This is a genomic window from Nostoc sp., from assembly GCF_036917195.1.
Lineage (GTDB): Bacteria > Cyanobacteriota > Cyanobacteriia > Cyanobacteriales > Nostocaceae > Nostoc.
In genome coordinates this window covers 1-115,343 of record NZ_JBALDG010000050.1, presented here as the reverse complement: position 1 = coordinate 115,343, position 115,343 = coordinate 1, and the positions used below count along the sequence as shown (strand labels likewise).

Genomic DNA, 115,343 nt, shown 5'->3' with positions numbered 1-115,343 from the left:
CCGTTACTACTTCCAAGTCAGTGATTCTCTTAACTTCGTTGTTGGGCCCACAGGCATTGGTTACACCGACATTTCAACCACCGTCACTCCGGCCACAATCGCTGACGACGGCAATGGGGTTCCCTCACTATTTGGGTCATACAGTCCCTTATTCCGGCGAGGTGGCGGCGGTGCAGCCGCTAACTGGAACATTAGCAAAGACTTCGTTCTCACCTTGGGCTATTTAGCAAGCAGTCCCAATGTCCCATCGGCTAGCAGCGGGTTATTTGATGGCGGCTACAATGCCCTGGCGCACTTAGCCTATTATGGTAAGCAAGGAGCGATCGGTGTTGCCTACTCTCATGGCTATAGCCCTGGTGGAGTAGTCGATATCGCCGCTGGGACGGGTAGCGCCCTGTCAAACGCTCCCTTTGGCAACAACATTGCTACTTCCAACAACATTGTAGGCGCACAGGGATTCTATCGCTTCTCCCCGAATTTCCAAATCCACGGTTGGGGTGGATATATTTGGGCAAATGCCAAGAACTCTGGTTTGAGTGATATTTCCAATGGTAGGGGTGGAACAGATTCTCTGTTTGTAAACAATGGTGATAATGCCAATGTCTGGTTTGGGGCGATTGGGATGTCGTTTCCCGATGTGGGGGGTAGGGGTAACTTGCCGGGAATTCTCTTTGGTATACCACCGCGTGTCTCTAACAGTGATGTCCGTCAAGACCGAGACAACGCTTACCATATCGAAGCATTCTATCGCTACCGACTAAACGATAATATCTCAGTGACTCCTGGTTTTTGGGTGATTCTCAACCCGGAAAACGATAGCAGAAATGATACCCAGTATGTGGGTGTGATTCGCACAACCTTCGATTTTTAACTGAATGTCAATGATTTACTTGATTAACAGAGTCCTGATTTGAAAAACCACATCTGTCGTAGGGGCACAGCAATGCTGTGCCCCAAAAGTGCAGTTTACTATCAAAGAATGACTAATAAAAGCCTGAAACGACCTATGCATGGTAAATGCATACCAAGATTAATTTGTACAGTGTGTAAGTCCTAACTTTATACAAAAATTTTCCTATAGTACAGATGCATTTACCTACTTTTAAGATAAATTTACCTACTTTCATGGTATTTCAAGCTTTTATATAGCAGTATAAGTACATAGTCAGGTTTATTTTTTGTATAAAGAAGCTTTCAAAATGTGGTCATTTTTTTGAACGTGCAAGTACCTTGTAAATACTGAAGTACCAAAGATTGTTTCCCAGCTACGACTTCTTGTTAGCCTATTTGGTTACAGGAGTTAAAAGCAAACTTTCAATGTTGGGTGCAAGATTTGTGATTTCAAAGTTTGTAGTAAATCGCACATTAAACTACCAAAAATATTTTATGAATACAGGGTACAAATTAGCACTTGCAACCGCTAGCATTGCTTTGAGTTTTGGTGTAATCCAAGCTAAACCAGCAGAAGCTGCCACACTTTACATCTATGCTGCTGCCAGCTTGACAGACACCCTACCCCAGGTTGAGGCACTTTACCGGCAAAGCAACCCCGACGTCACCTTTGTGAATACCTTTGGGGCTTCTGGTACTCTTGCTAATCAAATCCTAATGGAAACAAATCCAAATCCAGTAGATATCTTCTTCTCAGTATCCGAAGCACCGTTAGATAATCTGCAAGCTGCCAACAAACTAATACCAGAAACCAGGCAAAATGTATTAAACAATACCTTGGCTGTAATCGCGCCGATAAATTCAACCATATCTATATCAAGCGTTCAAGACCTATTACAGCTGCGTCAAGTAGCTATTGGTAATCCTGCGTTTGTTCCAGCAGGAGGATTCGCCCAGCAATTATTTACCAATTCTGGGATATCGCAGCAAATCCAACCCAAACTTGTCTTCGGCTCGGATGTGCGTGATGTACTAAATAAAGTGTCAAGTGACACTAATGATAGTATAGATGCGGGGATTGTTTACACTACAGACGCTCTAACATTACCTAACAAAGTAAAAATTGTATACACTCCGCCTATCAACCTTTACTCTCCGATTGTTTATGGCTCTGCTGTACTCCAACAAACTCAAAACCCAGACGCAGCTAGGGACTTCAACTCCTTTCTGGGTAGTTCTCAAGCGTTAGGCGTGTTTCAGGTATCTGGATTCTCGCCTATCCCCGAACCCATGACTACTGGTGGCTCAATAGCAGTAGGTATAGTCGGCCTGATGATGAAGCGAAAGGTAAGGGTAAAAGCCAAAGCCAAAGCTAAAGCAGCAGTGGATTAAAGGTTTTTGGCTGTATTCTCAATCAAAATTGAACTTACAACTGCAAATAGGAATCAACCCAGATATAATCCTGACTTTTCACGGGATGTGGAAAGTCAGATTATGCTGAATCAATAGTTGCAATTCATTATCCCGAAATATTGGATTGTAGATTACGGTGCATTGGCAGATAGGCGATTTATCGGCAATCTTAAACAGCCCACACTATCGATTTATTAGCTTAGTTGAGAGTAAGTACCAATTAAGCCTGTTTCGTGGAAGCGAGCGATCGCTTTTAGCGGATAGGCGCGATCGCAGTTTCAGGTTGCAATAGCGCCTCATCAGGGAAATCAACCTAGACATAGCCATCTCGCCTGTAGGTCTGAGAATAGGTTTGTTTGAGCAAGTCAGCCCTTAATTGCAAGTCTCGCGTAATTAAATAATCATAGTATGAATTGTTCCGTGATATAAATTACAACTGGTTGCAAGAAAATAACCCATCTGTTTTTTCGAGTAGCGATCGCCGGATCAGCGAGTTAATTAGATTAGGTACGCTCTGCTGATAGACTTGATCAACAACATTTTCATGAATCTCTGCAATCGAGACTGGCTGACGATGAATCGCCTGCCAAAACATCGCTCTCTGTTCGTTATCGGGTAAGCGATCAAACTGACGACCGAGCAAATCGCGGATGTCTTCAAATACAGAAATTCCCTGATTGAGATAGGTTAAAACTTCTGAAATGGCACTGCTCAGACACCATCCGCTGCCAAAGTTGCGCCAGGTCTGTCTAGCGACCATAAAACACTGAGGCATCAACAAGTACCCTCGCGCCCGCGAACGGCTCGGTCTATAGCGCCACCAAAGCGGCTGTCGATGCTGTCACGAAGTCACTAGCTAAAGAAATGAAATCGGTTCACCACATTCAGTAATACCGCTTATCGAGAGCAATGCATCTATTCTAAATTTGACCTGCGCGTTAATGGTTCGCTTCAGGTATTTCTTCCTTTTGTGTTGGTAAAGCTTAAACTTTAACGTTTTCACGGTTTGCCAACCAGTTGAAATAATCTTCAAGCGTACAAGGTTTCACTGCGCCTCCATTTTTGGCCATTCCATTCTCTGCGACAATTCATTAAGTACAAGGAGATAATTATGAGTTCATCAAGTGTAGATACCGCGACCATTTTAGGCATTGAGCAAAATACCCAAAACTTTTTCAAGCCCTCGCTGCTCAGGGAGGCCCGCCAATATATACGCAGTTAGGGGAAGCAGGCGTTACAGTCACAGCAACGCGCTACCTTGGCACGATTCATGATTTCGTGATGTTGAATGCGATCGCAGTTCCAATTCCAGATTTTGAAGATCCCCCCTTAAAAAAGGCTTGCTCATGAATTTCTTTTACCCCCTTTAGAGGTCGCCGCAGGCGGGGGGATCTTAACCGAACCGTATTAGAATATACGGCAATCTGAAATTTACACAACAGGAGAAATATATGAGTCAACATTTCGTCCTCATTCATGGTGCATGGCATGGCGGTTGGTGTTGGGACGGCGTGATTCGAGAACTCGAAAATGCAGGTCACACGGCGGTTGCTCCAACGCTCCCTGGAAACAATCCTGATGATGACTTCGCATCGGTAACGTTTGCTGACTACCTAGACACGATCGCGGCTGTGCTAGAGCAACAACAAGAACCTGTTATTCTCGTCGGTCATTCCAGTGCAGGTTTTCTTCTGCAAGCAGTTGCACCTAGAGCAGCCAAGAAGATTGCTCATCTCGTCTTTCACAATGCCTTTATCTTGCCAAATGGTGCTTCGCAATTAGATATGTTTCTCCCCGAAGTCGCCCAAATTTTGATTGATGCTGCGATGACGGTAGCCACTCCCTACGGGAGTATCGCTTCTCCTGATAAAAGCGTACCTATTTTGGAAGATTTAATTCGCAATGCTCTAATGAAAGATGACTCAACGGAAGTACAAAATGCACTGCTGAGTCGTCTAGTACCGCAACCATTCGTTCTCTTCAATACCAAGGTCAACACCAATGACTTCTTAGCCTTAAAGATCCCTCGAACAGTGTTGTTCTGCAAAGATGACCGCTCGCTTCCACCGGGAACGTATCTCAAGATGGCACAAAGCCTTGGCACGTATGAGCTAATTGAATGCCCCGGAGGTCATGAAACGCTGTTCATTAATCCCAAAATTATTGCAGATGCACTAAAAAAAATTACCATTAACTCTACATTTCATGCGATCGCATAGTGTGCTAGCAACTCAGAGAGCATTCGGGAAATGAGGAATCTACATGATGATTGAGTCAGAGCGTGAACAACCGTCCGCTCATCCTTTCACGTGGTGATGGGTATTTTAGGCTATGTCATCGCTTTGGCGTTAGCGTTCGCGGAGCGTCTCGTAGAGAAGGCATCGCTTCAATCCTTTCGCCTGATTTTATTTTGCTAAGAGTAGTGAAAAGAAATAATTTTTCTGAAGAAATACTTAGATCAAGCCGATATCTAACTATTTCTTGTAGGACGGGGGAGACGCCCATCCGATAAACTGGGTGAGCTAAAGTCTGTTTTCAAACTCTTATGATCCCCCTAAGCCTTTTGAAAAGGCTACCGTGTATACACAAGTCTTTTATATCTGCTAGGTAACGTAGGGTGGGTTTATTTTTACAAGCCGATGCATTGGCATTGTCAGTCGATGCATTGGCATTACAAGCCGATGCAATAGCATTGTAAGTTGATGCAATGCTATTGTAAGCCGATACATTGGCATTGTCAGTCGATGCATTAACATTACAAGCCGATACATTGGCATTGTCAGTCGATGCATTAACATTGCAAGCCGATGCATTAGCATTGTCAGTCGATGCATTAGCATTGTCAGTCGATACATTGGCTGTGAGGTACTAAAAATGGCTTGGTATTCGTGTACAATTACATTTTGCTCATGGAAAACTTTACCTACCTGCTAATGTAAAATTAGCTTTGCTTTCAGAGTCAGGTGCTATTAAGCTATTTGAAGCCCAATATCAAAGGTTGCTGCGTAGCCAAGGCTTGTTTTAGTAAGCTTAAGCAACATTTGTTCGCCACCATCTTGAAAAATTCCGTCTCCAGCGTTTTTCAACTTGCGTTGTCCCTTGCTGGCGTATGGTGTTTGGGTGTGTACTCGATCCGTGATCGAGTCATCAAAGTATAGCTGCGACGTAAACTTATAACTCTGGACTGATGCCGCATCTGTGCGAACCTTAAAGTGGATATGGACTGTTCTACCTTGATACCAACCAGGATAATTAGTTGTGAACTGGACGGTTCCATTCGCGTCCGTCACTTGATAGCCGCGCAGGAACTTTTTGCCGACGGTACTAAAACCTGGGTCTGTCACGTCCGAATAAACGCCTAACGCATCACAGTGCCAAATATCCACGATCGCATCTGCGCGTGGCATACAACCAGTATTGCCAATCTGCAAAACCCGCAGCGTCAGTTGGAGTGGTACGCCGTCTTTCACTGAACCGTCCGCCGGATCGGAACGGATGTCAGAGCGATTGAGCTTTTCGTCCACAAAATAGGGCCCTTCGGTCTGCTCTGGAGTCACAACACATGCAGGCAATGTACCATTGGCTGAAGATGATGCTGGGACGGCTACACTCGATTTTACTTGTGTGGATCTAGACTTTCTAGGTATGCATCCAACTAGAAGTATTGCGGCTCCAACTGTTTTAAATAGAGCAAGTGCCTTTCTTCGACTTAAAATGCCACTTATTTGAGAATCATCTTTTTTCATACTGTGTTCACCATGCTTTTTTCAAGGTGATATTAAATACTTTCCCAAAAGTTCTAATCACTAAGAAACGTGGATTAAATAACCCGCCACTCTTCTAAGATACAAGGGTGCGTTACGGCAAGCTTAAGAACAAAAAATCAAACCGTAAGCGTCCCAACCGGAAAAGTCAGTTGCGCTCGCAAGTTAATTAATACAACAGCGATCGCTGACTTTTCTCTAAGCTCGACTTTATCCATTTTTTTTGCAACAGGCTCACTATCGCTAAAACCTTTATGAGACAGAAGTTTTACTTTTTTAACTTCATCGATAATCTGTGACGTGGAAAAAGTATTTGCCAAAAAGCCAAGGTTTTGGCCGGATAAACAAAACCGAGTTCTTAATTTTGGATAAAGTCGAGCTAAACGCGATCGTCCATGTCCAAAATCTGTGAACTGTTTAATTAGATCCTTGATTCTCAGCGAAAAAATCTTTACTCAAAATTCAATCTATCAAAATAGTGAATTCGCCTAACCACTTATGACGCAAAAACCTCTATCTAAGGAAGGATATGGCTAATAAACTAAATGAAGTAGAAATAGGATACTAAATCAGATGAAAATTGTATTCTATGAAACTGAATTATTTCACGAAACAGCTATCCACAGTAAAACGCTGGATGGCTACAACACTGTTTTGTATGTTAGCGATCGCTTTTGTTTGGCAAGGTGCGTTTTTCTCAAACACCTCAGCAATGGCTGATCCTGCTGGAACCTTGATTGCATCGGCAGATGCAGGCGATGAAGTTAAAGACAAAACCAGTAAAGATGCTGGACGAGCCAAAAATTTCATCGATGATACAAAAGATAAAGTTAAGGAAGCTGCAAAGAGCAATGCCAGTAAGGTTGATCAAGCAACAGACAATGGTAGTTCTGTAGAGCGCAAAGCAAAGAAAGATGCGGCTACAATTCAGAAAAGAGCAGACGAAGATGCATCTCGGACTAAAGAAGCAGTAGACAACACAAAGAATGTTGTTGAACGCACTGTTGAAAGCATTAAGGATGCTTTTGGTAAATAGAGAATAGATATATAGCGATTCTCATTTGAATGAGGTACACGCCAATGCCGTCTCCTACCTTGTATCTGTATTCATCTGTGGTTAATTATTTTTTTCTGTACCTTACCTATGTGGGAACCGCTATAGCAATCCTATTTGATTTCGTTCAAATCGAAAGACCTAGATTTCTGACTTCTCTAAGAAGTCGGAAATCTTATTGTTTAAGAAGATTATTTTACTAAGCAAATACTGGATTTAGCTTAAAGAATGGAGTATTTTTATATACATATATGTTGCGCCCAGATGAACTGGCGATAACTTCGTTAAGCTTCGCTAACCCTGATAAAACTAGCTGCTGTTACCGAAGAAGAGAAGAAATAATTACTAAATATTTATCAGCAATTATGCTGAATATAAAATTATAAATGAGATATTTAGCTTTCTTTTGTACTAGCTTGAAAAGACAAAAATGAGTGATCTAGTTAAGGAATTCCCGCAAATTGCTTCTGAAAAATTTGCCTTTTTATACAAAAAAAAAATATCTTTGGGTAGCATTACTTATTGACAAATGTGCTCTAAATTTAACTAATTGCAAGCTTCTTTTGACGAATTGTTAATGGGTGACAAATTTTTCACCATTATCAATTACGAAGTTATACTTTCCACTACAACTTAGTAACAATATAAGAGTCTGATTATGTGGATAGCCCGACCGTGGGAAAATCAAAATACCGAAAACCTGAATTTAGAGAGGAAAACCCTATAATATGCATCTGAGCGAAATCACCCATCCTAATCAGTTGCACGGTTTATCTGTTCGCCAACTGCAACAGATTGCCCGTCAGATTCGAGATAAGCATCTCCAAACCGTAGCAGTTAATGGTGGACACTTGGGGCCAGGATTGGGTGTTGTAGAATTAACACTAGGACTTTACCAGACACTGGACTTAGATCGGGATAAAGTGATTTGGGATGTAGGACACCAGGCTTATCCCCACAAACTGCTTACAGGACGCTACGATCGCTTCCACACCCTCAGACAAAAAGACGGAATTGCGGGTTATCTCAAATGCTGTGAAAACAAGTTTGACCACTTTGGGGCTGGACATGCTTCTACAAGTATTTCAGCGGCATTGGGCATGGCTTTAGCGCGAGACTTGAAAGGGGAAAAATTTAAAGCCGTTGCTGTTATTGGCGATGGGGCGCTGACTGGGGGTATGGCTTTAGAAGCGATCAACCATGCCGGACACTTGCCGAAAACTAACCTGTTGGTTGTTCTCAACGACAACGACATGTCTATATCTCGCAACGTCGGCGCGATTCCCCGCTATCTGAACAAAATGCGCCTCAGCCAACCGGTGCAATTTATTAAAGATAATCTTGAGGAACAGTTGAAGCAAATTCCCTTCGTTGGCGAATCCCTGTCTCCGGAACTCGGACGCATCAAAGAAGGTATGAAACGCTTGGCTGTTCCCAAGGTAGGTGCAGTTTTTGAAGAACTCGGCTTTACCTATATTGGACCAGTGGATGGGCATAATCTAGAAGAATTGATTGCCACTTTCCAACAGGCACATCAGATACCAGGCCCAGTTTTGGTACATGTAGCAACAGTCAAGGGCAAAGGCTATGAAATTGCCGAACTAGATCAAGTTGGCTACCACGCCCAAAGCCCCTTCAGCGTAGCAACTGGCAAAGCCATTCCTTCCAATAAACCCAAACCCCCGGCTTATGCCAAAGTCTTTTCTCACACTCTGGTGAAACTTGCCGAACAAAACCCCAAAATCATTGGGATTACTGCGGCTATGGCAACGGGGACAGGTTTAGATAAACTTCAAGCAAAACTGCCCAATCAATATATTGATGTCGGCATTGCTGAACAACACGCTATTACTTTAGCTGCGGGACTAGCAACTCAAGGGATGCGCCCCATCGCCGCCATTTATTCTACCTTCCTGCAACGCGCCTATGACCAGATAATTCACGATGTCTGCATCCAAAACCTTCCAGTCTTTTTCTGCTTAGATAGGGCAGGAATTGTTGGATCTGATGGCCCCACCCACCAAGGTATGTATGATATCGCTTATCTGCGTTGCATTCCCAACATGGTAATGATGGCACCTAAAGACGAAGCAGAACTCCAACGTATGGTAGTAACTGGTGTTAACCATACTAGTGGCCCGATCGCTATGCGCTACCCTCGTGGCAATGGCTACGGCGTCCCCTTGATGGAGGAAGGTTGGGAACCGTTGGAAATTGGCAAAGGCGAAATTCTCCGCACTGGGGATGACGTGTTAATCGTCGGCTATGGCACAATGGTCTATCCAGGGATGCAAGCTGCTGAAATTCTCAGCGAACACGGCATTGAAGCAACTGTAATCAATGCCCGTTTCGTTAAGCCCTTGGATACCGAGTTGATTTTGCCTTTGGCTAAGAAAATTGGCCGCGTCATCACCTTGGAGGAAGGCTGTGTCATGGGTGGCTTTGGTTCTGCGATCGCTGAAGCCTTGTTGGATGCAGATATTCTAGTTCCTGTCAAGCGATTCGGTGTGCCAGATGTGTTAGTAGATCATGCTGAACCCAATGAATCTAAGACAGAATTAGGTTTAACTAGTCATCAAATAGCAGAGAGAGTGTTGCAAGCTTTCTTTCAACAGCAACTATCTGCTGTTGTCTAGTTAATTCTAAATCAGAATAGTTTTATGAAAATAACCCCAAAGGCTGGGGTTATTTTCATGAAGGTACTCGAAATCCCCAATTCATACCAAATTGAGAAAACTAAAAATTAGACTATTGGTGCCTAGAAAGTGCGAGTTTATTTACTATCAAAAAATGACGCAGAGTTAACTTTTATTTTTGCTTTGACCGTCTAATTCAAAGTTCGGCGATACTTTCACTCGATGAACTGAATTTGCTAGATTGCACTTCGCTGTTAATTTGTAATTAATTAGAGAGGTTGAAACCATACTAATGTTTGCTGAAATGGATGAGCGAGTTACGCTTTAAAAGCAAAGACAGCCCTGATTTATAAACCGCTAAAAAAGTCGTGGTAGTCTTTGATGGTTTTAACAATAAAGATTTCGGCATTTTACACAATAATGTCCTGGGTTTTTAACTCGTGACTTTGTGGTAGTCTTTCCCCTTCTACACAGATAACTTTGATACCAGAAAATCTTTCTACTGTTGGACAAAACTTTTTGAAATATTTTGAGAAAGCATTTTTATAGTTAATAATTCCTGTGAAAAGTCAGACAGTTGGTTCCTGGTATTTAACTCCTCGTTTTTTGTGACGGTCATCAGCAACGATAGGATAAACAATGCTGCGTAACCGATTAATCGCACCGACAGGACGATGCACTGCTAAACCATTCCCAGGAGAAAAACTGAGATTTTCCCCAAAGTCATTTTCTTTGGAAGAATTAACCTGCTGATGCTTAACTGTCAAGCGACCAACTGTAAAGAAAGGTGATTCCTTTTCATTCCAAACAATGGTGGTATCATCAATGGACATTTCTGGGCTAGTTTGAAATTGGATTTGAAAGTCCCAAACATATTCAGCATCGGGCTTTGCTAAAGCTTGAATGATATCCTCTCGGTAGTAATTGTCCTCTGAACCTGAAGCTTTGGCACGCTGAAGCTCACTTTCTGGTCTAGACTCAAGAGGAAGTTGTTGATGAGGTGCTTGACTGGAAACTGGAGTAAATCCATATTTAATCACAACTGGATATTCCACAGGAACTCGACCTGGTTGTGATGGGTCAAAATCAGATTTGAGTCCCAAAGAATACGCTGAAGCACTCCAATAGCGTTCTATGAGCAAACTCTTGGGAAACCGTTTGAAACTGTTTTCTAGAAGTGAGATTTCGTAAGGATGCAACATTTTCCATAAAAGTATGAAAGGTATAAGAAACGGAGACAGCTTTGCTCGATAAACCGCCAAGAAAAAGCCGTGGAAGTCTTTGATAGTTCTGACAAAAAAGAATTCAGTATTGTGGGTAATAATATCTTGGGTTTTTAACTCGTGACTTTGCGGTAATCGTTCTCCTTCTACCCCTATGACTTTTATGGACATGGAGCGCGTATCTCCTTCATAATCATTCTTGACTGAAAACGCGCCATTTGCAAATCGTAGCCAAACCGGATATTGTTTTAGTTTTGCAAATAAACCTTGTTTTAGGGAAATGGCTTGAAGTTGAGCTTCAGTTAATGAGGTGCGTTTGCTCAATTCCTGCTTAATTGCTGCTTCATCAAAGTCAAAGATTTCTAGAGTTCCTTGTACAGCAGCGTTGGTTTTAGAGTGGGTATCTCTCTTTGCAGTTTTTTTCTTCTCACCTCCGTAAAGATTTTCCATGTTCTTTTTGACTAGCTCACTCATGAGAGCGCAATATTTGGCTTCGTCTTTTTCTGGATATTCGGTAAAAAGTTTCATTTTTTGAAAGGTAGGATTAATTAGAAAATACTTGATGTGTCTTTAACAAGTAGGGTGTGTTTTATCATTCGTAACACACCCAAATTCATCAGGTAATTAAACTGGCTGCCAATCGTGGCGATAAAAAGAAATTCTATAGTTTTTACCTTGAGGAATATTGCGATGCACCACTTGGGAGAGGGTTTTTGTATTCTGAATTTCCTCCCAACCTACTGGTGAAAAAGTTTCTGGATTGAAGATATTTTCCGCTAGTAGAGGATTGGTAAACGCTTGAGAAAAAGCATCAATTCCTATCAGTCGTCCGACTAAAGGTGGTAAGGCTGAATTTTGACGCAAATCTTCTGCATACAGTCCGACGTACAGTTCAATGTTATCTACATGACCGTATAATCGTTGCAGCTCTTTTTGGACTTTTTCATTGCTACTAATCTGATCGAAGTTGGTCACGCGGGGATATTTGCATAATTCCCGATAATCGTTATAGCTTCTTAATTTTGCCTCACGACCCATGCGAATACTAGCTATTTCGGTAGGAATTAAAAATTCAGGTGTGTTGAATAAACTCAGTTGCGCTGCGGGTTGGGAACAGCTTTCCTCAAAGATGGCTCCTAATCCCTTATTGATAATCATGTCGTTGTTCCACATCGAGGCAGGCATGGGAAGCTTTTGCCCGTTATACATTAAAGTATCAGGTAGCATACTATGCCAACGATAAACTAAACTAAATTCCACCGACATCCAATTATGGCGATACCACTTTTCATTAGTGAACGCGGGGGGATCGGTGAAAAATTGAAAGTGATAGGGAGTTATGTGGTTGATGTAATCTTCTAAAACAATCTTGAGAAATTCAGCCATGACAATATTTCTTGCCGTTTGGAAAAGGCGTTCATCGTCCCAAGTTGGATAATTTTTTGTTAAGAGATCGCACACGCGATTATGTTCCCTTAAGGAAAGAACATTCAGCATCACATAGCCGATTTGCACATTTGCTCGTTCTATTTCCAACCCCATCGCAAACAACTTCTGTTTCTTTTCTGGAGGGAACGTTTCTGCTTTTGGGGTGGACTCGTCGGTGTAAAGATGGGGTAACCCTCTAAATTCTTCTTTGGGTTTTCCATCTTCATCATAGTAAAAGAGAGGATATTCTTCTCCATTAATAATTTGGCTTTTTAGCTTCCCGCCTTCATACGATCGCAGCAGGTGCGTAATCTTGGGATTTAACCCATAGACATTGCACATATCGATGTGGTGGTTGGAACTATTTCTGCGGGGATCGTGGCGGTCGGTTCTCAGAAAGCTATCTGTAAACCATTGAACAAAATAGGGGAAAATTAGAGAGGATTTAGGGGAGTATTTCGTTTCCCCGATTTTACGATACAAAATCTCTAAATCTTGAATCGGTGGCAGATTTTTCTCAAACTTTTCCGCAGGTGTTAAATTAATGCCGATATAGTTTTCATTAGTCAAGGGTTTCCAATCTAATGGTGGTAGTTGGAGTCCCGAATATGTGCGATCAATCAACGAATCCCAAGATGTGTAGGGGGACATTGTACTAAACGGATAGGGGCGAGTCGGAATTTTTAATATGGCATTATTAGTGAGAGTTTTGTTTACTTTTCTGGCAAGACCTGGATTGCTTTGAATAAAGTTCCAAATTGGTTTAAAGCCTGTTAAAACAGCCGTCTCAAGTTTGTTTCTAAACCCATCTCTTGATGTGTCTCTTTTTGCAGTCATAATTTCTCCTTTATAATCGCTTACGGACTTAATCGCTTGCTTATGCTTGAAAACAAGGGTTATTTCTGCTGATGGTTTTAGCAAGGCAAAAACATTAGTAGCAGGGTTAAAGCAGCAGGCACTCTTTGAAACAACATTATTAAGAGATTAATTCAGTTTGTCAATAATCTTTTGTAGATTTTTAGGTCGATAATCTTTGCGACTTTTCAAACGGTTGATCGTGCTTTCATGAATATCTTCAATAACATCGCCGACCTCACGAAACTTGATTCCTGCCAATTTAAAGAATCCAACATCGTTATTAAAGTCACATTCATAATTGGGGTTAATGCCTGTGGGGATCACACTTGGATCTAAGTCAAGCCCCAATCCCAAGACACCGACCGAATCAATCATCCACTGTAAAGCAGCATCTGATAACCCGCTGTATTCTTCGGTTCCACCGCCAACGCAACCATGCCCACCTGGAAACCACTTTTGAATCACCCGCTGCTTTTCAGCCTCAGGATGCTTTTTCATCGGAGTGACATCAAAGACTTCACGGATTTCGTCGATCGCCACAGCGTGCAATGCATTCTCAACACATTTGTTTAAAGTAGTATCATGGAATCTATACCGCTTGTTTAGCTGCTCGTTCAACTTGCTGAAGGCGGGTATCCCAGGAATACCAAGGGCACCGACGGTATCAAAACAACCGACCAAGGTGATAGGGACGCGCTCACCGTAAGTTTGACGGTATTCCATTGCTTCCTTATCCTTGGGTTTAATACCCCGATTACGGTAAAGATCGTAAGCTTCATGTGCTTTGGTTACATGGGGGCGGTCTAGAAGACCAGAGCAATAGATCATCCCTGCCAGACTTCTAACTGTGTAAGCACCGCGACTGAAGCCGAACAGATAGATTTCGTCATCAGGAACATAATTGAGACTAAGAAATCGGTAGCAATCTTCTATATTTTTATCGATTCCTAGTCCGGTAGCTCCCCCTAAAACTTTTTGACTCTCGGTTCCAATGCCCTCGTCATAAAATATGATCTGTGTAACCCCGTCACTGGCGATCGGTTTCACGGATTGAGCTAACTTAACCACATTACTTGGGTAAGGACTTATTAATTGTTGCCAGGTTCCATCACAGCAAATAACAAGACGTTTCATAGTTCTATTTCAAAGCATTTGAGTAATTGAGCAACGATGTTGTTGGTTTTATAACACTTTTTATGAACTAAAAAAAATTAACTTTTATGACAGCGATCGCAGCGTCAACTTAAGATAAATGACGGTGATTTATCATGAATAAATAAATGTGCAATCACTGCAACAATTTTAGGTAAATGTTTGCTGTTAACTGCCTTAAATAAATATCAACTCTGCAATTTAACTCTTTTAGCCCACCTTTAAAACATAAATTGATCTATTCTTTATTCAAGTTCACGGGTATTTTTGTATATCGGTAATCAAAGTGTGGGATTGGTAAACTTAAATAAAAATTTAGTTTTGAAAACAGTTAGGAAATGCTTCTCTGTGAGCAAAGTTATGCAATTTTGATTAAAATATAAAGTTGACTCATTATTTTACATTATAAAAACTTGATTTGGCTTAACCTGAACTATGAAAAGTTTATATCACTTATTTATACCATCAATGCAATATCAAGTTAATAAAATAAATTATTGAAAAATCTTAATAATCATTTAAATTAATATAATCAAAACTTATAAATTAGAATTTTACAATTCAGTAAATACACATAAATTACAGTTAATGTAGTATAAGAAAGTTAGGCAATCATAATATTTTATAAATGTTTGATTCAACTTATAATTAAACATAATATTTGGAATCAGTTGCTTATCCCACTTTCATAGCTTTAGCCAGAGTAAGTAGGTCGGCGTAAATATTTGTAGTTGGAATAAGGCAGCAGGTAATAGGTAGGAGAGAGAAGGGAAGAGGATTTTAGCCTAGTTAATCTTTATTTACATAGTTTGGTTTTATTGTGCCGACTTACTTAAAATATACAAATCTGATTTTGATTAACTTTTACTAATAAAGGTATTTTCAAGGATTAAAATCAGGGTGGATTACTCAACACACCAGCTACTTGAGTTTTCAATCTGGCAAGTTGATTTTTCTATTGCAAAGCAAAAAATCAGGTTATTACCTATTTCAAGAAATGTAAATGTTTATTGACATGGATAACAGGTGTAGATACTTTTTAGCAAATTGCTGTAGGCATAGCTATTTAGCTAAGTAGATAATTAAAGCTTATGGATACAGTTTTTAGAAAAAATTTATTTTATTGAATTTTTCCGTTAAGACTTATGAGATTTCAAGCAAATCTGTTGTAAAAGTTCAAGATTAGATATCTAGAATAGTTGAGATAATTGCATTTTTTGATTTTGAATTTAGAATTGTTTATGACACCTTCCATAAACCAGATTTATCCTGTTATTTGGCACAACGACGCAGTGTCACTAATAGACCAAACGCGCTTACCCAACGAGTATGCATTTGTAGAAATTCACCGCAGTGAAGATATGGCGCGGGCAATTAAAACGATGATTGTCCGAGGTGCGCCTGCAATTGGTGTGGCTGCGGCTTATGGAATGTATCTTGGTGCAAGGGAAATTGAAACTAGCGATCGCCACGAATTTTTGCAACACTTAGATAAAGTAGCCCAGTTGTTGCGTTCTACTCGTCCAACGGCGGTGAATTTATTTTGGGCAATTAGCCGGATGATAAAGGCCGCTTACGAAACGCTGGGAACAGTAGAAGATATCAAGCAAACCCTTTTCCAAACAGCCCAAGCAATTAATACTGAAGATTTGCAAACCTGTCAAGCGATTGGCGACAATGGTTTGGCAGTTTTACCCAATACCCCAGAAAAGCTGAGGTTACTTACCCACTGTAATGCTGGGGCGCTAGCTACTGCTGGTTATGGCACAGCTTTGGGTGTTGTGCGTTCTGCTTGGAGGGAAGGACGTTTAGAGCGTTTATTTGCCGACGAAACCCGTCCCCGTTTGCAAGGTGCAAAACTCACCGCTTGGGAATGTGTCCAAGAAGGTATTCCAGTTACATTAATTACTGATAATATGGCAGCCCATTGCATGAAACAGGGTTTGATTCATGCTGTAGTTGTAGGTGCTGATCGAATTGCTGCTAACGGTGACACTGCCAATAAAATTGGTACATATAGTGTAGCGATCGCAGCTAAAGCCCATAATATACCCTTCTTTGTAGCTGCACCCCTTTCTACCGTTGATTTTGAATTAACTGATGGTAGTAAAATTCCCATTGAGAAACGCGAATTAACAGAAATCTATCTGGTTGGCGATACGATTCTCACACCTGCGGGTGTAGATTTTTACAACCCAGCTTTTGATGTGACTCCGGCTGAGTTGATTACAGCCATCATTACAGAGAATGGAGCGATCGCACCAGGGGAATTGGTGAAATCACGGCTAAAGCAAGTAGTGTAAATCATTAAGGGACTTGCAAGAAAATAAAATACCGATCAAGCTGGGATAATAGCTTCTGGCGTACTGGATTAACCTAGATAAGTAATGCTGGCATCCTACTAAAATTTATTCAGGAAATCTCAGAGCATCGGGACTTAGACAAATTGCAGAAATATCTGGAAGTGAGCAATGAGCAGGTATTGGGAGCAGCTGCGGCGTTGTCGATGTTATCACCAGTGACTAGTAACGGTGTAAATTTTTTAAACGTTCATTTGTTAAACAGCAACTGACAGTATACTCTAAAGTTTATTAAGACATTATAATACCGTAAAAACATCAAGGTTAAAATTTATAGCCTGCAATGATCTCTTGGTCTTTGTTTTGAACCTCAAAGCGCAATAGTTTTCGTCCCAGTAGTGTTTTGAAGCACTAGTTAATTGCGCGAGTTTACCGCTATCCCATCTCAGCAATATTTGCAGAAAACAGAAATTAATTGGAGGTACGTTTGTGAAATTATCTAAACTGTTTAAAATTCTATGTTTCACAACAGCATTTGCAATATCATCACCATTTACGTTGCTTATTCAAGAAAACAAGGCTCTGGCGGGTGCAGGTACATCTACCCTTAATACAGGCGAATTCTTATCCCCTGGTCAATACTTAATTTCACCTAATCAGCAATATACAGCCGTACTGCAAAATAATGGAGACTTTGTTCTCTATGATTCATCCAACTATGTTTTCTGGGAATCAAACACTTTTGACACAGAAGTTAACAACATCGTCATGCAATACGACTGCAATTTAGTCATTTATGATTCTAAAGCAATCCCCACCTGGGCAACTTTTACTGCGACTAACTCTAATTGTAGTCTCAATGTTCAAGATGATGGTAACTTGGTAATTTATACAGGTGATAATGTTCCTGTATGGGCAAGTGGAACAAGATTGAGAGATTAAAGATAAGCTGCTTTGCTTAATGCTAAATTGGCTTGTTAGTAAACCACAAACTTTTAAAAACCAACTTAAAGACAGACGTTTCAGCTATCGTGAATCAGGAGTATTCACCATTGATAATAGAGCGTTCCCTTTAAGCGAGCTTTGGGGATCGCCTGAAATCCTAACTAATAGGTTGTTTTTTGGGAAAATATCGGGAAATCGATGTGCTCACGACATTGGAGTGTTTTAACCTAAAGACACAAGGACTTTAGGGATTAAGTGACTCGCTAACGGAAGTGCGATCACTTGCATCTTGTGTTATTAGGTGTTTTATGACCCTGATCCAAATGATCGCACTAGTACAGCACGGCGTAAATAATTGGATTTTGGACAAAAAAGTCCAATTTCTTGGAAGTCACTAAAAATTCCCAACAAGCGTCTTAAAATGAATTCTCTTTCTTAGTCTTCTTTAGAAGACTAAGAAAGGGTTTGAGTCTACTTGAATGGACTTTAGCTATAAGAAAGAGAAATTTATTTTTGGGCAGGCTAGGGAGCTAATTGAGAATGCTGCAATATCTCAAGTTAAGAGGCTTGAAGCTAGCGTGCGAATAGAATTCGCTAGGACTTAAGTTGACGCCAGTGCATTTAACTAAAATGCTGAATAATTGCCTCGGCAAATTCAGAACATTTTAAGGGTTCAACTGGCGGTTCTAGCAACCGCGCTAAATCATAGGTGACTTGACTACTCGCGATCGCATCGCTTAAACCTTTCTTAACTAGGTCTGCGGCTTCTTGCCAACCCAAAAACTCCAGCATCATCACACCAGACAAAATCACTGAACCAGGATTAATCCGATCTAAGCCGGCGTGTTTGGGTGCAGTACCGTGGGTAGCTTCAAATATGGCACTAGAATCACCAATATTTGCCCCTGGTCCCATTCCCAAACCACCAACAATGGCAGCAGCGGCATCAGACAAATAATCACCGTTTAAGTTCATTGTTGCCAAAATCGAATACTCATCCGGTCTAGTTTGGATTTGTTGAAAAATACTGTCAGCAATCCGGTCATTCACCAAAATTTTATCTTTCCATTTGCCATCGCCGTGGGTTGCCCAAATTGTGTTAAGAACAGTTTCAACTTCCTTGACAATTTGTGCTTTTTTATCTTCAGTAAGAGCATCAAACCCAGGATCAATCTCGTGGGCGTTTTCTTCCAAGGAAATATTAGGATTTTTTTCCTTGTTACTCAAAATCCAAGATTCCCGTTCAGTAACAGTTTCTTGACGAAATTCACTGGTTGCTAGTTCATAACCCCAATCGCGGAAAGCCCCTTCGGTGTACTTCATGATATTGCCTTTATGCACCAAAGTTACCTGTTGCTTGTGTTTGGGCAATAGCAAGGCGTGTTTGATGGCACGTCTGACTAGACGCTGGGAACCAGTTTTGCTGATGGGTTTGATGCCAATACCAGAATCAAGAGGAATTCGTTTTTTCCCATGTTCTGGGGTGGCGGGGATCAGTTCTTCATTGAGAATCTTAATTAAGCGATCGCCGATTTCGCTACCTTGTCGCCACTCAATGCCTAAATAAATATCTTCCGTATTCTCTCGATAAACAATTACATCCAGCTTTTCAGGATTTTTGTGCGGTGAGGGCGTACCTGCATAGTAACGGCAAGGACGCACACAGGCATACAAGTCAAAAATTTGCCGCAGCGCCACATTTAAAGAACGAATTCCCCCCCCAATGGGAGTAGTCAAAGGCCCCTTAATAGCTACACCATATTCTTCAATAGCCGTGAGAGTGTCTTGAGGTAAATATTGATAAGTACCGTATAAATCGCAAGCTTCGTCCCCAGCGTAAACCTTGAACCAACTAATTTGACGCTGACCCTTATATGCTTTGGCTACCGCAGCATCTAGGACTTTTTGGGTAGCAGGCCAGATGTCTATACCTGTACCATCGCCCCGAATAAAGGGGATAATTGGATTGTCAGGTACGATTGGTTCACCATTTTTGAAGGTGATTTTTGCTCCGGTTGCGGGGGGGGTAATCTTGTCGTACATAGTTCACACACTCCTAATCAATACGCTGCTAGTTAAAAAAAACCTATGTGGCAGGCTTGTATATTTTGCTGTGTCTTTTGTTTACCAAGCCATAAGGCGCAGATTTTCCCCCTATTCCCCTTGTACATTATTTGGGGATTAAGTGTGGGATTCAGTGAGGCGATCGCAATTTTGTGCGATCAAAAATAGTAAACTACTTTTCGCTATCAGTGCTTCGCCTTAAAGAAGCCTAATAGCTTACCACTCTTTCACTGACCGCTAAAACGAGAATGGCATGACAGACCCAATGATTTTATCAGGCCCTGCTAATGACATCGATTCCCTGCGACGACCATTAATCACTGGGTCTGAAAAAGTCCAACAACAGATAATCCCACAGTTAGCTGAGTTGGGTAATGAGGGATTAGACGTGTTGATGGAATTTTTACTGAAACGACGTGAGAACCCAGCGACTTGGGTTGATGGCAAAGCTTACCAAGTCCTCTATAACTCTGATGCACCTCAAGCTAAAGAATTTTTGCGCTCCAGTTTTCCTGAGGGAATTGTACCTCTAAAATCAGAGTGCGGCATTAATTATAATTCTTTGCAACAACAACTGGCTGTTCAAGACTTCCAAGCAGCCGATCGCGTGACTATAGAAAAAATGTGTGAACTATCAGGGCCAACGGCTGTACAACGAAAATGGTTGTATTTTAGTGAGGTAGAAAATTCTCCGGCTATTGACTTGCAAACTATTAACAACCTATGGTTAATCCACTCCGAAGGTAAATTTGGCTTTTCAGTGCAGCGAGAAATCTGGTTGAGTTTGGGTAAAAATTGGGATAAATTCTGGCCGAAAATTGGCTGGAAACAAGGTAACAATTGGACGCGATACCCAAATGAGTTTACCTGGGATTTGAGTGCGCCTAGAGGTCATTTACCCCTCTCTAATCAACTTCGGGGGGTACGAGTTTTTGCTTCTTTACTCTCTCACCCTGCTTGGTCGAAGAATCCAGAAAAATGATTTTGAGCCTACATACAAATAGATTATGATAAATCCCACCAACCGAGAATTCTACGTCATCATTGAACGAGATGAAGATGGCTACTATGTCGGAGAAGTCCCTCAGCTAAAAGCCTGTTACAGTCAGGGAGAAACAATTGATGAGTTAATGGTTAATATGAAAGAAGTAATTGAACTTTGTTTAGAAACAAAAAGCGATGAAGAAATACCAGAATTTATAGGGATTCAAAAGGTAGTAATTTAATGCCAAAACTACCAGTTTTAACAGGTAAAACAGTTATTAACACCCTTGAGAAAATAGGATTTTAGGCAGTGCGTCAAAAAGGCTCTCATATACAAATGGAACATGAGAATGGACGCCTAGTAACTATTCCTGTTCATGCTGGTAAAACAATAGGTAAAGGATTACTACGCAAAATACTACGCGATGCTGAACTGACGAGGGAAGAGTTTATCGCATTGCTAGAATCATAGAGTTGGGAAGTTTTCTACCAATTCAAAACCCACTATCTCAAATTGGATAATGGCAAACGTTCGTCTAGAAGATATTAAGCGTAGATTTAATAACGTCACTGCGATCGAGGATATTACCTTTGAAATTCCTGATGGTGAGTTTTGGGTTTTAGTCGGGCCATCGGGTTGTGGTAAGTCTACAATTTTGCGAACGATCGCTGGTTTAGAAACCGCCACATCTGGTAAACTTTTTATTGGCGATCGCTTGGTAAATAATATCCCAGCCAGACAACGGGATGTGGCGATGGTATTTCAGAACTACGCTCTCTATCCTCACATGAGTGTGGCGCAAAACATCGGCTTTGGCTTGCAGATGCGGAAGGTTGACCGGAAAATCATTCAAGAACGGGTGATGAATGTGGCGCGATCGCTTTCTCTGGATCACTTACTGGATCGTAAACCCAAACAACTTTCTGGGGGACAGCAACAACGGGTAGCATTAGGGAGAGCGATCGCTCGTGAACCACAAGTGTTTTTACTTGATGAACCTTTATCTAATTTAGATGCCCAATTGCGCGATGATACAAGGGCAGAATTGAAACAGCTACATCAAGAATTAGGCATTACAACAATCTACGTCACCCATGATCAAGTTGAAGCGATGACTTTGGCTGATAAAATTGTCATCCTAAATCGAGGGCGGATTCAACAAATCGGCGATCCCCAAACTATTTATGCAAGTCCTGCTAATCAGATGGTGGCAACTTTTTTAGGCAGTCCCCCAATGAATATTTTGCCTGCAATCTATGAAAATAACGGTTTTGATGTGAGTGGGCAGTTATTAGCGATTCCAGCAGTTGTGAAAGAAAAATTACAGTCGCGTCAAGGACACAGTTTTGACTTGGGGATTCGTCCAGAGCATATAAAAATTAGCACTGACTCAGAACGGGCTGAACAACAGCTATCCGCTAACAGGACTCAAAACTCAGGACAGTTATCAGTAGAAGTTAAAGTGGTGGAACCCTTGGGAAGGGAAACTTTGATTCGTGCTGGTTTACCTGGTTCGGCGGTGGTGTTGAATATTCAGGTGGGTGGGGATGTGCGTCCGCATCCAGGCGATCGCCTTTCTTTACAACTCGATTTAAATCGATTGTTTGTGTTTGATCCCAAAACTGGGGACAGAATCTTATAAATAGTTTTTTAAGCTGCCAAAAATAATCACTAATTCCCAATTTTTTGTAGTCATAATCTAAGAAAATAAAAACTGCAATACAGACTTAATCGATTAGCTGCAAAAACTTATATGACTATTAATCGACGCCATTTCTTGTTTTTACTCACAGCAGGTACGGGTGCTTTTGCATTAGATGCTTGTGCATTGGCAGAGAAATCTCCTGAGCGAAACACTGCAATACAAAATACAACACCAAATACAACACCAAGTACAACACAAAATACAACACTAAATACAACAGGAGCTATCCAAGTACCACCTTTAGCTTACGCTTACGAAGCACTGGAACCACACATCGATGCCAAAACGATGCAATTTCACCATGATAAACACCACGCAACTTATGTGAAAAACCTGAATGCGGCCTTAGACAAACACCCAGAACTCAAAGGTAAAACTGTTGAAGAACTGTTGCAGAAACTTGACAATGTACCACAAGATATTCGCAAAACAGTACGCAATAACGGCGGTGGTCATGTAAACCACTCAATGTTCTGGAAAATTATGAAGCCGAAAGGTGGGGGAGAACCAACAGGAGGTATAGCCTCCGCGATTAATCAAAATTTTGGCTCTTTTGCAGCTTTCAAAAAACAGTTTAACGAAGCTGGTGCTGGTCGTTTTGGTAGTGGTTGGGTTTGGCTAGTACGTAACAAAGGTGGCAAGCTAGAAGTGACAACTACAGCTAACCAAGATAGTCCCTTAAGTGAAGGCAAATATCCCATTTTGGGTAATGACGTATGGGAACATGCATATTATCTTAATTACCAGAATCGCCGCGCCGATTATTTAGATGCTTGGTGGAACGTGGTTAATTGGGATGAGATTAACAATCGGTTTGCAGCAGCAAGTAAATTTGCCTGAAACCAGACAATAATTTAGAGTTATTAAGCGCTTAAAAGCTGGCTACAGAAACAACATTCTGCTGCCAGTTTTTTAATGAAGAACGCAGTGCAAGTGTTCACAATCGTCACCACAAAAACGTCGGCTCAAACCCTGATTACTTCGTCAACTGACAAAAGTTTTCAATCTCCTAAAATTGTTTTTGTGAACTCTGTTCATACGTTGTCACCACAAGCTGATCTCCAGCACTGTAAACTGCTACTTTTACCAATTTATAAAATTATGTAACTTTTTACAAAATTTATAGCTAGCAAGTTGATAGCTCTACAGTTGCAGGAATCGATTAATGAATGCTAGCAAGAGATTCTAGAAAGCTTACGACAAAACCCTCAGAGTCCTTATCCATCGCTCAACTTCTGTTTACTTGTTGCATAAATCAAAAATAAGACTTCACTCTTAAGAATTTCCTCTTAGAAGTGGGGATGTTAAGGACTTTTGCAAGAAGTCTAATATCTTTACCAACCCTGCTCTGAGAAAGTTTGATTTTTGCTTACCTCTTCCCCCCTTGCCGGGCTACGGTGTACACACAAGTCTTAAAATTCCACCTAAGGCTTGGTTTCATCGTCTAGGTCTAAGTTGTGCGATCACTTTAGAAGCCTGTCATTGCGAGGAGGAACGACGAAGCAACCGCAAAAACTAGAAGATTATGCGATTACTTCGCTTCGCTGGTAATGACGATTTATTGGGTCTATAAGGCTTGAAACCCTTGTGGCCTATACTTGTGTGTACACCGTAGCCTTGCGGGGAGGAGTCATTTTATGTAGCTAATTCATCCTTTCACTCAGCAACACCCTCTTTCTCAGACGGACTCCTACTCAAAGCGGTTTTTGAGAAGGTACACCTACAGCACGAGGAAAATTAAGTGCTGTGTTTGCTACCTTACGCACATAAAGGCAATGACGGATGCTATCACTTAGAGGAGTGGTAAATTTTTCAATTAACTCAATCACACCACCTAACTGGTTAACAGCATTTTGTAAATCCATGGTTTCTTCCTTTGTCCAATTACCGCGATAAATTATGGCTAAACCTCCCTGTTTGAGCAGTGGTAAGGTATATTCTGCACAGACAGACGCTGCCCCTACAGCACGGATCAATGCAATATCGTAAGCTTGTCGATGCTGGGGGTGCTGACCGATTTCTTCAGCCCTACCAACAAGAGTTTTGGCATTGGTAAGGGCAAGTTCAGTTAGTATATTGTCGATAAAAGTAATTTTTTTCCGAGTTGAATCCATTAGAGTAATTTGGCAATTAGGCGCAGTAATTATCACTGGAATACCTGGAAAACCCGCACCCGTGCCAATATCAATTACAAACGCACCATCTTGAAGAGACGAGATAAATTGCCCCTGTGGCGCAATTCCTCGCAGAGAATCCCACAGATGTTTTTCCCAAAACTCTTGGGGGTCAGTAATTCGAGTTAAATTTAGTTGGCGGTTACCTTCTAGGATTAACTCATAAAGCCTTTGGAATTGCGCTTGCTGTTGGGCTGTTGGTTGCCAATTGAGAGTTTGCTGCCAAATTTCTGCCATCTCAGGCAATAAGTAAGTCATTAGTTAGGAGTTAGGAGTTAGGAGTTATTTTCTTTATCTACCCATCTACCCATCTCCTGATCTCCCTTATCTGTGTCATTTTCCCCTGCTTTCCTTTCATACTGCTGGTAGGGGTTCTTTTACTTTGCCTTCCAGTGTCTTTGGGTCTACTGATTGTAGTTCACCGTGGTTGAGTGTCCAGCAACGATCTGCGATCGCTAACAGATCCCCAGCATCGTGTGTCACTACTAACAGTGTCCAATCTTGTTTCAGTTTCGCTAATAAATTTACTAGTTGCCGACGCATTGACCAATCTAACCCAGCTGTGGGTTCATCCAATAACAGTAAATTTGGCTGGCGAATCAATTGTACTGCCAAAGCTAAACGCCGTTGCTGACCACCACTTAAGGCATGAGGGGCAGCGGAAAGCGATAAATGCTCTAATCCCACCTCACTCAGCGCCTGTCTAACTCGTTCTGACCCTAACTCAGGATGTCCTAAACGCAATTCTTCTAAAATTGAACCACCGCAAAAGTGCCGCTCTGGAAACTGAAATACCAACCCAGCCAATTGTTGTAGCTGTTCGGCTATCAGTTCTTGTTCCCGCCAGAAGAGTGCGCCAGTAGTGGGTTCGGCTAGTCCCGACAAAATTTCTAGTAAGGTACTTTTTCCCGAACCACTCGGACCAATAATCAGACCTAACTGCTGGGGTGCTAATTCCAAGTTGATCGATTTGAGAATCGCTGTTGGGCACGCTGTCGGGTGATAAATTAGATTTCGGAGATAGAGCATTTGTTAAAATTACCAAAAAGTCAGCAAATTACTGATTAGCTACACTGAGAGCATCTGGAAAATTCTGGAAAAATTTCTAGCGCATTACCCGGATTAACACCTTAATTTAGCAGCAAGAATAATCCACTTTTTCTCCATTGTGGCAGACTCACCCTTAAACAATGGCTACAACAAGCCTGGGAACATGGAAAAATTACCAAAGTCAACCTTATATATAAAAAATTTTGGTTGAAGCAGAGGCAAGTTCAGATTAACCATTTTTTGCATTCTAAGTAACACATACAACTATTTCAACCGCAATTCTTCTGAGGGTTAAAATGACTAAAAGGTTTTCTTCGCCTCGATTAGTAGTGTTTGCTAGACTCACTACCTTTGCTCAGACTGCTTTTGGCGCTGCGTTCGCCTTTGGCGTTGCCCCTTGGGCAATCGCACTTAATCTCTGGGTAAATCCCTCCCTGGCTGGCGATCCATTTCGCAATCGCGAACCTCATCAAATTGGCGACCAAACAGAAGCAGCTTTTAAAGCGATTTTCCAACAGGGCAACTATCCAGAGGCAGAGCGTTATCTGCAACAAGCACTATCCAAAGAGCCAAATGAACCTCTAGCTTATGCCATGAATGCATCTTTAGCATACGGAAATAAGGATTGGGCTAAACTAGACACTTACAGTCAGAAAACTCTAGAAACCGGACAAAAACTGATTCCTAGCGATCCATTGCGTGGGAATTTATACACTGCTGTTGGTTATTTTTTAGAGGGTGCAGTAGTTCTCACCCGTAAGGGTACAGTCAACGGTGTGCCGCAAGCCTTTAGTCGGTTACGGCAAGTTTATGAATATTTAGACAAAGCTGAAGCAATTTCTGCCAATGATCCAGAACTGAGTTTAATCAAGGGTTATATGGATTTACTGTTGGCGGTTAATTTGCCTTTTGCTAGCCCAGATCAGGCAATTGGACGCTTAGAACAAAATGCAGCTCCTCAGTATCTCGTGGATCGGGGTATTGCTCTTGCTTACCGAGATTTAAAACGGTATCCCCAGGCCTTAGAGTATGTCAACCGGGCGCTCAAAACCACATCCGATAATCCAGAAATTTATTATCTCAAAGCCCAAATCCTGAAACAACTGGGGCAAAAAGAAAAAAGCCAGCAGATGATCCAGGAAGCGATCGCTAATTTTGACAAAGCATTGACTAAAAAATCCCAACTCCCAGGCGATTTAGTCAAACAAATTCAGCGTGAACGCAGCAGTGCTGTTAGCCTGAATAATGCTGGGTAATTGAGCATTAGGTGCAGAGGAGAAGAATTTTTCCCCTATTCCCTATTGTCTACTTTGATATGCTTATTTCCAGACGAGTAATTGAGATATTAAACCAAAATGGAGATTCAGTTCCGCGAAATTAATCCTTTTGATATCTGGATTTGGCTAAAATTCAGCACAAATCCTTCTGGGCGTGAAAAGCAATATGTAGAAGAAGTTTTCAATTCCTGGTTTTATCTGGGTAAATTGGGTGCATTTAATGCCGAGAATCTCCAAGTGCAGGACACTGGACTTGATATCAGCTACATGAATTATGATGCACAAGGGTATGACAAAAGCCTGCTCGCACTGATGCACAACATCGGTGAGTTTGAATACCAGGGTCAATGGGGACGTTGTTGGTTTGACTTAGGAACCAGTGATGCGATCGCTCTGGATATTTTAATCAACGCCCTTACACAGCTTAGTGAGGAATATGTCACTATTGAACAATTATACATTGGTGGCGAAAATTCAGATTGGCCGGTTGAGGATAGCGAAAGTCGTCCTCAATCTATTTACGATAATTAGTGACAAAAATGAATAAAGCAGGCGAAATTCGGGTAATAGCTTTGGGGCTAATTCGGGATGGCGAACGCATATTTCTTTCTGAAGGCTACGATCCCGTAAAGCAAGAAACATTTTATCGGGCTTTGGGCGGTGGGGTTGAATTTGCCGAAACCAGCCGTGACGCGCTACAACGGGAGTTTCAAGAGGAAATTCAAGCAGACTTAACGAATATTAATTATTTAGGTTGTATAGAGAACCTGTTTACATTTAATGGTAGGCAAGGTCATGAAATTATTCAGCTTTATCAATGTGACTTTGCTGATTCAAAATTTTATCAACTGGAAAGTTTAGTTTTTTCAGAATCAAAAAATCACAAACATAGGGCGTTATGGATAGATATCTCTCGCTTGAAATCTAGGGAATTCAAATTAGTACCTGAGGTATTTTTTGAATATTTATAAATCATCTGGAAATTTCCATATTCGATAAATTAAGCTTTTTTGCGATTTTTGCGTAAGTCCGATGAGAGTGTCAATTGGGTCTCAAATCGTTAGATAATTCTACAATACCCGTAGACCCATCAATCCTTACCCGTTGACCATCTTGCAGGAGCCATGTAGCACCTCGAACATCCATCACAGCGGGAATCCCATATTCACGAGCAATGATCGCACCGTGAGAAAGCCGTCCCCCAACTTCGGCAATTAATCCTCCAGCCCTTAATAACAAAGGTGCCCAGCCGGAATCTGTGTAAGGCACTACCAGAATTGTATCTCGGTCAATCTCCGGCACGTCTTGTAAATTTCGCAACACCTTCACCCTGCCTTCAGCTTGGCCCTGACTGGCTCCAATACCTTGTAAGAGTTGGTCAGAGTAGAGTGCAGAGGGAGCTAAGGGGTGAGGGGGTGTATTGCCATAGACTAAAAGGGGTACTTGAATGATCTCGCTATCTTGGACGAATTGCGATCGCCTCAATTCTACTAACTCATCCAACTGCTCAATTAACCTGGAATCTTCACCCACAACTAGACGCCGCACTTCATCAAAGTCTAGAAAAAAGATATCTCCTGTTTTCTTAAGTAAGCCTGACTTTAACCAAATCTTCTCCAAAGCTACAAAACTCCAACGCAATTCAGCCAAAATCCGTGAATAAACTTCGGTAACTCGTCCTTTAATATCTACACGCCGTTGTATAAAAGAGCGTTTGCGTTTACTAGCAAAAATGCTATTAATTGCGTCTTTAGCGCCTGATTGTGGTTCGTTACCCTGCATTAACTGCACAAACATCTGCTTAATCATCTGGTGACTTTCCCGCCAAGTGGGAACGGAAATATCAGTTCCCACTTCACTTAAATAGCCATAATCCTGAAGCAATTCGTCAAATTCTTGCAGGATCTTCTCTCCCTCTGGAGTTTGCTTTAACTGCTCAAATACTTGCTGTGGTTCAAACTCAAGCAATATCTGCTTGGCATCTGTAGCTATTGCACTCAGCGATCGCAATGCCGCTACCTCTGGGGTAACGCTGTTATCAATTTGCCCATCCTTCACCCGAAAAATCGCCTGCCGCAGAGCAGCACTTAAGGGAGCTAAAATACTGTAATACGTCCCTTGGCGCAGCAATTCTAGTATAAAGTCAATTCTTATTAGCAGCTTGGATGGTTCCAAGTTATCTATATCTTCCTGCGCCAACTGCGACAACCCAGGAATAAACCGTTTTTGATAATCCCGCTTGAAGTCCTTTTCTAAATTTAATTCCCGCTTTAGCAACTTCCCTAGTCCGGGCAAATTTTCCCAAGTTGACTCCCAAGACGGTTTACTGAATTTAGCTCCTCTGGTTAAAAATTCTAAACTTTCCGACGGCAGTCCCATGCGGAGAAAAATATCTCCTAAGAGGGATGCATTAAAGTAGGCTCTGGAATAATGCAGAGTTGCTGTTTGGGTGAAATCTAACCCCAAGGCGCGTTCGGCTTTGCGGTTGCCGTTGGCAAAGCCTCTGGAAGGGAAGCTATTGCTTAAAACTAAAGTAAAAAGTTCTCCCCAAACTCCACAAGTTAATGGACGATTAATTGACCATGTTAAAGGGTGAATTACTCCGGGAATCACTTCAGCAGCGATTTTACGTGTCCAGATGGGTAGGAGAGTGGTGATCGGTCGAGATTGCAACACCCACAGTGTTTGACCGTCGTAACTCCATTCTATATCTTGAGGAGTGCCATGATAACGTTTTTCGAGTCGGTAAGCTAAGTATGCAACTTGCTTGATTAATGCTTGTGGGACTCGTCCTTGACCCTCTAATTGTACAGAAGAGGAATTTTCTGTCTCAAGGACAAAAGCGCGATATTGTTCAGGTGTGACTTTCCCTGAAACGACTTGCGTCGCGCTTCCTGGAAGGGCTTCAATGATAATTGCATCACCTTGCTGAGTAATGGGATCGCGGCTAAAAGCTACGCCAGAATATATACTTTGGACTTGTTGTTGAATCAGCACTGCCATTGCTGTGTCATTCAAGCCGCGATCGCGCCGATATTGCACGGCAGATGGCTGATTGTAAGAAGCTTGAACTTGGGCGATCGCTGACTGCAATGCCTGTGGGCTGGTAACATTTAAAACTGTTTCATACTGCCCAGCGGCGGAAGCCTGTTCTGAATCTTCTCCAATGGCAGAAGAACGCACCACCAAGGGAGATAATTCTGATGGCTGGAGAAATTCTGTCAACAGTTGAGGATCGTCAATCGGGGCCAGTACCCACCCCTTTGGGACTGGATAGCCCCAGCGCTTAATTTGAGATAATGTAGCCGCCTTTTCTCCGACTATTGCAGCATCCAACTCTTCATCTAGAGAAACCATCGCGCGATCGCCGCGTAAAAATTCCAACATCGCTTGCGATTTTGTTTGTGCCTCTTGGGCTGGCAGGTTGAGATCATCAGGAATTTTTTTGTAAATCCAGCCCATTAAACTAGCTAAGGCTACAGCAGCAAGCATTCTGGGGATATCGCTGATGTGCAAAAGTGCCACAAACAGAGGAAAGAGAAGCAAAACCCCAAATTTGACTACCCGTCTTGATTGCAGAATTGTAAAGCTAATACCTGCAAAGAAAGATACAAATATTGCCACCAGTGGATCATGTACGACAAATCCCCAGACTACATTTGTCGTACCTGCGCCTCTACCTATCCAGTATCTACCTATTACCAGAGCGATCAGGGCAATCAATTCCCAAGGCGATCCCTCTGGGAAGAAAACGCGGGTGAGTAAGACTGCTGCAACTCCTTTAAAAGCTTCTGACAAGACTGCCAGAATTCCTACAAACCTACCGCCGTGATAAAAGGCAGCTGATACACTAATGTTTCCTGTACCAACTTGTGATAATTGCTTGTGCGTAAGCGCGTAAGTGATCCATGCAATCAGGGGTAATCCGCCCAAGAGGGGGCAGGCAATTAAAATAACTAAGATACCCCAAGGTTCAAACATTCTGGATTTTGGATTTTAGATTTAAATTTTCCATCTAAAACCTCAAATCTCAAATCTAAAGTTTTTCTGAAATTTTTGATGGTTAATAGGACGTTTTTATTTACTAGTTACTTAATGGACACTTGGCTACGACGGAAACCGTTTAAGACAAGTGTCCTTCTAGACTACTAATGGTTTTAGTTTAGCGCATAGGCAGCTTGCAGCGCCCAAATTATTAGAGCAGCGATCGATCCCAGAAGCAACACGGTAGAGATAGTGACTACTTTTGGGGAATCTGCACCCTCAAATTTCATAATTCCTCGATTTAAGTCGGACACAGCTTTGTAATCCTCTTTTGTTGGGGCATGAGATATTTGTCCGTTTTGATTGTAGTCCTTCTATTTGCGGATGATGTTAAATTCCTAATATTATTTTGTTTAAGCTTGACAATTTTTCCATCGCCATAATTACTTATTTCTTTAGAGGTATTAGTCTTATTTTTACAATGCTCGGGTATGGGGCATAGAGCATGGGGAACAAGCAGAGGAGCAGAGGGGAAGACTGAAAATGCTAGGGATTTTGTAATTAAATTACAACAAGAAGCAGAAAAGCAGAGGGGAAGGCTGAAAATGCTAGGGATTTTGTAACTAAATTACAATATGTACTAAAATCAAGGACTTGAGTCACAAAGAGAGCAATCATGGCATCCATCCGCGAGTTGCACCAACAACTAGTTAAAAAAGAACGTTCTGCCGTTGAAATTACCCAAGAAGCTTTAGAGCGCATTCAAGCCTTAGAGCCGAAATTGCACAGCTTTTTATGTGTCACTGCAGAACGGGCATTAGAGCAGGCGGGTGCTGTGGATGCCAAAATTGCTGCAGGAGAAGAAATTGGGCTGCTAGCAGGAATTCCGGTTGGGATCAAGGACAATTTATGTACTAAGGGAATTCCTACCACCTGCGCCTCGCGGATTTTGGAAAATTTCGTGCCGCCTTATGAATCAACGGTGACGCAAAAATTGGCAGATGCTGGGGCGGTAATGGTTGGCAAAACCAACTTGGATGAGTTTGCGATGGGTAGTTCTACAGAAAATTCTGCCTATCAAGTCACGGCTAATCCTTGGGATTTGTCACGGGTTCCGGGCGGTTCTTCAGGGGGTTCCGCTGCTGCGGTGTCGTCGCAAGAATGTGTGGTTGCTCTCGGTTCTGATACTGGCGGTTCGATTCGGCAACCTGCATCTTTTTGCGGTGTGGTGGGCATGAAACCAACTTATGGTTTGGTTTCCCGTTATGGTTTGGTGGCTTACGCTTCGTCTTTGGATCAAATTGGGCCATTTGCAAACACAGTGGAAGATGCCGCAATATTATTAGGTGCGATCGCAGGTCACGATCCCAAAGACTCTACCAGCCTCAAAGTTGCCATTCCCAACTACGCCGCCAAATTTAAACCAGATTTAAAACCCAGAGGTCAGCTAAAAATCGGTATCATTAAAGAAACTTTTGGCGAAGGGTTGGACTCTGTAGTAGAACAAGCTATTACCAAAGCAGTAGATCAACTACAAAGTTTGGGAGCAGAGATTCATATAATTTCCTGTCCCCGCTTTCGCTATGGCTTACCCACATACTACATTATCGCCCCATCAGAAGCCTCAGCAAACCTGGCTCGTTACGATGGCGTTAAATATGGTTACCGCGCTCCTGATGTAGATAATCTGCTATCAATGTACACTCGTACCCGTGCCACTGGTTTTGGTACAGAAGTTAAACGCCGGATTATGATCGGCACTTATGCCCTTTCGGCTGGCTATTACGACGCTTACTACCTGAAAGCGCAAAAAGTCCGCACTCTAATTAGACAAGACTTTGAAAAGGCTTTTAGCATGGTTGATGTGTTAGTCTGTCCTACATCTCCCACTACAGCATTCAAAGCAGGGGAAAAAACTACTGACCCCTTAAGTATGTATTTAACTGACTTGATGACTATTCCTGTAAATCTTGCTGGTTTACCTAGTTTAAGTTTGCCATGTGGTTTTGATGATCAGGGGCTACCGATAGGATTACAGCTAATTGGCAATGTGCTGCGAGAAGACCAATTATTTCAGGTAGCTTACGCTTATGAGCAATCCACTTCTTGGCATCTGCGTAAACCGCAAATATCTTGAAAATTGTAATTAGGCATTAAGCATTGAACACTTGTACTGAGCGAACGCAAGAGTGTCTCTAAGAGTTGTCGTAAAGCCTGCGGCATAGTTACGCTTAGGGCGCAGCCTCTCCAAGAGTTGTATTAGGCATTGGTCAATAAATCAATAGTTCTTCTTCTCCTGCCCCCCTGCCCATTTATCAGCCTGATTACTGTTCACTGATTAGTGACCATTGACTGTTGACCATTGACTTTTGGAGTCAGGGATTCAGATGTAATTTGTGGTGGATTAAGTATATATAACAGACCAGCAGATGCAGCTACTAATAATAGAATGTAGGTAACAACAAGAGGTATGTATGTATTTGGTTTGTTGTCTGAATCCTTATGATCATTATTGGAGTCTTGGCAGACTAAATTGCTTATAAGAGTATGTGATAAAGCATTTCCATCCAGTCCTAAAGCATCTCCATAGCGACGGATGAATCCTTGAACAAAAATAGGCTCAGGCAATTCTTCAAATCGCTCTTCTTCTAAAGCTAGCAAAATACCTGCTCGAATCAGTGTTTGAGCGGCTATTTCTTCTATGCGGATGGATTTTTCTTGTCTTACTTGTCGCAAGTGTGTGGTTATTTCCTTTAGCTGCTCTACTTGAGCTTGGTTTAAGAGCGTCACAGTCTTCTCCTGTATGGGCTAATTCTACTATTCATATAAAGACTTAAATCGGCATACGTATTTTTACTGAATAATTGATATTAGAGAAATTTTTTTATAATGGTTAGAGCCTAGATTTGAAAATACTAAAGCTGCTCATGCTAAGTATTTTCTCTGTTGAAATACATACTTTATAATTAAAAAATTAGGGCATGAAAGTTAATAAACTGCAATTTCTAATGCAACTATTTTCCCAATTGCTACTCTGGGCTGGGATAATTGCAGCGATCGCTTACTGTGCCATCTGTGTATTTCTTTTTATTAGGCAACCTCGGTTCATTTTCTTTCCTTCTGCTGTTATTGAAAAGACACCAGAGTTTTTTAATCTCCCTTACGAAGAGGTTTGGTTACCTGTAGCAGTTAAAACAGCCAAGGTAGAACACATTCACGGTTGGTGGATAGAAGCCAAGCAACCCAATGCTAAGGTATTACTATACTTACACGGTAACGGTATCAATATTGGCGCAAATATAGCTCATGCCAATCGGTTTCATCAACTAGGGTTTTCGGTATTGCTGATTGATTATCGGGGTTATGGTCGCAGTGAGGGTATGTTTCCCAACGAAAAGCGGGTTTATGAAGATGCAGTCACAGCTTGGAATTACTTGGTGCAGCAACAAAAGATTCCACCCAGCCAAATTTTTCTTTATGGACATTCTCTGGGGGGTGCGATCGCCATCGATTTGGCAGTGAAACACCCCCAAGCCGCTGGTTTGATTGTGGAAAGCTCCTTTACATCCATCCGCGATTTAATAACTTATCGAAACATGTTTTGGATGTTTCCTGTGGATTTAATCTTGACACAGCGGTTTAATTCCATTAAAAAATTGCCAAAGTTAAAAATGCCAGTTTTATTCGTTCATGGCGCTGCTGATTCGACTGTACCCTCTTTCATGAGCCAAAAACTGTATGCCGTTGCTCCCGAACCAAAGCAACTATTGTTGGTTCCAGGAGCAGATCATAACGACACAGCAGTAGTTGCCGGTTTGCAATATTTGCAATGGGTAGAGTCCTTTGTGCAACAAGTGCAAGCTAGTAGCTATTTGAATTCCTGAGCATTCATCAGCTTCAACTAGCTTTGGGGACTTCCAAAATTAAATTACTCAATTTCTGTAATCCAATACGACTATCCGATTTCTTCTCCCCCTGCTCCCCCTGCTCCCCCTGCTTACCAAAACGATTGATTATTTTTTTATTTGGAAGTCCCTTGCGTTGGTGCAGCCCGCCGCAGGCATCGCTTATGGTGTTGGCACAGTTGCTTACTTCAAAAATCTTCATCAAAATTCCATTCCGATATATCGCGACATATTCCGATATATCGTATATTAGAGAAAGTTGATTTGAGATTCATTTATGTTTAGACACTTTCGGTCACGTTTTGGCGCACCTGCATGGGCAGGAGTTAGCGAAGATGATTCATTGCTTGTCAGGTCTTGGTTTGGGCATGGCAAGCATCATCGTAGAGATCATGGCAAACACTTCGGCAATGAAATGTTTGGTCGTGGTTGGGGAGATGAATATCGGACTCGTCGGGGTGACATCAAGTTCATCTTGCTGGAATTGTTATCTGAGCATCCTAGTCATGGTTACGACCTGATTAAAGAGATGGAAACTCGTTATGGTGGTTTTCGTCGCCTCAGTCCTGGCTCAGTGTATCCAACACTCCAATTACTGGAGGAAGGTGGTTATCTCAAGAGCGCACAGGAAGGTGGCAAGCGGATTTACACGATTACGGATGAGGGTAGACAATTATTGGCAGAACGTGCCCAACAAGAAACTTCAGACTCTCCTTGGGATACCTTCAAAAGTTTTGTGACAGGTAAGCCTCAAGAGTTTATTGAGTTGCGAAATGCCGCAACAGAATTAGCTGCTGTTGTGGTGCAGGTTGCTCGCAGTGGCAATATGGAGCGAATAAATCGGGTGCGTGAGCTTTTAGAACAAGTTAAACGGGAAATTTACGCGATTCTTGCTGAGAAATGAGTCGGGAGTTGGGAGTGAGGAGTCAGAATATATACAGATAGACCTAACAAGAACAGCCCCTTCCCTTGCAGGGAAGGAGAGCAAGATTTAAAGCCTCTGACACGACATGCAAGGCTCGTCGGCAGAGCCACCCAACGCAGTGGCTCCTCCTTTTAGGAGAGAGGAATGGAAGTGAGGTCAGAGTGTATTGCATACAAACGATCACTCGCTATAAAATTCTGTTAACTAATGAAGCGATCGCACTTAAATCTGGCTCGATGAGTGAGTTCAGGAATGTCCACAACTGCAAATCAGTAAAATCTGGTATTGCCATAAATGCGCCGACTTCCTGCAAAAGTTGCGGATCGTGGGTGGAGGCGATGCCAATAGTGCGGATACCTGCACTCACCGCCGCCCAAATACCAGAGGGAGAGTCTTCTAAGGCGATCGCTTCTTCTGCTGTAATCCCCAACTTACTCAGGGCAACTTGGTAGGGCGCAGGGTCGGGTTTACCTGCAATACAATCATCCGCTAAAACAATTGTATGAAAAGCTTCTTTGATTCCCAAAACCTCTAGCATAAATTCTGCATTTAATCTAGGGGCATTAGTTACTAATGCCCGTTTTAACTGATGTGTATCTGTCCATGCTAGTAGTTCAGAAAATCCACTCAGCGGTTTGAGATCAGGGGCGAGTTTGCGGAAAAGCGCCTCTTTTTCGTCTGCAAATTTTTGTCCTTCTGTTACTGATAATTGTGGCAGAATGTCTTTGACAATTTCTGGATTTAGCCGCCCACTAACTTGGGATCTATAAAATGTTTCGTCAATTTCAATGCTGAAATTTAACAGCATTTCCTGCCAAGCTCGGTAGTGTATAGGGTCAGTGTTGACAATAGTGCCGTCTAGGTCAAAGAGAATTGCAGCCAGCATGATTTTTGGGTAAAATGTAAATAATTGTTAACTTAATTTAAATAGTTTACATTGTTTTTTTGTCTTTATACAGCGCAAAAAGTCACAAATTAATCTGCTAAATCCTAAAATCTATACTGGATTGGGCATGTAAGGGCAGACAGGTAGAGCCTTTCAAGTAACTGTCATATAATTGATAACCTTCTATGTAAGCAAATGCTAGCCGCTACAAACTCTTTTCGCGTTGATGATTTACTAGTACAGATTTACAACTCTGAAGTCGAAATGGCCCAAGATATTGCACAAATCGCGCAAAAGCATTTACAGCAAGTTCTTACACAACAGGATACAGTTGCTGTATTGTTAGCAACAGGTAACTCCCAACTCAAATTTCTTGATGCTTTGATTGCATTGGGTGGTGTAGATTGGTCACGGATTATTCTGTTCCATCTAGATGAATATTTGGGAATTACTGCTGACCATTCTGCCAGTTTCCGGCGCTATATGCGAGAACGTGTAGAAAAGCTGGTTATTCCTAAGAGATTTCACTATATAGAAGGTGATACATTGCAACCAATGGCAGAGTGCGATCGCTACACTAAATTATTGCAAGCACAACCAATAGACTTATGTTGTCTTGGTATTGGCGAAAATGGACATTTGGCTTTTAACGATCCAGCAGTAGCAAATTTTCAAGATCCTTACAGTGTGAAACTAGTGAAACTGGATATAGTGAACCGTCAGCAGCAAGTAAGCACAGGTCACTTTCCGAATCTAGAAACTGTCCCACAATATGCTTTTACTGTCACCATCTCGACAATTTGTTCAGCTAAAAAAATTATCTGTCTGGCTCCAGAAAAACGTAAAGCGAATGTGGTAAAAGAGATGTTACAAGGAGCTATAAATACGGATTGTCCAGCTTCTATTCTTCGTCAACAACCCCAAGCAACGTTATTTTTAGACGTAAATTCTGCTAGTTTGCTGTCGTGAGGGAGTAGGAAGTAAAGCAGGTGAGAAGTCACCAAATTTACCCCAATGTTGTTATACTTCTTGAGTAAGTAAGTGAGCGTGAATAATTAAAAGTTTGTAGTAAGGGCTGGAGCCGCTTACTATGAGCCAAGGTATCGAATGCTGCCATCAACAGAAAGTGCATCCCCCTCCTACCAGCAATCTAAAAAAACCCCAAGACCTTTTCTTAGTATGCGGACTCCAAAGTCTAGGGCAACATTGTGTTGCAGTCCTAAAGGAATACGATGTTAAAGTCAGTGCCATTGATGATGTGCAGCCGGAACATTGGGAAGTCCCAGAAGTACCTAGCTTACTAAAAAAGTTAATTATCGGAGACTGCCGCCAGCCAAGCGTTTTAGAGCAGGCAGGTATAGAGCAGTGTCGTTCAATACTTTTAGTGACAAGAAATGAGCGGATGAATATAGAAGCTGCGTTTGCAGCACGGCGTCTTAATCCGCATGTTCGCCTGATTGTACGTTCTGACAAACAAAATTTCAACAAACTTTTGTGTGAAAATTTAGGCAATTTTGTTGCCTTTGAGCCTACCCATCTCTCAGCTTATGCCTTTGCTCTAGCAGCTCTTGGATCTGAAGCAATTGGATATTTCACTTTAGAAGGGCAACTATTGCAAGTAATAAAGCATCAGGTACAAGCGAAGGATAGTTGGTGCAATGGCAAGCCAGTACATAGACTCAATCTCACAACTCGCCGCATCTTGAGTCACACACCTATTTTATCTTATCCACTTAGAGAATTGTTTGAGTGGGACCCAGAAGCAGAAGTTCAGGTAGGAGACACACTGGTTTATATTGATGTTGCATACGAACTGGCTTTATCTGAGCAACATCGGAAATCTTATAGCCAAAGTTGGCAGTGGCAACAGTTTGTTCAAGGCATCACAGCAAAGAATCTCAAGGATAAAATAGCGCAATTTTGGCAATCTTACTACCAAAGCCAAAATCAAATCCGGCGAATTGCAACAATCTATGCAATTACCGTACTCATCCTATGGCTCATTGGAATAATTCTTTACCGCTTGTATTATCCTCACATCAGTCTGCAAGAAGCTTTCTATGCGACAGCAGTCTTGCTCTTGGGAGGATACGGAGATTTATTTGGCGGTGTTGAGTTTACATTACAATCACAACCCTCAGACTATATTCCGTGGTGGTTGCGGTTCTTTAGCCTGGGACTCACGTTGACAGGCCAAGCTTTTGTAGGAGTATTATATGCACTGGTGACTGATGCTCTTGTCACTTCAAGATTCCAGTTTTTCAATTCCCGTCCTCCGATGCCACAACGCAACCATGTGGTGATTATTGGCTTAAATCGCTTGGGACAGAGAGTGGCTGCTCTTTTGCAAGAACTCAACCAGCCGTTAGTAGGAATTCATACTACCACTCTCGACCAAGACACTTTACCCGATATGCCCCTTATCATTGGCAATGCTAGCGAAGCACTAACTAAGGTGAATCTTTCCGGTGCTAAAAGCATCGTTTTAGTTGGGGACGATAACATGGAAAATCTGGAAATTGGTTTGATGGCTCATGCAATGAACCCCGTCACTAGCTTGATTATCCGCTCTCAAGATCGTCATTTTAGTGATAATATAGCCCCTCTGTTTCCCTATGCCCAAGTTCTGTGTGGCGCGGCTTTGTCGGCGGAAGTCTTTGCTTGTGCTGCCTTTGGAGAAAATGTTTTGAGCTTGTTTCACTTGAGCGAGCAAATAGTCATGGTAACGGAATATAAGATTGAAGATGGCGATACCCTGAATGGGTTGCTTCTATCTGAAATAGCCTATGGCTACAGTGTTGTGCCGATTCTCTACCAGAAATATCGGCGAGACAATTATTCCTTGATGCCCTGGTATGATGTTAAGCTTTATGCTGGCGATCGCTTGATTGTTTTAGCCACAAGCAGTAGTTTGCAGCGAATTGAATGGGGTGAAATGCTACCTCGCCTTTGGCAGGTGCAGATTGAAAAAGCTCTGACTACAAATGCTATGATCTATGGTGCTGAAGAAATAGTCTTGATTACGGGATGTAGTTCCGCTACTGCTAGGCAATGGATGAATAATTTGCCTGGAGTATTACCAATACAACTTTATAAACATCAAGCTCAACGTCTTGTGCGTGAGCTAACAAAAATACAAGTTTTGGCAAATGTAATCTTCATTGGGCAAGGTAGTAGCTCGACTTGAGCGAACTGGCGTGTAATTGTAGGGGCGCAATATTAATGTATTGTGCCCCTACGCGTGTGCTCTAACCGCTGTAATAGCCTAAAGTTTACACAAACGCCGATTGTACGTTTTTTACAGTGTGGTGAATACTATTTAGAACGAGGAGAACCTGTTACTTCATTAGGATCGCTATAAGCCCGGATTTTATCACGATTACGAGGCAGAAAACCAAATAAACCGCCTAGACCAAGTAAACCTAGCCAACCCCAATCGAAACCGCGATCGCTAGTTCCTTCGGAAGCTGCGATGCCTGTATTCCTGTTAGTACCTGTAGTGTCAGTACCTGAGCTAGTGCCACCGCCTGTAGTGTCAGTGCCTGTTGTGCCAGTGCCTGTAGTTCCACCACCACCTGTAGTGTCAGTGCCTGTTGTGCCAGTGCCTGTAGTTCCACCACCGCCTGTAGTGCCAGTGCCTGTTGTGCCAGTGCCTGTAGTTCCACCACCGCCTGTAGTGCCAGTGCCTGTTGTACCAGTACCTGTTGTGCCAGTGCCTGTAGTTCCACCACCGCCTGTAGTGTCAGTGCCTGTACCAGTACCTGTTGTGCCAGTGCCTGTACCAGTACCTGTTGTACCAGTGCCTGTACCAGTACCTGTAGTGTCAGTGCCTGTACCAGTACCTGTAGTGCCAGTGCCTGTACCAGCACCTGTTGTGCCAGTGCCTGTACCAGTACCTGTTGTACCAGTACCTGTTGTGCCAGTGCCTGTACCAGTACCTGTTGTACCAGTACCTGTTGTGCCAGTGCCTGTACCAGTACCTGTTGTGCCAGTGCCTGTACCAGTGCCTGTACCAGTGCCTCCACTGGAGCTTCCGCTGCTGGAGCTTCCGCTGCTGGAGCCTCCACTACCGGAGCCTCCACTACCAGAGCCTCCACTACCAGAGCCTCCGCCGCCTCCGCTTTGGGCATAAACAGAAGGAGGTAAAGACAAAGAAGCGAAACTGATGGCAAAGACAGTAGCCAAAACAGCTTTAGAGAAATTAATAGGCTTCATAGTTATGGTTCCTTTTTTTCTAGATTTCTGTGATTGATTTTCAAAACCGATATTATCTACTCAATCTACTGCTAAATTAGGTAAATTTTGACAGGATACATTCAGAAGTCTTTCACCTAGTTTATTTTGGAAAAATTGAAAGCATTTAAAGCTCATACAACAACTTACAATTCTTCATAATCGAACTAATTCATAATTAGCAATTACTAATTTATGATTGTGAACCCATGACTAAACTTGCTTGTTCACAATAAAATCAGATAGGATTGCTATACAAACCTTTAATTATTCACGCTCACCTACTTAATAAGTAAAGTAAACGCTAAATTAAATAGGATTTTCACCTCAATAAATATTATAACTTTATTGACATTAGCTTTTAGTTAGTTGGATAGAAATAAACATAGGAATTTTAAGCAGCCAGATACTGCCAGTGGTTGAGACTGTGTTTAACAATACTCTACAATAATATTTCACCTGAGAACTTATAACTTCATACTTCAGGTGTGTCTTACCTTAGACTTCAGGAATATTTTTAACGCTATCTACAGGTGATGGAAGCCGAGTGCGATCGCAAGCTAGACTTACAACGGCTGGAAAGCTTATCTTATCCAATTATCACACCTGATGCGTTGCTCTTACAACACTGGTTGCCTTGGGTTATTGAGCCGTTTAAAATCCGTCTTCAAGACCATCAGCAAACTCTACAGATAAATCTCCCTTCAAATCTCCTGTCGCTGTTCTTAGATGGCATTAGCTTAAAAAGAATCTTAGCAGAATTGTTGAATAATGCTTATAACTACAAACCTGCGGGTGATGAAATTGTCCTAACTGTCCGTCACAATTCCTCGGAAGCGTCCGCAAAAACTATTATTACTACCACTAATTCAGCAGATATTTCGGTAACAGAGTTACCACGAATCTTTGATAAATTTTATCGCCTTACCATTGCAGACATCTGGGATAAAGTGGTTCGAGATTAGGTTTATCTATAGTACAGAAATTAGCCGAACAACTGAAAGGAAACATTTAAGTGTAAAGCGGCAACGAATGAATGATATTCACCCTTACATTAACTGATTTATAAGTTTATAATAGCAATTTAATGTATCTAAAGTTGCTAATACCAATTCTCTAAGAGGCTGCATAAAATCAGGCTTGGTAAGACTTGGGGCTTGAGCAACTGGTTCTATGCAACTTCACAGATAATCGGGATCAACCTCATAAATGCTGACTTTAATTATAAAATAAATTACTAAATAATTTATAAATATAAATTATTGTGACTTTTATCGGCTACACAAAAATGTGATAATAAAAGCAAATTATTAAATTACGAAAAATGTCATTAACTATATCTTCCACACCTCAAGGTTTTAGTGCATTTATTACTAATTTGGGAATCCGAGATACAACTGATGATTTTGTATTTATTAAATCATCAGTTCCTTGTGTTGCTGATGGAGTCTTCACTCAAAGTCTTTTCGCTGGTCCAAGTGTTACTATTAGCCGCGATAACTTAAAAGATTCACAAGCACAAGGAATTATCGTTATATCTAAGAATGCAAATGTAGCTAATGGTTCTGTTGGGATCGCTGACGCCCAAGAGGTTTTGCAATTGGTTGCAACTGAAACTGGAATTGCTGAACATAATATTGTGATAGCTTCTACAGGTGTAATTGGCAGACGTTACCCGATTGAAAAAATCCGAGCAGGTTTATTAGGATTGGGAAAAAAATTGACTGCTGCTGATTTTCATGCCGCAGCCCGTGGTATTATGACCACCGATACAGTAGCAAAACTAGCTACACGGCAAATAGGAAATGCCAAGCTGGTAGGAATTGCCAAAGGTGTCGGCATGATTGAGCCTAATATGGCTACCCTCCTAACTTTCTTTTTTACTGATGCTGCAATTTCTGCAAATAGCCTTCGTTTTATTTTTCGCTCTACTATAGATAAAACCTTTAACTGTCTGAGTGTAGACACTGACACTTCTACTAGTGACTCCGCCGTGATTTTAGCTAATGGAATAGCCGGTGAAGTTTCAGAACCAGATTTTGCCAGTGCATTGCAAGAAGTTGCACAAGAATTGGTGCTGAAAATTGCCCAAGATGCAGAAGGTGCTACCAAGATTATTCAGGTGACTGTAGATTCGGCGATTAACTATGCACAAGCTAAAACAGTAGCTAAAGCAATTGTGAATTCACCATTAGTAAAAACTGCCGTCTATGGAGCAGATCCGAATTGGGGACGAGTTGCTATGGCTATAGGCAAATGTGAAAATGAACAGCAGATAAATCCAGAACGAGTTATTATCAGTTTTGATAACGTGAAAGTTTATCCTAATAGCTTAACTAATGAAAATCTGGAACAGTTGCGGCAAATTATGTCCAAAGATAAAGTAGATATTCATGTTAGCCTCAATCTTGGCGAAGCTTCTGCAACTGTATGGGGTTGCGATCTTTCAGAGGGTTATATAGAAATAAATGGCAAATACTCAACTTGATTAACGATATTTTATTACTCTCGTGAGAGGATAATCAATGTATTGTCAGCTTAACCTACTAAGGGTATTTGATTGGGTTCAACAACGGTTACATGATTCCATGTAGATTATCTGCCAGATTTTTCTCTATACCCTGCCTAGCCAAAGTTTAACGTGAGTTTGACTAACCTCTCCCTGCCTTGAACTAAAGTTCAAATCTGTGCCTTTGGAACTCGGAGAGGGACGGTTTTACGTAGTAAAATCTCTTAGAGGTCTTTTAATTAAGCTAATTAGATGGACACTATATGAGCCGTCGAATTCACGTAAGAAGAACTTTGGCATCAGGCAAAAATGATGCTAGATGCTTCATATTCCGGGTAATTCCACGGGCATGATATTAGTCCTCATCTAGAGATGCATAAATGGCATAGGTACATCAATAGCTAAAAGTAAACCTCCACTTACCAATTGCTTTGTTAAAAAAGTTGACACAGGTAGTTTAAATGTATTATACTATAATACATTAAGGATGAGTTAGATTAAAAAGACTTCCTACCCAATACAGCACAGTGGAAATAAAATTACCATTTGTACGCAATTAGTTAATATTACAAAAAAACTTTTTCAAAATCTCATACTTCACCCAAAATAACTCGCTCAACGCTGCATAACTGACAAATATGGATTTTGACTATTTTAGAAGCAATGAAGGCACTCCTACAAATAATACCCGGCAAAGCTTGCTTGCTAGCGGTTGGCGACCGTTTAACCGAGAATTAGACTGGGAGTTTTTGTGGCAACTGTTATACAGTGACTCCCGCGAATTAACTCAAAAAAGTTTGAATTTAGCGAGTAATGTTGCTGATATTTTGGGACGAAATAATTATGCTTGGTGGGCTAATTTATTAAATATTGTATCTGATAATACCCGCTACGAAGTTGAAAAGTTTTGGAATTACATTACGCCAGATCCTCAATCACCAGATCATCGCTACAAAGATGTTTTGAGTACGGAAACGCCCATCGTCCAATTTGTCAGTCGTAGTAGCATTCCCATTGATTATGTTCTTAACCGACTGCAAGAAATTACTGTACTGCGAGTTTTACATGTATTGGGTAATCCCGATATTATTACTCAGTATTATTCAGAAAGAGATTTTTATTTTCCTATAGATAAATTTGTGAACTGGGAACGCTTAGACGTTATCAATACTGTTTATGCTTACTGGTCGAAGGATGACGTTTGGTTGCAAATTGACCCCTACGATCGCGGACGACGACAATATAGTTTAATGGCGAAAAATCTGGCACCACTAATTAACAAAGCGACTTACGACCTAGCAGTTATGCTAAGTGGATATCAAAGTCGTGTAGGCAAAGTTCATAGTCAATTTCCCATTCGTACATTTCCCGCAGATATCCAAAACTTTACTGATTCTGTACAGCAGGCGATTCTTAATCAAAACCAATTAGCGGTTGTTGTACATGGGCAACCAGGTACAGGTAAAACAGTCTGGACACAGGCAGTAGCAAAAGAAATTCTTGTACCTTTAGGATATGTAATTTTTATTTTAGATCATGATGCGATCGCTAACTTTGTCCCACCAACTTACATAGAGCGTATTTGTATCGTTATTAACGAAGCTGATAATCTAGCGCAAAATCGTGCTTCTGAGGTAGCGCAATACAATAACAAAACCGAACACATTTTGAGTTTACTGGATGGCACTTTGTATCAGAGTGTAATTGATGAGTCTGGTATTCAGATGCAGCAACGGTTAGTTGTTTTGATGACTTGTAACACTACTGAAAGATTAGATCCAGCCATGTTACGTAAGGGCAGGGTAGATTTAATATATGAGTTTACGCAACTATTTGTTTAAAGAAGGCTGTTATTGTTGAACTACACTACTTCCCCCTTCTTGCTCCCCATCTCAGTCGTGGCCTAAGTACCTTAAAATTACTATATTTCTGCTTTCAGCACTTTCACCTTTTCACCTGTTTTTCTGATCCAAGTTGATGCTCTTTGCGCCAAGCCTGGGGAGGTAAACCGTGATATTGGTGAAACTGATGGGAGAAATGAGACACATCCTGATAAGGGACTTCCAAGAAATAAATTATCTAAATAAACGTAGACGCGCAGCGGCTTGTTGTAGGTTACCACTCCAGACACAGAGAAGCCAGTGCCCCCTTGCGGTTAAGAGACTTGTCCCTTGCGCGTCTCCCTTAGGAGAAGCAACTGGCGCGACACAGAGAGAGGAGAAATTGAGAGGGTTTTTGCGTTAGTTTTGGGATATCTTTTATTTGGAAGTCCTTAACCCAATGCTTTCGCAATTTTTTCGACTGTCTGATTATCATTTTCGAGAAAAAAACGAGTTCCCGCCATCCGGCGTTTGACAATCCAGCAGTTTACAGTCTCTCCTGTCGCTTTACTACTCAGTTAGTTAAGTAAGCAGGAGAAGGAAAGTAACCAACTGCAAGAGCCACATCACACACCTTAGTCATTGGAGGACGAGACGACATGACTGGATTTGCCCCCTAGAATTCTCTGAAGAAATCGCCAGGGAAATTCCTGATGCCGACCTCAGAATCTTTGAAAACAGTGGTCATTTGATTCGGGCTGATGAGCCGGAAGCGCTCCGAGATGCGATCGCAGGGTTCCTGGTCTACAAGGGGTCGTCTCAGAAAACGGAAAACAAAGCACGTTAAGACCGCCGCGATGGGTATGACCGCAAGAGGCAACTGGTCAGTCAGCTTTGACACGCCTCAGCAAGATTTCGATCAACTCGTGTCATTCGCTTGACCGATAACGCATCTCCCAATCGGCTATACGTTCATATCCCTTCCCGGCTTCCGCGCTGCGGTGTGGTGGCTTACAGCCGATCTTGACAGTCGCTCGGTGCCGTGTCCAGATCCGAGCCAACTGACTCGCGCTAAGAAAGCGTGTTCACCGATGGTCTCGCGGTGTATTGCAACCCGTCAACGAGCAGAGCAACCATGCGGCGTGCCCCGGTTTCACCGCTACGGCTCTCAACAACTTCAACGGCACGCGCAGCGTGGAAGAAGGCGCGCGCGAGCCTGTCCGCCTCGCGCTCATCGGGCCAGACGAGCCAACCGGCACGTTCTCGGACGAGGACGGCCCAGTCGCGTGGTAATGTGGCGCGGCGTCGCTTCCAGCGCCGCCCCGCCGCCCCGTTTATTGGACATTTAGGAACCCACGCGGCAGAACACAGCGTTATCGGCCCGGCTCCCACGCCTGATTCCGCCGCGAAGCTGACGTGCGGGTTCCGACGGAACAGGTCGTCTTTGCCGCCGAACATGGCGCTGCAATTGGTGGCCAACTCGATTTTTGCCGGAACTGGAAACTGATCTCAGAACAAGGAAAACACACATGAACACACTAAATGAACAACGGCGGGTGGCGCTGGTGACGGGCGCCAACAAAGGTATCGGGCTCGAAACGGCGCGTCAACTGGCGCGCGATCACGGTTTTTCCGTTTTGCTGGGCGCCCGCGACGAAAAACGCGGCACCGATGCGGCGAACCAACTGCGAAACGAGGGACTCGATGTGCAGTTTCTTTTGCTCGACCCGACAAATCCGGCTTCGATTGAGCGCGCGCGAACCGAAGTCGAAGACAAGTTCGGGCGTTTGGATGTGCTGGTCAACAACGCCGGATTTGTGGTGCACGAGGATATGGCGCTCCCTGTCAGCGTGCCGACATCTGCACTACGCGACACCTACGACCTCAACGTGTTCGCGGTTCATTCGGTCACTCAAGCGTTCTGGCCGCTTTTGGAGAAATCGGACGCCGCTCGTTTAGTGAATGTGTCGTCGGCTATAGGTTCGCTTTCGCTGGTCCGCGATTTCGAGGGGCCGGTGAAAGACATCAAGCTCATCGCCTACGCTTCGAGCAAAGCCGCTCTCAACATGATGACGGTTCATTATGCGTGGCAATGGCGAGACACCCGGCACAAGGCCAACGTGCTTCATCCGGGCAATGTCAAAACCGACCCCAACCCAAACGGCGAGATTTCGGTCGAAGAAGGCGCCAAAACAAGCGTTGAAATGGCCACCATCGGAAACGACGGGCCAACCGGCCAATTCTTTCATCTGGGCCAGCAATTGCCCTGGTAAAAGCAATCACTGCCGACGCGGTTTGCAAGGCGACTCGATTCGAGATTTGTGGCACGGCGGCGCAACGGGAAGAAGCCGGAAATTAACCGGACACTTGCCTCACAAACCGTGCTGGGCGGCGTCGGGCTGCCCGAAGACGTTGGCGGCGTGGTAGCTTTGCTCTTGTCGGACGAGATGCGCTGGGTCAACGGCCAGCGCATCGAAGTGAAAGGCGGAACCTACTTGTAACCTACTTAAACGGTGCTCTGTCTACCTCTGGCAAACAGCGCCGTTGCTGACTCAGGAGAAACTATCATGCGTATTTTTGTAACTGGAGCCACAGGCTTCATCGGTTCAGCCATCGTTCCCGAACTGCTCGGCACGGGGCATTAGGTGCTGGGTTTCGCACAGATGCTTGAGTTTCTACGTCAAGCAGTAGACCGCAACTATGGGGTAGCCTGGGAAGTTTATCTGAATTAGCCTGGCTTGGGTCGATTTTAAGCGAGGAATTCATAAGCTCACTTTATGATTCATTCTTCGCAATCACCCTTTGTGGATTTCCCAAAAAACGGTATCATACACTACTATTTTTGAGCGATCGCAAAAGTTTTCGGTCTACTGAAAGTAATTTATTGATGATAATCGGCTTTGATAAAGTCGAAAACTTCTTTTAATTGGAGAATGGGAAAGATTGACTTAGGAGGGATTATGGCTTCTCTACCAGAGGCTTTGCCAACGCCAAAAAATGAAGCTTTGATACTTGATGACGGAGTTCAAAAACTCGTTAACGGAGTTCAAAAACTCGTTCACGGAGCTAAAAGACTCGTTCACGAGTATCAAAGACTCGTTCACGGAGCTAAAAGACTCGTTCATGAGTATCAAAGACTCGTTAACGGAGCTAAAAGACTCGTTCACGAGTATCAAAGACTCGTTAACGGAGCTAAAAGACTCGTTCACGAGTATCAAAGACTCGTTAACGGAGCTAAAAGACTCGTTCATGAGTATCAAAGACTCGTTAACGGAGCTAATTGGTGCTTCAACTTTTAAGATTTCTACTGCTGTTGCTTTTGTTGCCGCAGCAGCAGGGGTAAAAGTTGCCAAGCATGGCAGGAGAAACTGATGTTTTAGCAGTTTGTGTCAAAGGTATTGATTTAAGATTACAGGTAATGAAAAACTAGATTTGTGGAGAATTAATTTTCCCCTGCTATCAAGGAGTAATAATGGTTTTAAGTCAATATCAACGTGCTGTAGGCGTATTTACTCATCGTCGAGATGCAGAACAGGCACTATATGAATTGAGAGATTCTGGCTTGGCGATGGAAAAAGTATCTGTAGTTGTACAGAATTTAGACCGCAATCATGAAATTGCCGATGATCAAATTAAAGAGCGCACTGGTGATAAAGCTGACGAAGGTGCAACAGTAGGAGGGCTTTCAGGGGGCGCTGTTGGTGGGTTGACTGGTTTATTAGTAGGTCTTGGTACTTTGGCAATCCCCGGAGTTGGGCCAATAATGCTGGCTGGGGCAGCCGCAACTGCTTTGGTTACAACCCTTGTTGGCGCAAGTATTGGTGCTGCTACTGGAACTTTTGCTGGTGCATTAGTTGGTTGGGGAATATCGGAAGAACAAGCTAGAGCATATAACCAGCGAGTAGAGTATGGACATTATTTAATAATCGTGGATTGTACATCTTTGGAAATTGCTACAGTAGAAGCAATTCTACGGCGTTGGGGTATTGAAGAGTTTGGCATTTACGAGCATTTCAACAGTGAGCAATCACCTACAAATTATCTGACCACGACAACTTCCGCTACTACTATTCCTAATAAAAGTGGGATTTTGACCAAGTATGCTATTAGTTACTTTGATAATATAGATAATGCTGAAGCGGCAATTAATGATATGTATGTCGCAGGTTTTCCAGCAAATCAGATTTCCTTAATTAGCAAAGACTTTTCTCAATTGATTGGGTCAATAGATGTTAATTTAAGTGAGCGCTTTGACGCTATGAGGCTAGGAATAGGAGATGAGTGGGCACGCTTTTACAACGAGCAAATTGCTCAAGGCAATTACATACTCATCGTTAGTGGTACAGACAATGAGCTTGAGCAGGTTAGCTTGATTCTGGGCAATTATGGAGTTCAGGAATGTCAAATTTATGACCCTATGTTAATTCGTTCTTAAAAAGGAGTACTGGAAAATTTAACAGTTTTGTCAGAGCAAACAAATATACAGCTATACTTTCAAAATCTTACTGTTTTTAGCTGTATCTGTTACAGCTTATAACTTAGGCATAAAGACAAGTATTTCAAGCGTGTCCGAAGTAGAGTAATTAATAATATTCCACCCGGAAACCGGGCGAATATATGGCTAATACCAATTATCTATGAGGTTATATAGAACAAGGGGCTTAAGCCCCTTGTCTTACCAAGCCTGATTTTGTGGAGTTTCACAAAGAATTGGTATAAGCAATAGTGCTGGCTAAATTACTTGATCTAAATCTTCTCAGAAATTTAGAAATGTAATTAATAGCCTTCTATTGTAAAACCAGCAGATTGAACTATCTGCTTAATTGTTTCTTCAGAAGCCGCAGCGTCTACAGTTACAGTTTTTGCATTAACGTCCACATCTACTTTGGCATCAGATTCCATAGTCAAAATAGATTTAGTTATTTTTTTGGCGCAGTCATCACCTTTGATATCCGGAACTTTCAATTTAATCGCCATTATTTACCTCATTACGTCCACTGGAATTTCTATTTCACAAATATAATAACAGTTAATATAGGGAATGTAAATCTTACTATAGTGAGGGAATTGGGTATCCAAAAGATAGTAATAAATAATAGCTATACTTAAATAGTCATTGAAACAATTTGTATGCGTGAAATTAAATAAAATGGCAAAACATATAAAGTAATTTATGAAAATCTACTTAGTCCTACTAACTTCTAAAAACCCGCTTTTTTAGTTTATTATGAAGGCTCCACTACTGATTGCAAATTCTCCTATAGGCGTTCCTGTTCGACACAGTTGTTCAGGCAACACTATTTGAACATACAAACGTTTATACGTAAGTCACAAAACTTTTTATCTATAGTTTTTAACTTATTTTTATGCACCAGGTACTTCTGCCTAACGTTCAAAGCATATATATATCCAAAAAGCAGCTGTCTTATGGCATATATCTACTGTGGGCTTGATAACAAAAACCTTCAGTGACGCAGTTGTGGCAGGAGTGTTGGACGGTTGACCCCTATGGTTTTCAGTGGATGTCGTTATCCACTTCCTTATTCTGCTTTGTTGGATTGAGGAAAGGGACTGCTGCGATTTACTTGAAAATAGGGCGATTGCAAAGAAAGCGGGATGATTTAGCAACTTCCAAAATTCCCCTCTGCCTCACGGCAGTTGCTACAACGCGGGGAACCCGCGCAACGCATTGCCTCCCCTGCAACGCCGAAAATAGTATAGGATATCAGGCTACCTATTTTTTTTGAGTTCCTGCATACTTCTCACGACCTTTGTTACTAAACTTCTGGGTGTAAATCTGACGCTCTCAGTCAATATCTTATTTCTCATCCCAGGAACGACAACAGTTTTGTTTGTCATTAAGCCGCGATAACCAATCTTAGCAACAGTTTCCGTCTCCATCATTCTCTTAATGTGAGCAATCTTTGAATCTTCCATTCCAGCTATTTGTTGAAATTCCGATGCTGGTGGCCCTGGACAAAGAACTGTCACGCTGACACCTGTGCCCTCTAATTCATTAGCGATCGCTTCTGAAAATGATAAGACATAGGCTTTAGTAGCGAAATAAACTGCCATTAAAGGCCCTGGTTGAAAAGCAGCAGATGAGGCCACGTTTAATATTTTTCCATAGTTTTGCTCGATCATATCCTTGAGAAATAACTTAGTTAAATGAGTCAGACTCCCTATATTTAGCTGTAGCATTTTCAGTTCAATGGTGAGGTCTGTTTCGTTAAATGCTCCATAAGTACTAAAACCAGCATTGTTAATCAGCACATCAATTTTGATGGATGCTTGCTGTAGTTCTGTGAAAATTTCTTCTGGGGATGTTGGGATAGATAAATCCTTAGCAAAAATTTTCACAAAAATGCCAAACTTTTGCGGAAATTCATCTATAATTTCATTAAGTTTTTCTTCATTATTATCCACTAACACCAGATTATAACTATGACGAGCAAAAATCTGGGTTAATTGATAGCCGATCCCACTAGCCGCTCCTGTAATTAGAGCAGTTTTTTTTCGCCGACTTTCAGATGCTTGATTCATGTTACAAAAATGACTAATTTGAGTTAATGAATTTAACTTTTATAAAAGTAGCTACAGCAATATATAATATTTGCTGTAGCTATTTTTATGGTGACAAAGAATGATGCTATCCACCTGAAATGAGTATGTTTAATCCAGCATATTAAGCGCAAATATAAAAATCTGTATCCATATAAACAAGAGCAAGAATATTTCATATCGTCATCAATGCCACAGCATGATTCCGTTGCTATAACTGACGTGCAAGCAGCACAAGAGCGGATTTTGGAGATTGCCCACCGCACACCCGTGCTGACTTCTAGAATTGTTAATGATCGCACTAATAGTCAAGTGTTCTTTAAGTGCGAAAACTTTCAACGCACTGGGGCATTTAAATTTAGAGGGGCCTACAATGCTCTAGCCCAACTATCGATAGCACAAAAACAAACAGGCGTTCTCACCTATTCATCAGGAAATCATGCCCAAGCGATCGCCTTAGCTGGACAATTACTAAATATTCCCACCACCATTGTCATGCCTGATGATGCTCCCGCTGTTAAGCAAACTGCTACTCGTAGCTATGGTGCAGAGGTAATTTTGTACAATCGCCAAGAAACAAACCGGGAAGAATTAGCCCAAAATCTAGCACAGGAGCGCTCTTTGACACTCATTCCCCCTTACGATCATCCCCATGTAGTCGCCGGACAGGGGACAACTGCTTTAGAACTGATCCAAGAAGTTGGTCAATTGGACTTACTATTAGTTTGTTGTGGCGGTGGCGGATTACTTTCCGGTTGTGCGATCGCAGCCAAAGCATTGTTACCCAATTGTAAAGTAATCGGGGTAGAACCAGCACTTGCCGACGATGCTACCCGCTCTTTTCACACCAAAACGCTGCAAACCGTCAAGAATCCTGATACCATCGCTGATGGTGCCCGGACTCCTAGCCTTGGTCGAATTACTTTCCCCTTAGTGCTGCATTACGTCGATGATATGGTAACGGTATCTGAAGAAGCGATTCTTCGCACCATGTTTTTCTTGTGGGAACGTCTGAAAATTGTAGTTGAACCCACTGGAGTACTTGCAGCAGCAGCCTTACTCGAAGGTGTGGTGACAGCACCAGAAGCGAGGATTGGTGTGATCATTAGCGGTGGAAATGTAGATTTGGCGCAAGTTGGTAAATTGTTTTCTGTAGGATTGTATTGAACCGAGTGTGCACTGCCCAATTTATCAAGTGTCTGTTAACTCAGAAAGCAGAGCGTGGTTTCTATTTTTACGATCTAAATGGTCATAACCTGGAAATATTAATCTGTGCATAGATTTTTGGTTGACACATCTTATGCTAAATTACCCGCTTTTGCCAAGAGGGAATTTGAATGATAAACTCTGCGCCCTGTCCAGGCGCAGAAATGCACTCTATTGTACCGTGATGTTTGTCTACTACGATTTGATAAGTGATTGATAATCCTAAACCAGTACCTTGTCCTACAGGTTTAGTAGTGAAAAAAGGATCAAATATTTTTTGTCTAACACTATCACTCATACCTACCCCATTATCCTTAATGGAAATGACGACTAAATCAGGATTGACTATTTGGGTACGAATTGCGATCGCGCTAGAATTGCTCATAATTTCCTCTGCTTTTCTTTCCTTATTTAACTTTTCCAAAGCATCAATCGCATTATTCATAATATTCATAAATACCTGATTTAGTTGCCCAGGATAACATTCTATTTTTTGCAAATTACCGTAATTTTTGATAATCTCAATTGCAGGCTTACCTGGTTTGGCTTGGAGACGGCTTTGCAAAATTAATAAGGTACTCTCAATTCCCTCATGAATGTTAACAGGTTTCATGTCAGCCTCATCTAACCGAGAGAAATTACGCAATGTCAGCACAATCTCCTCAATACGTTGCGTGCCAATTCTCATAGAAGATAAAATTTTAGGGATATCTTCTTTAATAAAATCAACATCAAAATTTTCTAAAAAATTTTTAATTTCTGGTGCAACATCAGGATAGGAATTTTGATAAATATTAATTAAATTAAGTAAATCTTGTGTGTAATCCTCAATGTGATCTAAGTTACCATGAATAAAACTTACAGGGTTATTAATTTCATGAGCAATACCAGCAATCATTTGCCCAAGACTGGACATTTTTTCTGTCTGAATAAGCTGGCTTTGAGTTATTTTTAATTCGTGTAATGTTTGCTTTAATCGCACATTATTTTCATTTAATTCCCTAGTTCTTTCCTGTATCTTATCTTCTAAGTTGGCGTAGAATCGGGCATTTTCTAAAGAAATAGCTGCTTGTGAAAACAGGAGTTTTAATATTCGTATTCTATCCGAAGTAAATGCTCCCACTGTTAAATTATTTTCTAAATAAAGTAAACCAATTAATTTGCCTTGATTAACGATACAAGTACACATGAGCGATTTAATTTGATGGTCAATAATATACGGATCTATCATAAAACTTCCTTCTTTAGTGGCATCAGATAAAACTACATCTGTTTGGGTTTTTGTGACATAATTGATTACAGATATAGGTAATTGCTGATAACTTTCTAATGGTATAAATTGACCAACAATTAAATCACCTTCAGCTACACTTGCTTGAGCTTCAATAAATAATTTTCCTCCTTTATCTAGAAGCAAAATACCAGTCTGAGCGCCAGCATTCTCAATCACAATTTCCATTAATTTTTCTAGCAAATTTTCCAGTAAAATTACTTCTGATAAAGCTTGTGATGCTTTAATAACTGTGAGTAAATCTAGTCCACTTGACTTTTCATTGATAGTGGAAATAGTAATAGTATTACTTGTAAACCCTACTTGAGAGTGCGTGGAAATTTTAGCAATTAATTCTGGGTATTTTAATTCCAAATCCTTAAATTTAGCACCTGCTCCCCAACGACGATAACCATAATGTGCCTTTGTCATGTATAGTGAAGCAAATTCATTTCTTCCTAGACTGAGATAAAATTCTGCCGCACATTCATAAGCTAGCGCCTCTTCATGAATATATCCAGAATTATGAGCGCCTTTAATTGCACAATCATAGTGTTTCATCGCTACTAATGCTTGTCCTAAAACTCGTGCTTTTTCTGCTTCTACTAGTTCATATTTGTGCTGATTATTTACAGGTGCATGAGCCGCCCATTCCTTTAATTGTTTTTGATTATCTTGCACTTTCTCCATAGCAGTTTTTATATCTGTTTGGAAAGTAGTATTTAAACACAGAGCCAACAATGCTAGAGAATAATAAAACTTATATTGAGGTAGATAAGCAGTCCCACTAGCTGCAACTTCATACTGTTGTGCTAATTGAGCGTTTTTAACAGACTGACCATAATCTTTAAAGAAATAACTTAAAATACTTTTGGCAAGATAAGCATAAAAGATGGCTGTAATATTTCCTGCCATTCTCTGCATTACTGATTGATTAAAACTCTCACCTTCTAAGTAAAATTTATTTTCCTGTCCTTGAACTAGTTCAATTACCATCTGTTTTAAGATAAGCAAACAAACAGTAAAATGTTCTTGCTGTATTTTGTGTGCTAAATTAATATATTGTTCTAGTTTTTTTTCCAGAATATCTAAATTTTCTCCAGCCCATAAAGGATGCCAACAAACTAATAAGCCATTGTAACCCACATACTCAATATCCCCTGTATCTAAACCACTCTGAACACCATCTTGTAAAGGTTCTATAGTTGCTTGAATATGTTCTTTCCAATGTCTAACAAAAATATTAAATAATCCATACACTTTAGATTTAATTTCTCTAGCGTTGAATTGCTCTAAAATCTGCAAAGATAATTTACCAAATCGATATCCTGATTCAATATCCTTAAGAGGCCCACATAAAATTAGCCCATAAAAACCATAGGCATAAGCTGCAAAAGATGAATTGCCATACTGCACACATAAATGAACCATCGTAAAAGCAATCAGTGGTAAAAGTGCAGGATCTGCTAAATAAGCGGGAGGCATGGCTGTCATTAGTATCCTCATCGCAGCTAGCTTATGAGCATCAGTCATTTCTGGCAGATTGACTAATTCTTCAATTGTTAGCTCTGCTGGTGGAGTTTGAGACAATGAAACTCCCAGTATCTCTAGCACCTGCAAATCTAAATCTAATGCTTCTCGCATTCGATTTTGAGCCACATAAAACTGAATCTTTTTCTCATATACTTTAACAGCATCAAGAATAGTTTTACTGTTACTTTTAACACTGATAAATAATGCTTCCGCCTGCTCAAAATTTGTATTTAAATATTCTGCTTCTACGGTTTCTACATGAAGAGCAAGAGTTAATTCATAATAATTTTGCCAACAATCAACTGCAAGTAAACTTAGACCTTTTCTAAAAAATTTTACAGCAGATTCGTAAGCAGCAGAATCCTTAGCTTTACGTCCAGAAATAAGATTTAACTCAGCTAGTTTATATCTTTCTTTTAGATAAAAAATTAGTTCAGTACCGATATTTAACTGGTTAACAATATCGAATATTTTTTGTTCGAGTAAACTTTCGTCAATATTCTTTAATAGCAGCCTACCAATATTTAAGTGAATCTCCTTTTTCTGCTCATCGGGTATCAACGCATAAGCTGCTTGTTGCACACGATCATGAAGAAACTTATAATCAATTACAAAAATATCAACATTATCTAATAGCTGTGGTAGTTTATAACTATCACTTAAAGGTATAACTAAACCAGCTTGTAGTGCTTCCCAAATATCTAATGCTGTGTCATTATCAGATTTTTCGTTAACACAAGAGAGTATATTTAAATTAAATCGATTGCCAATACAGGCAGCTATTTTTAAAATATTTTGTGTAGTGTTTTTGAGTTTTTGAATTTTACCTATCATTAATTCAACAACATTATCAGTAATTCCTAGTATTTGAATGTGTTGAATATTCCATTGCCATTGACCAGTAACAAAGTTAAAATAAAGTAGATTTTCTTGATGAATAAATTTGATTAATTGATTGATAAAAAACGGATTGCCAGCAGTTTTATTGAAAATTAATTTTGCTAATTCTTTAGAGTTCTCTAAACTAGATTTTAGTGTGTCGCTAACTAATTGAGAAACATCAGCAATTTTTAGATTTTGACAATGAATAATCTTGACAGAGCTACTATTTTTTTCAATTTCCTGCAAAACTAACATTAAAGGATGACTAATATCAACTTCATTATCTCGATAAGCTCCGATTATCAATAAATATTGAATCTCAGTATCTGTAGCTAATAACTGAATTAATTTTAATGAAGCTAAATCTGCCCATTGTAAATCATCTAGAAATACAACTAATGGATGGTCTTTTTGAGCAAACAAATTGATAAACTTTTGAAAAACCAAGTTGAAGCGATTTTGTGCTTCTGCTGAAGCTAGTTGTGCTACTTCTGGTTGTTTACCAATAATCAGTTCTAGTTCAGGAATAACATCAATAATAATTTGAGCATTTGGAACTAAAGCCTCTAAAAGTTTTATTTTCCAATTTGCTAGTTGTACTTCACTTTCTGTCAGTAATTGCTGCATTAACTCTTGAAATGCTTGAATTAGGGAAGCATAAGGAATATTGCGCTGAAATTGCTCAAATTTCCCAGCAATAAAATAGCCTCTGTTTTTAATAACAGGTTTATGGATTTCATTTACTAATGCTGATTTACCAATTCCCGAATAACCCGCAACTAATATTAATTCTTTATTTCCTTGATTAATTTTTTCAAAAGCAGTCATTAAGATATCTATTTCTGCTTCTCGTCCATACAACTTTTCGGGAATTTGTAGTTGGCTAGACTGATCTTGCTGACCAATGGAAAATTCGATTATAGAATTAGTTTGCTCTAACTGATTGAGACAGTTTTCTAAATCAGCTTTAATCCCAAAAGCACTTTGATATCTTTCCTCAGCAGTTTTGCTGAGTAATTTCATAATAATTGCAGAAATTACTTGAGGGATTTCTGGGATTAACTGATCTACTGTTGTAGGTTGTTTGGCAATATGACAATGAACTAACTCCATTGGATCAATTACTTGAAACGGTAACTGACCTGTGAGCATTTCATAAAAAGTTACACCCAACGAATAGAAGTCTGTACGATAATCAACTGTTCGGTTCATTCTTCCTGTTTGCTGTGGAGACATATAGGCTAGAGTTCCTTCAAGCAAATCAGGATTACTGAGTTTGGGTTTTTCTTGAAAAAGCAGTGATGAGATAGAAAAATCAATAATTTTAACTTGATGATTTTCTAAATTAACAATAATATTTTGTGGTTTAATATCTTTATGAATAATATAATTTTGGTGTAATTCACCTAAAGCTTGGGTAATTTTAATGCCTATATTGAGAAAATCAAGTAACTCTATTTTTTCTGACTGGATAATTTTGGAGAGGGAAGTACCATCAAAGTTTTCTAACACAATGGCAAAACCATTGTTATATTTTTCTAGACTATGAACTTTAATAACTCCTGGGATATCTAAATTTTTTAGCAGTTCATATTCATGTTTGAATGCCGCTATATCTTTTAGCTCAGGGTATTCTGTTTTTAAAAGTTTAATAACTACTAGTTTACTATCTTTATTTCTACTGGCTCGATAAACAGTAGTTTTGGTTCCTTCATAAATTAATTCTAAAATTTGGTAATTAGATAATGCAATCATTTGTTATATTAAGAATTGAAGCGTTTTTTAAATTGGGTAAATGATGATTTTATTATTTATATAATAAATATATTTTTAAAGTCTGGATAAAATCAACTTTAAAAATGTATAGAACCACCAAATAATATAGGTTTTTTCAACCTAAATAATGCTAAATTCTGTTGAATTTATCAAAATCCACATGATTAATTTGAATATACCTTTATAACCAAGAATCCCACTCACCAATAATTTCTTTGGTGTATTTTATATGGAAGTATTGGTGTAGAATAGCTCGTGTTGCTTGCATTGCAGACATTACTGTAGCTTCCACGCAACCAGAATTGTAACCGTTGTTAATCCAGTCGCCAGTTAGGTAAAGGTTATCAAACCCAGATTCATCAGTTTTGAGTCGATACTTGGTACTTCCAGGTACAGAAAGTACATAGCGTTCTGATGGGTTAATGTTAATTCGCCAGTATTGAGCTTTAAAGCGTTCTACTCCCTGACGGTTTTGAAAATCTACTAGTAAATCCCAATTCAAACCTTGGGGATTTTTGGGGTGAGTAGGATTAGCCCAAAGGTGTCCAATGTAATTGTTGAGGAAGTGAATTGCTTGTTGCTCTACTTTTTTTTGGGCTTTAGCTGGAAAATCATATTCTGTGTGGGGAGGAATACCTGGATCTGCAATGACGCCGGTGAAATAAGCTACAGTGTAAGGATAATGCTTAGAAGGCCAATTTTCTCGTACTATTAACTCGCTCATATCTGCATAAACATCAAGTGGTTCAATATAAGCTCCTAGCACATGACTAGATTTTTGCCATCCCAATTGTGGTAAGGTAGGCTTAAGCCATATTTGTCCGCCTTGAGTAGTTACTGTCTTAACTTGAGTTAACATATCGTGCCATTTTTGATGCACTGGATTTTTTTTGGCATGGAGCAATTCACTGCAAATAGAGGGTAAGGCGGCTATAGAAATTCCCAGCAATACAATATCGAAATCATCGCCTTTGGTGAGGGTGATTTTGTCTACATCCTGCCAAGGTGTCCAATATGACTCAAGGTTAATTTCTTGGTCTTGGAGTTTTTGGGCTTCTTCATCGACAATCTGATCATAAAGAGGTTCATTAGGCCAGCAGCGAATGTCTTTAACTTTGATGAGTGGTTGATATTCTTGCTCTAGGTTTTTTAAATTTACTTGGCGAGCCAAAGTGATACTTGCAATTGATTGCTGATCTTTATCCAAGTGCAACTGCTTGGCAACATGGAAGAACTTAAATTTTACACCACGACGCTTTAGCACTTCATATAGTGGAGTGATCACTACCTCCGCCATCCCTGATTGCATTTTCCACATGATTGCGCCATTGTATTTGAACAATATAGTGGTGAGGATACGGATAGCTGTTCCTGCTGCTAGTTGCGGTTCATTGGTATTGCCTTCTGGAAAACCATACACTAAATCGTATAAGACACGAATAAATGCTGATTTAACACTTGATTCCCTAGCTCCGTGTTTTCGTAGCCAGTCTCTGTAGTTATACTCATCTAAACTGTCTAAGGAGCGAAAATGAATTACCTCATCTACAAATAAACCCCGGATGTTTGCTAATGCTAGGTCAATGAGTGTTAAACGCCAAAAGATGTCAGGATTTTGCCCACTTTTAGATTCTATCTGAGGGATCAAATGTTCTTTAAAACGGTCTATTAGCTTAAGAATTAACTGCTGATGTTCACGTCTTTGAGTTTTGGTATTTTCAGGCAGTGATTGAGCTAGGTTGTAGGCAAGTTTTAAGAACATTCCTTCAGAATTCAAGTCTAGGTCTTGGAAGATATCGCCAATGTATTGGTTGATATTGTTAAGCCATTTTCCCCAAAAACTAGGTTCTTGGAAAAATAACTGAATCAACTGGCTAGGAAATTGCAAGAGACTACTATCTGATAAAAATTCCATTATCTCTTTGCCTAATGCTATTTGTTTGGCAAGAGATACTGAGGAACTTTTGTAAAGATGAAACTGGTCGTAATTCTCAATTTCTGCGTAAGTCTGAATGACGAATTTGATGGTGGTGCAAATATATTCCCAAAGAGAAGAAATACCGCCACCTTCCCAAGGAACTAAAGAATTGGTAGGGAAGTTAAAAGGCAGAGTTACCCAATTTTGATTGATGTATTCTTCTAAGACAATGAAACTGTGGGGTTTGAATGCGTCTTCTATGGTGCTGAAAGGCCCGTTGCCACCAAGTTCGTCGTAGCATTGCTTGAGTAGACGAAAGGCATTTTCGTAGAATCCAAAAAAAATGTGCAGTCCATGTTCTTCAATGCGGTAGTCTGGCTCATAATTAGGTGCATGGGGTTTGATATTGCGTCCAGTTGCACATTTACCACCTAAACGCCAACCTGTTTGATAAATAGTAATGTCGTAGAGACTATCCCACCCTGGTTGACTGGTTAATTCATAGGCGGTTGTTAATGATGCCATTCCACCGCCTAAGATAGCGATCTTTTTTGGCTTAAAGGTTTCGGACATGTTTGTTTTTCTTTGCGTGGTAAGGGTGAAGAAGGAAGCAGAAGACAGAGGAGATAATTTAATCAGTACGGGCGAAACGTTAGCTATCCGCTAACAGCATTCACTAATTTTTCTGTAGTGCTTGCCAAACGGTTTGCCCATCTTTGAGGGTGAAGTCGAAATGCAGCACAAAACCAAGCTTTACCGGGATATTTACTGATTCGCTACCTGCGGAATAACCTTTATCTAGTCCTAAGTCTTGGACGACTGGTTGACTAGCGAAATTATTGATTTTTAATTGAAATTGATCGCCAAAACTATTAAAGCCAAAGAGTTTACCGCCATAGAAGGTTTGTAGTTGCATGGGGGATTCAATCAGTGCTTGATAGCAGGCTTTTTTGCTGTTTTCTACGTCGCGGATTTGTTTGAGGGTAACGAGAGGGACAACTTTGTTTAGAAGATATTCAAGAAGATTAAAGGGCAACTGTAAGCCAGGAATGGCAATCTCGTTATTGTTAAATAATAAGCTAGCGATCGCTGTTGTTGCTTCTTCAAAAGTGTCCCATGTTTTGATAGCTTGATGTTTAGCCCCTGTACTAATGCGTTGAACCTCCAGCAACCGTGCATCTAGAGATTGACTTATCGGAGAAAATTCTTTAAATACTAAGGTGTCTACGGTTAATAAATCCGGTTCTTGATTTAAGTCAGGAATCTGAAATGTGCCAAGTTGTTTAAAGAAGCCGTAGACTTCTCTACCAGAAACTAGGATCGGACAATTATTTACGTACAAGTAAGGCATGAACCAAGCTAGGCGTTCGGCAATGAATAAAGGCCCGACTCTTTTACCTACCACTGTTAACATCCAAAAGATGGCTTCTTCTTCATGCACAGTTCCTTTGCCATAGTCGGGGGGATAAATAGAACTTAAAGAATCTATCTTGTTGAACGTCAAGATGAGATAGTTCATCGCTGGGCGATATTCAATCTCTCCGTTATTAGGATCATTGAGATATTTATCACACACCTCTTGCAACTTCGCCATTGAACCTTCAACGACAAAGCCATACATTTTTGTCCCTTTGATTTCGTAGGGTTGATTAAACGCCTGTCCATCTGCTCGTTCTATATATTTGGGATATGGTGATTTGTTACCACCTCCGCAAAAGTAATTTTTGAAAAAACTACTCATATCTTGTTCCATATTTTTGCCTTTTACCGCTAAATCTTGGAACAATTGATCTGGTTTTTGTTGTATTTGGGTAAGGTAATTTGTGAGTTTTTGGGGTTCTTGAAGTAGGGCAGTAAATTCACTAACAGCGCCTAAAGCCGTATGGAAACTTGTTTGCATTGTCTGCAAAGGGTTGTTGTTGTTCATAGGGTCTTGCTAATTTACTATGTTTTTTTTATACGAAATTAGTGTTTATTCATATGTACAGAGATATGAGAATATTAGATACCTCTGTGTTTCTGTACTATTGTGTCAAAGGAGTTTTAATTTGTCCTTACTAAAACCCGATAATCTGTTAAATAAATGACAATCATTCTTCAGCAGAGGGTCTTGTTTGAAGTGTTCCCTTTACACTGGCTTTTCTAACAAATTGCTCAGACAGCGAATCTTGGCACAAGGTTTACCACCAACGCGACTAGTGTCAATCCAATAGCCAATGTCAAGAGGGCTTTCGATATTCTTGGGGGGTTCGATGGTTTGGGGCGATTGGCTACGGCATTAGGGGAGAAGGCGCGATCGCACGGATGCATTTGCCCAAAGTAAAACTTAATCAAGTGCTATAACTGACATTTATAGTCTAAAAGTTGTGTTGATGATCAAGTAGCGATCGCTTACTTACCACAAAAATTTGGTTAAAAAAGCAGGAACATCAGGGTTTTTGCGAATAATATTTACATATGTTAATATTGTTAATTTTGTTTAAGTACACATATTCAGTATGGTTGCCATAAAGACTGTTCTCAAAGATTCAGAGCAAATCACTCGGTTGTTTTCTCATCTCGAATTTGATGGAAAGAAACTCAATCATCAACCGGGTAGCATATTGGGGAGTACTGCATTGATTGCGGGAACCACCGTTGGGGCTGGGATTCTCGCCTTACCAGCTGTTACCCTGCCGTCTGGTATTGTGCCATCCACATCTGGGCTGATTGCTGTTTGGCTCTACGCTTTAGTTTCAGGGTTATTGGTTGCAGAAGTGATCTTAAACACGATGCGAACACAAGGGTGTCCGAGTATAGGTTTTTTGGGAGTTGTTGAGAAGATCCTTGGTAAGCTGGGAGGGCGAATTGCTGGCGGCGCATATTTATTTATGCACTATGCTCTCTTAGTGGCATACATCACTGAAGGTGGAGAGATTTTAGTATCTGCGGCGGCAAAAGTCTGGGATATGCAGATATTGCCGAAGTGGTTGGGCACAACGACTTTCACGCTCTTATTTGGTGGCATTATGTATCTTGGGCAAGAAAAGTTTATTGAGAAATTAAATAGTGCCTTTGTCGGAATTGTTATCGTTTCCTTCTTGGGACTATTGTTTCTGGTAGGAGGGCACATTCAGAGTGCCCAACTATTATTTCAGAATTGGAGTGCCCTTGGTAGTGCTATTTCAGTAATGTCTGTGGCGCTATTTTTCCAAAACGTTGTGCCAGTGGTTGTGACGCAACTCGAAGGGGATGCCCACAAAATTCGTCAGTCCATCTTTATTGGTTCTGTGATTCCTCTAATTATGTTCTTGGCGTGGAATGCCGTAATTTTAGGAAGCGTCAGTCCTGATATGCTACATGATACATCTGATGGTAGAACCGTTTTTGACCCGTTGCAAATTCTCCGAACAGGTGGTGTGGGGGAATGGTTAGGAGTGCTAGCATCCATTTTTTCAGAGTTTGCGATCGTCACATCATTCATTGGATTTGTATACGGGTTGCTGGATGTATTCAAAGATATTTTCCTAATTACACAGGGCAAACTTTTTAGTCGCCTATCCCTCTATTCCCTGGTTCTTTTCCCTCCTATGACTCTGGGAACACTCAATCCCACCATCTTTTTTACTGCCTTAGATTACACTGGAACATTTAGTATCTCAGTTCTCGGTGGAATTATTCCGGCGTTAATGAGTTGGAAGCAACGTCAAGAACAAGAAAACTCAGATAGTATAAATCAATCACTCGTTCCTGGTGGGAAGGTGACACTTATGGTGATGATTGGAGTGGCATTAGCCATGATGGGAAGACAAATTCTGGCAATTGCCACACAGTCAAACCATCAATGAAATTTTATGTTACACAAACAGCGATAATTGTAGTATAAAGATGACAAACACAATCAAATGAGTGATTCTCGCCTCGTCAAAATCAGCAAATATCTCAGTAAATATCTGCGACATACACCGGATGCAATTGGAATTAAACTCGCTCCTGCTGGTTGGGTTGCTGTTGATGAACTACTTACTGCTTGTGCTAAAAACAAGTTTCCGATTAATCGTCAGGAATTAGAGGCGGTAGTTGAATCCAACGAGAAACAACGGTTTTCTTTTGATTCTACAGGGACTCTGATTCGTGCAAACCAAGGACATAGTGTAAAAGTCGATTTACAATTAGAATCTGTTGTACCCCCAGATGAGCTTTATCACGGCACGGGACACAAATCTGTAAAGGCTATTATGCAAACAGGACTTTGCAAAATGTTACGACATCATGTCCATTTATCGCAGGATATTGCAACAGCACAAACTGTTGGTACAAGACATGGAAAAGCTGTAGTTTTTGTTGTATATGCTGCGGCAATGCATCAGGCGGGTTACATTTTCTATTGTTCTGCTAATGGTGTTTGGTTAGTGGATCATGTTCCACCTGAGTATCTACAAAAAATTTGAATTTTAATAAGTTGTTAAGATTTATTTAGAAATCCGAGGAACTGTTTCCTTGTTTTGAGTATTTGATAGCATTGGTACCCACAGCTTCTGCCAGTATTTGTGCTTGGCGCGATCGCTCTAAGCTAATATGCCAAAAAGCATATTCCACGGCTTTTTAAGCTGTTTTTAACATCAAGTTAGATAGTATATTTGGTTCGGCTACTGATGTTGCTGTAACAGCATTTCAGAAAAGCTTTGGCTTAATCGCTGATGGAATTGTTGGTTCTGGAACTCAAAAAGCACTTGGGTTGTGAGACTTTTGAATAATACTATTTTGATTTTCGATTTTGGATTGTGAAAGAGTTGCTGTTAATCGCTTTTAGCGCTCTATTTGTCGCAATCATTATTCAAATTGGTGTAATCTGCTTGAATACAAAATACCCCAAGTATTCAGATGTATCTCTTGCTTTATACAGACGCGATTAATCGCGTCTGTCTCCATCAATAGGGCACGCATCGCTTACAGCCGGAAACCTTCAATGGTCTGGTTCCGTTGTCAAACTGCTCAAAATGTTCCTTGAATAATTCCGCCATCTTGTTTACAGTAACTTGAAGCCGAGGTGATTGAGAACTTCACGCAAGCGATCGCGTCCCTTCAATGACTCGACAGTTGCGATCCGCTGGGCTGAGTGTTCTGACCAATCACCAGGGATATTCATCTTTTGTTCAGTATAGAAGTCTTTGATGATATCGTTATAGTGAGCGATCGCTTCTTCTTGATCTGCCAATTTATAAGTTTCACGGTGCAGTATCGCTGATTGTGGTAACCTTGGCTTAATCGCTGCTTCTACCTCAGGATTCGCATAGCCGACACACAGCCCAAATACAGCATACACAGAGGAGGGCAAATTCAATATCTCTGCTACCTCTTGAGGGTGGTTCCGAATACCGCCGATATATACTGTTCCCAAACCGAGTGACTCAGCTGCTACTGCTGCGTTTTGCGCCGCCAAAGTTGCATCGATTGTTGCCATCACAAACATTTCCAAGTATTCCAGCGCATCATGAGAGATGCCGCGACTATCAGCAACGTAATTTAGACGCGCCAAGTCTGCTAACCAAACTAAGAATAAAGGAACCTGCTTAATATGTGCTTGGTTTCCTGCTAGCTTGGATAACTCCTCTTTGCGCTGTTGATCTTCGACTGCTACCACACTCCAGGTTTGCAAATTAGAGGAAGTAGATGCAGATTGGGCGGCTGCAATTAGTAACTCCAGAGTTCCTGGTGGTAGAGGATCAGATAGATAAGACCGGATTGAACGGTGAGATAGGAGTGCTGTCAGGGAATCATTCCATTCAATTTCGGGATTGAAGGGAATTTCACCGTAGCGCGATCGCAGTAGTTCTGTAGGATTAGTCATAATCAATTCCCAGATTCACATTTCAAAAATTGCCAGTTGTTTTATTACTAATACCAATTCTATTTGTAGGGACAATACATCTGTACGCCCCTACAGCCGATTCATTGTACTAGCTTAAGTTTTTGGTGCAAATGCAGCGTATTGTTCTTTTGTCAACACTGCATCCTTCACATTTATCTCTTTGGGAATTAACTTCAATTTATAGTATGTATCCGCAACATCTTGTTGGAGATTTATTAAATTGTCATCAATTGGGACAAGACCAAAAGTCCGTCTGTTAGTTGCTTTTTTCATCGTTTCTATATCAATTCCTAACACAGGTGCTAGAGTTTTTGCTACCTCTTCTCGATTCTGTTTAGACCATTCTTCTAGATTTTGAATTTCCTCCAGTATTGCCTTGACAGTTTGGGGATTTTCAGTGACAAATTTGCGAGTCATCAAATAATATCCTCCCTGTTTATTGATTCCTGTGCCATCAATCAGGACTCTGGCTTTAGTTACATCTTGAGCTGCTGCATAGAAGGGGTCCCAAATCACCCAGGCATCCACACTACCCTTGACAAATGCAGCGCGGGCATCAGCTGGTGCTAAATATTTAGGTTCAATATCAGTATATTTCAATCCCGCTTTTTCTAAAGCTTGGAGTAACAATAAGTGAGCGCTAGAGCCTTTTTGAAAGGCAACTTTTTTACCTTTGAGGTCAGTAAGTTTTTGAATTTGTGAATTTTGAGGAACAAGAATTGCTGAACTAGCCGGAGTAGCCGCAGTCCCAACAACATAAGTTAGTGATGCTCCAGCTGCTTGGGCAAATATTGGCGGTGATTCTCCTACAGGACCGATGTCAATGCTACCCACATTCATGGCTTCTAGTAGTTGTGGTCCTGCTTGAAATTCAGTCCACTTTACAGTAATACCTTCTGGTGCCAAACGCTTTTCTAAAACACCTTTAGTTCTAAGCAAAATGGTCGATTTTTGATAGCCAAATCTTACCACTGTTGCTTTACTGGAAGCCGAATTGCTAACAGATGTGGCACTGGAATTAGGGGAATTAACAGTAGGTGTCGATGAGCAGGCGGCAAATAGCACGCTTAGACAAAGACCTGTAACAAAAGCCCCCATAATTGGCAAAACAGAAGAAAAGAATAATTTATTTTGGTTGTTAAGTGGGATATTCCTGATTTTTATCAACGATATCCACTTGGTAATTAAGCGGTGAAAGATTAAGTTAATCATCAAAATGATTTCTCTGAATTATATTTTACTATAAACCTATAAGTTTACCGGAGTATATAAATAAATTTAAGGAAATTTGACATAAAAAGAGCGGGAAGTAAGGTAAATTTATACTTCCCTGCGTATTACTTAGTTTCAAGAAACACAGCATTAAGTCAGTAAATCAGGTTCTTCACGGATAATCCTGTCGTAAAGTGGCTGGAAACTGAACCACCCACTTGTATTTGATCCCACTTGAGTTTGTGTTAAACGGGCTGTTTCGTGTTTGATAATAGTAGGTCTACCCGCAGCTTCTGCCAGAAGTTGGGCTTGGCACGATCGCTCTAAGCTAATGTACCAAAAGGCAGCTTCATCTACCGTATGTCCCACAGTTAAAATGCTGTGGTTACGCAGGATTATGGCTTTATTTGTGCCCAAGGTTTGCGCCAGTCGCTGACCTTCAGAAATTTCTAAAACCACACCTGTGAAATCATCAAATAGGGCATGGTCTTCGTAAAAAGCACAGGAATCTTGAGTTAAGGGGTCAAGGAGACGACCTAAACTAGACCAGGCTTTACCATAAAGTGAATGAGCATGAGCCGCTGCTATGACATCAGGTCGAGCTTCATGAATCTGAGAATGGATGGCGAAAGCCGCTCGATTTACCTCAGCATCGCCTTTAACCACCTCACCTTCTCTGTTAACTAAGAGCAGGTCAGAAACTCGGATATGACCGAAGTATGTCCCTAATGGATTGACCCAGAAATGATCTGTAAACTCCGGATCACGAGCTGTAATATGGCCGGCGATTCCCTCGCTGAACCCAAACTTACCAAACAGGCGAAAAGCAGCGGCTAGGCGTTGCTTACGGTGCAGACGTTCGTCTTCAACTCGCTCGAATATAGGGGGTTGTGGTCTATCGGACTTGGGCATGTTCTTTTTCCTCCTCTTTACAGGGAGCGTTGGAATATCCAGAGCGAAAGGACTTGACGCTATGAGATTCTGGGATGAACTGGTGACGCAAGATGCAGCCAGTATCATTACCCAGAAGATGGATAGATACAGATGCGCTCTGGGATGTGGTTTTGACGGCGTGGATATCACCATCTGGGGGTAAGAGGCGGTAGATATCCCCTGGTTGAAGCGATCGCACTTCAGTTACTTGTAATTGTGCGTGTCCTTCGGCGTCACCCTTATCTACACGGCGATATACTGTTTCTTCTTGATTACCTTTGTATAAACCAATCAATCCCCAAGCCAAATGGTCGTGAACGGGAGTTGTTGAACCTGGGGGAATCACCAAGCTGAAGACTGAGAGGGAACGGTCTTTGGCGCGATAAAGCAGCCACTGACCAATACCGCCGCCCATTTTACTTTCGGGATTGATTTGAGCAAACTTTTCCGGGAGCCATTCCTGTTGGGCAAGCAGTTCTTGAAAATAGGGTTCTAATCTAGCTAGAGTTTGGGTGCGATCGTCAGCAGTGCTAGCGCTAATTTCATGCACTGTTGCTACAAACGATCGTAGTTCCTGGCTCTCAATAAACCATTGGTCTTCTGCTAATGGTTCTAAGATGGTGTGGTTTGTCATCTATATTCCTCAGTTTGGGAGGCGACTAACATTTACTAATTCGTAATTCGTAATTCGTAGCTAATAATTAAATTACAAATTACGAATTATTTTAATGCCAGGGTGAAACTTGAAGCCAAGTTGCTCAAGTTTTAGACGAGAAAGAGACTCCTTCAGAATGATAGTAAAGGGATATCGCTGGAATACGGTAGCTTTACCTTGTGACAATAGCAGCCTAGCACGGCTGATACGTACTGGATATAACGGTTGTTGGTTGGCATCAAGAATCAATACTTTGCTCATGAATGATATTCCTTACGAGTAAAGTTATTAAGGGACTATCAAAAAATCAATCATCCAATCTTGATCTAAGGGATTTCCAACAAATAAATTATTCAATCTCGTGGATTGACCAGCATAACCGCCTTTAGCTACAGGCGACTTCTTTACCCATCCCACAAGAAGTAGTTGAATATTTTTTTATTTGTTTTTTATTTGAAAGTCCCTAAGCAACAACAGTTGCTTGTCGCTCCCGCCGTTGCACTTCTGCCCGGACTAGGGGAATCACGTCACGACCATAAGCGATCGCATCTTCTAAGGGATCAAATCCCCGGATCAATAGAGTAGTTACCCCCACCTCATAGTAATCCACAAGCGACTCTGCAACTTGCTCCGGTGTACCAACCAGGGCTGTAGTGTTACCATAAGCACCAGTAACGGCAGCAATTGGCGTCCACAAGCGCTTATCGAAAATTTCGCTTTCTTGGGCAAACTGTAACAAACGATTGGAACCCACTGCTTGCGGACGTGCTGAATTAAAGTAGGGAGTTATTGGTAGCTGATTTTCTGTTTTTGCAGCCCGAATTTCTTTAACACGCGATAGAATTAAGTGCGCCCGTTCCCAAGCCTTCTCCTCAGTATCACCTAGAATCGGTCGCAAAGATACACTAAACCGTGGCGATCGCCCTGCTGGTGTTACGGCTTTTACTTCACGTATTCGTTCCTTAACTGCCGCAATTGGTTCTCCCCACATAGCGTAGACATCACTATGCTTTGCACCCACAGGTACTGCTGCACCAGAAGCACCGCCAAAGTACAGGGGTATGTGGGGTTGTTGTAAAGGCTTCACATCTGAATAAGCATCTTTCACGCGGTAGAATTCGCCCTCATAGTCGAAGGGAGTATCACTCGTCCATACCCGGCGCACGATGTCGAGGTACTCATCTGTACGGCGATAGCGAGTATCGTGGTCAAGCCAATCACCATCGCGTTGCTGTTCAGCATCGCTGCCACCTGTAATAATGTGTATAGCAATGCGACCATTAGTAAAATGATCCAAAGTTGCTGTCTTGCGTGCGAAGAGTGTAGGAGCCACGAAACCAGGGCGGTGGGCGATTAAAAACTTCAACCGTTCTGTTGCAGCCGCTGCGAACGAAGCCACAGTTAAGCCATCGGGGCCAGTTGAACCATAACCGACCAGTACCCGATCAAAGCCACCATCCTCATGTGCCTTAGCAAACTTGCGGACATAGGCGGAATCTATCGAACCGCCCGTGATCGAAACTGTCGGCCCATCTAACTCAGATATTTGTCGCGTTCCAATCATCCCAATAAATTCAATTGGCATAGTAGTGCATCACCTCAAAAATTACAAACTTTATTTGGGCATTGGGCATGGTTGTTCCCCTTGTCCTCCTGCTTCCCTACTCCTACTTAGCCGTGGGGCAGATAGTAGCAGTAACATCTACCCTTTTCGGTAAAATCTTTTGCTCCAGCATCCAGTCAGCCGTCTTCTGAAGTTTGGCAACATCATCAGCATTAGGTGTGGCGAGTAGCTGTGACCCTTGATTCTCAGTTACCCGCTTGGCTACGGCTGGGGAGATTTTGATGTCCTTAACTAGAAATTCGGCTGATTTTGCCGTATTTACATTCAACCAATCATATTCTTCACCTAAACCCCTGAAAGCTGCTTTTACCGCCTCTGGAGATTTAGCCGCAGCCTCATTACGCACAAGCATTACACTGTAGGTGGGAGCTGGATGGGTTGTGGTGATTCTCCTAGCACCATGCTCTAATTCGGCAATTGAGATATAGGGGTCCCAAACTGCCCAAGCGTCCACAGTTCCTTGGTAGAGGGCGGGTGCAGCATCAGTTGGAGCTAAGAAAACACGCTGAACTTTATCTTTAGAAATGTTCTCTTTTTCCAATACTTTTAATAACAGGTACTCACCTGCGCCAGCCTGATTTACAGCAACTTTTTTACCTACTAGGTCAGCAGGCTTACGGATAGAAGAGTCGCCACGGACTACGATCGCACTGTTCAATGATTCCGGTCTGGGACGCTGAACAGCACCAATGCAAAGCTCCTGACCGGCAGCAATAGCTGACAATCCAGGAATGTCTCCGCACCCGCCTATATCGGCTTGATTAGCACTAATTGCTTGGAGTAAGGTAGCACATCGGTCAAATGGGCCAGCCCATTCAGCTTTGATATTCTGAGCCGCAAGCCTCTTTTCTAACTCTCCTCGTTGACGTGCAATTGGCACTACACCTCCCTTTTGGTATCCCAGGCGAATCAAACTAGTTTTCTCTTGAGTCTGGTTACTGACATTTTGGGCAGTGGTATTAGTATTTGCAGAGTTCCTTGGAGCGCAGCCAGAAATCACCAAACCTAGCCAGGAACTAGCAACCAATAAGGCACTAAAGGACTTTACTGAGCGTTGTGGCAATAAAAACAAGAACTTTTTTAACTGATTCAACAACTTTTTTATTACTCCTGTTATTAAAAAAAGATAAGAATGAGGTCTAGAGGTCAACTCCAGCACTCTTGTCTTTACGGCTGATTAGGGATTTCCAAGGAATAAATCATCCAATCTTGTGGGGTAGTCTCACAATCAGTAGTTGGATATTTTTAGGACTTACGCAAAATATCTCTCAAACTCTGATTTCTGCGTGCCGCGCCAGTTGCTACCCTGCGGGAACGCTAAGAGCGAACAAGTTGGGGAACCGCAAGGGCGCACTGGCTTCTCTGTGCCTCTGCGGTTCGTTATTCCGTAACTTGTGCGTAAGTCATAATTTTTTATTGCGAAGTCTCTTAGCTGTGATATTAGTTTCTTTAAATACGGTAAATCGGTCGGATAACCGTTGAACAAACTACAAGCAGAAATTATCACATCCAAATTTAAAAAGCAAGTCGATTGTCAGTGCCGAGTTGCAAGAGGAAGGCGAAAAAGTGGAATTGCCCATTTCATCTAGATGTGTATCGTTCGTCCACAATGCCAAATAGCGTTGGATTTGCTTTACTCAGAGTTTTATTCGTATTTCAGGTTTTTTATTTATCTGATATTTAAATAACTCAGTATTAATACGCAAAAATTTATTTTATCGTCAGCTGCTCAATCCAAGTCTGTAAATATAACCATGCGGTGTATGGTCAGAGAAATGTTCTAGTTTAGCAAAAGGATGTGTTGTAAAAATAGTTATCTTGCAAAAAATGTTAAGGGCATCTAACTTTAAACTTAAAGAAAGAACGGGCGGAAGGTGAACCAGAACAATTTAACTCCAGTGCTTGTTATGAAGGTGTAGAAACTAGAGTTTCAGGACGCAAAATCGAGCATGCTGATATCAGCAATCTTTATAACTTGTTGTGGAGTCGCTCTATTTGGCAAGGATACATTGCTAAGAAAGGGCAAACCGATAATTTAGGGATAACAAATCCCCGTCCTTTTATTCTGAGTCGAATGGCATTAAGAAAAGCTCTAAGCTATGCAAGATAAACGCTACAGATTTTAAAGCTATTAAATAGTGTCGGGACGGGGCAGGCGACAATACTGCTCGGTTAAGGAAAGAAAGTAGGCTGAAACCCTTGAAATATCGTTGTATATAATGCCCAAAAGAGGCTTAACCGAGCAGTATTGACACCTAGCCTCCGAAAGCGCTTGCGCGGTCGAGATCGGCAATGAGTCCAGGCTTCTGTGTCGGGTGCCATCCCAGTCGTTGCTGCGTCAACGCGCTTGAAGCTGGACCGTCCATGCCAGCGAAGAACCCGAGCCAGCCAAAATGATCGGCTGCCTCCTCGGTGGACTTGGCGGCGACCGGTATCTTCAAGCCCCGGCCGATTGCCTCTGCGATCTCTCGAACCGGCACACCCTCTTCGGCGACTGCGTGATACCTCGCCCCGGCAGATCCCTTCTCAAGCGCCAGCCTGTAAAGGGGTACAGCATCGAGCCGATGCACTGCGGGCCAGCGGTTGAGCCCGTTGCCGACATAAGCCGAGATACCCTTCTCGCGAGCAAGCGCGATCATATAGGTAACGAAGCCTTGCTTGTCCCGGTCATGGACTTGCGGCAGGCGCACCACCGACACACGCACGCCACGCGCCGCGGCAGCCTCTGCCGCCTCTTCCGATACCCTGGGAGTCACGTTAGAGCCGGAAGGAGGATCGTCCTCTGTCGTGGGGCGGCCTGGTGTGGGGGATATCCCGGAGGTGACGATCAAAGGGCGGTTCGAGCCCGCGAGCGCGTCACCGAGCGCCTTGATGGCGCGCCTGTCAATTTCGCTGTTCTCTTTGAATTTCGAGAAGTCGTGGATAAACGCAGTGTGAATCACGCCATCCGATATTGCGGCTCCACTGTGCAGGCTTTCCAGGTCTTCAAGATCGCCTCGATGCACCTGAGCACCTGCGGCAATAAGAGGCTTGTCACCCACATCTGAGCGAGAAAGACCGAGCACTTGATGGCCCGCGTTAATCAGGTCCTGAACAACAGCAGAACCGATAAAGCCGGTAGCACCAGTTACGAAAACACGCATCACAACCTCTCCTTGACTTCGTTTTCAGACTACACTCGCAGCCCACTAGGCTTAAGATAGGTGATTGAAAATAGTTTGACTATGCTATAAAGTCCGTATTACTTTCGCAATCGTCCGGGATAGTCTATGGATCCGCTTTCAGATGTGCTGTCGCTGCTGAAACTGCACAGTTATGGGTGCGGTGGCTTTGATGTCGGTAGAAATTTGTGCCTCCAGTTCCCCAAGCATGCAGGCATCAAATGCTACGCCGTTGTTTCCGGCAAAGGCTGGCTGTCGGTAGATGGCGTTCCCGATCTGGTGCAGCTAAAAGCGGGGGACTGCTTCCTGCTGCCGCCTGGGCGGCCATTCCGCCTTGCGAGTGACCTGACCTTGCCGCCTGTTGACGCCCTCACGCTTTGTGCCTCAAAGAATGGGAGCATCAGCTCATTTAATGGCGGCGGAGACTGCTTTATTGTCGGTGGGCACTTCGCCCTGACCGGCAATCACGCCACCATCCTGTTAGGGGGGATGCTGCCACCGATCGTCCATCTCCAGAAAGAATCGGACAAAGCCGCGCTGCGCTGGTCTATCGAGCGGATGATGGAGGAACTGCGCGAGCCGCAGCCAGGAGGCCTACTGATCGCACAGCACCTCGCCCAGATGATGCTGGTTCAGGCCCTGCGGCTGCATCTGGCGTCCGGGTTGAGCGGTGGCGTCGTCGGGTGGCTCTTCGCTCTGGCGGATAAACAGATGAGCGCGGCGCTTAACGCCATGCACGAAGATCCGGCTCATCGCTGGACATTGCAGGAACTGGCGGAGTGCGCCGGCATGTCGCGATCAACCTTTGCCCAGAAATTCAAACAGAGGGTGGGTAAGTCACCAATGGAATACCTGACGCGCTGGCGGATGCTGGTGGCGGGGGACAAGTTGGTGAATTCGAGCGATCCGGTTTCTGTCATTTCACTGGCGCTCGGCTATGAATCCGAAGCCGCCTTCAGCACAGCCTTCAAGCGGGTTATGGGCTGTTCGCCACGGCAATACAGCCGTGGCCGGGCTCCGGCTCTACCTTCCCATAGCGAGGAGGAATCTGCCCTCGCTAATCAGGTCGAACGTATCACACGTTGATACAGTTCTGCTTCAAATGGCACTAAGAAAAGCCAAAACGCTTGTGGTTTAAGCAGTTTGCTTTCATATTTCGTAATTCTTGCCGGGGTTTGGTCATTAAGGGGTAAGCTTTCGGGCGGCGTTTAAAGATGAATTAAATTTATCCTTGAGGATTTGTACTCGTAGTGTCACAGTAGTATTTATGATGTTTGCTTGCTTGTCTCAAAGAAAGTATTTCATGAACGAGTAAGCTTTTCTACCTAAAAATTTTTGGACAACCCGTACATCTTTGCACTGTCTAAAGTTAGGCATAGCGTATACCGCTACAGGCATCCCAATAAAACGAATGGTTATACCAATTCACTAAAATAATGAAACAGATGTAAACCATGAAAGTCTTGCTGCATCTAAGTTTTTTAATTGCGAATTGCGAATTGTGAATTGGGATTACGCCAGGAGCAAACTTCATTAGCGATCGCAACACTTCATCAAGGACAATCGCCTGCCCCGTCCCGACACTGTTTAATAGCTTTAAAATCTGTAGCGCTTATCCTGTATAGCTTAGAGCTTTACAAGCGTGCCATTCGCTTTTGAGTGGAAATGCCTCCGACGTCGTGAAAATGGGACAGGAACTGTGACTTGGCAATCTGAAGTTAACAAATTTACAACTAGTGAATCAGGGTACGCAGGGCAAAGTCTTGGAAGTTTTGGACAACAATGAAGCTATATATAGCAATCCTAAATCATTTGTGAAAATTATATATCTCTTTCTTCTTTCTCTTTGCGTCCTTCTCTAACGAGACGCTGCGCGTTGGCAAAGCCTCTCCAAGAGTTGGTGTTTTTCTCTGCGAGACGCTGCGCGTTGGCAAAAGCCTCTCCAAGAGTTGGCGGTTCGTTTCCTTATCTATATTTTTCACGACTCATTTAGGACTGCTATATAGGAAGGCAAATGAACATTGTATTCGCTCGCAATCGCCCTAAATCGCTTTTTGATGTCAATTGCTAGCATGGGGTTCAACCAGGATACATGCAAAAGGCATCCGCACTCTGACCACCTACTTGTTGTTTGATAGTTTTCGGGCATTTGTTCGGTTTCACTTTCCTACAGGACGCTATTCGCGTTCGTTCAACTCAACCTACAATTATCCTTAACTGAACTGTATTGGGCTATGCCTACGCCAAAAAATAGTAGTTTACGATACCGTTTTTTGAAATATATATAAAAGCTGATTGTTAGAATAAATTATAAACTTAGCTAATATGAATTAATAGAGCAGTTACTCGTTATTTTAATATTGTCAAAAGGGCGTAATTGCTTGTAAATGTAGGCTTTTTTCTAACTGCGGATGCTCGAAGCGAAGTTCTCTAGCGTGCAGATGTAACCGACTGGTAACTGCACAGCATCCATAAACGCGATCACCTAAAATAGTTACCCCAAGTCCTCGCACATCAGCTGCATGAACCCTCAATTGATGAGTGCGTCCAGTTAGTGGCGTAAATTCTACGCGGGTGTAGTCTTCTTCTCTCGCCATTACCTGGAAATGTGTCAAGCTAGGTTTACCATGCTGCCAATCAACTTTTTGATTAGGGCGATTTTCAGGATCTGCCCACAATGGCAGTTCAATTGTACCTTGGTCAACTGTTACAGCACCGGAAAGGATGGCTTCATAAACCTTGTAAACCTGGCGTTGCTGAAACTGCTGGCTGAGTTGCCGATGGGTTTGACGATCGCGCGCCAACAACAAAATACCAGAAGTTTCCTGATCTAGGCGATGCACAGATGCAAGGGTTATGCCATCCGGTAATAGATGACGTAAGCGACTCAAAACACTATCTTGGCGATCGCGATAACGACCAGGTACTGAAAGTAACCCAGCAGGCTTGTTTACAGCAATCAGCCATTCGTCTTCATAAATAATCGGGATCTCTCCTTTGGTAGGGGAAAGTGGGCTAATTGTGTATACATCCCTGTTTAGGATTGAAATAGGTTTCAACCCTGAGAGCAAAAACCCCATTAGTGGCTGACATCGCTCGGCACATGCTCCATAAAATTCTCCCTGAATTTTATCCTGATTTACAGAAGACGCACCCCACCAAAATTCCGCCATTGCCAGTGGTTTGAGATTATGTGTTGCGGCATAATGGAGCAGCTTTGGGGCACAACAGTCTCCTGTACCAGTGGGGAAGCCTTTTGGCATCAATTGTTGCAATGATCGCGATCGCCCGGAAAAATTAGTCAGGCTGTATGTAGCGTGCATCTGAGCTTGTAATTGACAAGACAGTGCTTTACGCTGTTGTTTCAGTTCGCTAATTCGCGCATCCGTCACTGCAATTAACTGTTGAAGAGGCTGTAATACTGCATTTTGCTGGCGTTTAAGTTGTCGTCGCTCAATTCCCTGCTGACGACTCTCTTCGTCGAGTTGTTCAAGAGTAAGTGGATCGCAGATTTGCTGACGTTTTTCCTGTCGTTGATGTTTGCAATGGCGATGGCGATCGCTCATTGCTTGCAATTGCTGCTCAAATTGATCAAATAGGGTTTGGTACTGCTGGCGTTCGGTCAGTTGCTTCAAGGTAAGAATTTCTTGCTTAATCGCGTCCAACTGTGCCAAAGTGCGGGCTTCCTCTAAAGCAACTTTGTCTCTTCCTGGAATTGGTGGCACCCAGTCCTCAACCAGACTGCAACCATTCAAAAGACCGGAAAAGGCTTTGAGTACCCGTTGTTCGCCATTAGGCAGTTCAACCAATAGTATTCCATACATCTTGCCTTCACGAGAATAACAATCATTGTTGGCAAGCTGTTGCATTAGTCCGTGGGCGATCGCTTCAGCCATTGAGGTGCGGGGTAGTTTTAGGCGATCACCACTTTGGAGACAACGCCCTTCATAGTAATAGCTAGGAGATGAGTTGCTGATAGCATTGCAGTCTATGAAATCTGAAAGCGAACGTATAATTACCATAAAATATACGGCGTTGCTGAGTTAAAATATAAATTTGCCTTATACACAGACTTTCCAAGACAGAGGCGCAGAGAATAAGAATTTGGAATATTTTATTTTTGAATTTCATATCCAAATTCAGCAACGTTATATATATAAGAATACAAAGTTTTGCTGTTTTCTCCATGTGAAATTGCCTGACAGCTAGTTGGTTAAGCCTTAAAAGCGTAAATTTTTATTAGTAATTATATAGGGAATATATTGTATCTTCATATGCGATTATGGTGAAAGTACATCAATGGATGAATATGGTGTTGTCTTTAATGATGACGGAGAATGTATTGGAATATATTACTAAACTATATTGCCTAATATGTGATGTTGAGTAAGTGCGATCGCCCTAATCTGTAGTATTTAGCGGCCTTTCTGAATTCACGTATGGTTTATACAAACTTTTTCAGCCGATGTTTAGTTAGTAGGGGCGTACCAATACTTTTCGGATAAGAATGGTAGGTTGGGTTGAGCGATGGCGAAACCCAACGAACGGTTGATAATGTTGGGTTTCGTTGCTCAACCCAATCTAACTGTATTGCCGTTTAACCGAAAAGTATTGAGGGGCGCATGGGATTTACGCTTAAGTTTGATCATCTCACGCGGCTCCACCGTTTACACGGATGTTTTGCCCAGTGATCCACCTAGATTCGTCGCTAGCCAGAAATGCTACTACGTCGGCGATTTCTTGCACCTCTCCCAGTTTGCCAAAAGCAGCCATTTGGGCTACACGGTCTATATGCTCTTGTGTTTTGCCTTCTCGAAACAATTCTGTATCGGTGGCTCCAGGAGAAATAACATTAACTGCGATCGCCTTTGCACCCAATTCTTTAGCTAGTACCCGCGTGATTTGTTCAACAGCACCCTTGGTTCCTACATAGGCACTATAAGTTGGCAGCATCATCACCGTAGTTGATGAGGAAAAGTTGATAATCCGTCCCCCTTCTGCCATGTGTTGCGCGGCTTGTTGGCAAGCAAAAAAAGTACCTTTGACATTAATGGCAAAAATTTTGTCAAAATCTTCTTCTGTCACCTGACTAATTAGTTTATAGAAGATGATTCCGGCATTGTTGACCAAAATATCGAGTTTACCGAAGCGTTCAAGTGTTTGCTCAAATAACCGTTGGATGTCGGGTACTTTGCTAACATCAGCTTGGATAGCGATCGCTTCTACTCCCAACTTTTCAATTTCCGCAACAACTTCCTGTGCTTTGCCTGCATTACGCGCATAGTTAACGACAACAGATGCGCCATTACCTGCTAGTTTGAGTGCGATCGCTCGTCCAATTCCCCGCGATGCACCAGTGATAATTGCAACTTTTCCAGCTATTGATGCCATAGATTAATCTGATTTTATTTTGGTTCACCAAAGTGATTATCTGCTGTTAAAGTACTGTACCAAGATTAAATTTAGCGATCGCCTACCAATTGGATCTTAAATTAGGCAGGCAGGCTCCTGGTTATAAAGCTGTTCAGAAAGCTCTCAATCGCTTTAATTAAGATTCTGGAACGATCGCAACACCATCCCTGAGATTGAGCAGCCCTGAGATAATAACTTGATCTTCTGGCTGTAATCCTTCAATAACTTGGTAATTATTACCTCTGATCTCGCCTAGCTTCACTCGCCTTTGCCGAGCTACTTGTTGGGATACACCTTGGGGAGATTTTTCGGTTTCAACTACATAAACAAAAGTGTCCCCAGCTATACGAGTCATTGCTGTTGTGGGAATTAAAACTCCCGGGCGCTGATTCCAGAACACTCTAGCCCTTACCAATTGATCTGCACGTAACTGACCATTAGGGTTGTTAAAAAGTGCTTTGATCAGTATCCCTTGTGTTTTATTACTGGCGTTAGGTGCAATAAAAAATACCCTACTTCTACCAAGCTTCTCACCTTGTGTGTTCATGACCTCTACTGGCATTCCCTTACGCAATTGGGGCCCTTGCTGTAGTGGCACAAAGATATTAACTTCTAAAGGTCGATTTTGGGTGATATTAACTAATTGTGTGGAAGTATTAACTAAATCACCTACTTTCACGGCGATGTTGCCAACTGTGCCACTAAAGGGAGCGCTAATTTTGTCGGACTGGAGCGGGACTTGTTGTTTTGGAATATTTACATTAGCTTGCTGCAAGGCTTTTTCAGCCTGCAATATGTTGGAGCGTTGTGCTTGAATCCTGGAATCAATTGCATCAAGACTAGTCTTAGCAGTGGTGAGCCGATCAGCAAACTGATTGCGAGTCTGTCGAGACACGGCTCCTTCCTCAGCTAGGGTGACAAACTTTTCGTAGTTCTGCTGGTACAATTGCAGATTCGCAACGTAGGATGGTCGTTGTGCTTCCAGAGATTTGAGTGTAGCGCGGGCATTTTCCAGTTGGACTAAAAATCCTTGAGGCACAGCATTGCTCCCACTGACACCTGCTTGTGGCGTAGAATCTACTTGGAGAATTGCCGCTCCTTGGGCGACTAAATCTCCCGATTTGACAAATATCTGGGTAACTTGGCCCTGAATCCTCGGCTGGAGCGTGATTAAGCGCTGGGACTTTAGGCTAGCAATAAAATCTGAACTTTCCTCAATTATGCCGCTTTGTACTGTCGATATTTTGACTCTTACCCCTTGAGGTTGAGCATTAACAGTTGAAGGTGCTGAATTTTGCGGAGTGAACAAACGCCAAACTATAGCTGTTGCGCCCCCTAATAATAGTAGTGCAGGTAAAAATAACCAAAGCCACCGCCGTTGTCCAGAAGGTGGCTCAAATGGGGTTTGTGGAGGTTTGTCTCCAAAATCATTTTGAGGCTCAGGGGGTGTCATGGCTGATGAGGAACTTAAGGTACAAATTAACTAGAATTCAATCAAAATTTCATCTGTTGATATTGAAATTACTGATTTAGCATGAGGTTTTGTGGCAAATTATGTGTTATATAAAGTCCGGGTAATTAGTTATGATTCCCACAATCATTGCACCCCGAACGCCAGATGCTCCACTTGGGGAGACCCCTAGTCAGCGCTAGTTCCCCTTAATCCCCTCCTTGCAAGCTCTTAGGGGAGACGAAGCGTAGCTTTGGCTCTTTGGGGTTCTTCGAGTTTAATAAGTAATTAAGCGGACACAATACTACCCCATCCAAATATACAGTTTTAATAATTCTGTCTAAATCTACCGAAAGGTGAATCCGCTTCTTAAAACCTATCAAATCTCAGTTGTTTATCAAAAAGATGGATTATGACTATACCTAAACTATGCAAACAGACTTGCACATAAGTGTATAGATTTTTTGACACAGCAATCAGCAAAGGCTGACTATCCGATCGGCCTTAATTGGTTCAGGTTGATTACTTTGCACTAATATTTAAAGATGCGATGTCGCTGGTGCGTCCGCTATGCGTAGCTGGCTTTTGAGTAGGAGTACGACGCATTCATACTACACAACAGCATAGCGATCATCGCGTTGCCAACGCCTTCATGCAATGTCTTCTGGTGCGTCCGCTACGTGTAACAAGATCCCCGTAGGGGTACGATGGGTTATGCCTACGCACTCATAGGCAACACTTTTGTTCAACTCACTGTAATAACTGTTCCCACACTCTCATTCGCCAATCTATCCACCGCACACACGGCATAGGTTCCCGCTTGTTGCACGGTAGCGAAGGTTGTGCCAGCAGACAAAATTCGTTGAATTATCCAAGTATCGCCAGTTTGCCGATAAAGTGTCCAAGAACGAACTGGCTGATTATCACCAGGCTGCCAACTCAGTTTGCGGTTATTGACTTGTAGTTCAATGGGTGGAGGGGGTGGTGTTGTATCCTGCCAAGACAAAGTTGGAGGTAGCGCAGGTTTGTTATAAAGCAGACTTTGGAATTTATCAGCAATGCCCTGACTATTTTCCGTCAAAACAGCGAGATTAAAGAAGATATTCCCCAGTGACAACTGTCCAGCTTGGCTACGACTAATTTTCACCTGCTTTTCAATCTCATCACTCTCCCGACTCTTGTTGCTTGGTTCTGTCAAATTATTACCAGCATAAACGTGTCTTTGCTTTGTATTTACCTGTGTCCACCACTTTAGCAACGCAAAATAACTTTGTTGTGGTTGGTCTGTGCGCCAATAAAGTTGAGGCGCAATATAATCAATCCAGCCTTGTTCTAACCATTTCTTCGAGTCAGCATACAGCACGTTATAAGCATCCAAGCCAGTAATCCCAGCAGGTTGTCCGGGGCGATAAATCCCAAAGGGACTAATACCAAATTTAACGTCGGGTTTGGTTGCTTTAATCCCCTCCCAAAGGCGCTGTACCATTTTGTTAACGTTGTTCCGTCGCCAGTCGCCAAGGTTGAGTGTACCACCAGCTGCTTTATATGCAGCATAGGTTTTGTTATCAGGGAAAGACTGTCCCTCGATGGGATATGGATAGAAATAATCATCTAAGTGAATGCCATCAACATCATAGCGCTTCACTACGTCGATAATTACGTTGTAAGCTCTGTCCTGAACTATTTTCAGTCCTGGGTCCATCCAGCGTTGAGTTTTCCACAAATAAACGCTTTCTGGATTGGTAACTGCTATGTGAGGACGAACTGTTTTGGCTGGGTCGGTGGAAGTGCTAGCGCGGTAGGGGTTAAACCAAGCATGGAGTTCAATATTGCGCTTATGACATTCTGCGATCGCAAACGCTAAAGGATCATAAAATGGTTCTGGTGCTTTACCCTGAGTTCCTGTAATCCAAGCACTCCAAGGCTCTAATTTAGATTCATATAAAGCGTCTCCCTCTGGTCGCACCTGAAAGATGAGGGCATTGAAGTTTAACGCTTGTAATTTACTAATAATCTCGCTGAGTTCAGCTTTTTGTTGGGCAACAGAAAGTCCCGGTTTGGAAGGCCAATCACCATTCCACACAGATACTACCCACGCCCCCCGGAATTCCCGGCTATGATTTACCCTTACACTACCGACAGGTGTGGGTGTCGGCGTTGGTATTGGTATTGGCGTTGGCGTTGGTGTGGGTGTAGGTATTGGTGTGGGTATTGGTATCGGTATTGGCGGCTTCACAAGATAATTAGAGGGAATTTTTTCTGCTTCACCTAAATACACCAAAGCTTGATAAATAATCACTGCCACATCTGCACGGGTGGCTGCGAGATTGGGATTGAGTAATTTCACATTTGGGAAACTAACCACCAATCCAGCGCTGGTGGCAATAGCGATGTGATTTCTACCATACCCAGGAATCTGAACAGAATCTTGATAAATTTCTGGGAGTGCTGAGAGGAGGTCAGGTTTTACCTTGGTGGCAATTTCTAAGCCTCCTATTAAGGAAACTAAGACTTCCACTCTAGTAATTCGGTTAGCGGAACGGAAACTTTTATCAGGAAACCCGCTAAGAAATGCTTTTTCGTAAGCTGCTTGAATGGCGGCTGCTGCCCAATAATTAGTAGGTACATCAACAAAGGGAATATACTGCCGCTTCTTGGGAACTGTGGGAAATGCCTTAGCGATGATAGCGGCAAATTCAGCACGAGTGAGTGAGTTATCGGGGCGATATGTACCATTAGGCGACCCACTGACAATACCACGTTGGGCTAAGGCTGTAATAAATAAGCGTGCCCAATGGTTTTGAATATCCGAGAAGGGAGTAGTAATAGATACCATTGTTGATTGCAGCTAGCTGGTCTGGATTTTGATTTCCTTAGCTAATTTAGCAATATCAGAGCGATCGCTGCTGCAATGTCTTATAAACTTTGACTATTGAAGATTGGACATGGGGCATTGGTAATTGCTATTCCCTATTCCCCATTCCCTAGCTACTAACTACAGTTTTGCGTCAAACGGTAACGTTTTTAATGCACGGGAACGCATTAACATTGCATCGGCACGCATTAACAATGCAGCCGACGCATTAACATTGTATCGAGATACATTGGCATTGTATCGGGACGCATTAACAATGCAGCCGACGCATTGGCATTGTATCAGGCTGCATTAACATTGCAACGGATTGCCAAATTTAATTCGCTACGAATTAAATAAATGCTGTACTAAGTGGCTTTTGCAGTTTGGTCAGGAGGATTCAAGTTAGAGGGCGCATTCAACGATAGCATCACGCGTGAAATGCCAGTGAAAATAATGCTGACACCAACTAGTGTCCCAAGAAGCCAGGGTGCATCGAAGGGCCACTGGAACCAAATAATTGCGCCTAAGACCAGCGTAATAATGCCATTACCTAGTACCCACGTCCAGTTTTCTTGCGGACGTAACCGGAATGCCAGAATTAACTCGAATGTGCCTTCAGTCAGCAAAAAGGTGCCAAGCAACAGAGTCAGTGTGAGAACACCCGTATAAGGATAAACAAACAGCATTATGCCGGCTGCAATATAGAGTCCGCTCAATAGAAGTTTCCAAATAAAACCTCCTCTGTGGCGGGTTTGAGTGGCATAAACTAATTTTGTAAATCCTACGGAAATCAAGATCAGCGCAGTCCAAGTCTCGGCGAATATGGTCGAGAGACTAGGCACTGCGATCGCAATAACTCCCAAAATACTCAGGAGAACACCAGTTATCAGTGACCCATTAAAATCCTTGTTAATATTTTTAGGAGCATCGGTTGTCATACAAATCTTTTCCCTATTTTTAGACTCAACTCTACATTTAGGTTAGGGAATTTATAAGTAACAGGGTATGAACCCTAAGATAGACTCATCAGTATTAACTTAATCTTGATCATGACTAAACTTTACGACTATTGAGGCACTAAACCAGTGATCTGATGACAATTAACTATGGCAATCCTAAATCATTGATGAAAAGTTAGATCCCCGACTTCTATGAGAAGTCGGGGATCTGGACACTGCGAAATAAATCTAAGTATCATAAGTGCGTTATGGCGTTAGGCTAACGCACCGCAATAGATCATAAAAACGGTGCCTTAGCCAAGGGCATAACACACCCTACTACTATTGCACCATGTCACTCCACTACGTTTATTTCAAAAATCAAATATGAGTCCTATATATTTTCTCTAAGTAGCCCTCATAAGAGTTCTGCAAGATTACTTAGACGTTCATAAACAGCGATTAGACGATCTCCTTCAAGTTCAACAGAAGTATTTGGATAATTCTGAATCGCTCCAAGCAGTGTAACTTCACCATTTTGTTTAATAGATGCACTTAAAGCACTTCGTAGAGCCTGCTGGTCTAGTTGTCCTGTGGGAGGGTGAACTACCTCACCAATTTGGTCAACCAAAATTGGCCCAGCCCAGCTAGACAGTAAATTATTTAAAAAGGCAGGATCGGCTTTGATTGGGGCTTTCAATGCCTTACGAGCTACCGCGGGGTCTTGTTTGGCCGCCTCCAAATAAGCTCTTAACGTCGGGGTAGTCTTGCCAGTTTCTGTAAACTGACTTAATTCTTGAACAGATATTTGCCCTTGAAAAGTACCATACTTTAAAACAACTTGCTCGGCAGCATTAGCATTAGTACTTAAAAGTAGAACAATAGCACCCACGCCTAAAGCTACAGTCTGAGTCAGTAACTTAGTGAATTTCCTATTGTTTAACCGATTGAAAAGTTGATAAATCTGCATCTTGTCGAATTTTATAATGGTGCGGAGCGTACACAGGCACAAAATGCCCAAGCGTTATATTATTTCACAAAGTTCCGGCTAAGGATAGATGCTTAGAGGCATACATTTGTATGTCCCCACAGCCAATTTATTTGTTACAAAGATTTTTGAAAATGGTGTTATCATAGAAAGCCTTCATCAAGGGAAACTGCACGAAGTAGTATTGACTGCTCCTGATCTAAGATTGGTGCAGGTATACCCAAATGCTTCCTTGCAGATTCTTCAGCTAGCTTTCGGTCTTGCTGGTTCTCGAACTGACTCTCATCTAATAAATGAGGGTTTTTTACCGCTTGATCTCGGCTTGGCTGAGAGCCATTTTTCCACCTATATTTCCAGTCCATAATTTAAACGGCAGATATACTGCAATTTGATTTCCTAGTTCTTCATAGTAGGTGCTTAATGGAACATTACACTCCTGCTATAGGTTGAAGAGGCTGATTCTGAGGGTACAAATTTAGCGCTCGCAAATATAACTCTTGTCAGTATTTGCGTAGGCGTAGCCCGTCGTAGACATCGCTGCTGGAATATCTTATAAACGTGATTAATGAATAAATATTCTGTTCTTAAATCTTGTAATAATTTGACTATTACTGAAGCTTTTTGAGTTTGTTTATTGCATCAGTGTAATCTGCCATCTTTCCTTGTTTCTTATAAAGGTCTGCTGCTTTCTGAAAATCCTCTATTGCTCCCTTTTTATCTCCAAGAGCAGAGCGGGTATTACCCCGGTTGTTGTAGGCTTTATCAAAGTTGGGATTAATTTTGATAGCTTGGTTTAAATCCTCTATTGCTCCCTTTTTATCTCCAAGAGCAGAGCGGGCAATACCCCGGTTGTTGTAGGCTTTATAATAGTTGGGATTAATTTTGATAGCTTGGTTGTAATTCTCTATCGCTCCCTTGTTGTCTCCAAGCTGATAGTGGGAAACACCCCGGTAGTTGTAGGCATCAACATAGTTGGAATTAATTTTGATAGCTTGGTTATAATCCTCTATCGCTCCCTGATAATCTTTTTTCTCTCTCTTATCATTTCCTCTGTTAAAGAAATCCTCAGCAGTCATCTGAGAATTTGTAGAAGAGATGGATGGACTGGCACTAGGTTGAGATTCGGTATTTTGTGATAACTGTGGTGTTTTTGGTATAGAAGAGATTATTAGAACTACAGCAAACACAGCAAAAATACTCCCACTAACCAATAGGCGCAATTTGTTAGGTGAGTTCACAGGAATTACTTGAGAATTTTCACCTGTTGGCTGAGTCAGGGATGGATTTACATCTCTTTGTCGAATAACTTTTTCTTCAATTCGTGCAACTTCTTCATCTCTGAGTTCCAAAACCTGCTGATATCGCTTTAATTCTTTACGAATCTCCTCACCAAACGGGTATCCATGCTGAATTTCTTGAGTTAACACTTGCTCATACTGCTGCAATTTTTGCTGGTAGGCTTGAATCTCAGCAGTAATTCGCTCTGTTATTGGGGCAATATCTTCATCTTTCAAACCTAAGATTTGCTGCTGTTGTCGTAGCTCATTCCGCTTTGCTTCCCTCAGAGGATATTCCTGCTGCGTTGCTGTGGTAAATACTTGTTCATACTGCTGCAATTTTTGCCGATATGTCTCTGTTTCATCTGTAACAAGACTTTCAACTGAAGCTATATCTTTGTTAGTGAGTTGCCATTCCTGCTGCATCTGCTGCAACCGCTGGCGAGTAGCTTGACTGACAGGATACTCTTGCCGCATTGCCTCAGATAACACTTGCTCATACTCTTGTAGATGCTGTTTATAGGCTGCAATTCGTGCAGTCACCTGCGCCTCAATTGGCATTGTATCTTCATTCCTCAGCCCCAATATTTGCTGAAGATTCTGTCTTAGTGAATTAAGATCATCTACGCTGACGGCTATTGTCTGCTGGAGTGCCTCAGTGAAGTCTCTTTCGTATCGCTGTAATTTTTCTCTAAATTCCTGACGGGAAGTTGCCAACATTTCATCTTCGATTGCAGTTGCTTCTACCTCAGATAGTCCCAAACGATTTCTCAATGCATCTAAAATCTTGCGACCTACAAAAGGAATTTCTCCACGGTTATTGTATCGCGCTACCTCTTTGCGATACTTCTGCTTGGGATCACCTTGAGGAACTTTTGTAAGTCGAATCTTAAACCCCTCTCTACTCGTGTAGATTTCTGGCCTCATTGTTGGCTGTATTTCTCTAACCTTTCTGCTTGCATAGTCATGCAACTCATCGATTGAAACAACCTCATCTTCGTCTAGGTCTGCCGCTCCAGTTGTTATTCCCTCTATTAAATAACGGGTGTAAATTGAGAGGTCTGACCCTTGCTGCTCAAATGAATATTCAGTTGAACTAGATGATGTGAGAACAGCTCGCCCTTCACCTCCTAATTGTTCACGGATATTTACAGTGCCGTCATCCTTGGCTGATAAACCTTCAGCAAAAGCGCCACTAAAGCAACTGTCGAGAATCACCACTTGCCGCTTAGAACGGCTGCGGCTCATACTTTCGTGTATAAAACTAGCTGGCACTGCGGATGAGCGAATTAATTCTCCTCTGGGTGTTTTGCGTGTGGTGCGCGTTGCTAGGAACAGTCTGCCAGTATCATCCTTAATGCCATGACCGGAGAAAAAGAGAACTAACAAATCATCTTTTTGACGATGGGCAAACAGATTTTCTATAGCTTCTTCCATATCTTGGCGCTGGGGATTTTTTAGCACCATAATATCTGTCTCAGTAAAGCCGCCCATTTCTGGGTGTAACAGCACTTGCTGCATCGCTTCAACATCTTTTACAGCACCAGGTAGCGGGTTTAACCCAGGCTCATATTCACTAACCCCTATTAGCAATGCTACTTTAGCCATTTGTGACTCTCTATCCTGCTACGAATTTCTGTGCTGCCTCAATTGCCGCTTCTAACTCTTGCCGACTGCTAGCTTTTACTTTCAGTTTCTTGCCATTGGACTCAATTTCTAGTTCAATGGTTTTGTTACCAAGGCGATCGCTTAAAAATCCCATTAATGCTTTAATATTCTTGGCATTCACCTGCGCTGTTAGCCAACCCACAGCCAGCCCTGTAAGTGACTTGCTCCCTACTGGTGCTTCTGCTTCACGGAAAAGACTAGCGTCTTCTACTTCATCCAGTTCCAGCATTTGTTGCAATAGTCTCTGCGTTTCGGCTTGCAGTTCATCGTCATCTAAATCAGGCTCTTGGAGGGCGATGGTAACCTGGACGTTGGATGTACTCGCCATTTTCAACCTCTAAATGTAGTTAATGGTTAAATGATCACGAGTATCTTATACAAGCTAGCAAATAACAATTCCGGTCTGGATTATCATAAGTACAAATTTTGCCAACATGCATAGCGTGCTATGAATAAGAAGCGTACTGCAAAGTACAAATAGATACCATTATTGCTCGCAGCTAGCTAAACGTGATTTTGATTGACTTTGTTAATTTAGCAATATCCAAAGCGATCGCTGCTGGGTGTCATATAAAATTTCACAATTGCAGAATTTATTTGATTTTATATTTTCATTCAAAAATTCATATAATAAATATTATTTTGAGTTATCTGAGCGTCGGCTTTGTACCTTTCCCTATGAGACGCTAGGGGCGAATAAAATCTTGCTATGTGCAGCCGTGATTTTTAATCATCAAGTATATTTGCTGATTACTTATCAAAAAGCCTAATTGCTTTCTCAAAATACTTAAATGCTTTCTCAAAATGCCATTTTACTTACTCATTTTGGTGTTTTCCGCAAGCAAAATGGCATTTAACTTTCTCAAACCCCAGTTTACTTACTCATTTTGGTGTTTTCCGCAAGCAAAATGGCATTTGACTTTCTCAAACTCCAGTTTACTTACTCCTTTGGGTGTTTTCCGCAAGCAAAATGACATTTGACTTTCTCAGACCCCAGTTTACTTACTCATTTTGGTGTTTTCCGCAAGCAAAATAACATTTTACTTTCTCAAAATGCTTGAATGCTTTCTCAGTAAATAAGTCAGCGAGAATAAATCAAACTACAATATTTAATAAAACCCCTTTAAAACCTTGTTTGCAACCAGAGTCTGGAAATGCTCCTCATTGGCTGCTGCCACGAATCATATCATGTCCGCATAATTAGTTAGGATTCCCACTGTCATTGCACCCCACACGCCAGATGCTTCATTTGGGGAGACCCTAGACGCAAGGGTAGCGCAGCCTAAAGCCTTTTCTTCTCCCTTCTCACATTGCCAGAGGTTAGCGCCAAGAGAGAAGACCGTACTGGCTTACCTTAATCCCCTCCCCACTCTTCGGGAAGGGAGACAAAGCAATATCTCTATAGATATAACTAGAAAAGCTAATTTTAGGAGAATTCCATCTCTAGGCTCACGCAATTGAAACTAAAAACGTTAATACTAAAAAATAACTTTACGATTCTTAAACCTGGTTGTAATCAAAAATTACAGTCCAGAAAAAGTAAATAGAGAAAAAAGTACAAAAAATGGCAATTTCTACAGACCGCGCTCAACAAATTCAAAAGCTGCGTGAACTAATCAAAGATATTGATTATGGGATGTTTACCACAGTCGATGATGATGGAAGTTTGCATAGTTACCCCATGTCAAAGAGTGGCGAGATTAACTCTGATAACATCCTCTGGTTTTTTACCTATGCTAGTTCCCATAAGGTGACTGAGATTGAACAACATGAGCAGGTCAATATTAGTTTCTCATCACCTGAGCAGCAGCGATACGTTTCTATTTCAGGTACATCGCAACTCGTGAAAGACCGCAACAAGATGCGAGAACTATGGAAGCCAGAACTTCAAACCTGGTTTCCTAAAGGACTGGACGAACCCGATATTGCTTTGCTTCAGGTGAATATTAACCAGGTGAATTATTGGGATAGTGCATCAAGTTTTAAGCCACAAACAATTAGTTTTTGACACAATCACGCGTTTAACTAATTACTAATTCATAATTCGTAGTTAAAAATGAAATTACTAATTACGAATTATTTTCAGAGATGTAATTTTTGGACAAAATTGCAAAGGTTAAGTATTTTTAATTACGAAAAATCAATGACAGGTCAAAACAATGATGAAGCTGCCCAAAAGCATCTGCCTTTAGAGGTAAAGCGGCGACATTTTTTAAAAGGAATGGGTTTTATCGGTGCAGGCGCAGGGGCAATCCTTGCTGATCACATCCTCAATGCCAATTCTGAAGTAGAAGCGGCACAGGTTCCACCATCATCTACAACTCTAACGAACAGCACAAACACTGGTGAAATTCCTCTCCGTCCATTGGGAAAAACAGGAGTGAAAGTATCGGCGATCGCTTTGGGCGGTTCAAGTTTAGGGCAAGCAAAGAGTAAGGAAGAGGCGATTCGCATCGCCCACGAAGCCATTGACAACGGCATTACCTTCATGGATAACGCTTGGGAGTATAACAAGCATCGGAGTGAAGAGTGGATGGGAGAAGCGTTGCAAGGGCGACGAGACAAGGTTTTTTTGATGACGAAGGTTTGCACCCACGGACGCGATCGCAAAGTGGCAATGCAGCAACTTGAAGAATCCTTACGTCGTCTCAAAACTGACCACCTCGACTTGTGGCAAATCCACGAAGTTGTTTACTACAACGATCCAGAAATGATTTTTCGTGCCAACGGGGCTATTGAAGCTCTGGATCAGGCGAAAAAAGAGGGTAAAGTCAGGTTCGTTGGCTTTACGGGTCACAAAGACCCCGCTATTCATCTAAAAATGCTCTCCTACAATTACCCATTTGATACGGTGCAAATGCCGCTTAATTGTTTTGATGCCACCTTCCGCAGCTTTGAACGGCAGGTGTTACCAGAACTCAACAAACGCCAAATAGCCGCGATTGGGATGAAAAGTCTGAGTGGGAATGCTGATGCAGTGAAAAAAGGTGTAGTAACTCCCCAGGAAGCCATTCGCTATGCCATGAGTTTACCGATCGCTACACTCGTCAGCGGTATTGATTCTCTGGAAGTACTGCGGCAAAACTTAGCGATCGCCCGTGGCTTTCAACCGATGCAGGCAAACCAAATGCAGGCGTTGCGCGATCGTTGCGCCCAATATGCTGCCGATGGGCGTTTTGAACTGTTCAAAAGTTCCAAGCAGTTTGATGCTGATGAAGGCAGAATCCAACATGGCTTTCCACCCCAAAGCCAAATGCAGACATAAGACTGGAAAATAGAATTTATGCCTTACAAACAGATTGCAGACTTACCAGATTCAGTCAAAGAAAACTTACCTAAGCACGCCCAAGAAATTTTTCCGGCTGCATTTAATAATGCTTTAGAAGAATATGGTGAAGAAGAGCGTGCCTTTCGTGTTGCTTGGAGCGCGGTGAAACGCGATTACGAAAAAGGCAATGATGGGCATTGGCACAAAAAGCCAGAATAGCTCGAATTGTATTGAGCAGTTTTATTGATGTTTCACAAAAAAAGCTTTACCAAGGAATAAATTTCAATTATGAGCAAACAAAAAATAATTATGGCTGCGCTTGTAGCCATTGGCGCATTTACCGCTGCATCTGGACAAAATATAACCACTGCTCAGTCAAATCAAACTCCAACTAGAGCAACTCAGAATGCTATCAGTTCTACAGATAGGCAATTTGTTACCCAAGCTGCTAGGGGCGGTATGGCAGAAGTACAGCTTGGACAGTTAGCTTCGCAACGGGCGCTAAAGAATGAGGTGAAACAGTTTGGACAGGGTATGGTTCAAGATCATACTCAGGCAAACAATGAACTTAAAGAATTAGCTGCCCAGAAAAGTATCACTCTTCCAAAAAGCATCGGGCGTGAGAATAGGAAAGTGAAGGCTAATCTCTCAAAGCTTTCTGGCGCGACCTTTGACCAAGCATACATGAACCAGATGGTTAAGGATCATGTTAAAACTGTATCCTTATTCCAGCGGGAGGCAGACCAAGGACAGGATCAGGACTTGAAGGCTTGGGCAACTAAAACTTTGCCGACTCTGGAAGAGCATTTGCAACACGCTCGCGCCCTTACAGCTCAATCTACTAGAAGTGCCAAGTGATCAAATAATGCGATCGCCCAATTTTACCTAACCACTACCGGGATAGAGTAATTGTAGGAGAACCAATTGCTATAAATATAAATTTTAATCGCTCTCAGATTTGTATGTAGACGCCAGTAAGGTGTCTACATATTGTTTACTTCATCTTAAATATTTTTTGCGAGGTCTTATGAATTATCTTGTTGCAGTTTTACCAGATCGAATACAAGCAGAAGCCGCCAACTCTGCTCTAGAAAAAGCGGGCTTGCCAACTTCACAAGTGAATATTTTAGGCGATGGTTATCTAAGTGCTGATGAATTTGGACTGATTAATCCCGACAAGCAAGCCCGCAAACAATCAACTCGGCTCTTATGGTGGCTTGTACCCTTTGGATTTTTTGCAGGCTATGCCTTCAACTATCTTACAGAAATTGAAATATTTCCCCAGGTTGCTCGATTTGGCAATGAATTTCTTGCTGGGATCTTAGGAGCTATAGCCGGTGCCTTGGGCGCTGCTTTAATCGGTCGAGGAGTCGGCTCAACAGTTGGCAGTGGCGATGCTTTACCCTATCGTAACCGTCTGAATGCTGGTAAATATCTGATTGTGGTTACTGGGAACGAGGATTTAACCCGCGAAGCTACGCGCGTACTGCGTCAATTTGAACCAGAAAATATTCAAGGCTATACAGACAATTCACAAAAGAGCAAACTTGTAGGAAATTAGGGACTTCCAGTTAAAAAAACATCCCATCTCCGGGGCGCAAGGCCTTACGTCCCTACAAATGTACAAATAATTTTGGATAATTTATTTTTTGTCAGTCCCTTAAGTCAAAATTTGGGAGTTATAAATGTGCGAATGTGCGATCGCTATTCTGTCATTGCAAGCGGAGCGTGGCAATCCCAAACCACAAGCGAATTGCGACTTTACCAGATGCACTCGCGTTGATTCCATTTCGGTTGATAAAAGTTAATCTACATCGGGTTCAACGCCAAGCGATCGCAATTGTGCAATTAACCGTTCAGCCCGTTGTCTTTCTTGTTCAGCCCGTTGGCTTTCTTGTTCAGCCCGTTGGCTTTCTTGTTCAGCCCGTTGGCTTTCTTGTTCTGTAGAAGTTAATACCCAGCAGCCTGTCCAATCATACCAGCGTAACCAGGGCTGTTCTACATCTTGATAGCGTCCCTGCCATACACCCAAGCCTAATTCTAGTTCTGGTATCCAGAAGCGTGACTCTGACAGTGCTATCTCAGCATAACGACCGCCATCCAACTTAAATACCTTTAACTCATATTTGTAGCGATCAAATACTGCATAATAAGGAACACGCAGAATCCGCTCATAGACTTCCCATTTTCCTGGTGGTTGCTTGATATCCCGCAATGTCTGCCCCAAGTCTTCCTTTTCAGTTCCTGGAGACAGCAATTCAACCACAATAAAAGGATGAACTCCCTCTTGCCAAACAACATAACTTAAGCGTAAATCCCGTTGTTCATAGAGACGGGAAACACCTAAAACGGCAAACCAATCTGGTCGTTTATACCACAGTGGATGGCGCGGGTCATAATAAAGATTCAGATCGCTTGCAACAAATATCTCGTCGCTTGGGTAATTCAGGGGACGAAAGGTTTCGTCTAACAGACGAGGTTGCAATAAATGAAACTGATCCGGCAAACCAGGCTCCTCCGGGTCTTCACTGGGAAGATCATACATGGTCGGCAATACATCTTTTGGCGATCGCGGCGGGTCGGTTTGATACATCTTTTGACAGTCCTGATGATGAAACTCTCAGTTCTATTATGATTTAATTCTTTTTGAGTAACTCAACACCTTGCACAACGGGGCAGCATAAATTTCTCGCCCTTTGCTGCTTTCTTTACCACGAAAGATTGAGTCGCGCCGGATGAATGCTCTTTCTTGTATCAAGAATAATGGAATTGAATTATCCAATTCCATTATCTAAAATTTAAACATCGTAAATTCGGTCAGGTGTTGCGCCTCTAACAATATTTGTGTTGAAACCAATATTTCTCAAGCCTGAGTCTCTTCAAATAACACTAAGCCATACTTATCGCCAATAGGCAAAAAGCCAATTCCTCGATAAACTGCTTGGGCTGCTTGGTTATTATCACCTGTAAACAAGATGGCACGTTTTACTAAGAGCGATCGCGCATATAACAATGAGCCTGCTACTACACTTTTGGCATAGCCTTTACCGCGCAGGGCTGGCGGTGTCCACACTCCACCAATTTGCACAATATCAGGTAGGCTGGCATTAAAGGCAGAGTAAGAAACGAGAGTATCTTCTGCTACCAAAACCCAATGCATAGCCGTAGATTGACGTGCTTCAATTACGAGACGGCAAGCTGGACGCAAACTGGAAGTATCTGTTTTTCCTAAAGTTTCCACATTATAAGCAGCACACCATTCGGTGAGTAATTCCAACTCCTCTGCATGTGGCAAACGACACTGCACCTTTGCCGATGCTAAGGCTTGAGGTATTTGCAAGTCTCGCAGTGTTAGAGAAAATAATATCTCTGGCTCATTAAGCTGAGTCGGTCGGTTGCTAAGTCCCAAAATACTTTTTGTTGCTTCGACTTGTGCTGCTGGCCCACTAATTCCAGAAATAGCACGGCCAGATTGGGCCACAACTGCTTGCACCACCTCTAGCAAATGTACAGGGGCTTGGACTATTATCATCCCATTCCAATAGTGAGCTGCAACTGCCACTATAGTTTCATCTATGTAGACCGCTATGTAAGTTCCTTGAAATCTTGCACCTTGGTCAAGCAGTCCCGCAGCTCGCCAATTAGAGCGCAAAAACATAGAAGTATCAGTGTGTTGCAAGAGAAATGCTTCCAACGATACTTCATCTCCAGGTTGCAGGGTTCTCAAAGTAGGCACAAAAAACTCCTGAATGTCCAACTCAGTTTACCAAATAAGCGATTCTGGGAATACTAGGAATGCCACCTGTGAAATTGATTATACCTAGAATAACCGCAGCGATATCTGGTGACAAACAGCTTTGCGTCTACACAAAAGTACCTTTGAAAGTACTATTCACGTTCAATCTTATATTCCATGCTAAAGAGGAAATAATGGATACAAGCAGCAACTAAGCACAAATAAAATATTTGAGTCTCTTGGGAAATTTCCTCAAACCAACTCACAGATATTCACTAGCCCTATTCAACATCTATAAACTTCAGAAAATAATTGGAGGCAAAATGGTTTCTAATCAAAATATAACTGAGAATGATTGGAATTTGGATCAAAGGCAGTGCAGCATTGTGTCGCCAAGGTGCAGCAAATGACATTGCGCCTGTGGAGTATCCAGCCGCAGCTGATCCGTTTCTCACAGTCGCCTTAGTTAAAGCCGCGCGAGAATTAGAGGTTGAATATTACGTAGGAATTACCGCATTATTTAATACTTTTTCCGAAGGACAAAAACGCATTGATTCAGCGAATCCAAATTTAATGCGATCGCTGCATGGCATCACAGAAGAATATCGGCGCTTGAATATCTTAAATTATCAGATGGAATGCGGCACACTATTTAAAATCGTAGGAGTGTATAATTTTGCAGCAGCAGCTATTTGTGGTGTAGTAGCTGGGCGTACCATTAGTGAAAATATCATCTTAGAACGAAAGGATATTGCTGTTAAAAATGCGATCGCAACTGCTGTACATGCAGCAACAACCTTTGAGTAAGCTAATTAATATTTTCTTGATAAATATAGCGGTTCTCGTTTGCATGAAGTAGATTTTTCAAACTTACTCCCTACCCCTCTCCTTGCTAAGGAGAGAGGAGTGTTTGCGTGCCTCAAATATGGGGTGAGGTTGTGACTGTATTGCACCGAAGTGAAAACCACTATAAACTCTCAGTAGTTTTATGGAGTCTTTACCTAATCTTTAATTTCTTAATTAGTAATTATAGCTAATATATATTGAGCAAAATATAATTTAATCTGATAAAAATAAATGAAAAAAGTACAATATCTCCACAAATAATTATGAATTATAAATTGTTCGAGAAGTGTCCTGAAAATATCCACATTAGCGAGAATAGTAGTAATAATTTTTAAACCTATTATAAATATTTTAGATATTAATAAATATTTAGAAAAATGAAAAATAATATAAGATGAATAATCAAATTAAAATCATGACTTTAACTGCGATCGGGCTAATGCCGACGCTGATATTTTTAACATTCTTTTATCGGGCAATAGCTGACGACCCAGGAGTATGTTACATGATAACCTCCTCTGGTAAAACCGTTGGATTGGGAAGCCTTTGTGGCAATATAGTCGCACCTTCAGACAACAGAGTTTTTCGAGTCCCAGTCAAACGCCGCTTTGGTGGAACTCCAGTGATTGATGTCACCTTCAATGACAAAAAAACCTTTGAAATGATTGTAGATACAGGTGCCAGTGAAACCATTATCACTCTAAGTATGGCGAATACACTTCAACTTCAGGCTACAGGTACAATGCAAGCCCAAATTGCCGATGGTAGCCAAGTAGAATTTCCAACCAGTAAGGTGAAATCTATTGCAGTAGGTGGAATTACAGCCAATAATCTTCAGGTAGCGATCGCACCCAAAGCAAGCATCGGCTTACTAGGCCACGATTTCTTTGGCAACTATGATATTAAGATTTTAGAGAAAGAGGTGGAATTTCATCACCGCTAATGTTCGCAGGTAAAAACATTATAAACATGACTAAGCTAATTGAATACGAAGAAGCCAGTGAGGAAGTCCGCGCAGTCTATGATGACATCCGCACCACCCGCCAGAATGACTATATCAATAACTTTTGGAAAGCTATAGCTAACCATCCCCCTACCTTGCAAAGAACTTGGCAAGCGGTGAAGGAAGTGATGACTAGCCCTGGTGAGATTGATCCACTGATGCGCGAGCTAATTTATATCGCCGTGAGTGCGACGAATGGCTGTGAGTACTGCATCGCCTCGCACACAGCAGCGGCGCGTGCCAAGGGAATGAATGATACCATGTTCGGGGAAGTAATGGCGATCACAGCCACTGCCAACATGACCAATCGCCTCGCCAACGGCTATCAAATTCCGGTAGACGAGAGATTTAAGCCGTAGGATGGTGTTGGTGAACATAAACGAATCCTACTTGCTATTGACCAAGCTGGTTGGCATACAAGTAATGATTTAATTCTTCCAGAAGGAATCGATTTAATCTATTTACCTGCTTACTCCCCTGATGCAGCTCTTCAGTTTCTATGGTCTGTAACTAACGAGGTGGTTGCTAACTCTTTACCTGCATCGAGTGACGAACTGGAAGAACTTTTAGTCTATCGCTGTCAACAGATTGTCATTAGCCGTAGGAACATTCTTTAATAGTTTAGCTGTATTCTCAATACTATCTCCACTGCTGGCTGCTTTTATCAGAATCTCGAATAAAGTTTATTGGTCACATATACCTTGAGTTTCAATGGAGAAATTTTCTATTAAACATTCAATAACCTCATCAAGAGTTTCTGAGTCGGTTATTGCCAGTTCTTCTGATGGAACAGTCAATTTTTTTAGCCAATATGCTACACGCTACTTTCATGATTTCATTTTTTGAAACCTTTCAAAGCAGTATAAGCATTAATTATACATGATGTAATAAAAGTTACTTTTTGGTACGCAAGTTTGATTAGCAGTCGTTCTTTGGAAAAAATTTTTTGGTTTACTGGACAATGCTTTGACACTGCGTTGACAGTACCTAGACAATGCTTTGACACTGTGTAGCCGCTACAAAGGCTCTAGAGCGTTAAAAATCCCTTAAACGCTGGATATTAAGGGATTAAGAGCCGTTGTAGGGCATTATAGGGCGGTGTAGCGGGTTGGAAGGTTGGAAGTGTCGGAGGGTTTAGCTTCTAAGCAGCCAGTTCACTTTAGGCTCCTCAGCATTCTTTTTGGAGTTAATCGGGTTCTTCGTACAGTCCTGTGTCTTGTAGCTTGTGGTGGGTCGCTAGCGATGGGTGAGACAGTGAGATATGTTTAGGTTTTCTTTACCTTCTACAGGATTTTTAGCACGCGATGTCTACAGCGGGCGGGTACGCCATCACTGACTCATGCATTGCTATATCCTCTTGTATAGGCGAGTATAATTAGAAATGACCAAATTTCTTAATCTGGTAATTTGCTTTATAATACACGCAGAAATTTCAAAACAGAGAAATGAGCGTGAAAAAAGGCAAAATCGCAACTTTGTTTGTGATCACTTATCTCATCTTCATATCTGGATGTGGTGTCAGTGGATATATTCCTAAAATTTCTGATGAGATTGTGAAGTTTTCCATTATCAAAAACACTGATGGTGTCGGCTTTATTAATGAAGCTGGTCAAGTAGTTATTAAACAACAGTTTCTAGATGCACAGCCTTTTTCTGATGGCTTGGCAGCTGTAAGGGTTAAAGAACGTTGGGGTTTTATCAATCATAAAGGTGAGTTTGTAATTGTCCCGAAATATACTAATATTCATCCGTTTTCAGAAAAACTAGCATTAGTTGATTTAGAAAATGGCTCACATGTCTTTATTGATCAACGAGGGAACGTGGTAATTGAATCCAAACCAAATTGGAGCTTTGCTGGGGATTTTAAGGATGGATTAGCTCCTGTAGTAGTTAAAGGTAAATGGGGTTTTATTAATACTAAAGGAGAGATCGCAATTGAGCCTAAGTTTGATAGGGTTAGAAGTTTTTCTGATGGCTTGGCATTTGTAAGAGTTGGAGAAGGTCTTCCAGGATTGGTAGGGTATATCGATCACTCAGGAAAATTAAAAATTCCCTTTGAATCCTCATATTGGGCTGGAACTGACTTTGTGATGAACAGAGCTATAGTTCTCCCTATCTCGTACACTCGCGTGGAAATTCTATTAATTGATCAAACCAAAAAGGTGCTAACAAATCAACTCAACTTGAGTTGTGGTACTGATTTTAACAGTCTTGACAAGGGAGTTGCAGAAGGATTAATACCAGTACGCTTAAAGTTAGCTAATCAAACAAAAATTTTATCACAATGTGGTTATATTGATATGCAAGGAAAGATTGCTATTCCCCCTGATCCTAAGATCCAAGAAGCAAAACCCTTTTCTGAGGGGTTAGCAGCTGTAAAAATCAAAGGCAAATGGGGCTACATCAATAGAAGTGGTTCGATAGTTATTCAACCAAAATTTAACGGAGTGTCACCTTTTAGAAATGGACTAGCTTATGTAAAAGTTAATGCAGCTAGTGAAGGTTTTATTAATCATTCTGGACAATATGTTTGGCAACCTGTAACTTTAAAATGAGAGCGAACGCTAAGACGTAACTGAATAATTATAACTGGAAGTCTTTGACGAGTAAACGTTGAGAGCGGCTACAAGCTTGGCTATGCTGTCACCTGTTAGGGAAGATGTCGGGTTAAAAGATAATTACAACTTCCTTGACTAACTTTCCTTCCTCAAATTGTTGTCCTATTTTTGCTAATCTGATTAGTTCTTCTATACGACTAACTTGGTCTATGAAAGGTAAAAAATCTATGTCGTCGATTGTATTTTTAGCGGCTTCAGTCATTCTCAACCTTGGTTGTACAATGACAGCTTCTGTGGGTTTGATAATTTCCTCATTCAAGCGCTCTACCCAAGCTCCTCTAGTCATTGGTTTACCTTCTTTGTCGCACACTTGGTAATCTTCGTAGTTTGTAGCTGTTGCATCGCTAACGTGACCAAGCCGTTCGGTAATGAATTGATTAGTTGATTGCTTCCAAGGACATTTTTATCTCAAGCCTTGCAGCGCAAATATCAAGTAATTGAAAGGATTTATATTCCGTCAGGTTAGCGCCAAGAAATTCTTAATCACCAAACTACAAGTAATCCTTATCTATACTATGTCTGCTGGTTAAAGAATTGTGTGCAAACAAGTATTAAAACATACAAGTATTTTAGCGATCGCTCTTTGGAGAAAAACTTTTTGGTTTACTGTTAATTAGAACTATTTATCCGGACATAATATTACAGCTATTTTCTGGTAAATAGACCACGCTCTACGGGCACAGCAATGCTGTACCCGTACGACAGATGTGGTTCAAATACATGAAAACTGCTGTAAATAGGCTGTTAAACTAGAGAGAGTTAATAATTAAATAGGGAAGAAAAATTAAAAATAAAGGTAACGTTGCTATTGCAAACTCAATGTGGAACAGCTTAAGATTTAAAACCGCAGAATCTCTCGGTCATAGTCTTCAGGTGCGGGTTCTATTTCCCAAACCAATCCTTCTCCTAATTCCAAAATTACTTCCAAATACAACATATCTACAGAAGTTGTTGCCATATCTTCATTATTCTCAAAAGCTTGTAAGTCTTCCGTCAGTAGTCGGAGCTTAAACCCAGCAGGAATTTGACCACCAGGAGTTGTACTTCGCAATTCAAAGCGCCAAACATCGTTCTGAGAAGCAGCTTTTGGGAAAATACGTAACTCATATGTATTTTGTGCAACTATTATTTGCCGAGACAAGCCTATAACTGGTTCTGCACTCCGCATTCCGGCAGGCACCACAACGAATTCTCTTTTTTCCCATCCCCACTGTTGAGCTAAATTGGCTACTCCTGTCTGCAAGCATTGCGGAATTGACCACTGCATGAGTAAACCCTGACGCAGTTCATACAATTTTTTTCGCCAACCGCTATGTGCCAAAAGTGCGCCCCACAGTGAAAATGGAACTGCCAAACGCGGGAATTTCACATCGGGATGACCCAACCTTTCTAAGAGGTTTTCTGCCTGGGTTTTGGCAATAGGAGCTAAAGGTGTAATCTCGGCACCTAAGGCTTCTGGATGATTAAGTTGGCGTGTAACCCACAGCACATTCATATCTGGAATTAAATCTTCACTTTCCAAGCTGTAAGTACGGTCTCCAGCATCATAAACCCCTTTTGTTGTCAGAATTTGATGGGTTGTGTAGCCAAAAATCTTCATCCAGCCATCATCAGGATTGACCTGTACTGCTACGTAGTAGTCAGCAACCCACTCTGGAATATCTACCCATTCCTGCGGTACGCGCAACTCATCACCATCCATAGCGAGGGTGGGAATTAATACAAGGCGATCGCTATCAAAAGTAATCGCTGTGCCATTGACTACTTCCCAAAAACTCGGTAATGCTGCACTGTTGGGATAAAGCCTAGCGGTGGGCGCAATTTCCTCTTTGAACCAAGGCAAAAAAGCTTGTAAGCAAATTTGATTTATCCACCCACGTTGACAAGCACCAGCTGTTGAGTATGGTTGTTCTTGCATCTCTGGAGATTGGGGAATTTCCAAATATAACTGCTGTGAGTCAATAGTGAATGGGGGAGGTATGTTAAACATAATTTGAGAATGGCTCCATATAAAGAGTTAAGGCAGACATGAGAGAATTTTCTCTCTTGTCTCCTCATTGCATCTGGGTATGGCTATATTGGACTTTGAGCCATTCCTCTAAGCTTGTGTTTATGGCATCTATTACGTCGGATTTAGGAGAAATATGCAAGTTGTTTTGACTCCACTGCGTTAGAGTCAGTAATAATGACTTTTTAATGCTGCTAAGGCGACGAGAAACAGTATATTGCTTAATTTCTAACTGTGCAGCAATTTCTGTTTGAGTCAGCTTCTGACCATAGTAAATTTGCAGTAATTGTTGTGACTCAGCATCCATTGCAGCGATCGCTTGGTACAAAACTTGGTTTAACTGAGCTTGCTGATTTCGTGTATTTGCAGCTTCTTCCTGCTCAATAATTTCCGTTAGTAAAGATGTTGGCAAATCCGCAGGCAATATATCTAATAAATTACCATCATCTTCTTCTTTGAGGGGAGCGTCTGCAGAAACAATCTTAGGATAAAGGAAGGTACGAGCAGCTTTACCAGAAGATAATAGCCAGGTTTCTATGGTTTGCGGATTGACTGCGGGAGTGGGTGAACTCAATCGGCTTAAACGTTCTGCATTATAAAGATTAGTAATAGCCTTCCAAGTCAGAGCATCTGGTTTGGTAAGCTGACGAATTTTTGCGTTGTCACCTGTGTAGAGTTCCTTAAAGCATTCCCAGGCTAAAACATAACTCTCGATGCTTTGAGTATTAAAGCTTATATTTTGTAATGACTGCACCAATCGTTTACGGCTGAGTTTATGCAATAAAGCCCAGTCCGAGCAAATCTCTGTTTCCCGACGTAAGCGCAGTACATCCTTGATACTCCATTCAAAAGCTAATTCTGTATAGGCTTTTAAATGCGAACTGCATTGAGGATTGAAAGTTTTGAGGATCTTGTCAAGATGAGCGATCGCCATCTGAAAATAGTCTGCTAGAGATGATTGTGTGGGAAAGTTGAGGGCAAATTTTCTTGCAGTCCAATAGCACACCTCTTGTAAGTAAGCAGAAAGATGTGCCAGTGCCACAGCACTCGATTGAGTCTGCCAAACTCTATACCAGTAAAGTGCCCAAAAGGTATCAGATTTCTCAGCTGACGATTCCTCCAGGCAAACTTTCATACTGCGTCGCAGTTTCGCATCTGTTGCCCAACCACTAAATTGGTCTACATCAAACTGCACAAACGTAGAAAAGATTTCAACAATGCCCTGTCGGGGTTGCATGGAATATTTGCCGTTGTTTGAACCATAGCTGATTTCAATTATACAGCCATACAGGCAAATGCTAATTCCTTGCTGCGTAAGGATTTTACAGATTTTTCTAAAAATTTTCTCTTTTCAGTGCATACAAAAGTAAAAGTCGTCGTAGAGAGTGATATGTAGAGAGATTCATTTAGTTCCAGACGCGTAGCGTTCCGTAAAGCCTGCGGCATAGCAACTCTCAGAGACGCTCTTGCGTTCGCTTAGGGCGCAGCATCTCGTAGAGAAGGAAAGGCGGTTCGTTTCCTTATCCATATTTTTCAGGAATCAAATAGGACTACTATAGCAATCCTAAATCAGTTGTAAAAATCTCTGTTTTATTTGTGTCTCTGCGGTTTATTCATATTACATTATGGTTAGCAACACAAATTTTTTATCCCCAATTCAAACAAACCAATTTCTCCCACCAATTAGTCGTTGGACAACCTTTGGCGGAATGTTTATTCTCTGCGTTTTAGGACTAGCTGTTCCAATCGCTGCTGTTGCTAAGTATAAGTTTACAGTCCAAGGACAAGCGGTTGTGCGTCCGGCGGATGAATTGCGAACTGTGCAAGCGGCGACCGAAGGTGAGATAATACATATTTATGTCATCCGATGAAACCCAAGAGTCATAAAAACAATCAGTGGCAACGGATATGTAACGGATGTAACATATGGTTCATTCGTCCCTTAAAAAGACATGACTCGCCTGTTTTGATTCTCTTGGTTCTGGTGACAGCTTTTTTGTGCGTTATTGCTTTTCCTGTTGCTGCAACTGTAGAGACACAACATATCGCAACTCTTGGAGTGTCAATCCAAAATCCTACTGCACAAACACAAGACTTGCTGCAACAGGGTAAAATGCTGTATGAGGCAGGACAGTTTGCAGAAGCGGTTAAAGTTTTGCAACAAGTAGTTAAAAGTTATGGCAGCCAAGGCAATGAATTGCAGCAAGCTGTGGCATTAAGTAATTTAGCATTGGCATATCAAAAACTGGGTAATTTGACACAAGCGCAACAGGCAATTTCAGATAGCTTGAAGTTGCTCGAAAAATCCTCTAATTCCCAAAATATTCAGGTTCTGGCTCCAATTCTGGATATTCAAGGTAGTATTCAACTAGACTTAGGACAAGCTGAACAGGCACTTAACACCTGGCAACGTGCCCAAGTCAGCTATAAGCAATTAGGTGATCAAAATGGTATTACCCGCGCTCGCATCAACCAAGCACAAGCATGGCAAGTTTTGGGATTTTACCGTCGGGGTTTGACAATCTTGACTCAATTGCAGCAGCAGTTACAATCAAAACCTAACTCAGTCACAAAAGCAATAGAATTACGGTCTTTCGGTAATGCTCTGCAATTGGCGGGAGATTTGGATCAATCTCGTCAGGTATTACAGCAAAGTTTGTCAATTGCTCAAAAATTGGATTCTCCCCAGGATGTGAGCGCTGCTTTGTTCAGTTTAGGCAACACGGCACAAGTACAGCAAGACTTGCAAGAAGCGATAAAGTTTTATCAGCAAGCTGCTGCGATCGCTCCTAACCTGATTACCAAAGTCCAGGCTCAAATAAATCAGTTGAGCTTGCTAGTAAGCACGGGACAAACAGCAGCCGCGCAGACACTATTGCCGCAAATCCAAACTCAAGTGGCAGAACTACCTGCTTCTGTGACAACTATCTATGCCCGCATTCATCTAGCTCAAAGCTTGATAAAATTCGGCACTACACCCAAAGCAATCGCTCAAATCTGCGCGATCGCTTTGCAACAAGCTCAGGATTTGGCAGATAAGCGAGCCGAGAGCTTTGCCCTTGGTACTCTGGGCACTGTATATGAGCAAACTAAACAATGGCCAATTGCCCAGAACCTCACCCAACAGGCACTGATTATAGCCCAAACAATCAACGCCCCAGATATCGCTTATCGTTGGCATTGGCAGTTGGGACGCTTATTAAAACAGCAGGGAGAGATTGAAGACGCTATTGCCACCTATGATACTGCGGTCAGAGAGTTGCAGACTCTCCGTAGTGACTTAGTTTTTGTGAATCGAGATGTCCAGTTTTCCTTTAAAGAAAGTGTAGAACCTGTATATCGAGAGTCCGTAGAATTACTATTACAGTTTCAGCAAACTCATCCGAGCGAACCAATCTTAGACAAAGCTAGACAGAGGATTGAAGCACTGCAACTGGCGGAATTAGACAACTTTTTCCGGGAAGCTTGCATTAATGCCAAAACTGTTTTGCTTGACACAGTGGTAGATAAAGATAATCCCACAGCCGCAATCATTTATCCAATTATTCTGCCTTCTAAACTCCAAGTGATTGTCAAAATTCCTCAACAGCCACTGCGTAATTATACAGTAAACAAGTCCCAGAAGGAAGTAGAAGGGATTATAAGAGAACTTAGAGAGTATCTTTTAGAACCTGATAGGACTGAGGAAGTGCAGGCGCTGTCACAGGAAGTCTATGGGTGGTTAATCAAAGAAATTGAGTCAGATTTAAAAGAAAGTGGAGTCAAAACCCTTGTATTTGTACTGGATGGAATATTGCAAAACGTGCCAATGGCTATATTGTATGACGGTGAGCAATATCTGGTAGAAAAATATGCTGTAGCACTCAGCTTGGGACTCCAGTTACTCGCACCTAAACCCCTGACACAAACAAAACTCAACGTCCTAGCTGCTGGGTTAGTACAACCACCACAAAACTTTCAACAGCAATTTCCACCGTTACCAGAAATTAAATCAGAATTTAACTCTATTTCTCAAGCGATCGTGTCTACCACCGAGTTACTAGATCGGGACTTCAACAGCAAAAACCTAGAAAGTAAAGTAAATGCTGTGCCATTTAATGTGTTACATCTGGCAACCCACGGTCAATTTAGCTCCCGTGCTGAGAATACTTTTATACTTGCTGCTGATGGCCCGATCAACGTGATGCAATTTGATAGCCTGTTGCGGCGTCGGGATCAAACTCGCTCAGAAGCCTTGGAAATGCTGGTTTTAAGTGCTTGCGAAACTGCTGCTAGTGACAATCGCGCCACGCTAGGGCTAGCAGGAGCATCCGTGAAAGCTGGTGCCCGTAGTACCTTGGCTTCACTGTGGCATATCAGTGATAAATCTACTGCTATCTTAATTGGTGAATTTTACCGTGAGTTAGTTAAAACTAAGGTGACAAAGGCTGAAGCCTTGCGTCGTGCCCAAGTAAAGTTGCTAAAAGATTATCCTAATTACAGTCGTCCTGGCTACTGGGCACCTTATGTTTTAGTTGGTAACTGGCTTTGATAAAGCCTGTGCTTTAGTCGCAAATATCGGTAGTGAACTACTCAACGGCATAAATTAATTGATATTATTACGATTGCCGTCTGTACAAAGTTTTAGCGATCGCTTAGTTATTTTCTAAATACTTCCATCTAAGACTAGATCGGGATTCAAAATTGCTTACTAGATAGATAGAACCGTTATATCTTAACGCAAATTATTTGATTTTTTTACGTTAGTAATAAATTATCCAATTCTGGAAACACTTAATGACTATTGAACTTGTATAGTTGATTGATTTTGGTTATCATCTCAAAAAGTTTGCAATTATCGCTCAAAACGTTAAAATTCAAAGCGATGTCTGACGATAAACGGCTGCGCGTCTACCCAACAGAATTTTAAATCGTTGAGAGTGATGGGGGTTGCATAATGTAGAGAGAAAGCGATCCTCAAACTAACAATAAAGCGATCGCCTTTACTCCAATGTCAACACTCTACAAAATCTGCCACTAGTCGTTTTGTCTGTAACCAACGCACACCCAAAAGAATGTTATCAAGATCATCTCCACCCAGAACTTCTATAGTGAACTCTTCTGCATCTAAAAGCACGGTTCCCTGATAAAGATTAAACCGTGCTTCTTTCCATGCTGTTTGCATATCTCATTGTTCATTTATGTTAAGAATCCACCCTTAGAGCCTATTTATAAAGTAAATATTAAGTAGGGTGTGTTACGGCTACGCAAGGATTTGGGAATTTGAGAGAGTGAGGATTAGCCGTAACGCGCCACATTTATCGGTGTGTTAAGCGTTGCTATAACGCACCCTACAACTTAGACATAGACATTAGAGCATATATGGAAGAAAACGGTATTTAAGTCACTTAGTACAAGAGTTCATTTATTAAGATTTAGGAAACTTTTGATGCACGATGCCGTTTCTTGCTTGCTTGTCCTATCAGAACTGTAATAAGAAGTAAGAGGTAGGCGATCGCCAGATACTAGCACAATGGTAACTCGGTAGTTACTGCTATGATTGGTAGTTGATTTTTCTTCCACAATAACATCCTTAATCTCGCTGAGTCGATGCTCAAGAAATTTTGTACCTGATAAACCTTGCTGCTTGACAGTCAAGATATCAAGGGTTTTATCAAACACGCACGTAACGACTCTCGTTAACAGAGTGATCACACCACCACTTACAAAGATACCTCCGATTAAATACATCCATAATCGATCATCTTGCTTTTCTGTCAAAGATGTTATTTTAGGATTGCTAATAAAGTTTGTAATATGGGATACAATTGTTTCCTTCTTACTATGATCAGAGTCGAAGTAGGATGTGAAAGGAACCTCACCATTGCTAGTAAGGATGACGACTCGATAAGTGCTATTGCCATGACTATCATTACTACTCTCTTCAACTTTAGCGCCCTGTAACATATTCAGCGAGAATTCTTTCGGCTTTGATGCCAGTAATCCTGATGTCACTAACTTACAATTGGTTGGCTCAATCCGGGTACAAGTGAAGGTAGTCACTTGGGCAAATATTGCGATTACAGAAAATCCAGCCGCTGCAAGTATACCTCCGAGTATCCAAACCCGCACAGGTCGCAGTCGAAGTGTCAATAGGTTCTCTGTCTTGTGCAAAATTTTCATGACTTGTCTCCAATTTAATTGGGGTTAGTCATAGCTACAATTCCACTCAATTATTTTCCTGATGCTGACCGAAAACAGCCACTTATTGACAAGACTTTATTAAATCCAAAAAATCAAAGCGATCGCTCTTTAACTTAAGGGAGCGAACGCTAATTTTTAGATGATAAAATAAAGCTTAAGCAGCAACAGGTTCCAACAATTTGATATCAGAGAAGACAAATTCTTGAATAGATACTTGTCCTGCTGTCTCGGTACGAATCTCCCGACGATTTAAGATGAAATACTCACCAACTTTTTCATACTCATCAGTAAATTCGCTTCTACCACCCTTTTGTTCCCCAGTTTTAGGGTCATGGTACACAGAGTCATAGGTGTGAGAAAGGTAACCTTCCCCGGTGTCATGACTGCTAAAGGTGTCAATTGTCACGTAAGTACCGTGGATAAAACGGTGAACATGGCATACTTCATTATTGCGGACTTTGTATTTATCGCCCTCAGCCTTACCACCCATTAAAAGCTCAACCGCACCAGTTTCGTCAGTTTTACCATAGCTAAACGTATTGGCGCTGTGGGTATCTTCAAAACTGCGGCGAATGCGGTGAATTGCTATTTCCCAGGCTTGACCATGAATAGCCTGCTTGGCCGACTCGTCATCTACGTCCAAAACTTCGGCTTTGAGATTGGCGCTAATGATAACTTTGCCTGTAAATACTTTATCATCTTGCTTAAAGGTGATATTTGCGGTATAACCAGGAAAATTTTTGTCCCAAGTATAACGATTCTCATAAGCAGCCCGGAAAAGTTCCTGAGCAGAGAGTTGTGTAACTGTCATGTGCTTCTCCTAGTCGCTACTGTAATTAGCGTTTTAGTTTTCCTGGTATTAGCATAGAAGTAATTGTTGAGGCTTGGATAGTCCCCAACTGGGTACACTTATGGTTAATTCTCTCTACGCCGTATTTGATGCGATCGCCAATGTCCAAAATGAGCAAGAATTAAGACTAGCTCTCACGGAAAAAATTGGTGAGCATTTTTGCGTGCAAAATTGGGGTATTTATTTCCTAAATGAGCAGCCAACGACTGACATTGATATTCAGGGTATTCCAGCAGTATGCTTAGAAAGCAATCCAGTCGGGCGCTACGTGGTTGAGCGTCATGCTCCTGCCCATGAGCAATTATTATTATCACCGAAAGACTGGAAGCATTTTTGTTCGCGTTCTGATCACGAACACGTGATGACCGGGCCAATAGTTTATGATGGTCGTCTTGTAGGAACGCTTAACTTGGCTCGTGACAAGGGATATCCTGCTTTTAATGGCAACGATTTGGCAGATTTGAGTGCCTTATGTATTCATTTATCAGCGAAAATGGCGACTCTACGGACAAAACCAAAAATATCCAATTCCCTTTTAGTAAGTCCTCTAACAGCGCGTGAGTTAGAAATTGCCGAGTTAGTGGCGCAGGGGTTAACGAACGCGGAAATTGGGGAAAAACTTTGGATTACGCAAAATTCCGTCAAACAAGCTTTGAAGAGGATGTTTCGTAAGTTGAAGGTTTCGGCGCGTGCAGAAATGGTGGCAAAACTGCAAGATATACAAGTTTGATAAAGGATAATTCACAAAAGCCTAAAACGTGTAGCTGCGGCAACTTAAATATTAGCAATTCTATTTTGGATGCAACACGCAATAGGGGCGTACAGCTAGCTGTGCGCCCCTACTAAAGTCCTATATTTTATGCAACTGAGAAATGCTACAATCTTTAATCAAGAAAGGTAAGCCTGTTACCCAAGCATTAGAAAAGTTCGTTAGTTAGACACCAGCGTTCCTATTATTACTCATTTATTGGCGAAAAGTTATTACTACTTGCTGCCAATAGAGGATGGTAACGCATTTAGGGTATAACTTTCTTTGAGATATCTTTGGCTGTATCTGCCGCACTGTCCCCTACATCACTAGCAGTTTCTTGAGCGCCCTTTACGTATCCAGATCCAAACTCTTTAAGGGCTTCTCCTGACTGTTGCCCAATCTTCTGAAGTCGTTCACCAGGAGAATTTTCAGTTTCACGAGCGTCTTTAAACCAGTCCCCTACTGTTTTCGGTCTTTGAGCATCATTTTGCTCTACCTGTTCGCGAACTCTCTCCTTTAAGCCTTTGTCATTTTGCCCATCACTAACATTTGTTGTCAGCACTAGAAAACCAACTAGGACAACAGCCAAAAAAGATTTTACCTGAAGTTCTTTAAGCAAAGAACTGATGTGACCAATCGTCCTAGAAATCAAATTTATCATGCCAATTAGCCTGTTTTTTGAGTACAAATTAAAGATTAACTATAAAAAGGTAATTATGCTTCTAACAAAAGGCATATCTGAGTTATCAGAAAGAAATATTTTTTAAATCTTGCTTGGGGAAGATGTGATTTGTTAGATGCATGGATATTTGTAATTCGTCTATGGGTACAAGCAACGAGCAATCTGCCTTTAATTAGAGAGTTTGCATAATGAAAGAGCATTATCCGAAAGCGATTGCGGAATATATAAAACTGTTATTAGAAATTGGAGAAAGAAGAATTAAAAATTACTAATCAAGACTGACTAAAACAACTTAGTGAAAACCTTGATATTTACATCAAGACCGACTTCCAAGCTTCTGGCGATCGCATTACTAAAGCATTAAATGCAGAGTTGCTTTCTAAGTAGGAGGTAACAGGTAAAAATCAGGAATTCAAACTTCTAACTCCTAAAGATACCGTTGCAGTAAACCAATGAGAACTTCTGGTATTTCCAAATGAGGTAATATTCCTGCATCTGCGATCGCATAAAAATCTTGAATTGCACTTACATTTAAATTTGCCAAGCGTCGTCCTAGTTTGATGTTGGTAAATTGTGCCTTTTCTCCCCAAAAAATCCTCGTGGGAATTGTCAGTTGTTGAACATATAAACTCAGGTCAAAATAAAGGTCGCCCCGCAAAAATGACAAAGCGGCAAACTTAGCATTAGGCTGTTGTGCAGAGGTTAAATAAGCCTCTACCATCTCTTCTGATACTCGTTGTGACTTGGCAAACAGAAAACTTTGTAAAAAATTTCGGACTGCAATTTCATTTTCAGCACCAAGGATATAAATAAAATTGTCCAACAGAGGCGTATTGATCACCGAAAGCGGAAGTCTGCGTCCAGCACCCTCCCCAAAATCATCAAATCCAGAGGGACACACTAAAAACAGTGCTTTGAATAAATTGGGTTGAACAATAGCTAGGCGGATAGCAAAAGCGGCTGTTAGAGATGAGGCTACCACTGTTACGGGCTGGCGACAAGTTTGGATAATAAACTCTGCGATCGTGGTGAGATAATCCCTAATTTTATAATCTCGGACTGGATGAGCCGATTCTCCCCAGCCGATTAGATCGGGGGCTAAAATGTGGTAATTAGAGGCAAAAGCTGGGTAAACTTTAGACCATTCATATGCAGACGCCCCACCACCAAAGTTATGGAGAAACAGTAGTGGGCGTAAATCTTCAGTATCAGCGATCGCCGCCGCAGGCATCGCCCAAGGTGCATTCGTTTGGGTATAGTAAACCATTGCCCCCAAGGATGTATGGATAAGTTTATGTCCAAAGCCAGGAGGTTGAAACTGAAGCATAAAATTAAAGAGTTTAGTTTAATCGCACTTTACGCGAAGGCAAAATTACAAGGTATAAAGTAAAGCTTACTCATAGAACTAATTCATAACTCATAATTACCCTACGAATAAATGGGGCAGTCTGAATTGTCGATACTGTATGGGTTTTATGTCTTTATTGATCAATCCTTTAAATTATACCATTAATTACGAATTATTCCGCCACGATGCTTCTTAATAATCAGATTTAATTTTTAAATTTGCATTGCTTATTTTTGCTTTTGGTCACTATTTCCTGTAATCTGAACAAGTTGATTGAGGTGATCACCACTGATGTAATAAGCTTCCCCAAAACCAACTATAAAACGACCTTCACTAGGAGTTAACTGGAAAATCCGAAAGTCAGACAAGCTGCGCAAAACCTCAATAATTTGACCAAACCGCCCTTGAAATTGCTCAACAATTTGATTCCACTTATCAGTTTCACGCTCTATCAAAGTTGCCGTACAATCAAAACTCAAACGACGACGGGCAAAAATTAGATTACTCTTGGCTTCATCCTCGATAAACAAGACATTAACATGAGGATTAGCATAGAGATTTTTGGTATGAGTTGAAAGACCACTGACGTAAATGTAGATATTCTTGGAATTATCCATTACAAAGGGAGCATAACTAGCATTGGGTATTGCCTGTGCGCTCACGGTGCTAATGATTACACTCTCAAACTCTTCATGAAACTTTTCATATTCAGCTTGAATGTTTTCAAGTTGGCTCATAAGTAAATTACCGTTTGATTAGGAACACCTAATTATGTATCCTAACGTGATTGAGCGATGTCTACGATAAGCTGTTCAGTGTCGCATGGAATGCCAAAGATTTGGCTTAATTGTAGCTAAGATCCTGTGGTGTCAGTTTGCCTACCTTTAAGACAAGGCATTTTGCCCCAAGTCTTGTTAATTGAGATGTTCGCTGGATTTACGCGCCCCTTCCCCTTGCCTCTTCGTTGAAGGGAATAGGTTACAGGTATCACCCGTACCCTTTCCCCAATTAAAGCAAAGTTATGAGTACCGGAGGATTTGGAGAAACAAAGATTGGGCTAAACTTAAGAAAGTTGTGAGGACGCAAATGTGACTGACAAAAATCGTTCTCAATGGGATTTAGGCAGGTTTATCGAAACCCTGACTTACTTTGAGGTAATTCCTTTCCTTAACTGGGTACAGCAGTTAATCCAAGGCCGTCCTAAGGATAATCAAGATAGACCCAATGGAGGAAGAAACATGGGTGTAATACTAGTAGCAGGTGCAACAGGTGGTGTAGGTAAACGAGTGGTGCAGCGATCGCTCGAACGGGGTTATAAAGTTCGGGCGCTTGTTAGAGACATTGATAAAGCGCGGTCAATTCTTGGTAATGAGATAGACTTGGTAGTTGCGGATATCACTCAACCTCAAACTTTAACTCCTTTAGTTATGGCTGATATCCAAGCTGTAGTTTGTTGTACAGCAGTGCGTGTGCAACCAGTAGAGGGAGACACAGCAGATAGAGCAAAATATTATCAAGGTGTGAAATTTTACCAGCCAGAAATTGTCGGCGACACCCCAGAAAATGTAGAATATCAAGGTGTGAAAAACTTAGTCCAAGCGGCTGCAAAATATCTACCCCAAGCAAACGAAAAACTAATATTTGATTTCACAAAGCCATCAGCAGAATTAAAGGATAACTGGGGGGCGCTGGATGATGTCGTCATGGGTGGCGTGAGTGCCAGTAATATCCAATTAGTAGAAAATACAGCTTTATTTGCTGGTAATGTCTCCACCGATAACTCTGGCGGATTTGCTTCTATCAGAACTAAGAATTTTGATCCCCCCTTCAATTTATCTGGTCACGAAGGTGTGAAATTGCGCGTCAAAGGTGACGGTCAGCGTTATAAAATCTTCCTACGGACAGATACAAAATGGGATGGCATTGGTTATAGCTATTCTTTCGATACTGTAGCTAATACCTGGATAGATGTTCAGATTCCCTTTGCAGATTTGATTCCCGTCTTTCGGGCAAAAACTGTCAAGGATGCGCCGCCACTTGAGCAGAATAGAATTTGTTCATTCCAACTGATGTTGAGCAAATTTGAACATGATGGTGCTTTGAATCCCAAATTTTCTGCCGGTGGTTTTGCTTTGCAGTTGGAATCAATTAAAGCTTATGGCGGTACAACCTTACCACAATTTATTCTAGTCAGTTCAGCAGGCGTGACTCGTCCCGGACGCCCTGGGATTAATTTAGATGAAGAACCGCCAGCCGTGAAATTAAATGACCAATTGGGAGGAATTTTAACTTGGAAGTTGAAGGGAGAAGATAGTTTAAGAGAAAGCGGAATTCCTTATACGATTATTAGACCTTGTGCTTTAACTGAGGAACCAAGGAGTAAAGAATTAATATTTGAGCAAGGCGATAATATTAAGGGCAAAATCAGCCGTGAGGATGTGGCAGAACTTTGTGTGCAAGCGCTAAAACTAGCGAAAGCTTGTAATGTCACGTTTGAGGTAAAACAGGGAGATAATACTCTTAACTCTATCGATTGGCAGAAGCTATTTTCTAACTTAGAACAGGATAAATAAGTGAAGTGAATACAGACTTATCCTCTGTACCCATACAAATATATCCTGTTTAAATAGACTGTTATGAAAAAAATCCAAGTGCTAATAGTTGCTGGGATTTTAGCAACAATTATCTGGGGTGGGTTATTTGGAAACACTGCTTCATCGCAGCAAGTGGAGTCGCGCATCAACAACCTGGAAGCGGATTTTAATCGTGTCGAGTCGCGGTTAAACCAGATAGAGTCTCAACTCGGTCAAAGGCGCCAGTCTCCAGCCCGAAGAACAACACTTACCCCACGACAGTCAACTGGTTCCAGAGGGAACTTATCGCAGCAAGATCAGATGTTTGATCGGCTGGCAACTTTGGTGGTTGAATTAAAGCAACAAGTCAATAAATTAGAGGAGCGAGTTTCTAAATTAGAAACTCGCTGAATATTTAAATTACCCTGTCTAGGTTTCAAAACTTAGCGTTGCTGAATCAAGTATGATTTGTCATTCTGAGCGCAACGAAGTGCAGCGAAGAATCCCGATAGATGCTTCATTTTGCTTTGCTCCATTCAGCATGACATACACATTTTTCATACCGCAATCAGCAACGCCCAAAACTTATTACTAGTACACTGTGGCGTCAGGTTGCCTACTTTTAACAAGGGATTTTGCCCCCGTTTCACAAAGAATTGGTGTAAGCTGGCTTCAACTTCCCCAGGAAGTTAAGCATGGCTGAAACCACAGCATCCGGCGACTCAATTAAAAAGCCATGACCCCCACCGTCGAGGACTACAAGTTCAGCCTTGGGAATGCCTTGAGCAAGTTGCTGGGAAAAGCTTACTCCCCTGATGCAGCTCTTCAGTTCTTATGGCCTGTAACTAACGAGGTGGTTGCTAACTCTTCACCTGCATCGAGTGACGAACTGGAAGAACTTTTAGTCTATCGCTGTCAACAGATGATCAAACAACATGATTTAATTCAAGGATTAACCTGCTATTACTGGTGGCCTAAAACACGGGATTCTTAATTAGAACTATTTATCCGGACATAATATTATTGAACAAGTCCAAATCTGTCACAGCACCAATGCTGCTAGAAGATACCAAAAAGGCATATTTCGCCAACACGCCTTTAGTGTAACGTGGTGCAGGAGGTTG

General features: G+C 41.7%; 98 protein-coding genes and 4 pseudogenes (1 of these 102 running past the window's edge). 51 read left to right on the top strand and 51 right to left on the bottom strand.

Translation table 11 applies throughout. The annotated features are described in order from the left end of the window. The 3 genes and pseudogenes from V7K40_RS15855 to V7K40_RS15845 all read left to right on the top strand — a co-directional run. Positions 1–871, top strand: the 3' portion of a protein-coding gene (locus V7K40_RS15855; protein WP_334961174.1) for an iron uptake porin. 743 nt of this gene lie to the left of the window's left edge; the window shows 871 of its 1,614 coding nt (coding positions 744–1,614); its start codon lies beyond the left edge, outside the window; its stop codon occupies positions 869–871. A gap of 515 nt (positions 872–1,386) precedes the next feature. Then, positions 1,387–2,283 carry a molybdate ABC transporter substrate-binding protein gene (modA, locus tag V7K40_RS15850; protein ID WP_334961172.1) on the top strand — a complete coding sequence of 299 codons (897 nt, stop codon included), beginning with the start codon at positions 1,387–1,389 and terminating at the stop codon, positions 2,281–2,283. Positions 2,284–2,412: 129 nt separating this feature from the next. Next, positions 2,413–2,596 (top strand): annotated as a pseudogene (locus tag V7K40_RS15845) (hypothetical protein); the annotation flags it as partial. A gap of 138 nt (positions 2,597–2,734) precedes the next feature. Here V7K40_RS15845 and V7K40_RS15840 read toward each other — a convergent pair. Further along, a complete protein-coding gene (locus V7K40_RS15840) occupies positions 2,735–3,079 on the bottom strand; it encodes a hypothetical protein (protein WP_334961170.1) in 345 nt (114 codons plus the stop codon). A gap of 676 nt (positions 3,080–3,755) precedes the next feature. Between V7K40_RS15840 and V7K40_RS15835 the strand changes: the two genes are divergently transcribed. Together V7K40_RS15835 and V7K40_RS15830 are read left to right on the top strand one after the other, a co-directional pair. Continuing rightward, the gene (locus V7K40_RS15835) at positions 3,756–4,523 is read left to right on the top strand and encodes an alpha/beta fold hydrolase (RefSeq protein ID WP_334961168.1); all 768 of its coding nucleotides are present in this window, start codon (positions 3,756–3,758) and stop codon (positions 4,521–4,523) included. Between the two features lie 509 nt (positions 4,524–5,032). After that, positions 5,033–5,176, top strand: coding sequence for a hypothetical protein (locus V7K40_RS15830; RefSeq protein ID WP_334961166.1), 144 nt, complete (start codon positions 5,033–5,035; stop codon positions 5,174–5,176). A gap of 97 nt (positions 5,177–5,273) precedes the next feature. On the opposite strand, the gene V7K40_RS15825 is transcribed toward V7K40_RS15830, so the two are convergent. Beyond that, positions 5,274–5,876 (bottom strand): intradiol ring-cleavage dioxygenase, encoded by a 603-nt coding sequence (locus V7K40_RS15825; RefSeq protein ID WP_334961165.1) that lies wholly within the window; start codon positions 5,874–5,876, stop codon positions 5,274–5,276. A 311-nt stretch (positions 5,877–6,187) separates the two neighbouring features. Next, positions 6,188–6,388 carry a hypothetical protein gene (locus tag V7K40_RS15820; protein WP_334961163.1) on the bottom strand — a complete coding sequence of 67 codons (201 nt, stop codon included), beginning with the start codon at positions 6,386–6,388 and terminating at the stop codon, positions 6,188–6,190. Positions 6,389–6,657: 269 nt separating this feature from the next. Between V7K40_RS15820 and V7K40_RS15815 the strand changes: the two genes are divergently transcribed. Together V7K40_RS15815 and dxs are read left to right on the top strand one after the other, a co-directional pair. Next, positions 6,658–7,104 (top strand): hypothetical protein, encoded by a 447-nt coding sequence (locus tag V7K40_RS15815; protein WP_334961161.1) that lies wholly within the window; start codon positions 6,658–6,660, stop codon positions 7,102–7,104. Positions 7,105–7,850: 746 nt separating this feature from the next. Further along, on the top strand, positions 7,851–9,758 hold the full coding sequence (gene dxs, locus V7K40_RS15810) for a 1-deoxy-D-xylulose-5-phosphate synthase (protein WP_334961157.1): 1,908 nt from the start codon (positions 7,851–7,853) through the stop codon (positions 9,756–9,758). A 569-nt stretch (positions 9,759–10,327) separates the two neighbouring features. Here dxs and V7K40_RS15805 read toward each other — a convergent pair. The 3 genes from V7K40_RS15805 to V7K40_RS15795 all read right to left on the bottom strand — a co-directional run bounded on the left by V7K40_RS15805 (position 10,328) and on the right by V7K40_RS15795 (position 14,401). After that, entirely contained in the window at positions 10,328–11,509 is a 1,182-nt protein-coding gene (locus tag V7K40_RS15805) for a catalase (RefSeq protein ID WP_334961155.1), read from the bottom strand. 96 nt (positions 11,510–11,605) lie between these two features. Continuing rightward, entirely contained in the window at positions 11,606–13,246 is a 1,641-nt protein-coding gene (locus tag V7K40_RS15800) for a peroxidase family protein (protein WP_334961153.1), read from the bottom strand. A 147-nt stretch (positions 13,247–13,393) separates the two neighbouring features. After that, positions 13,394–14,401 carry a DUF2235 domain-containing protein gene (locus V7K40_RS15795; protein ID WP_334961151.1) on the bottom strand — a complete coding sequence of 336 codons (1,008 nt, stop codon included), beginning with the start codon at positions 14,399–14,401 and terminating at the stop codon, positions 13,394–13,396. 1,259 nt (positions 14,402–15,660) lie between these two features. Between V7K40_RS15795 and mtnA the strand changes: the two genes are divergently transcribed. Beyond that, on the top strand, positions 15,661–16,722 hold the full coding sequence (gene mtnA / locus V7K40_RS15790) for an S-methyl-5-thioribose-1-phosphate isomerase (RefSeq protein WP_334961149.1): 1,062 nt from the start codon (positions 15,661–15,663) through the stop codon (positions 16,720–16,722). A 486-nt stretch (positions 16,723–17,208) separates the two neighbouring features. Continuing rightward, a complete protein-coding gene (locus tag V7K40_RS15785; RefSeq protein ID WP_334961147.1) occupies positions 17,209–17,661 on the top strand; it encodes a hypothetical protein in 453 nt (150 codons plus the stop codon). A 624-nt stretch (positions 17,662–18,285) separates the two neighbouring features. On the opposite strand, the gene V7K40_RS15780 is transcribed toward V7K40_RS15785, so the two are convergent. Next, on the bottom strand, positions 18,286–19,707 hold the full coding sequence (locus V7K40_RS15780) for an NADP-dependent isocitrate dehydrogenase (protein ID WP_334961145.1): 1,422 nt from the start codon (positions 19,705–19,707) through the stop codon (positions 18,286–18,288). 274 nt (positions 19,708–19,981) lie between these two features. Here V7K40_RS15780 and V7K40_RS15775 point away from each other — a divergent pair, with 274 nt between their 5' ends. From V7K40_RS15775 to V7K40_RS15755, 5 genes are all read left to right on the top strand, one after another. Beyond that, entirely contained in the window at positions 19,982–20,710 is a 729-nt protein-coding gene (locus V7K40_RS15775; protein ID WP_334961143.1) for a GUN4 domain-containing protein, read from the top strand. 25 nt (positions 20,711–20,735) lie between these two features. After that, positions 20,736–20,954 (top strand): type II toxin-antitoxin system HicB family antitoxin, encoded by a 219-nt coding sequence (locus V7K40_RS15770; protein WP_334961141.1) that lies wholly within the window; start codon positions 20,736–20,738, stop codon positions 20,952–20,954. 68 nt (positions 20,955–21,022) lie between these two features. Further along, positions 21,023–21,184: a type II toxin-antitoxin system HicA family toxin gene (locus V7K40_RS15765; RefSeq protein WP_334961139.1), complete on the top strand. Its 162-nt coding sequence runs from the start codon at positions 21,023–21,025 to the stop codon at positions 21,182–21,184. A gap of 49 nt (positions 21,185–21,233) precedes the next feature. Continuing rightward, positions 21,234–22,355 carry an ABC transporter ATP-binding protein gene (locus V7K40_RS15760; RefSeq protein ID WP_334961137.1) on the top strand — a complete coding sequence of 374 codons (1,122 nt, stop codon included), beginning with the start codon at positions 21,234–21,236 and terminating at the stop codon, positions 22,353–22,355. 111 nt (positions 22,356–22,466) lie between these two features. After that, positions 22,467–23,258 (top strand): superoxide dismutase, encoded by a 792-nt coding sequence (locus V7K40_RS15755; protein WP_334961135.1) that lies wholly within the window; start codon positions 22,467–22,469, stop codon positions 23,256–23,258. Between the two features lie 854 nt (positions 23,259–24,112). Here V7K40_RS15755 and rsmG read toward each other — a convergent pair. Both rsmG and V7K40_RS15745 read right to left on the bottom strand, forming a co-directional pair. Next, complete coding sequence (gene rsmG / locus V7K40_RS15750) at positions 24,113–24,850, bottom strand: 16S rRNA (guanine(527)-N(7))-methyltransferase RsmG (protein WP_334961133.1); 738 nt, start codon at positions 24,848–24,850, stop codon at positions 24,113–24,115. 96 nt (positions 24,851–24,946) lie between these two features. Continuing rightward, positions 24,947–25,621, bottom strand: coding sequence for an energy-coupling factor ABC transporter ATP-binding protein (locus V7K40_RS15745; RefSeq protein ID WP_334961131.1), 675 nt, complete (start codon positions 25,619–25,621; stop codon positions 24,947–24,949). Between the two features lie 317 nt (positions 25,622–25,938). Here V7K40_RS15745 and V7K40_RS15740 point away from each other — a divergent pair, with 317 nt between their 5' ends. The 3 genes from V7K40_RS15740 to V7K40_RS15730 all read left to right on the top strand — a co-directional run bounded on the left by V7K40_RS15740 (position 25,939) and on the right by V7K40_RS15730 (position 27,890). Beyond that, positions 25,939–26,898, top strand: a complete 960-nt coding sequence (locus V7K40_RS15740; RefSeq protein ID WP_334961129.1) for a Sll0314/Alr1548 family TPR repeat-containing protein — start codon at positions 25,939–25,941, stop codon at positions 26,896–26,898. A gap of 99 nt (positions 26,899–26,997) precedes the next feature. Next, complete coding sequence (locus tag V7K40_RS15735; protein ID WP_334961125.1) at positions 26,998–27,450, top strand: DUF3531 family protein; 453 nt, start codon at positions 26,998–27,000, stop codon at positions 27,448–27,450. An 8-nt stretch (positions 27,451–27,458) separates the two neighbouring features. Then, a complete protein-coding gene (locus tag V7K40_RS15730) occupies positions 27,459–27,890 on the top strand; it encodes an NUDIX domain-containing protein (RefSeq protein ID WP_334961123.1) in 432 nt (143 codons plus the stop codon). Between the two features lie 70 nt (positions 27,891–27,960). On the opposite strand, the gene V7K40_RS15725 is transcribed toward V7K40_RS15730, so the two are convergent. Then, positions 27,961–30,900, bottom strand: a complete 2,940-nt coding sequence (locus V7K40_RS15725; RefSeq protein WP_334961121.1) for a glycerol-3-phosphate acyltransferase — start codon at positions 30,898–30,900, stop codon at positions 27,961–27,963. A 679-nt stretch (positions 30,901–31,579) separates the two neighbouring features. On the opposite strand from V7K40_RS15725, the gene gatA reads away from it, so the two are divergent. Then, positions 31,580–33,040, top strand: a complete 1,461-nt coding sequence (gene gatA / locus V7K40_RS15720) for an Asp-tRNA(Asn)/Glu-tRNA(Gln) amidotransferase subunit GatA (RefSeq protein WP_334961119.1) — start codon at positions 31,580–31,582, stop codon at positions 33,038–33,040. A 194-nt stretch (positions 33,041–33,234) separates the two neighbouring features. Here gatA and V7K40_RS15715 read toward each other — a convergent pair whose 3' ends face one another. Beyond that, a complete protein-coding gene (locus V7K40_RS15715) occupies positions 33,235–33,693 on the bottom strand; it encodes a helix-turn-helix domain-containing protein (RefSeq protein WP_334961117.1) in 459 nt (152 codons plus the stop codon). A 191-nt stretch (positions 33,694–33,884) separates the two neighbouring features. Between V7K40_RS15715 and V7K40_RS15710 the strand changes: the two genes are divergently transcribed. Then, positions 33,885–34,787 (top strand): alpha/beta fold hydrolase, encoded by a 903-nt coding sequence (locus V7K40_RS15710; RefSeq protein ID WP_334961115.1) that lies wholly within the window; start codon positions 33,885–33,887, stop codon positions 34,785–34,787. Between the two features lie 13 nt (positions 34,788–34,800). Here V7K40_RS15710 and V7K40_RS15705 read toward each other — a convergent pair whose 3' ends face one another. Further along, positions 34,801–35,010 (bottom strand): hypothetical protein, encoded by a 210-nt coding sequence (locus V7K40_RS15705; protein ID WP_334961113.1) that lies wholly within the window; start codon positions 35,008–35,010, stop codon positions 34,801–34,803. A gap of 75 nt (positions 35,011–35,085) precedes the next feature. Between V7K40_RS15705 and V7K40_RS15700 the strand changes: the two genes are divergently transcribed. Then, positions 35,086–35,712 (top strand): PadR family transcriptional regulator, encoded by a 627-nt coding sequence (locus V7K40_RS15700; RefSeq protein ID WP_334961111.1) that lies wholly within the window; start codon positions 35,086–35,088, stop codon positions 35,710–35,712. Between the two features lie 208 nt (positions 35,713–35,920). Here V7K40_RS15700 and V7K40_RS15695 read toward each other — a convergent pair whose 3' ends face one another. Then, positions 35,921–36,619: an HAD-IA family hydrolase gene (locus V7K40_RS15695; RefSeq protein WP_334961109.1), complete on the bottom strand. Its 699-nt coding sequence runs from the start codon at positions 36,617–36,619 to the stop codon at positions 35,921–35,923. A 195-nt stretch (positions 36,620–36,814) separates the two neighbouring features. Between V7K40_RS15695 and V7K40_RS15690 the strand changes: the two genes are divergently transcribed. Then, a complete protein-coding gene (locus V7K40_RS15690) occupies positions 36,815–37,588 on the top strand; it encodes a glucosamine-6-phosphate deaminase (protein WP_334961107.1) in 774 nt (257 codons plus the stop codon). A gap of 121 nt (positions 37,589–37,709) precedes the next feature. After that, positions 37,710–39,806 (top strand): NAD-binding protein, encoded by a 2,097-nt coding sequence (locus V7K40_RS15685; protein WP_334961105.1) that lies wholly within the window; start codon positions 37,710–37,712, stop codon positions 39,804–39,806. Between the two features lie 128 nt (positions 39,807–39,934). On the opposite strand, the gene V7K40_RS15680 is transcribed toward V7K40_RS15685, so the two are convergent. Continuing rightward, a complete protein-coding gene (locus V7K40_RS15680) occupies positions 39,935–40,834 on the bottom strand; it encodes a hypothetical protein (protein ID WP_334961103.1) in 900 nt (299 codons plus the stop codon). A 554-nt stretch (positions 40,835–41,388) separates the two neighbouring features. Here V7K40_RS15680 and V7K40_RS15675 point away from each other — a divergent pair. From V7K40_RS15675 to V7K40_RS15665, 3 genes are all read left to right on the top strand, one after another. Next, a complete protein-coding gene (locus V7K40_RS15675) occupies positions 41,389–41,817 on the top strand; it encodes an ATP-binding protein (RefSeq protein WP_334961203.1) in 429 nt (142 codons plus the stop codon). A gap of 359 nt (positions 41,818–42,176) precedes the next feature. After that, positions 42,177–43,340 carry a bifunctional glutamate N-acetyltransferase/amino-acid acetyltransferase ArgJ gene (gene argJ, locus V7K40_RS15670; RefSeq protein ID WP_334961101.1) on the top strand — a complete coding sequence of 388 codons (1,164 nt, stop codon included), beginning with the start codon at positions 42,177–42,179 and terminating at the stop codon, positions 43,338–43,340. A gap of 659 nt (positions 43,341–43,999) precedes the next feature. After that, on the top strand, positions 44,000–45,202 hold the full coding sequence (locus V7K40_RS15665; protein ID WP_334961099.1) for an AAA family ATPase: 1,203 nt from the start codon (positions 44,000–44,002) through the stop codon (positions 45,200–45,202). Between the two features lie 434 nt (positions 45,203–45,636). On the opposite strand, the pseudogene V7K40_RS15660 reads toward V7K40_RS15665, so the two are convergent. After that, a pseudogene (locus V7K40_RS15660) lies at positions 45,637–45,812 on the bottom strand (response regulator); the annotation flags it as partial. Between the two features lie 130 nt (positions 45,813–45,942). Here V7K40_RS15660 and V7K40_RS15655 point away from each other — a divergent pair. The 4 genes from V7K40_RS15655 (at position 45,943) to V7K40_RS15640 (ending at position 47,682) form a co-directional block, all read left to right on the top strand. Continuing rightward, complete coding sequence (locus tag V7K40_RS15655) at positions 45,943–46,122, top strand: hypothetical protein (RefSeq protein WP_334961097.1); 180 nt, start codon at positions 45,943–45,945, stop codon at positions 46,120–46,122. Between the two features lie 166 nt (positions 46,123–46,288). Beyond that, positions 46,289–46,474 carry a hypothetical protein gene (locus V7K40_RS15650; RefSeq protein ID WP_334961095.1) on the top strand — a complete coding sequence of 62 codons (186 nt, stop codon included), beginning with the start codon at positions 46,289–46,291 and terminating at the stop codon, positions 46,472–46,474. A gap of 236 nt (positions 46,475–46,710) precedes the next feature. Next, positions 46,711–47,454, top strand: a complete 744-nt coding sequence (locus tag V7K40_RS15645; protein ID WP_334961093.1) for an SDR family oxidoreductase — start codon at positions 46,711–46,713, stop codon at positions 47,452–47,454. Between the two features lie 48 nt (positions 47,455–47,502). Then, complete coding sequence (locus V7K40_RS15640; RefSeq protein WP_334961091.1) at positions 47,503–47,682, top strand: SDR family oxidoreductase; 180 nt, start codon at positions 47,503–47,505, stop codon at positions 47,680–47,682. 468 nt (positions 47,683–48,150) lie between these two features. On the opposite strand, the gene V7K40_RS15635 is transcribed toward V7K40_RS15640, so the two are convergent. Then, entirely contained in the window at positions 48,151–48,483 is a 333-nt protein-coding gene (locus V7K40_RS15635; RefSeq protein WP_334961201.1) for a hypothetical protein, read from the bottom strand. Between V7K40_RS15635 and V7K40_RS15630 the strand changes: the two are divergent. Together V7K40_RS15630 and V7K40_RS15625 are read left to right on the top strand one after the other, a co-directional pair. After that, positions 48,464–48,550: pseudogene (locus V7K40_RS15630) on the top strand (hypothetical protein); the annotation flags it as partial. The gene V7K40_RS15635 and the pseudogene V7K40_RS15630 overlap by 20 nt on opposite strands. Before the next feature lie 103 nt (positions 48,551–48,653). Beyond that, entirely contained in the window at positions 48,654–49,616 is a 963-nt protein-coding gene (locus V7K40_RS15625) for a hypothetical protein (RefSeq protein ID WP_334961089.1), read from the top strand. Positions 49,617–49,957: 341 nt separating this feature from the next. On the opposite strand, the gene V7K40_RS15620 is transcribed toward V7K40_RS15625, so the two are convergent. Together V7K40_RS15620 and V7K40_RS15615 are read right to left on the bottom strand one after the other, a co-directional pair. Continuing rightward, positions 49,958–50,158 (bottom strand): heavy-metal-associated domain-containing protein, encoded by a 201-nt coding sequence (locus tag V7K40_RS15620; RefSeq protein WP_334961087.1) that lies wholly within the window; start codon positions 50,156–50,158, stop codon positions 49,958–49,960. A gap of 753 nt (positions 50,159–50,911) precedes the next feature. After that, positions 50,912–51,724 (bottom strand): SDR family oxidoreductase, encoded by an 813-nt coding sequence (locus V7K40_RS15615; protein WP_334961085.1) that lies wholly within the window; start codon positions 51,722–51,724, stop codon positions 50,912–50,914. A gap of 207 nt (positions 51,725–51,931) precedes the next feature. On the opposite strand from V7K40_RS15615, the gene V7K40_RS15610 reads away from it, so the two are divergent. Next, positions 51,932–52,909: a threo-3-hydroxy-L-aspartate ammonia-lyase gene (locus V7K40_RS15610; protein ID WP_334961083.1), complete on the top strand. Its 978-nt coding sequence runs from the start codon at positions 51,932–51,934 to the stop codon at positions 52,907–52,909. Positions 52,910–53,045: 136 nt separating this feature from the next. On the opposite strand, the gene V7K40_RS15605 is transcribed toward V7K40_RS15610, so the two are convergent. From V7K40_RS15605 to V7K40_RS15595, 3 genes are all read right to left on the bottom strand, one after another. Then, positions 53,046–58,388 carry an AAA family ATPase gene (locus tag V7K40_RS15605; protein WP_334961081.1) on the bottom strand — a complete coding sequence of 1,781 codons (5,343 nt, stop codon included), beginning with the start codon at positions 58,386–58,388 and terminating at the stop codon, positions 53,046–53,048. A 202-nt stretch (positions 58,389–58,590) separates the two neighbouring features. Continuing rightward, complete coding sequence (locus tag V7K40_RS15600) at positions 58,591–60,900, bottom strand: NAD(P)-binding protein (protein ID WP_334961079.1); 2,310 nt, start codon at positions 60,898–60,900, stop codon at positions 58,591–58,593. A gap of 103 nt (positions 60,901–61,003) precedes the next feature. After that, the gene (locus V7K40_RS15595) at positions 61,004–62,254 is read right to left on the bottom strand and encodes a hypothetical protein (protein ID WP_334961077.1); all 1,251 of its coding nucleotides are present in this window, start codon (positions 62,252–62,254) and stop codon (positions 61,004–61,006) included. 571 nt (positions 62,255–62,825) lie between these two features. Between V7K40_RS15595 and V7K40_RS15590 the strand changes: the two genes are divergently transcribed. After that, positions 62,826–64,154, top strand: a complete 1,329-nt coding sequence (locus tag V7K40_RS15590) for an aromatic amino acid transport family protein (protein WP_334961075.1) — start codon at positions 62,826–62,828, stop codon at positions 64,152–64,154. A gap of 57 nt (positions 64,155–64,211) precedes the next feature. Continuing rightward, positions 64,212–64,757 carry an RNA 2'-phosphotransferase gene (locus V7K40_RS15585; RefSeq protein ID WP_334961073.1) on the top strand — a complete coding sequence of 182 codons (546 nt, stop codon included), beginning with the start codon at positions 64,212–64,214 and terminating at the stop codon, positions 64,755–64,757. A gap of 25 nt (positions 64,758–64,782) precedes the next feature. Here the strand turns inward: V7K40_RS15585 and V7K40_RS15580 are convergent, their stop codons facing one another. Then, complete coding sequence (locus V7K40_RS15580; protein WP_334961071.1) at positions 64,783–64,905, bottom strand: hypothetical protein; 123 nt, start codon at positions 64,903–64,905, stop codon at positions 64,783–64,785. A gap of 22 nt (positions 64,906–64,927) precedes the next feature. Here V7K40_RS15580 and V7K40_RS15575 point away from each other — a divergent pair, with 22 nt between their 5' ends. Next, positions 64,928–65,050 carry a peptidoglycan-binding domain-containing protein gene (locus V7K40_RS15575; RefSeq protein WP_334961199.1) on the top strand — a complete coding sequence of 41 codons (123 nt, stop codon included), beginning with the start codon at positions 64,928–64,930 and terminating at the stop codon, positions 65,048–65,050. A gap of 285 nt (positions 65,051–65,335) precedes the next feature. On the opposite strand, the gene V7K40_RS15570 is transcribed toward V7K40_RS15575, so the two are convergent. The 8 genes from V7K40_RS15570 to V7K40_RS15535 all read right to left on the bottom strand — a co-directional run bounded on the left by V7K40_RS15570 (position 65,336) and on the right by V7K40_RS15535 (position 73,745). Next, a complete protein-coding gene (locus tag V7K40_RS15570) occupies positions 65,336–66,157 on the bottom strand; it encodes an NADPH-dependent oxidoreductase (RefSeq protein WP_334961069.1) in 822 nt (273 codons plus the stop codon). A 114-nt stretch (positions 66,158–66,271) separates the two neighbouring features. Further along, complete coding sequence (locus V7K40_RS15565; RefSeq protein ID WP_334961067.1) at positions 66,272–67,390, bottom strand: sulfonate ABC transporter substrate-binding protein; 1,119 nt, start codon at positions 67,388–67,390, stop codon at positions 66,272–66,274. 150 nt (positions 67,391–67,540) lie between these two features. Next, on the bottom strand, positions 67,541–68,302 hold the full coding sequence (locus tag V7K40_RS15560; RefSeq protein WP_334961065.1) for a class II aldolase/adducin family protein: 762 nt from the start codon (positions 68,300–68,302) through the stop codon (positions 67,541–67,543). Next, positions 68,286–68,957, bottom strand: a complete 672-nt coding sequence (locus tag V7K40_RS15555; RefSeq protein ID WP_334961063.1) for a hypothetical protein — start codon at positions 68,955–68,957, stop codon at positions 68,286–68,288. The genes V7K40_RS15560 and V7K40_RS15555 overlap by 17 nt, the downstream gene beginning before the upstream one ends. A 72-nt stretch (positions 68,958–69,029) precedes the next feature. After that, positions 69,030–69,239 carry an RRXRR domain-containing protein gene (locus tag V7K40_RS15550; RefSeq protein WP_334961061.1) on the bottom strand — a complete coding sequence of 70 codons (210 nt, stop codon included), beginning with the start codon at positions 69,237–69,239 and terminating at the stop codon, positions 69,030–69,032. A 202-nt stretch (positions 69,240–69,441) separates the two neighbouring features. Further along, complete coding sequence (locus V7K40_RS15545; protein ID WP_334961059.1) at positions 69,442–70,563, bottom strand: LLM class flavin-dependent oxidoreductase; 1,122 nt, start codon at positions 70,561–70,563, stop codon at positions 69,442–69,444. An 82-nt stretch (positions 70,564–70,645) separates the two neighbouring features. Then, positions 70,646–71,695, bottom strand: a complete 1,050-nt coding sequence (locus tag V7K40_RS15540) for an aliphatic sulfonate ABC transporter substrate-binding protein (RefSeq protein WP_334961057.1) — start codon at positions 71,693–71,695, stop codon at positions 70,646–70,648. Positions 71,696–72,857: 1,162 nt separating this feature from the next. Further along, positions 72,858–73,745: an SDR family oxidoreductase gene (locus V7K40_RS15535; protein ID WP_334961055.1), complete on the bottom strand. Its 888-nt coding sequence runs from the start codon at positions 73,743–73,745 to the stop codon at positions 72,858–72,860. Positions 73,746–73,871: 126 nt separating this feature from the next. Between V7K40_RS15535 and V7K40_RS15530 the strand changes: the two genes are divergently transcribed. Next, positions 73,872–74,849, top strand: a complete 978-nt coding sequence (locus V7K40_RS15530) for an AraC family transcriptional regulator (protein ID WP_334961053.1) — start codon at positions 73,872–73,874, stop codon at positions 74,847–74,849. Between the two features lie 1,277 nt (positions 74,850–76,126). On the opposite strand, the gene V7K40_RS15525 is transcribed toward V7K40_RS15530, so the two are convergent. The 9 genes from V7K40_RS15525 to V7K40_RS15485 form a co-directional block, all read right to left on the bottom strand. Continuing rightward, positions 76,127–77,785: a pseudouridine synthase gene (locus V7K40_RS15525; RefSeq protein WP_334961051.1), complete on the bottom strand. Its 1,659-nt coding sequence runs from the start codon at positions 77,783–77,785 to the stop codon at positions 76,127–76,129. 628 nt (positions 77,786–78,413) lie between these two features. Beyond that, on the bottom strand, positions 78,414–79,154 hold the full coding sequence (locus V7K40_RS15520) for an SDR family oxidoreductase (RefSeq protein WP_334961049.1): 741 nt from the start codon (positions 79,152–79,154) through the stop codon (positions 78,414–78,416). 157 nt (positions 79,155–79,311) lie between these two features. Next, complete coding sequence (locus V7K40_RS15515; protein ID WP_334961047.1) at positions 79,312–80,628, bottom strand: efflux RND transporter periplasmic adaptor subunit; 1,317 nt, start codon at positions 80,626–80,628, stop codon at positions 79,312–79,314. Between the two features lie 742 nt (positions 80,629–81,370). Then, positions 81,371–83,461, bottom strand: coding sequence for a family 10 glycosylhydrolase (locus V7K40_RS15510; protein ID WP_334961045.1), 2,091 nt, complete (start codon positions 83,459–83,461; stop codon positions 81,371–81,373). A gap of 386 nt (positions 83,462–83,847) precedes the next feature. Then, positions 83,848–84,420 carry an HdeD family acid-resistance protein gene (locus V7K40_RS15505; protein WP_334961043.1) on the bottom strand — a complete coding sequence of 191 codons (573 nt, stop codon included), beginning with the start codon at positions 84,418–84,420 and terminating at the stop codon, positions 83,848–83,850. A 418-nt stretch (positions 84,421–84,838) separates the two neighbouring features. After that, entirely contained in the window at positions 84,839–85,390 is a 552-nt protein-coding gene (locus V7K40_RS15500) for an alpha/beta hydrolase (protein ID WP_273762722.1), read from the bottom strand. A gap of 161 nt (positions 85,391–85,551) precedes the next feature. Further along, positions 85,552–85,770, bottom strand: coding sequence for a bromodomain-containing protein (locus V7K40_RS15495; protein WP_334961040.1), 219 nt, complete (start codon positions 85,768–85,770; stop codon positions 85,552–85,554). Between the two features lie 246 nt (positions 85,771–86,016). After that, a complete protein-coding gene (locus V7K40_RS15490; RefSeq protein WP_334961037.1) occupies positions 86,017–88,293 on the bottom strand; it encodes a tetratricopeptide repeat protein in 2,277 nt (758 codons plus the stop codon). A 10-nt stretch (positions 88,294–88,303) separates the two neighbouring features. Then, positions 88,304–88,681, bottom strand: a complete 378-nt coding sequence (locus V7K40_RS15485; protein WP_334961035.1) for a hypothetical protein — start codon at positions 88,679–88,681, stop codon at positions 88,304–88,306. Between the two features lie 1,236 nt (positions 88,682–89,917). Here V7K40_RS15485 and V7K40_RS15480 point away from each other — a divergent pair. The 5 genes from V7K40_RS15480 (at position 89,918) to V7K40_RS15460 (ending at position 93,182) form a co-directional block, all read left to right on the top strand. After that, a complete protein-coding gene (locus V7K40_RS15480; protein ID WP_334961033.1) occupies positions 89,918–90,361 on the top strand; it encodes a pyridoxamine 5'-phosphate oxidase family protein in 444 nt (147 codons plus the stop codon). 135 nt (positions 90,362–90,496) lie between these two features. Further along, complete coding sequence (locus V7K40_RS15475) at positions 90,497–91,618, top strand: aldo/keto reductase (RefSeq protein ID WP_334961031.1); 1,122 nt, start codon at positions 90,497–90,499, stop codon at positions 91,616–91,618. Positions 91,619–91,636: 18 nt separating this feature from the next. After that, positions 91,637–91,840 carry a ChaB family protein gene (locus V7K40_RS15470; protein ID WP_334961029.1) on the top strand — a complete coding sequence of 68 codons (204 nt, stop codon included), beginning with the start codon at positions 91,637–91,639 and terminating at the stop codon, positions 91,838–91,840. Positions 91,841–91,909: 69 nt separating this feature from the next. Next, positions 91,910–92,479 carry a DUF4142 domain-containing protein gene (locus V7K40_RS15465; protein ID WP_334961027.1) on the top strand — a complete coding sequence of 190 codons (570 nt, stop codon included), beginning with the start codon at positions 91,910–91,912 and terminating at the stop codon, positions 92,477–92,479. Positions 92,480–92,648: 169 nt separating this feature from the next. Further along, positions 92,649–93,182 (top strand): hypothetical protein, encoded by a 534-nt coding sequence (locus tag V7K40_RS15460; RefSeq protein ID WP_334961025.1) that lies wholly within the window; start codon positions 92,649–92,651, stop codon positions 93,180–93,182. 243 nt (positions 93,183–93,425) lie between these two features. On the opposite strand, the gene V7K40_RS15455 is transcribed toward V7K40_RS15460, so the two are convergent. Beyond that, entirely contained in the window at positions 93,426–94,214 is a 789-nt protein-coding gene (locus tag V7K40_RS15455; protein WP_334961023.1) for a Uma2 family endonuclease, read from the bottom strand. Positions 94,215–94,484: 270 nt separating this feature from the next. Continuing rightward, a complete protein-coding gene (locus V7K40_RS15450; RefSeq protein ID WP_334961021.1) occupies positions 94,485–95,357 on the bottom strand; it encodes a GNAT family N-acetyltransferase in 873 nt (290 codons plus the stop codon). A 351-nt stretch (positions 95,358–95,708) separates the two neighbouring features. On the opposite strand from V7K40_RS15450, the gene V7K40_RS15445 reads away from it, so the two are divergent. The 4 genes from V7K40_RS15445 to V7K40_RS15430 all read left to right on the top strand — a co-directional run bounded on the left by V7K40_RS15445 (position 95,709) and on the right by V7K40_RS15430 (position 99,761). Then, positions 95,709–96,164: a hypothetical protein gene (locus V7K40_RS15445; RefSeq protein WP_334961019.1), complete on the top strand. Its 456-nt coding sequence runs from the start codon at positions 95,709–95,711 to the stop codon at positions 96,162–96,164. A gap of 433 nt (positions 96,165–96,597) precedes the next feature. Further along, the gene (locus tag V7K40_RS15440; RefSeq protein WP_334961017.1) at positions 96,598–97,146 is read left to right on the top strand and encodes a retropepsin-like aspartic protease; all 549 of its coding nucleotides are present in this window, start codon (positions 96,598–96,600) and stop codon (positions 97,144–97,146) included. Positions 97,147–97,172: 26 nt separating this feature from the next. Next, positions 97,173–97,565, top strand: a complete 393-nt coding sequence (locus tag V7K40_RS15435) for a carboxymuconolactone decarboxylase family protein (RefSeq protein WP_334961015.1) — start codon at positions 97,173–97,175, stop codon at positions 97,563–97,565. Between the two features lie 1,092 nt (positions 97,566–98,657). After that, the gene (locus V7K40_RS15430) at positions 98,658–99,761 is read left to right on the top strand and encodes a WG repeat-containing protein (protein ID WP_334961013.1); all 1,104 of its coding nucleotides are present in this window, start codon (positions 98,658–98,660) and stop codon (positions 99,759–99,761) included. A 112-nt stretch (positions 99,762–99,873) separates the two neighbouring features. Here the strand turns inward: V7K40_RS15430 and V7K40_RS15425 are convergent, their stop codons facing one another. From V7K40_RS15425 to V7K40_RS15415, 3 genes are all read right to left on the bottom strand, one after another. Further along, positions 99,874–100,134 carry a hypothetical protein gene (locus tag V7K40_RS15425; RefSeq protein WP_334961012.1) on the bottom strand — a complete coding sequence of 87 codons (261 nt, stop codon included), beginning with the start codon at positions 100,132–100,134 and terminating at the stop codon, positions 99,874–99,876. A gap of 528 nt (positions 100,135–100,662) precedes the next feature. Continuing rightward, positions 100,663–101,814 (bottom strand): DUF1822 family protein, encoded by a 1,152-nt coding sequence (locus tag V7K40_RS15420; RefSeq protein ID WP_334961010.1) that lies wholly within the window; start codon positions 101,812–101,814, stop codon positions 100,663–100,665. 64 nt (positions 101,815–101,878) lie between these two features. Then, entirely contained in the window at positions 101,879–103,069 is a 1,191-nt protein-coding gene (locus tag V7K40_RS15415) for a sigma-70 family RNA polymerase sigma factor (protein WP_334961008.1), read from the bottom strand. Positions 103,070–103,457: 388 nt separating this feature from the next. Here V7K40_RS15415 and V7K40_RS15410 point away from each other — a divergent pair, with 388 nt between their 5' ends. After that, entirely contained in the window at positions 103,458–103,703 is a 246-nt protein-coding gene (locus V7K40_RS15410; RefSeq protein WP_334961006.1) for a hypothetical protein, read from the top strand. Next, positions 103,700–106,363 carry a CHAT domain-containing protein gene (locus V7K40_RS15405; protein ID WP_334961004.1) on the top strand — a complete coding sequence of 888 codons (2,664 nt, stop codon included), beginning with the start codon at positions 103,700–103,702 and terminating at the stop codon, positions 106,361–106,363. The genes V7K40_RS15410 and V7K40_RS15405 overlap by 4 nt, the downstream gene beginning before the upstream one ends. A gap of 462 nt (positions 106,364–106,825) precedes the next feature. Here the strand turns inward: V7K40_RS15405 and V7K40_RS15400 are convergent, their stop codons facing one another. The 3 genes from V7K40_RS15400 to V7K40_RS15390 form a co-directional block, all read right to left on the bottom strand. Beyond that, complete coding sequence (locus V7K40_RS15400) at positions 106,826–106,996, bottom strand: hypothetical protein (protein WP_334961002.1); 171 nt, start codon at positions 106,994–106,996, stop codon at positions 106,826–106,828. A gap of 236 nt (positions 106,997–107,232) precedes the next feature. Beyond that, positions 107,233–107,994, bottom strand: coding sequence for a hypothetical protein (locus V7K40_RS15395; protein ID WP_334961000.1), 762 nt, complete (start codon positions 107,992–107,994; stop codon positions 107,233–107,235). A gap of 175 nt (positions 107,995–108,169) precedes the next feature. Then, positions 108,170–108,826, bottom strand: coding sequence for a DUF3386 domain-containing protein (locus V7K40_RS15390; protein WP_334960998.1), 657 nt, complete (start codon positions 108,824–108,826; stop codon positions 108,170–108,172). A gap of 100 nt (positions 108,827–108,926) precedes the next feature. Here V7K40_RS15390 and V7K40_RS15385 point away from each other — a divergent pair, with 100 nt between their 5' ends. Further along, a complete protein-coding gene (locus tag V7K40_RS15385; protein ID WP_334960996.1) occupies positions 108,927–109,595 on the top strand; it encodes a LuxR C-terminal-related transcriptional regulator in 669 nt (222 codons plus the stop codon). Between the two features lie 286 nt (positions 109,596–109,881). On the opposite strand, the gene V7K40_RS15380 is transcribed toward V7K40_RS15385, so the two are convergent. The 3 genes from V7K40_RS15380 to V7K40_RS15370 all read right to left on the bottom strand — a co-directional run bounded on the left by V7K40_RS15380 (position 109,882) and on the right by V7K40_RS15370 (position 112,383). Then, positions 109,882–110,277: a hypothetical protein gene (locus V7K40_RS15380; protein WP_334960994.1), complete on the bottom strand. Its 396-nt coding sequence runs from the start codon at positions 110,275–110,277 to the stop codon at positions 109,882–109,884. Between the two features lie 448 nt (positions 110,278–110,725). Next, positions 110,726–111,625 (bottom strand): alpha/beta hydrolase, encoded by a 900-nt coding sequence (locus V7K40_RS15375; RefSeq protein ID WP_334960991.1) that lies wholly within the window; start codon positions 111,623–111,625, stop codon positions 110,726–110,728. A 248-nt stretch (positions 111,626–111,873) separates the two neighbouring features. Continuing rightward, positions 111,874–112,383: a pyridoxamine 5'-phosphate oxidase family protein gene (locus tag V7K40_RS15370; RefSeq protein WP_334960989.1), complete on the bottom strand. Its 510-nt coding sequence runs from the start codon at positions 112,381–112,383 to the stop codon at positions 111,874–111,876. 351 nt (positions 112,384–112,734) lie between these two features. Between V7K40_RS15370 and V7K40_RS15365 the strand changes: the two genes are divergently transcribed. Both V7K40_RS15365 and V7K40_RS15360 read left to right on the top strand, forming a co-directional pair. After that, complete coding sequence (locus V7K40_RS15365; protein WP_334960987.1) at positions 112,735–114,219, top strand: CIA30 family protein; 1,485 nt, start codon at positions 112,735–112,737, stop codon at positions 114,217–114,219. Between the two features lie 63 nt (positions 114,220–114,282). After that, complete coding sequence (locus V7K40_RS15360) at positions 114,283–114,630, top strand: hypothetical protein (protein WP_334960985.1); 348 nt, start codon at positions 114,283–114,285, stop codon at positions 114,628–114,630. 235 nt (positions 114,631–114,865) lie between these two features. Here the strand turns inward: V7K40_RS15360 and V7K40_RS15355 are convergent. Continuing rightward, positions 114,866–115,027: pseudogene (locus V7K40_RS15355) on the bottom strand (alpha/beta hydrolase); the annotation flags it as partial. Between V7K40_RS15355 and V7K40_RS15350 the strand changes: the two are divergent. Further along, a complete protein-coding gene (locus V7K40_RS15350) occupies positions 114,956–115,213 on the top strand; it encodes a hypothetical protein (RefSeq protein ID WP_334960983.1) in 258 nt (85 codons plus the stop codon). The pseudogene V7K40_RS15355 and the gene V7K40_RS15350 sit on opposite strands and share 72 nt — an antisense overlap. Positions 115,214–115,343: the final 130 nt, after the last annotated feature.

What these genes read in the sequence shown, in the direction of transcription:
- V7K40_RS15385 (WP_334960996.1), top strand. Translation starts at nt 108,927, where the DNA reads ATGGTTAATTCTCTCTACGCCGTATTTGATGCGATCGCCAATGTCCAA.
- V7K40_RS15400 (WP_334961002.1), bottom strand. Translation starts at nt 106,996, where the DNA reads ATGCAAACAGCATGGAAAGAAGCACGGTTTAATCTTTATCAGGGAACC.
- V7K40_RS15770 (WP_334961141.1), top strand. Translation starts at nt 20,736, where the DNA reads ATGATAAATCCCACCAACCGAGAATTCTACGTCATCATTGAACGAGAT.
- V7K40_RS15530 (WP_334961053.1), top strand. Translation starts at nt 73,872, where the DNA reads ATGGATCCGCTTTCAGATGTGCTGTCGCTGCTGAAACTGCACAGTTAT.
- V7K40_RS15605 (WP_334961081.1), bottom strand. Translation starts at nt 58,388, where the DNA reads ATGATTGCATTATCTAATTACCAAATTTTAGAATTAATTTATGAAGGA.
- gatA (WP_334961119.1), top strand. Translation starts at nt 31,580, where the DNA reads ATGGCATCCATCCGCGAGTTGCACCAACAACTAGTTAAAAAAGAACGT.
- V7K40_RS15585 (WP_334961073.1), top strand. Translation starts at nt 64,212, where the DNA reads ATGAGTGATTCTCGCCTCGTCAAAATCAGCAAATATCTCAGTAAATAT.
- V7K40_RS15815 (WP_334961161.1), top strand. Translation starts at nt 6,658, where the DNA reads ATGAAACTGAATTATTTCACGAAACAGCTATCCACAGTAAAACGCTGG.
- V7K40_RS15440 (WP_334961017.1), top strand. Translation starts at nt 96,598, where the DNA reads ATGAATAATCAAATTAAAATCATGACTTTAACTGCGATCGGGCTAATG.
- V7K40_RS15680 (WP_334961103.1), bottom strand. Translation starts at nt 40,834, where the DNA reads ATGAAGCCTATTAATTTCTCTAAAGCTGTTTTGGCTACTGTCTTTGCC.
- V7K40_RS15735 (WP_334961125.1), top strand. Translation starts at nt 26,998, where the DNA reads ATGGAGATTCAGTTCCGCGAAATTAATCCTTTTGATATCTGGATTTGG.
- V7K40_RS15445 (WP_334961019.1), top strand. Translation starts at nt 95,709, where the DNA reads ATGATTGGAATTTGGATCAAAGGCAGTGCAGCATTGTGTCGCCAAGGT.
- V7K40_RS15610 (WP_334961083.1), top strand. Translation starts at nt 51,932, where the DNA reads ATGCCACAGCATGATTCCGTTGCTATAACTGACGTGCAAGCAGCACAA.
- V7K40_RS15520 (WP_334961049.1), bottom strand. Translation starts at nt 79,154, where the DNA reads ATGGCATCAATAGCTGGAAAAGTTGCAATTATCACTGGTGCATCGCGG.
- V7K40_RS15485 (WP_334961035.1), bottom strand. Translation starts at nt 88,681, where the DNA reads ATGGCGAGTACATCCAACGTCCAGGTTACCATCGCCCTCCAAGAGCCT.
- V7K40_RS15435 (WP_334961015.1), top strand. Translation starts at nt 97,173, where the DNA reads ATGACTAAGCTAATTGAATACGAAGAAGCCAGTGAGGAAGTCCGCGCA.
- V7K40_RS15615 (WP_334961085.1), bottom strand. Translation starts at nt 51,724, where the DNA reads ATGAATCAAGCATCTGAAAGTCGGCGAAAAAAAACTGCTCTAATTACA.
- V7K40_RS15570 (WP_334961069.1), bottom strand. Translation starts at nt 66,157, where the DNA reads ATGACTAATCCTACAGAACTACTGCGATCGCGCTACGGTGAAATTCCC.
- V7K40_RS15760 (WP_334961137.1), top strand. Translation starts at nt 21,234, where the DNA reads ATGGCAAACGTTCGTCTAGAAGATATTAAGCGTAGATTTAATAACGTC.
- V7K40_RS15490 (WP_334961037.1), bottom strand. Translation starts at nt 88,293, where the DNA reads ATGGCTAAAGTAGCATTGCTAATAGGGGTTAGTGAATATGAGCCTGGG.
- V7K40_RS15595 (WP_334961077.1), bottom strand. Translation starts at nt 62,254, where the DNA reads ATGAACAACAACAACCCTTTGCAGACAATGCAAACAAGTTTCCATACG.
- argJ (WP_334961101.1), top strand. Translation starts at nt 42,177, where the DNA reads ATGTCATTAACTATATCTTCCACACCTCAAGGTTTTAGTGCATTTATT.
- V7K40_RS15685 (WP_334961105.1), top strand. Translation starts at nt 37,710, where the DNA reads ATGAGCCAAGGTATCGAATGCTGCCATCAACAGAAAGTGCATCCCCCT.
- V7K40_RS15725 (WP_334961121.1), bottom strand. Translation starts at nt 30,900, where the DNA reads ATGTTTGAACCTTGGGGTATCTTAGTTATTTTAATTGCCTGCCCCCTC.
- V7K40_RS15470 (WP_334961029.1), top strand. Translation starts at nt 91,637, where the DNA reads ATGCCTTACAAACAGATTGCAGACTTACCAGATTCAGTCAAAGAAAAC.
- V7K40_RS15600 (WP_334961079.1), bottom strand. Translation starts at nt 60,900, where the DNA reads ATGTCCGAAACCTTTAAGCCAAAAAAGATCGCTATCTTAGGCGGTGGA.
- V7K40_RS15405 (WP_334961004.1), top strand. Translation starts at nt 103,700, where the DNA reads ATGAAACCCAAGAGTCATAAAAACAATCAGTGGCAACGGATATGTAAC.
- V7K40_RS15705 (WP_334961113.1), bottom strand. Translation starts at nt 35,010, where the DNA reads ATGAAGATTTTTGAAGTAAGCAACTGTGCCAACACCATAAGCGATGCC.
- V7K40_RS15655 (WP_334961097.1), top strand. Translation starts at nt 45,943, where the DNA reads ATGAGCCGGAAGCGCTCCGAGATGCGATCGCAGGGTTCCTGGTCTACA.
- V7K40_RS15710 (WP_334961115.1), top strand. Translation starts at nt 33,885, where the DNA reads ATGAAAGTTAATAAACTGCAATTTCTAATGCAACTATTTTCCCAATTG.
- V7K40_RS15545 (WP_334961059.1), bottom strand. Translation starts at nt 70,563, where the DNA reads ATGCCAATTGAATTTATTGGGATGATTGGAACGCGACAAATATCTGAG.
- V7K40_RS15480 (WP_334961033.1), top strand. Translation starts at nt 89,918, where the DNA reads ATGGCAATTTCTACAGACCGCGCTCAACAAATTCAAAAGCTGCGTGAA.
- V7K40_RS15360 (WP_334960985.1), top strand. Translation starts at nt 114,283, where the DNA reads ATGAAAAAAATCCAAGTGCTAATAGTTGCTGGGATTTTAGCAACAATT.
- V7K40_RS15380 (WP_334960994.1), bottom strand. Translation starts at nt 110,277, where the DNA reads ATGATAAATTTGATTTCTAGGACGATTGGTCACATCAGTTCTTTGCTT.
- V7K40_RS15555 (WP_334961063.1), bottom strand. Translation starts at nt 68,957, where the DNA reads ATGACAAACCACACCATCTTAGAACCATTAGCAGAAGACCAATGGTTT.
- V7K40_RS15465 (WP_334961027.1), top strand. Translation starts at nt 91,910, where the DNA reads ATGAGCAAACAAAAAATAATTATGGCTGCGCTTGTAGCCATTGGCGCA.
- V7K40_RS15505 (WP_334961043.1), bottom strand. Translation starts at nt 84,420, where the DNA reads ATGACAACCGATGCTCCTAAAAATATTAACAAGGATTTTAATGGGTCA.
- V7K40_RS15675 (WP_334961203.1), top strand. Translation starts at nt 41,389, where the DNA reads ATGGAAGCCGAGTGCGATCGCAAGCTAGACTTACAACGGCTGGAAAGC.
- V7K40_RS15455 (WP_334961023.1), bottom strand. Translation starts at nt 94,214, where the DNA reads ATGTATCAAACCGACCCGCCGCGATCGCCAAAAGATGTATTGCCGACC.
- mtnA (WP_334961149.1), top strand. Translation starts at nt 15,661, where the DNA reads ATGACACCTTCCATAAACCAGATTTATCCTGTTATTTGGCACAACGAC.
- V7K40_RS15690 (WP_334961107.1), top strand. Translation starts at nt 36,815, where the DNA reads ATGCTAGCCGCTACAAACTCTTTTCGCGTTGATGATTTACTAGTACAG.
- V7K40_RS15700 (WP_334961111.1), top strand. Translation starts at nt 35,086, where the DNA reads ATGTTTAGACACTTTCGGTCACGTTTTGGCGCACCTGCATGGGCAGGA.
- V7K40_RS15410 (WP_334961006.1), top strand. Translation starts at nt 103,458, where the DNA reads ATGGTTAGCAACACAAATTTTTTATCCCCAATTCAAACAAACCAATTT.
- V7K40_RS15645 (WP_334961093.1), top strand. Translation starts at nt 46,711, where the DNA reads ATGAACACACTAAATGAACAACGGCGGGTGGCGCTGGTGACGGGCGCC.
- V7K40_RS15835 (WP_334961168.1), top strand. Translation starts at nt 3,756, where the DNA reads ATGAGTCAACATTTCGTCCTCATTCATGGTGCATGGCATGGCGGTTGG.
- V7K40_RS15755 (WP_334961135.1), top strand. Translation starts at nt 22,467, where the DNA reads ATGACTATTAATCGACGCCATTTCTTGTTTTTACTCACAGCAGGTACG.
- V7K40_RS15515 (WP_334961047.1), bottom strand. Translation starts at nt 80,628, where the DNA reads ATGACACCCCCTGAGCCTCAAAATGATTTTGGAGACAAACCTCCACAA.
- V7K40_RS15620 (WP_334961087.1), bottom strand. Translation starts at nt 50,158, where the DNA reads ATGGCGATTAAATTGAAAGTTCCGGATATCAAAGGTGATGACTGCGCC.
- V7K40_RS15395 (WP_334961000.1), bottom strand. Translation starts at nt 107,994, where the DNA reads ATGAAAATTTTGCACAAGACAGAGAACCTATTGACACTTCGACTGCGA.
- dxs (WP_334961157.1), top strand. Translation starts at nt 7,851, where the DNA reads ATGCATCTGAGCGAAATCACCCATCCTAATCAGTTGCACGGTTTATCT.
- V7K40_RS15665 (WP_334961099.1), top strand. Translation starts at nt 44,000, where the DNA reads ATGGATTTTGACTATTTTAGAAGCAATGAAGGCACTCCTACAAATAAT.
- V7K40_RS15500 (WP_273762722.1), bottom strand. Translation starts at nt 85,390, where the DNA reads ATGCAGATTTATCAACTTTTCAATCGGTTAAACAATAGGAAATTCACT.
- V7K40_RS15510 (WP_334961045.1), bottom strand. Translation starts at nt 83,461, where the DNA reads ATGGTATCTATTACTACTCCCTTCTCGGATATTCAAAACCATTGGGCA.
- V7K40_RS15745 (WP_334961131.1), bottom strand. Translation starts at nt 25,621, where the DNA reads ATGCTCTATCTCCGAAATCTAATTTATCACCCGACAGCGTGCCCAACA.
- V7K40_RS15525 (WP_334961051.1), bottom strand. Translation starts at nt 77,785, where the DNA reads ATGGTAATTATACGTTCGCTTTCAGATTTCATAGACTGCAATGCTATC.
- V7K40_RS15590 (WP_334961075.1), top strand. Translation starts at nt 62,826, where the DNA reads ATGGTTGCCATAAAGACTGTTCTCAAAGATTCAGAGCAAATCACTCGG.
- V7K40_RS15795 (WP_334961151.1), bottom strand. Translation starts at nt 14,401, where the DNA reads ATGAAACGTCTTGTTATTTGCTGTGATGGAACCTGGCAACAATTAATA.
- V7K40_RS15535 (WP_334961055.1), bottom strand. Translation starts at nt 73,745, where the DNA reads ATGCGTGTTTTCGTAACTGGTGCTACCGGCTTTATCGGTTCTGCTGTT.
- V7K40_RS15780 (WP_334961145.1), bottom strand. Translation starts at nt 19,707, where the DNA reads ATGTACGACAAGATTACCCCCCCCGCAACCGGAGCAAAAATCACCTTC.
- V7K40_RS15475 (WP_334961031.1), top strand. Translation starts at nt 90,497, where the DNA reads ATGACAGGTCAAAACAATGATGAAGCTGCCCAAAAGCATCTGCCTTTA.
- V7K40_RS15560 (WP_334961065.1), bottom strand. Translation starts at nt 68,302, where the DNA reads ATGCCCAAGTCCGATAGACCACAACCCCCTATATTCGAGCGAGTTGAA.
- rsmG (WP_334961133.1), bottom strand. Translation starts at nt 24,850, where the DNA reads ATGACTTACTTATTGCCTGAGATGGCAGAAATTTGGCAGCAAACTCTC.
- V7K40_RS15565 (WP_334961067.1), bottom strand. Translation starts at nt 67,390, where the DNA reads ATGATTAACTTAATCTTTCACCGCTTAATTACCAAGTGGATATCGTTG.
- V7K40_RS15625 (WP_334961089.1), top strand. Translation starts at nt 48,654, where the DNA reads ATGGTTTTAAGTCAATATCAACGTGCTGTAGGCGTATTTACTCATCGT.
- V7K40_RS15550 (WP_334961061.1), bottom strand. Translation starts at nt 69,239, where the DNA reads ATGAGCAAAGTATTGATTCTTGATGCCAACCAACAACCGTTATATCCA.
- V7K40_RS15375 (WP_334960991.1), bottom strand. Translation starts at nt 111,625, where the DNA reads ATGCTTCAGTTTCAACCTCCTGGCTTTGGACATAAACTTATCCATACA.
- V7K40_RS15730 (WP_334961123.1), top strand. Translation starts at nt 27,459, where the DNA reads ATGAATAAAGCAGGCGAAATTCGGGTAATAGCTTTGGGGCTAATTCGG.
- V7K40_RS15840 (WP_334961170.1), bottom strand. Translation starts at nt 3,079, where the DNA reads ATGCCTCAGTGTTTTATGGTCGCTAGACAGACCTGGCGCAACTTTGGC.
- V7K40_RS15350 (WP_334960983.1), top strand. Translation starts at nt 114,956, where the DNA reads ATGACCCCCACCGTCGAGGACTACAAGTTCAGCCTTGGGAATGCCTTG.
- V7K40_RS15460 (WP_334961025.1), top strand. Translation starts at nt 92,649, where the DNA reads ATGAATTATCTTGTTGCAGTTTTACCAGATCGAATACAAGCAGAAGCC.
- V7K40_RS15740 (WP_334961129.1), top strand. Translation starts at nt 25,939, where the DNA reads ATGACTAAAAGGTTTTCTTCGCCTCGATTAGTAGTGTTTGCTAGACTC.
- modA (WP_334961172.1), top strand. Translation starts at nt 1,387, where the DNA reads ATGAATACAGGGTACAAATTAGCACTTGCAACCGCTAGCATTGCTTTG.
- V7K40_RS15495 (WP_334961040.1), bottom strand. Translation starts at nt 85,770, where the DNA reads ATGGACTGGAAATATAGGTGGAAAAATGGCTCTCAGCCAAGCCGAGAT.
- V7K40_RS15695 (WP_334961109.1), bottom strand. Translation starts at nt 36,619, where the DNA reads ATGCTGGCTGCAATTCTCTTTGACCTAGACGGCACTATTGTCAACACT.
- V7K40_RS15805 (WP_334961155.1), bottom strand. Translation starts at nt 11,509, where the DNA reads ATGAAACTTTTTACCGAATATCCAGAAAAAGACGAAGCCAAATATTGC.
- V7K40_RS15420 (WP_334961010.1), bottom strand. Translation starts at nt 101,814, where the DNA reads ATGTTTAACATACCTCCCCCATTCACTATTGACTCACAGCAGTTATAT.
- V7K40_RS15800 (WP_334961153.1), bottom strand. Translation starts at nt 13,246, where the DNA reads ATGACTGCAAAAAGAGACACATCAAGAGATGGGTTTAGAAACAAACTT.
- V7K40_RS15370 (WP_334960989.1), bottom strand. Translation starts at nt 112,383, where the DNA reads ATGAGCCAACTTGAAAACATTCAAGCTGAATATGAAAAGTTTCATGAA.
- V7K40_RS15775 (WP_334961143.1), top strand. Translation starts at nt 19,982, where the DNA reads ATGACAGACCCAATGATTTTATCAGGCCCTGCTAATGACATCGATTCC.
- V7K40_RS15390 (WP_334960998.1), bottom strand. Translation starts at nt 108,826, where the DNA reads ATGACAGTTACACAACTCTCTGCTCAGGAACTTTTCCGGGCTGCTTAT.
- V7K40_RS15415 (WP_334961008.1), bottom strand. Translation starts at nt 103,069, where the DNA reads ATGCAACCCCGACAGGGCATTGTTGAAATCTTTTCTACGTTTGTGCAG.